Annotated in this window: 100 protein-coding genes, 2 tRNA genes and 1 pseudogene (2 of these 103 running past the window's edge); 57 read left to right on the top strand and 46 right to left on the bottom strand. The window is 65.5% G+C overall.

All coding sequences use genetic code 11. The features are described 5' to 3' along the window. Positions 1–2,935: the 3' portion of an efflux RND transporter permease subunit gene (locus tag PCA10_RS22670; protein ID WP_016494423.1), read on the top strand. 182 nt of this gene lie to the left of the window's left edge; 2,935 of the gene's 3,117 nt are visible here — the last part of the coding sequence; the start codon falls outside the window, past its left edge; its stop codon occupies positions 2,933–2,935. Between the two features lie 197 nt (positions 2,936–3,132). Here the strand turns inward: PCA10_RS22670 and PCA10_RS22665 are convergent, their stop codons facing one another. Then, positions 3,133–4,884, bottom strand: coding sequence for an AMP-dependent synthetase/ligase (locus tag PCA10_RS22665; RefSeq protein ID WP_016494422.1), 1,752 nt, complete (start codon positions 4,882–4,884; stop codon positions 3,133–3,135). A 28-nt stretch (positions 4,885–4,912) separates the two neighbouring features. Beyond that, positions 4,913–5,746: a crotonase/enoyl-CoA hydratase family protein gene (locus PCA10_RS22660; protein WP_016494421.1), complete on the bottom strand. Its 834-nt coding sequence runs from the start codon at positions 5,744–5,746 to the stop codon at positions 4,913–4,915. A 102-nt stretch (positions 5,747–5,848) separates the two neighbouring features. Here PCA10_RS22660 and PCA10_RS22655 point away from each other — a divergent pair, with 102 nt between their 5' ends. Together PCA10_RS22655 and PCA10_RS22650 are read left to right on the top strand one after the other, a co-directional pair. After that, positions 5,849–6,451, top strand: a complete 603-nt coding sequence (locus PCA10_RS22655) for a TetR/AcrR family transcriptional regulator (RefSeq protein ID WP_016494420.1) — start codon at positions 5,849–5,851, stop codon at positions 6,449–6,451. Between the two features lie 18 nt (positions 6,452–6,469). After that, entirely contained in the window at positions 6,470–7,627 is a 1,158-nt protein-coding gene (locus PCA10_RS22650) for an aromatic ring-hydroxylating oxygenase subunit alpha (protein WP_016494419.1), read from the top strand. A gap of 523 nt (positions 7,628–8,150) precedes the next feature. Here the strand turns inward: PCA10_RS22650 and PCA10_RS22645 are convergent. The 5 genes from PCA10_RS22645 to plsB all read right to left on the bottom strand — a co-directional run bounded on the left by PCA10_RS22645 (position 8,151) and on the right by plsB (position 13,583). Beyond that, positions 8,151–8,828, bottom strand: coding sequence for a DUF4197 domain-containing protein (locus PCA10_RS22645; RefSeq protein ID WP_016494418.1), 678 nt, complete (start codon positions 8,826–8,828; stop codon positions 8,151–8,153). Between the two features lie 36 nt (positions 8,829–8,864). Then, positions 8,865–9,263, bottom strand: coding sequence for a YbaY family lipoprotein (locus PCA10_RS22640; protein WP_016494417.1), 399 nt, complete (start codon positions 9,261–9,263; stop codon positions 8,865–8,867). A gap of 128 nt (positions 9,264–9,391) precedes the next feature. Beyond that, entirely contained in the window at positions 9,392–10,651 is a 1,260-nt protein-coding gene (locus tag PCA10_RS22635; RefSeq protein ID WP_016494416.1) for a hypothetical protein, read from the bottom strand. After that, the gene (locus tag PCA10_RS22630) at positions 10,648–10,914 is read right to left on the bottom strand and encodes a hypothetical protein (RefSeq protein WP_016494415.1); all 267 of its coding nucleotides are present in this window, start codon (positions 10,912–10,914) and stop codon (positions 10,648–10,650) included. Before PCA10_RS22630 ends, PCA10_RS22635 begins: the two co-directional genes overlap by 4 nt. 170 nt (positions 10,915–11,084) lie before the next feature. Then, positions 11,085–13,583 (bottom strand): glycerol-3-phosphate 1-O-acyltransferase PlsB, encoded by a 2,499-nt coding sequence (plsB, locus tag PCA10_RS22625; protein ID WP_016494414.1) that lies wholly within the window; start codon positions 13,581–13,583, stop codon positions 11,085–11,087. Between the two features lie 232 nt (positions 13,584–13,815). Between plsB and PCA10_RS22620 the strand changes: the two genes are divergently transcribed. The 5 genes from PCA10_RS22620 (at position 13,816) to PCA10_RS22600 (ending at position 18,851) form a co-directional block, all read left to right on the top strand. After that, a complete protein-coding gene (locus PCA10_RS22620) occupies positions 13,816–14,739 on the top strand; it encodes an ABC transporter ATP-binding protein (RefSeq protein WP_016494413.1) in 924 nt (307 codons plus the stop codon). After that, positions 14,736–15,470: an ABC transporter permease subunit gene (locus PCA10_RS22615; RefSeq protein WP_016494412.1), complete on the top strand. Its 735-nt coding sequence runs from the start codon at positions 14,736–14,738 to the stop codon at positions 15,468–15,470. Before PCA10_RS22620 ends, PCA10_RS22615 begins: the two co-directional genes overlap by 4 nt. 2 nt (positions 15,471–15,472) lie before the next feature. Next, positions 15,473–17,308, top strand: a complete 1,836-nt coding sequence (locus PCA10_RS22610; protein WP_016494411.1) for a GldG family protein — start codon at positions 15,473–15,475, stop codon at positions 17,306–17,308. 10 nt (positions 17,309–17,318) lie between these two features. Then, on the top strand, positions 17,319–18,314 hold the full coding sequence (locus tag PCA10_RS22605) for a DUF4340 domain-containing protein (RefSeq protein WP_016494410.1): 996 nt from the start codon (positions 17,319–17,321) through the stop codon (positions 18,312–18,314). 327 nt (positions 18,315–18,641) lie between these two features. Continuing rightward, positions 18,642–18,851 carry a cold-shock protein gene (locus PCA10_RS22600; RefSeq protein ID WP_016494409.1) on the top strand — a complete coding sequence of 70 codons (210 nt, stop codon included), beginning with the start codon at positions 18,642–18,644 and terminating at the stop codon, positions 18,849–18,851. A gap of 73 nt (positions 18,852–18,924) precedes the next feature. Here the strand turns inward: PCA10_RS22600 and PCA10_RS22595 are convergent, their stop codons facing one another. The 5 genes from PCA10_RS22595 to PCA10_RS22575 form a co-directional block, all read right to left on the bottom strand. Then, positions 18,925–19,296 carry a hypothetical protein gene (locus tag PCA10_RS22595; RefSeq protein ID WP_016494408.1) on the bottom strand — a complete coding sequence of 124 codons (372 nt, stop codon included), beginning with the start codon at positions 19,294–19,296 and terminating at the stop codon, positions 18,925–18,927. A gap of 9 nt (positions 19,297–19,305) precedes the next feature. Then, the gene (locus PCA10_RS22590; protein ID WP_016494407.1) at positions 19,306–20,112 is read right to left on the bottom strand and encodes a putative RNA methyltransferase; all 807 of its coding nucleotides are present in this window, start codon (positions 20,110–20,112) and stop codon (positions 19,306–19,308) included. Next, a complete protein-coding gene (gene dapE, locus PCA10_RS22585) occupies positions 20,109–21,251 on the bottom strand; it encodes a succinyl-diaminopimelate desuccinylase (protein WP_016494406.1) in 1,143 nt (380 codons plus the stop codon). Before dapE ends, PCA10_RS22590 begins: the two co-directional genes overlap by 4 nt. 103 nt (positions 21,252–21,354) lie before the next feature. After that, positions 21,355–23,949: a glycosyltransferase gene (locus tag PCA10_RS22580; RefSeq protein WP_016494405.1), complete on the bottom strand. Its 2,595-nt coding sequence runs from the start codon at positions 23,947–23,949 to the stop codon at positions 21,355–21,357. A 208-nt stretch (positions 23,950–24,157) separates the two neighbouring features. Continuing rightward, positions 24,158–25,309 (bottom strand): iron-containing alcohol dehydrogenase, encoded by a 1,152-nt coding sequence (locus tag PCA10_RS22575; protein ID WP_016494404.1) that lies wholly within the window; start codon positions 25,307–25,309, stop codon positions 24,158–24,160. 149 nt (positions 25,310–25,458) lie between these two features. On the opposite strand from PCA10_RS22575, the gene tcdA reads away from it, so the two are divergent. Continuing rightward, positions 25,459–26,262, top strand: coding sequence for a tRNA cyclic N6-threonylcarbamoyladenosine(37) synthase TcdA (gene tcdA, locus PCA10_RS22570; protein WP_016494403.1), 804 nt, complete (start codon positions 25,459–25,461; stop codon positions 26,260–26,262). A 113-nt stretch (positions 26,263–26,375) separates the two neighbouring features. Here tcdA and PCA10_RS22565 read toward each other — a convergent pair whose 3' ends face one another. From PCA10_RS22565 to map, 7 genes are all read right to left on the bottom strand, one after another. Then, entirely contained in the window at positions 26,376–26,780 is a 405-nt protein-coding gene (locus PCA10_RS22565) for a SufE family protein (RefSeq protein ID WP_016494402.1), read from the bottom strand. Continuing rightward, positions 26,777–27,982: an aminotransferase class V-fold PLP-dependent enzyme gene (locus PCA10_RS22560; protein WP_016494401.1), complete on the bottom strand. Its 1,206-nt coding sequence runs from the start codon at positions 27,980–27,982 to the stop codon at positions 26,777–26,779. Before PCA10_RS22560 ends, PCA10_RS22565 begins: the two co-directional genes overlap by 4 nt. A gap of 134 nt (positions 27,983–28,116) precedes the next feature. After that, on the bottom strand, positions 28,117–29,151 hold the full coding sequence (gene dapD, locus PCA10_RS22555) for a 2,3,4,5-tetrahydropyridine-2,6-dicarboxylate N-succinyltransferase (protein WP_016494400.1): 1,035 nt from the start codon (positions 29,149–29,151) through the stop codon (positions 28,117–28,119). A gap of 68 nt (positions 29,152–29,219) precedes the next feature. Further along, positions 29,220–29,567 carry an ArsC family reductase gene (locus tag PCA10_RS22550; RefSeq protein ID WP_016494399.1) on the bottom strand — a complete coding sequence of 116 codons (348 nt, stop codon included), beginning with the start codon at positions 29,565–29,567 and terminating at the stop codon, positions 29,220–29,222. 19 nt (positions 29,568–29,586) lie between these two features. After that, on the bottom strand, positions 29,587–30,783 hold the full coding sequence (gene dapC, locus PCA10_RS22545) for a succinyldiaminopimelate transaminase (protein ID WP_016494398.1): 1,197 nt from the start codon (positions 30,781–30,783) through the stop codon (positions 29,587–29,589). A 76-nt stretch (positions 30,784–30,859) separates the two neighbouring features. Next, positions 30,860–33,562: a [protein-PII] uridylyltransferase gene (locus PCA10_RS22540; protein WP_016494397.1), complete on the bottom strand. Its 2,703-nt coding sequence runs from the start codon at positions 33,560–33,562 to the stop codon at positions 30,860–30,862. 28 nt (positions 33,563–33,590) lie between these two features. Then, on the bottom strand, positions 33,591–34,373 hold the full coding sequence (map, locus tag PCA10_RS22535; protein WP_016494396.1) for a type I methionyl aminopeptidase: 783 nt from the start codon (positions 34,371–34,373) through the stop codon (positions 33,591–33,593). A gap of 262 nt (positions 34,374–34,635) precedes the next feature. Between map and rpsB the strand changes: the two genes are divergently transcribed. From rpsB to ispD, 23 genes are all read left to right on the top strand, one after another. After that, positions 34,636–35,376, top strand: a complete 741-nt coding sequence (gene rpsB, locus PCA10_RS22530) for a 30S ribosomal protein S2 (protein ID WP_016494395.1) — start codon at positions 34,636–34,638, stop codon at positions 35,374–35,376. Positions 35,377–35,502: 126 nt separating this feature from the next. After that, entirely contained in the window at positions 35,503–36,372 is an 870-nt protein-coding gene (tsf, locus tag PCA10_RS22525) for a translation elongation factor Ts (RefSeq protein WP_016494394.1), read from the top strand. A gap of 202 nt (positions 36,373–36,574) precedes the next feature. Beyond that, positions 36,575–37,318, top strand: coding sequence for a UMP kinase (pyrH, locus tag PCA10_RS22520; RefSeq protein WP_016494393.1), 744 nt, complete (start codon positions 36,575–36,577; stop codon positions 37,316–37,318). Further along, on the top strand, positions 37,315–37,872 hold the full coding sequence (gene frr / locus PCA10_RS22515; RefSeq protein ID WP_016494392.1) for a ribosome recycling factor: 558 nt from the start codon (positions 37,315–37,317) through the stop codon (positions 37,870–37,872). The genes pyrH and frr overlap by 4 nt, the downstream gene beginning before the upstream one ends. A 14-nt stretch (positions 37,873–37,886) precedes the next feature. Next, positions 37,887–38,648, top strand: a complete 762-nt coding sequence (uppS, locus tag PCA10_RS22510) for a polyprenyl diphosphate synthase (RefSeq protein WP_016494391.1) — start codon at positions 37,887–37,889, stop codon at positions 38,646–38,648. Then, positions 38,642–39,457, top strand: a complete 816-nt coding sequence (locus tag PCA10_RS22505; protein WP_016494390.1) for a phosphatidate cytidylyltransferase — start codon at positions 38,642–38,644, stop codon at positions 39,455–39,457. Before uppS ends, PCA10_RS22505 begins: the two co-directional genes overlap by 7 nt. Continuing rightward, complete coding sequence (ispC, locus tag PCA10_RS22500; RefSeq protein ID WP_016494389.1) at positions 39,454–40,644, top strand: 1-deoxy-D-xylulose-5-phosphate reductoisomerase; 1,191 nt, start codon at positions 39,454–39,456, stop codon at positions 40,642–40,644. Before PCA10_RS22505 ends, ispC begins: the two co-directional genes overlap by 4 nt. A 40-nt stretch (positions 40,645–40,684) precedes the next feature. Next, positions 40,685–42,037: a sigma E protease regulator RseP gene (gene rseP / locus PCA10_RS22495; RefSeq protein WP_016494388.1), complete on the top strand. Its 1,353-nt coding sequence runs from the start codon at positions 40,685–40,687 to the stop codon at positions 42,035–42,037. Between the two features lie 74 nt (positions 42,038–42,111). After that, a complete protein-coding gene (bamA, locus tag PCA10_RS22490; RefSeq protein WP_016494387.1) occupies positions 42,112–44,463 on the top strand; it encodes an outer membrane protein assembly factor BamA in 2,352 nt (783 codons plus the stop codon). A 42-nt stretch (positions 44,464–44,505) separates the two neighbouring features. Next, positions 44,506–45,009, top strand: a complete 504-nt coding sequence (locus PCA10_RS22485) for an OmpH/Skp family outer membrane protein (RefSeq protein WP_016494386.1) — start codon at positions 44,506–44,508, stop codon at positions 45,007–45,009. 2 nt (positions 45,010–45,011) lie between these two features. Then, entirely contained in the window at positions 45,012–46,070 is a 1,059-nt protein-coding gene (lpxD, locus tag PCA10_RS22480; protein ID WP_016494385.1) for a UDP-3-O-(3-hydroxymyristoyl)glucosamine N-acyltransferase, read from the top strand. Positions 46,071–46,118: 48 nt separating this feature from the next. Then, the gene (gene fabZ, locus PCA10_RS22475; RefSeq protein ID WP_016494384.1) at positions 46,119–46,559 is read left to right on the top strand and encodes a 3-hydroxyacyl-ACP dehydratase FabZ; all 441 of its coding nucleotides are present in this window, start codon (positions 46,119–46,121) and stop codon (positions 46,557–46,559) included. After that, complete coding sequence (gene lpxA / locus PCA10_RS22470) at positions 46,556–47,332, top strand: acyl-ACP--UDP-N-acetylglucosamine O-acyltransferase (protein WP_041770409.1); 777 nt, start codon at positions 46,556–46,558, stop codon at positions 47,330–47,332. Before fabZ ends, lpxA begins: the two co-directional genes overlap by 4 nt. 4 nt (positions 47,333–47,336) lie before the next feature. After that, the gene (gene lpxB, locus PCA10_RS22465; RefSeq protein ID WP_041770408.1) at positions 47,337–48,470 is read left to right on the top strand and encodes a lipid-A-disaccharide synthase; all 1,134 of its coding nucleotides are present in this window, start codon (positions 47,337–47,339) and stop codon (positions 48,468–48,470) included. After that, entirely contained in the window at positions 48,470–49,072 is a 603-nt protein-coding gene (rnhB, locus tag PCA10_RS22460; RefSeq protein ID WP_041770407.1) for a ribonuclease HII, read from the top strand. Before lpxB ends, rnhB begins: the two co-directional genes overlap by 1 nt. A gap of 107 nt (positions 49,073–49,179) precedes the next feature. Beyond that, positions 49,180–52,704 (top strand): DNA polymerase III subunit alpha, encoded by a 3,525-nt coding sequence (gene dnaE / locus PCA10_RS22455; RefSeq protein ID WP_016494380.1) that lies wholly within the window; start codon positions 49,180–49,182, stop codon positions 52,702–52,704. 126 nt (positions 52,705–52,830) lie between these two features. Then, positions 52,831–53,781: an acetyl-CoA carboxylase carboxyl transferase subunit alpha gene (gene accA, locus PCA10_RS22450; protein WP_016494379.1), complete on the top strand. Its 951-nt coding sequence runs from the start codon at positions 52,831–52,833 to the stop codon at positions 53,779–53,781. Positions 53,782–53,850: 69 nt separating this feature from the next. Continuing rightward, positions 53,851–55,167: a tRNA lysidine(34) synthetase TilS gene (gene tilS / locus PCA10_RS22445; RefSeq protein ID WP_041770406.1), complete on the top strand. Its 1,317-nt coding sequence runs from the start codon at positions 53,851–53,853 to the stop codon at positions 55,165–55,167. Positions 55,168–55,338: 171 nt separating this feature from the next. Further along, the gene (locus PCA10_RS22440; protein WP_041770405.1) at positions 55,339–56,970 is read left to right on the top strand and encodes a CTP synthase; all 1,632 of its coding nucleotides are present in this window, start codon (positions 55,339–55,341) and stop codon (positions 56,968–56,970) included. A gap of 3 nt (positions 56,971–56,973) precedes the next feature. After that, positions 56,974–57,819, top strand: a complete 846-nt coding sequence (gene kdsA, locus PCA10_RS22435; RefSeq protein WP_016494376.1) for a 3-deoxy-8-phosphooctulonate synthase — start codon at positions 56,974–56,976, stop codon at positions 57,817–57,819. 142 nt (positions 57,820–57,961) lie between these two features. Further along, positions 57,962–59,251: a phosphopyruvate hydratase gene (gene eno / locus PCA10_RS22430; RefSeq protein ID WP_016494375.1), complete on the top strand. Its 1,290-nt coding sequence runs from the start codon at positions 57,962–57,964 to the stop codon at positions 59,249–59,251. A 183-nt stretch (positions 59,252–59,434) separates the two neighbouring features. Beyond that, positions 59,435–59,719, top strand: coding sequence for a cell division protein FtsB (gene ftsB, locus PCA10_RS22425; RefSeq protein ID WP_016494374.1), 285 nt, complete (start codon positions 59,435–59,437; stop codon positions 59,717–59,719). Continuing rightward, complete coding sequence (gene ispD / locus PCA10_RS22420) at positions 59,716–60,426, top strand: 2-C-methyl-D-erythritol 4-phosphate cytidylyltransferase (RefSeq protein ID WP_016494373.1); 711 nt, start codon at positions 59,716–59,718, stop codon at positions 60,424–60,426. Before ftsB ends, ispD begins: the two co-directional genes overlap by 4 nt. On the opposite strand, the gene PCA10_RS22415 is transcribed toward ispD, so the two are convergent. Continuing rightward, entirely contained in the window at positions 60,402–61,316 is a 915-nt protein-coding gene (locus PCA10_RS22415) for a LysR substrate-binding domain-containing protein (RefSeq protein ID WP_016494372.1), read from the bottom strand. The genes ispD and PCA10_RS22415 overlap by 25 nt on opposite strands. Before the next feature lie 103 nt (positions 61,317–61,419). Between PCA10_RS22415 and PCA10_RS22410 the strand changes: the two genes are divergently transcribed. The 8 genes from PCA10_RS22410 to rpoS all read left to right on the top strand — a co-directional run bounded on the left by PCA10_RS22410 (position 61,420) and on the right by rpoS (position 68,598). Then, entirely contained in the window at positions 61,420–62,532 is a 1,113-nt protein-coding gene (locus PCA10_RS22410; protein WP_016494371.1) for an S-(hydroxymethyl)glutathione dehydrogenase/class III alcohol dehydrogenase, read from the top strand. A gap of 79 nt (positions 62,533–62,611) precedes the next feature. Continuing rightward, the gene (fghA, locus tag PCA10_RS22405; RefSeq protein WP_016494370.1) at positions 62,612–63,457 is read left to right on the top strand and encodes an S-formylglutathione hydrolase; all 846 of its coding nucleotides are present in this window, start codon (positions 62,612–62,614) and stop codon (positions 63,455–63,457) included. Positions 63,458–63,510: 53 nt separating this feature from the next. Further along, the gene (ispF, locus tag PCA10_RS22400; protein ID WP_016494369.1) at positions 63,511–63,984 is read left to right on the top strand and encodes a 2-C-methyl-D-erythritol 2,4-cyclodiphosphate synthase; all 474 of its coding nucleotides are present in this window, start codon (positions 63,511–63,513) and stop codon (positions 63,982–63,984) included. After that, positions 63,981–65,039 (top strand): tRNA pseudouridine(13) synthase TruD, encoded by a 1,059-nt coding sequence (gene truD, locus PCA10_RS22395; protein ID WP_016494368.1) that lies wholly within the window; start codon positions 63,981–63,983, stop codon positions 65,037–65,039. Before ispF ends, truD begins: the two co-directional genes overlap by 4 nt. Further along, positions 65,027–65,776 carry a 5'/3'-nucleotidase SurE gene (surE, locus tag PCA10_RS22390; protein WP_016494367.1) on the top strand — a complete coding sequence of 250 codons (750 nt, stop codon included), beginning with the start codon at positions 65,027–65,029 and terminating at the stop codon, positions 65,774–65,776. The genes truD and surE overlap by 13 nt, the downstream gene beginning before the upstream one ends. Next, positions 65,776–66,453, top strand: a complete 678-nt coding sequence (locus tag PCA10_RS22385; RefSeq protein WP_016494366.1) for a protein-L-isoaspartate(D-aspartate) O-methyltransferase — start codon at positions 65,776–65,778, stop codon at positions 66,451–66,453. Before surE ends, PCA10_RS22385 begins: the two co-directional genes overlap by 1 nt. Before the next feature lie 161 nt (positions 66,454–66,614). Next, positions 66,615–67,487 carry a peptidoglycan DD-metalloendopeptidase family protein gene (locus PCA10_RS29845; protein WP_016494365.1) on the top strand — a complete coding sequence of 291 codons (873 nt, stop codon included), beginning with the start codon at positions 66,615–66,617 and terminating at the stop codon, positions 67,485–67,487. Between the two features lie 106 nt (positions 67,488–67,593). Further along, a complete protein-coding gene (gene rpoS / locus PCA10_RS22375) occupies positions 67,594–68,598 on the top strand; it encodes an RNA polymerase sigma factor RpoS (RefSeq protein ID WP_016494364.1) in 1,005 nt (334 codons plus the stop codon). A 382-nt stretch (positions 68,599–68,980) separates the two neighbouring features. Here the strand turns inward: rpoS and PCA10_RS22370 are convergent, their stop codons facing one another. The 3 genes from PCA10_RS22370 to mutS form a co-directional block, all read right to left on the bottom strand. Next, on the bottom strand, positions 68,981–69,961 hold the full coding sequence (locus tag PCA10_RS22370; RefSeq protein WP_010466230.1) for an IS5-like element IS1384 family transposase: 981 nt from the start codon (positions 69,959–69,961) through the stop codon (positions 68,981–68,983). 273 nt (positions 69,962–70,234) lie between these two features. Continuing rightward, on the bottom strand, positions 70,235–70,558 hold the full coding sequence (gene fdxA / locus PCA10_RS22365) for a ferredoxin FdxA (protein ID WP_016494363.1): 324 nt from the start codon (positions 70,556–70,558) through the stop codon (positions 70,235–70,237). A 140-nt stretch (positions 70,559–70,698) separates the two neighbouring features. Continuing rightward, positions 70,699–73,272, bottom strand: coding sequence for a DNA mismatch repair protein MutS (mutS, locus tag PCA10_RS22360; protein WP_016494362.1), 2,574 nt, complete (start codon positions 73,270–73,272; stop codon positions 70,699–70,701). Between the two features lie 70 nt (positions 73,273–73,342). Between mutS and PCA10_RS22355 the strand changes: the two genes are divergently transcribed. The 3 genes from PCA10_RS22355 to recX all read left to right on the top strand — a co-directional run bounded on the left by PCA10_RS22355 (position 73,343) and on the right by recX (position 75,455). Next, complete coding sequence (locus tag PCA10_RS22355) at positions 73,343–73,855, top strand: CinA family protein (RefSeq protein WP_041770403.1); 513 nt, start codon at positions 73,343–73,345, stop codon at positions 73,853–73,855. A gap of 87 nt (positions 73,856–73,942) precedes the next feature. Continuing rightward, complete coding sequence (gene recA / locus PCA10_RS22350; RefSeq protein WP_016494360.1) at positions 73,943–74,986, top strand: recombinase RecA; 1,044 nt, start codon at positions 73,943–73,945, stop codon at positions 74,984–74,986. A gap of 7 nt (positions 74,987–74,993) precedes the next feature. Then, positions 74,994–75,455: a recombination regulator RecX gene (gene recX, locus PCA10_RS22345; protein ID WP_016494359.1), complete on the top strand. Its 462-nt coding sequence runs from the start codon at positions 74,994–74,996 to the stop codon at positions 75,453–75,455. A gap of 75 nt (positions 75,456–75,530) precedes the next feature. On the opposite strand, the gene PCA10_RS22340 is transcribed toward recX, so the two are convergent. Further along, entirely contained in the window at positions 75,531–76,610 is a 1,080-nt protein-coding gene (locus PCA10_RS22340; protein WP_016494358.1) for an LOG family protein, read from the bottom strand. A 267-nt stretch (positions 76,611–76,877) separates the two neighbouring features. Next, positions 76,878–77,291: a quorum-sensing-regulated virulence factor family protein gene (locus PCA10_RS22335; RefSeq protein WP_016494357.1), complete on the bottom strand. Its 414-nt coding sequence runs from the start codon at positions 77,289–77,291 to the stop codon at positions 76,878–76,880. Between the two features lie 212 nt (positions 77,292–77,503). Here PCA10_RS22335 and PCA10_RS22330 point away from each other — a divergent pair, with 212 nt between their 5' ends. Beyond that, positions 77,504–78,214 carry a tRNA-uridine aminocarboxypropyltransferase gene (locus PCA10_RS22330; RefSeq protein ID WP_016494356.1) on the top strand — a complete coding sequence of 237 codons (711 nt, stop codon included), beginning with the start codon at positions 77,504–77,506 and terminating at the stop codon, positions 78,212–78,214. Here the strand turns inward: PCA10_RS22330 and PCA10_RS22325 are convergent, their stop codons facing one another. Then, positions 78,215–79,123 (bottom strand): DMT family transporter, encoded by a 909-nt coding sequence (locus PCA10_RS22325; protein WP_016494355.1) that lies wholly within the window; start codon positions 79,121–79,123, stop codon positions 78,215–78,217. Between the two features lie 200 nt (positions 79,124–79,323). Between PCA10_RS22325 and erdR the strand changes: the two genes are divergently transcribed. After that, positions 79,324–79,974, top strand: a complete 651-nt coding sequence (erdR, locus tag PCA10_RS22320; protein WP_016494354.1) for a response regulator transcription factor ErdR — start codon at positions 79,324–79,326, stop codon at positions 79,972–79,974. 73 nt (positions 79,975–80,047) lie between these two features. Continuing rightward, positions 80,048–80,413 (top strand): diacylglycerol kinase, encoded by a 366-nt coding sequence (locus PCA10_RS22315; RefSeq protein ID WP_016494353.1) that lies wholly within the window; start codon positions 80,048–80,050, stop codon positions 80,411–80,413. A 21-nt stretch (positions 80,414–80,434) separates the two neighbouring features. On the opposite strand, the gene PCA10_RS22310 is transcribed toward PCA10_RS22315, so the two are convergent. Continuing rightward, entirely contained in the window at positions 80,435–81,361 is a 927-nt protein-coding gene (locus tag PCA10_RS22310) for a LysR family transcriptional regulator (RefSeq protein ID WP_016494352.1), read from the bottom strand. A 123-nt stretch (positions 81,362–81,484) separates the two neighbouring features. Here PCA10_RS22310 and fpr point away from each other — a divergent pair, with 123 nt between their 5' ends. Beyond that, positions 81,485–82,264: a ferredoxin-NADP reductase gene (gene fpr / locus PCA10_RS22305; RefSeq protein ID WP_016494351.1), complete on the top strand. Its 780-nt coding sequence runs from the start codon at positions 81,485–81,487 to the stop codon at positions 82,262–82,264. Positions 82,265–82,321: 57 nt separating this feature from the next. Here fpr and PCA10_RS22300 read toward each other — a convergent pair whose 3' ends face one another. Then, entirely contained in the window at positions 82,322–82,735 is a 414-nt protein-coding gene (locus PCA10_RS22300) for a VOC family protein (RefSeq protein ID WP_016494350.1), read from the bottom strand. A gap of 60 nt (positions 82,736–82,795) precedes the next feature. Here PCA10_RS22300 and PCA10_RS22295 point away from each other — a divergent pair, with 60 nt between their 5' ends. Next, a complete protein-coding gene (locus tag PCA10_RS22295; RefSeq protein WP_016494349.1) occupies positions 82,796–83,098 on the top strand; it encodes a putative quinol monooxygenase in 303 nt (100 codons plus the stop codon). Between the two features lie 79 nt (positions 83,099–83,177). Here PCA10_RS22295 and tsaA read toward each other — a convergent pair whose 3' ends face one another. The 6 genes from tsaA to rimO all read right to left on the bottom strand — a co-directional run bounded on the left by tsaA (position 83,178) and on the right by rimO (position 87,647). Beyond that, the gene (gene tsaA / locus PCA10_RS22290; RefSeq protein ID WP_016494348.1) at positions 83,178–83,870 is read right to left on the bottom strand and encodes a tRNA (N6-threonylcarbamoyladenosine(37)-N6)-methyltransferase TrmO; all 693 of its coding nucleotides are present in this window, start codon (positions 83,868–83,870) and stop codon (positions 83,178–83,180) included. A gap of 1 nt (position 83,871) precedes the next feature. Further along, positions 83,872–84,057 (bottom strand): hypothetical protein, encoded by a 186-nt coding sequence (locus tag PCA10_RS22285; RefSeq protein WP_016494347.1) that lies wholly within the window; start codon positions 84,055–84,057, stop codon positions 83,872–83,874. A 64-nt stretch (positions 84,058–84,121) separates the two neighbouring features. Beyond that, on the bottom strand, positions 84,122–84,892 hold the full coding sequence (locus PCA10_RS22280; protein ID WP_016494346.1) for an SDR family oxidoreductase: 771 nt from the start codon (positions 84,890–84,892) through the stop codon (positions 84,122–84,124). A 110-nt stretch (positions 84,893–85,002) separates the two neighbouring features. Beyond that, the gene (locus PCA10_RS22275; protein ID WP_016494345.1) at positions 85,003–85,644 is read right to left on the bottom strand and encodes a glutathione S-transferase family protein; all 642 of its coding nucleotides are present in this window, start codon (positions 85,642–85,644) and stop codon (positions 85,003–85,005) included. Positions 85,645–85,693: 49 nt separating this feature from the next. Next, positions 85,694–86,044: a thiol-disulfide oxidoreductase DCC family protein gene (locus tag PCA10_RS22270; protein WP_016494344.1), complete on the bottom strand. Its 351-nt coding sequence runs from the start codon at positions 86,042–86,044 to the stop codon at positions 85,694–85,696. Between the two features lie 280 nt (positions 86,045–86,324). Then, entirely contained in the window at positions 86,325–87,647 is a 1,323-nt protein-coding gene (gene rimO, locus PCA10_RS22265; RefSeq protein WP_016494343.1) for a 30S ribosomal protein S12 methylthiotransferase RimO, read from the bottom strand. A gap of 210 nt (positions 87,648–87,857) precedes the next feature. Here rimO and PCA10_RS22260 point away from each other — a divergent pair, with 210 nt between their 5' ends. After that, on the top strand, positions 87,858–89,762 hold the full coding sequence (locus tag PCA10_RS22260; protein ID WP_016494342.1) for a potassium transporter Kup: 1,905 nt from the start codon (positions 87,858–87,860) through the stop codon (positions 89,760–89,762). Positions 89,763–89,934: 172 nt separating this feature from the next. Here the strand turns inward: PCA10_RS22260 and PCA10_RS22255 are convergent, their stop codons facing one another. The 6 genes from PCA10_RS22255 to PCA10_RS22230 all read right to left on the bottom strand — a co-directional run bounded on the left by PCA10_RS22255 (position 89,935) and on the right by PCA10_RS22230 (position 97,522). Continuing rightward, the gene (locus tag PCA10_RS22255) at positions 89,935–90,483 is read right to left on the bottom strand and encodes a cytochrome b (protein ID WP_016494341.1); all 549 of its coding nucleotides are present in this window, start codon (positions 90,481–90,483) and stop codon (positions 89,935–89,937) included. Between the two features lie 78 nt (positions 90,484–90,561). Beyond that, positions 90,562–91,833, bottom strand: coding sequence for a virulence factor family protein (locus tag PCA10_RS22250; protein WP_016494340.1), 1,272 nt, complete (start codon positions 91,831–91,833; stop codon positions 90,562–90,564). A 7-nt stretch (positions 91,834–91,840) separates the two neighbouring features. Further along, on the bottom strand, positions 91,841–94,486 hold the full coding sequence (gene mprF / locus PCA10_RS22245) for a bifunctional lysylphosphatidylglycerol flippase/synthetase MprF (RefSeq protein ID WP_016494339.1): 2,646 nt from the start codon (positions 94,484–94,486) through the stop codon (positions 91,841–91,843). A 216-nt stretch (positions 94,487–94,702) separates the two neighbouring features. After that, on the bottom strand, positions 94,703–97,108 hold the full coding sequence (locus PCA10_RS22240; protein WP_016494338.1) for a bifunctional diguanylate cyclase/phosphodiesterase: 2,406 nt from the start codon (positions 97,106–97,108) through the stop codon (positions 94,703–94,705). Between the two features lie 144 nt (positions 97,109–97,252). After that, positions 97,253–97,329: transfer RNA gene (locus tag PCA10_RS22235), tRNA-Met, on the bottom strand. 116 nt (positions 97,330–97,445) lie between these two features. Beyond that, positions 97,446–97,522: transfer RNA gene (locus tag PCA10_RS22230), tRNA-Met, on the bottom strand. Between the two features lie 178 nt (positions 97,523–97,700). On the opposite strand from PCA10_RS22230, the gene dinB reads away from it, so the two are divergent. Next, positions 97,701–98,756, top strand: coding sequence for a DNA polymerase IV (gene dinB / locus PCA10_RS22225; RefSeq protein WP_016494337.1), 1,056 nt, complete (start codon positions 97,701–97,703; stop codon positions 98,754–98,756). A 139-nt stretch (positions 98,757–98,895) separates the two neighbouring features. On the opposite strand, the gene PCA10_RS22220 is transcribed toward dinB, so the two are convergent. The 4 genes and pseudogenes from PCA10_RS22220 to PCA10_RS22205 form a co-directional block, all read right to left on the bottom strand. Further along, positions 98,896–99,303, bottom strand: coding sequence for an META domain-containing protein (locus PCA10_RS22220; RefSeq protein WP_016494336.1), 408 nt, complete (start codon positions 99,301–99,303; stop codon positions 98,896–98,898). Further along, positions 99,300–99,740 (bottom strand): hypothetical protein, encoded by a 441-nt coding sequence (locus PCA10_RS22215; protein WP_016494335.1) that lies wholly within the window; start codon positions 99,738–99,740, stop codon positions 99,300–99,302. The genes PCA10_RS22220 and PCA10_RS22215 overlap by 4 nt, the downstream gene beginning before the upstream one ends. 34 nt (positions 99,741–99,774) lie before the next feature. Continuing rightward, on the bottom strand, positions 99,775–100,758 hold the full coding sequence (locus PCA10_RS22210; RefSeq protein WP_016494334.1) for a 2-hydroxyacid dehydrogenase: 984 nt from the start codon (positions 100,756–100,758) through the stop codon (positions 99,775–99,777). Positions 100,759–100,818: 60 nt separating this feature from the next. Further along, a pseudogene (locus tag PCA10_RS22205) lies at positions 100,819–103,580 on the bottom strand (ATP-binding protein). A gap of 117 nt (positions 103,581–103,697) precedes the next feature. Here PCA10_RS22205 and PCA10_RS22200 point away from each other — a divergent pair. The 6 genes from PCA10_RS22200 to PCA10_RS22175 all read left to right on the top strand — a co-directional run bounded on the left by PCA10_RS22200 (position 103,698) and on the right by PCA10_RS22175 (position 110,539). Then, a complete protein-coding gene (locus PCA10_RS22200) occupies positions 103,698–104,411 on the top strand; it encodes a response regulator transcription factor (protein WP_041770401.1) in 714 nt (237 codons plus the stop codon). Next, complete coding sequence (locus tag PCA10_RS22195) at positions 104,408–105,751, top strand: histidine kinase sensor domain-containing protein (protein ID WP_016494330.1); 1,344 nt, start codon at positions 104,408–104,410, stop codon at positions 105,749–105,751. The genes PCA10_RS22200 and PCA10_RS22195 overlap by 4 nt, the downstream gene beginning before the upstream one ends. 186 nt (positions 105,752–105,937) lie before the next feature. Beyond that, positions 105,938–108,241, top strand: coding sequence for a FepA family TonB-dependent siderophore receptor (locus PCA10_RS22190; protein ID WP_016494329.1), 2,304 nt, complete (start codon positions 105,938–105,940; stop codon positions 108,239–108,241). 129 nt (positions 108,242–108,370) lie between these two features. Then, positions 108,371–108,646, top strand: a complete 276-nt coding sequence (locus PCA10_RS22185) for a hypothetical protein (RefSeq protein WP_016494328.1) — start codon at positions 108,371–108,373, stop codon at positions 108,644–108,646. Continuing rightward, the gene (locus tag PCA10_RS22180) at positions 108,643–110,199 is read left to right on the top strand and encodes a PepSY-associated TM helix domain-containing protein (RefSeq protein ID WP_016494327.1); all 1,557 of its coding nucleotides are present in this window, start codon (positions 108,643–108,645) and stop codon (positions 110,197–110,199) included. The genes PCA10_RS22185 and PCA10_RS22180 overlap by 4 nt, the downstream gene beginning before the upstream one ends. Before the next feature lies 1 nt (position 110,200). Further along, positions 110,201–110,539, top strand: a complete 339-nt coding sequence (locus PCA10_RS22175) for a DUF3325 domain-containing protein (RefSeq protein WP_016494326.1) — start codon at positions 110,201–110,203, stop codon at positions 110,537–110,539. Positions 110,540–110,546: 7 nt separating this feature from the next. Here the strand turns inward: PCA10_RS22175 and PCA10_RS22170 are convergent, their stop codons facing one another. Continuing rightward, a complete protein-coding gene (locus PCA10_RS22170) occupies positions 110,547–111,338 on the bottom strand; it encodes a tetratricopeptide repeat protein (RefSeq protein ID WP_016494325.1) in 792 nt (263 codons plus the stop codon). Positions 111,339–111,341: 3 nt separating this feature from the next. Continuing rightward, a complete protein-coding gene (locus PCA10_RS22165) occupies positions 111,342–112,022 on the bottom strand; it encodes a Fe2+-dependent dioxygenase (RefSeq protein WP_016494324.1) in 681 nt (226 codons plus the stop codon). A 210-nt stretch (positions 112,023–112,232) separates the two neighbouring features. Here PCA10_RS22165 and PCA10_RS22160 point away from each other — a divergent pair, with 210 nt between their 5' ends. Then, on the top strand, positions 112,233–112,631 hold the 5' portion of the coding sequence (locus PCA10_RS22160) for a TonB-dependent receptor (RefSeq protein ID WP_016494323.1). Its footprint extends 1,770 nt past the window's final position; the window shows 399 of its 2,169 coding nt (coding positions 1–399); it begins with the start codon at positions 112,233–112,235; its stop codon lies off the right edge, out of view.

The following is a 112,631-nucleotide window of genomic DNA, read 5'->3' as shown; positions in this document are numbered from 1 at the left end:
CTCCCGCCAGGTCACCGAACGCATCGAGAAGAAGCTGATGGAGACCGGCGAGTACGACAAGATCATCTCGTTCTCGCGCCCCGGCGAGTCCCAGGTGACCTTCATCGCCCGTGACTCCATGCACTCCAAGGAGATCCCCGAGCTCTGGTACCAGGTGCGCAAGAAGATCAGCGACATCCGCCATACCTTGCCGCCGGGTATCCAGGGTCCCTTCTTCAACGACGAATTCGGCACCACCTTCGGCAACATCTACGCGCTGACCGGCGAGGGCTTCGACTACGCCGTGCTCAAGGACTACGCCGACCGCATCCAGCTGCAGCTGCAGCGGGTCAAGGATGTGGGCAAGGTGGAGCTGCTCGGCCTGCAGGACGAGAAGATCTGGATCGAGCTGTCCAACACCAAGCTCGCCACCCTCGGCCTGCCGCTGGCCGCCGTGCAGCAGGCGCTGGAGGCGCAGAACGCGGTGGCCGCCGCCGGTTTCTTCGAAACCGCCAGCGACCGCGTGCAGCTGCGGGTGTCCGGGCGTTTCGATTCGGTGAAGGAGATCCGCGACTTCCCCATCCGTGTCGGGGACCGCACCTTCCGCATCGGCGACGTGGCTGAAGTCCGCCGCGGCTTCAACGACCCGCCGGCACCGCGCATGCGCTTCATGGGCGAGGACGCCATTGGCCTGGCCGTTTCGATGAAGGCCGGTGGCGACATCCTGGTGTTGGGCCAGGCGCTGGAGGCCGAATTCGCGCGCTTGCAGCAGGACCTGCCGGCCGGCATGCAGCTGCGCAAGGTGTCCGACCAGCCGGCGGCGGTGAAGGCCGGGGTCGGTGAGTTCGTCCGGGTGCTCGCCGAGGCCGTGGTGATCGTGCTGCTGGTGAGTTTCTTCTCCCTGGGCCTGCGCACCGGCCTGGTGGTGGCGCTGTCCATCCCGCTGGTGCTGGCGATGACCTTCGCCGTGATGTACTACCTGGGCATCGGCCTGCACAAGATTTCCCTGGGGGCGCTGGTGCTGGCGCTGGGCTTGCTGGTGGACGACGCGATCATCGCGGTGGAGATGATGGCCATCAAGATGGAGCAGGGCTTTGACCGCCTCAAGGCGGCCAGCTTCGCCTGGACCAGCACGGCCTTCCCGATGCTGACCGGCACCCTGATCACCGCCGCCGGTTTCCTGCCCATCGCCACCGCGCAATCGGGCACCGGCGAGTACACGCGCTCGATCTTCCAGGTGGTGACCATCGCCCTGCTGGTGTCCTGGATCGCCGCGGTGGTGTTCGTGCCCTACCTGGGCGACCGCCTGCTGCCGGACCTGGCCAAGCTCCATGCGAAGAAGCATGGCCGCAGCGACAAGGGCCACGACCCCTATGGCACCCCCTTCTACCAACGCGTCCGGCGCGTGGTGGAGTGGTGCGTGCGGCGGCGCAAGACGGTGATCCTGCTGACCCTGGCCGCCTTCGTCGCATCCATCGCCCTGTTCCGTTTCGTGCCCCAGCAGTTCTTCCCGGTCTCCGGGCGCCTGGAGCTGATGGTCGACCTCAAGCTGGGCGAAGGTGCATCCCTGGCCAATACCGAGGCCGAGGTGAAGCGCCTGGAGCAACTGCTCAGCGAGCATCCGGGTGTGGATAACTACGTGGTGTACGTCGGCACCGGCTCGCCGCGCTTCTACCTGCCCCTGGACCAGCAGCTGCCTGCGGCGAGCTTCGCCCAGTTCGTGGTGCTGGCCAAATCCATCGAAGCCCGCGAGGAAATCCGCAGCTGGCTGATCCAGGTGCTGAACGACGATTTCCCGATCCTGCGTAGCCGCATTTCGCGCCTTGAGAACGGTCCGCCTGTCGGTTACCCGGTGCAGTTCCGCGTGTCCGGCGAGCACATCGAGGAAGTCCGCGCCTTGGCCCGCAAGGTGGCGGACAAGGTGCGCGAGAACCCCCATGTGGTGAACGTGCACCTGGACTGGGAAGAGCCGAGCAAGGTGGTGCGGCTGAACATCGACCAGGACCGCGCCCGCGCCATGGGCGTGACCACGGCCGACCTGTCGCGCTTCCTGCAGAGCTCGCTGACCGGTGCGCCCGTCAGCCAGTTCCGCGAGGACAACGAACTGATCGAGATCCTCCTGCGCGGTACCATCCGCGAGCGCCAGGAACTGGCCCTGCTGCCGAGCCTGGCGGTACCGACGGACAACGGCCGCAGTGTGCCCCTGTCGCAGATCGCCACCCTGGAGTACGGCTTCGAGGAAGGCATCATCTGGCACCGCAACCGCCTGCCGACGGTGACCGTGCGCGCCGACATCTACGACAAGTCGTTGCCGGCCAGCCTGGTCAAGGAGATCTCGCCGACCCTGGACCCGATCCGCGCCGAACTGCCCAACGGCTACCTGATGGAAGTGGGCGGCACCGTGGAAGACTCGGGGCGTGGGCAGCGCTCGGTGAACGCGGGCATACCGCTGTTCATAGTGGTGGTGCTGACCCTGCTGATGCTGCAGTTGAAGAGCTTCTCGCGTTCGGCCATGGTGTTCCTCACCGCGCCCCTGGGCCTGATCGGGGTCACCCTGTTCCTGCTGGTGTTCCGTCAGCCCTTCGGCTTCGTGGCCATGCTCGGCACCATCGCGCTGTCGGGGATGATCATGCGTAACTCGGTGATCCTGGTAGACCAGATCGAGCAGGACATCGCCGCGGGCCTGGATCGCTGGCACGCCATCATCGAAGCCACGGTGCGGCGCTTCCGGCCCATCGTGCTCACCGCCCTGGCGGCTGTGCTGGCGATGATCCCGCTGTCGCGCAGCGTGTTCTTCGGCCCCATGGCCGTGGCCATCATGGGTGGTCTGATCGTCGCCACCGCCCTGACCTTGCTGTTCCTGCCGGCGCTGTATGCCGCCTGGTTCCGGGTCAAACCGGTGGAAGCGGAGCAGCCACGAGCGGTGGCGGCACCGGACGCCCAGCCCAGCCACTGATGAAAAAGGCCCCGCAAGGGGCCTTTTCTTTGGTGTGTGTGGGAGATGGTAGGGAAGCAGAGCGTAGGAAGGGTTGAGCGGAGCGATACCCATGCGGAAGGAGTCGATGGGTATCGCAAGCTCAGTGGAACGCCGCCCGACCCATCCTACGGGCGTTGGTCTTTCGCGCAATATGCGGGCGACGTAGGGGCGAGCTCTTAGCCATACATCCCATCCAGCAGCTCGGCGAAACGCCGTTCCACCACCGGGCGCTTGAGCTTCTGGGTCGGCGTCAGTTCGTCCTGCTCCTGGCTCAGCGGGCGTGGCAGCAGGGCCCAGGCCTTGAGTCGCTCGACCTGGGACAGCTCCGCGTTCACCGCGTCGACATGGGCCTGCAGGTCCGCCAGCAGGATTGGCGCCTGCAGCCAGTCGGCCGGCCCGCCCGGCAGGTCGTTGCGCCGGGCCCAGGCCTCCAGAAGCTGCGGGTCGAGGGCGAGCAGGGCGCTGAGGTACTTGCGCCGGTCGCCATGCACCAGCGCCTGGTCCACCAGTGGGTGCTGCTTGAGGCGTGCCTCGATGGGCGCTGGCGCGATGTTCTTGCCGCCGGCGGTGATGATGATTTCCTTCTTGCGTCCTGTGAGCCAGAGATAGCCCTGGTCGTCGAGCCGGCCGAGATCACCGCTGCGCAGCCAGCCGTCCTGGGTGAAGGTCTCGGCGGTCTTCTCCGGATTGCGGAAGTAGCCCTGGAACACCAGGGGGCCGCGTGCCAGCACCTCACCGTCATCGGCGATGCGCAGCTCGACGCCGGGCACCGCACGGCCCACCGAGCCGGCCTTGTCCCGGCCGCCCTCGTTGCTGGTCAGGAACGCGGTGGATTCGGACATGCCCCAGCCTTCGCAGAGCGGCAGGCCGAGCACGGAGAAGAACTCCACCAGCTGCGGGTCCAGCGGTGCGCCACCGCTCACCAGAACCTGGATGCGCGCGCCGAACAGGCGCTGGCGCAGCTTGTCGAGCACCAGCCGCCGGGCCAGCAGCAACGCCAGTCCGCCCTGGCGTTCGCCTCGGGCCTGTTGCAGGCCGGTGCGCAGCGCCCAGTCCAGCAGGCGCCGTTTGCCGGCCGGCATGGCGTCGCGCTGGGCCATGGCCGCGCCATGCAGCTTTTCGTACAGGCGCGGTACGCTGCCGAAGAAGTCCGGCCGCACCTCGGCCAGTGCCCTGGGTACATCGTTGATGTCCGGAACAAAGGCGGCCTGGGCACCGCACCAGAGGCGCTGGTAGTGGCCGATCACCCGCTCGCCGACGTGGGCCATCGGCAGGAAGGCCAGGCCGGTATAGCGTTGCGGCGGCAAGGGATAGGCGCTGATGGAAGCGAGCAGGTTGCCATGGCTGAGCATCGCCGCCTTGGGCTCGCCGGTGGTGCCGGAGGTGAACACCAGGTTGGCCAGGGCATCGCGATTCAGCGCCTGCCAGCGTTGCCGGACCCGCTCCGGGGGGATGTCGGCGAATGGCGTGAGGAAGGCGCCGAGGCCCTGGTGCCCGCTATCCGGCGCGGGCTCGTCGAGGCAGATGATCCGCAGGTCCTGGTGGGCCAGGGGGAGTGCCTGGATGGAGTGCTCGACGAACAGCAGTTTGCAGTCGGCCCGTTGCAATTGCTGGAGCGCCTGGGCCGGCGCAAGGCTCGGATACAGCCCGACGCTGACGGCGCCGACGCTGAGCACGGCGAAGTCCAGCAGGCTCCATTCCAGGCGGGTGCGGCTCCAGATCGCCACCCGGTCGCCGGGCTCCACGCCGGCGACGAGCAGCGCCCGGGCGTAGGCTTCGCTGCGGCGGGCGACCTCGCCCCAGTCGAGGCTTCGCCAGCCACCCGTTTCCTGTACCTGGGCGGCTGGCCAGTCCGGTGTGTGGCTGGCGCGCCAGGCGAGCAGGGCGGGAATGCTGGGCAGATCGGTGGGTGGTTGCTGTGTGGTCATCGAACACCTCCTGCGCTCGGTTGGACGGTCAGGGAATGGGCTGGCCCGAGTCGCGCTCCTTGACCGCCAGGGCAAAGCCGACCTCCTCGCAGCGGGCCTTGAAGCGCACGCCTTCCGGGCTGTGACGGGTGATGCCGTCGAACAGCGTGGCGAACATCTGGGTGGTTTCCAGACCCATGTTGTGGAAGGCCTGGTTGATCATCAGCTTCTGCATCATCAGCTGGTTTTTCGGGATGCCCTGCATGCGGCCGGTGAGTGCCTCGACGGCGGCATCCAGTTCGGTCAGCGGCACGCTCTGGTAGACCAGGCCCAGGCGCTGGGCTTCGCGGCCATCGATGAGGTCGCCGGTGAGCAGCATGCGCTTGGCCTTTTCCGGACCCAGGCGGTAGACCCACATGGCGGTGGTGGGACAGCCCCAGACCCGCGCCGGCGGGTAGCCGATCACCGCCTCGTCAGCCATGACGATCAGGTCGCAGCACAGGGCGATGTCGCTGCCGCCGGCCACGGCGGGGCCCTGGACCTTGGCGATCACCGGTTTGTAGCTGCGGAACAGGCTCATGAAGTGCTCGGTGTTCCGTTTCATCAGCGCGTAATCGACCATCGGGTCCCAGGGCATTTCCTGGCTGCCGTAGATGCCGCGCGGGTTCTCGGCGAAGAACTTCAGGTCGTAGCCGCTGCAGAAGCCCCGCCCGGCGCCGGTGAGCACGATGACATGGACGGCGTCGTCGGCATTGGCCCGCAGCACGGCGGCTTCGAGCTCGGCCGGCATGCGGTCGTCGATGGCGTTGAGGCGCTCCGGGCGATTCAGGGTGAGGGTGGCGACGCGGCCGTCCACCGCGTAGTGGACGCAGGACTCGGTCATGGAAAGCGCTCCGTTGTTTATTGTTGGTCGGGGCTTGGCGTGTCGGGATAAGTAAGTAAACTGAATTCACTTTTATTGTCTATCGCTTTCTTGAGTGCCCACATGTCAGACCTTTCCGCTAAAGCCCTGAGAACCCGTGCCAGCCTGCTGGACGCCGCCCGCGACGAGTTGCTGGAGCTGGGCGGTGGCCTGGAAGTGGGGCGGGTGGCGGAGCGGGCCGGGGTGTCGGTGGGCCTGATCTACCGCTACTTCAATTCCCGCGCGGGCTTGCTGGCGGCCGTGGCCGAGGATTTCCACGACCGCTACCAGGCCGAAGTGATGGCGGCCGACCCGCTGCCGGGGGCCGAGGACTGGTGCAGCCGCGAGGAACAGCGGGTGCGCCGCGCGGTGCAGTTCGTTTACGCCGAACCGCTGGCGCCGCTGCTGCTGGTGAGCCTGGCACGCGAGCCCGAGGTGGCGGCGCTGGAAGCCCAGCGCATCGCCGAGAACGTCCGTCAGGGCGCCGACAACATCCGCCGTGGCCAGGCTGCCGGGCAGCTGAACGCCAGCCTCGACCCGGAGCTGGTGTCGGCGATGATCCTCGGCGGCATGCACCAGGCGCTGCTGGAAGCCCTCGGCCGCTCACCCAGGCCGGCGGCGGAACAACTGTCGCGCCAGCTCTGGCATTTCATCCGTGGTGCCTTGGCGCCACTCCAGCCGTCATGACAAGAAGAAGAGGCCGCCATGCGCCATGCAACCCAGGTTGAACTGCTGAAGCGAACGCTGGCTCTGGTGGAGCGGGGCGTTTCCGATTGCGTCGAGGCGCCCTCATCCTTGCCGGTGGACGCCTACCTCGACGAGCAGCGCCACCGCCGCGAGCGTGACGAAATCCTGCGCTGCGAGCCATTGCTGGTGGCCCGTTCCAGCGAAATCGCCGCCGGGCACTTCATCACCCGCGACCTGCTCGCGCCGCTGCTGCTGACCCGTGATGGACAGGGCCGCCTGCGTGGCTTCCTGAATGTCTGCAAGCACCGTGGCACCCAGTTGGTGGGGGAGCCGGCCGGGGCCAATCGGGTGTTCGTCTGCCCCTACCACGCCTGGGCCTACAACCCCGACGGCCAGTTACGCGGCATCCCCCATGGCTACGGCTTCGAGGGCGTCGACCGCGCCTGCCTGAACCTCACCGAAGTGCCGGTGGCCGAACGCTTCGGCGCCGTCTGGGCGCGCCACTCGCCCGGGCCGGCACTGGACATGGACGCGTTCTTCGGCGAGCAGATCCTCGCCGACTTCGAGAGCTTCGCCCTGGACGATCATGTGGTCTTCGACCCCCGGGACATTCGCCGGCCGGTGAACTGGAAGCTGACCATCGATACCTTCCTGGAGAACTACCACGTCGCCAAGGCCCACCAGGCCACCATCGACCACCTGTTCTGGCCCAACCTCGGGCTGTTCGAGCGTTTCGGCCGACATATCCGCAACTACTACGTGAAGCGCAACCTGCGGGATGTCCTCGAGCAACCGGAAGACCAGTGGGACCTGCGCCGCCACGGCAACCTGCTGTACTTCCTTTGGCCCAACACCCTGGTGCTGGTGGAGCCGGACCATATCGACTTCTCCTCCGTGTTCCCCGACGGCCCGCTGGCCACCCGGGTGCTGGGCCATACCCTGCTGGCGGAGGAACCGGCCACCGACAAGGCGCGGCGCTACTTCGAGAAGAACAACGAGATTCTCTACTCGGCCCTGGAGGAGGACTTCGCCATGGCCGCGCGGGTCCAGGCGGGCATCCGGGCTGGCGCTGCAGATCGGCTCTGGCATGGGCGGTTCGAGCAGGCCTTGCGCTGGTTCCACCAGGGGTTGGATGAGGCACTGGGGGATCGGAGGGTGGAGGTTTTGGAAGGGTAGGGGGTTGGCATTGAGTTTTGGGGGCGGTAGTTCAGCTCATTGCTGCGCGTGCTGAGGTTTCTGTTTCGCCCTCCCGGGCGACTCCCTTTGGCAGTCGCCCCAAAGGAAGCAAAACGCTTGCCCCTGCATCCGGCCCCGGCTTCGCCGAGGTTCCCTCCTTCCCTCCTTGCTCCGGGGGCCCGCCGCGAAGGGCCATCCATGGCCCTGCGCGGCTCTCGCGGCATCCATGCCGCTCGTCCCCCTCCACAAGGATTCCACTCGGCCTCCTGAAGGGGCACTTTGCGCGGCGTCATCTCCTCAGCTTCGCTTTAGGCCGGTATCGGCAACAGGACGGCTTCGCGCTTGCTGTCAAGACCGTAGGATGGGTTGAGCGGAGCGATACCCATGCGGGCAGAGCTGATGGGTATCGCAAGCTCAACCCATCCTACGTTGCTCGGCAACGAGTAGAGCCGCCGGAGGCACCCCCCTCAACCGCCCACAAAAAAGCCCGGCACTAGGCCGGGCTTTTCACATCCATCGAGGCTCAAAGCGCCCCGAACACCTTCTTCGCCAGGCTGGTGGCGGCGCCTGCCGGGTTCTGGCGGATGCCGGCTTCCTGCTCGGCGATCATCTTGAACAGCCCGTCCAGGGCCTGCTCGGTCACGTAGCTCTCGACGTTCGCGCTCTTGGCGTCCACCACGCCGAAGCTCGCGGCCTGGCCGGCGAAGCTGTTGTATTGCTGGGCAAGACCGACCTTGTCGGTGGCCTGCTTGACGATGGGCAGGAACTTGGCGCGCAGCTGGTCGCGGCTGGTCTTGTTCAGGTACTGGGTGGCGGCGTCGTCCGGGCCACTGAGAATGCCCTTGGCGTCCTGCACGGTCATCTTCTTCACCGCATCCACCAGCAGTGCCTGGGCCTGGGGCATGGCGGCTTCGGCGGCCTTGTTCATGGTGTCTTCGAGCTGTTCCACCTGGGCGCCCATGCCCATCATCTTCATGGTCTTGGCGGCCTTGCCGAGATTGCCGGGCAATTCGATGCGAATGTCCGGGTTGTCGGCAAAGCCGCCCGGTTTGCCCAACTGCTGCACGGCGACCTTGGCGCCCTGGGTCAGGGCATCCTTCAGGCCGCCGGTGGCGTCCTGCTGGCTGAGGTCGGCCAGGGACAGGGCGAACGCGCTGGCGGACAGGGCGAGGCCGGCGCAAAGGGTGGCGAAGCGGATCATGGCTGCATCCTTGTGGCTGTCTGGGGGCGGTCCGGCTCAGCGGACGGGGTCGACCTTGATGCGCAGGGGGCGCGGGTCGGTGCCGTCGAGTTTAACCGAGTGGTGCTCGGTGCTGATGAACATGAGGCGGCCTTCGGACTCGATGCGCGCGCTCACGGCATAGCGGTGATTGGGCTGGACCTTGGCCGGGTCGTAGTCGAGACGGAAGCTCAGCGGCACCTGACCCTTCACCGGGCCCTCCTGGCGTGCCAGCTCCTTGGCCGGGGCGTCGGCCAGGGAAACGTCCTGCAGGCTGACGCTGAGGGTGGCTGTGGGCGGCAGGGCCATGCGTTGCAGGTAGAAGACCTCGCCTTCCAGATAGTGGGTTTGTTCGGTCGGCTGGCCGGCGCAGGCGGCCAACAGGCCGCTGGCGAGTATCAGGGGGAGTGCTTTCATCGGTACCTGGATTTCAGTGGGAGTGGATAGGACCCACTATAGAAGGCTTGGTGCGATGAATCATGGCGCCAGGTCAAGGCAGGTGACGCACATCGCCCCGTGGCCGGGGCGATGTGGGGGGAGTGACGTCAGTCGTCCAGGGTGGTGCTGGAGATGGCGTTGAGGGTGTCGTTGAACTGCACCGTCTCGTTGAAGGTCTTCACCAGGCCACGGAACCTGTCCTTGGCGCCGATCAGTTGCTTGAGCTTCTCGGCCAGTTCGTCGTCCCGGCGATTCAGCGCCACCTCGCGCTCGTCGAGGGCGTCGGCGCGCCGACGCAGGGCTTCGCCCAGCTCGTCATTGCGCTGCTTCTCCTGGCGCAGGGTGTCGCCGAGCTTGGCCGTGCTGCGATCACGGGCCTCGACGTTCTCGGCCAGGGCCTTGAGGGCCGCGCTGCGTTCGGCCAGGGCGCGGGCGTTGTCCTCGGCGGTGCGCTCCAGGTTGGCGACCTCGTGGGTCAGGCGGGCTTCCAGCAGGCGCAGCTGTTCTTCCTTGTCGGCGAGGATGCGTTCCTTCTCCTGGAGTTGCGTCTTGCGCTGGTCGAGCCCTTCCTGCTGCTTCATCGCGTCCAGGCGTTGCTGGGCCAGGCCCTTGGCCATGTCGGCCAGGGAGTCGAGGGTGTGTTGCACATCGCTGAGCACGTTGTCGGTGTCGCTGCCGAGGGCGGGCGCGCTGGACGAACTCTGGAGGGGTTCCTGGGGCAGGGCGGCAGGCTGCGTGCGGTTTTCTTCCATCGTGGCTGGCTCCACTTCAGGTTTCGCTGCTATCGGCTCCGGCTCCGCTTCCAGTTCCGGCTCGGGTTCCAGCTCCTCTGCCGGCTCCGGCTCCGGCTCCGGCTCCGGTTCCGGTTCCGGGGCTGCTTGCTGCTCGGGCTGCGGCGCCGCTGCGCTGGCTGCTTCCACCTCATGGGTGGCCTCCGGCTCCGGCTCGACTGCGGAATGCTCGATCGCATCCGGCAGGTTCAGTGCCTCCAGCACTTCCGCCAGCGGCGGCAAGGCGATCGGTTCGTCGTCGGCCTGCTCCTCACTATCGGCACCCTGCGCGACGGCGAAAGCCTCTACCTCGGCGGAATCGACCGGCGTCGGCAGGCTGTAGTCCACGCCCAGGGCGAGGCTGTCGATGCGCGGGATGGTGGGCGCCGCCGCGGGTTCGTCCACCGGGGAGGGTGTGGTGGCGGAAAGGGGGGCGCCGGTGTTGGCATGGCCGCGCGTGGCGATCAGCTTGTGCACCGAGCTGCGGTTGACCGACAGGCAGCGGTGCGAGGCTGCGGCTGCGGGCTGCTGACCGTCGCCGGTGATGTCGCCCTTGAGGTCGACGAAGTGGAAGTCCGGGGTGTTGGATTCGCTCACTGCCCATCTCCCTTGGTGATCTGCTTGAGTACCTGCACCGCGCACTGCCACTCCTGCTCGGACGCCAGGTTTTCCAGGCGGTAGCCGTTGTCCTGGGGCACGGCGCTGGCCACGTAGATCTTGGCGGTGCCGTGGCGACCCTCTTCGTTGAGGGTGTAGACGAGGATGTTGCGGTCGATCTCGGGGATCGCGAAGGTGCACAGGATGGCGGCGTTCACCTGCTCCTGGGCGTCGTTCTCGACGGTGATGGTTCTTAGCAGCATGGAGGGTTCTTCCGTATTCGGGGCTGTTGTGCGGTCCGGGACAGCGCAACATCGAATGGTACGGAGGGGACTCTCAGCACGCCTGTCAGAAGATTCTCATAGTTGCATGAGAACTGGCCTGGTTTAGCGTGCAGGGCAGCTGCCGGGCCCGGAGGCCCGGCGCGGTGGGTTCAGCCGGCTTCCGCAGGGGCTTGCGGCTCCGTCTCGGCTTGGCGATCGAGGGCCACCTGGCGGATCGACAGGCGGATTTCGGCCGGCAGCACCCGCTTGGCGGCGCCTTCGGCCAACTCGCCGAGCAACTCGTGATAGCCCAGCTTGCCGGCTTCGTCGCGGCGCAGTACGTGCTGGTCCAGCAGGGTCTGGATGAAGTGGCGGAACAGCGTCTTGTCGAAGAACTCGGGGGCGTTCAGGCCGTGGAGGATCGACAGGCGCTGGGCCATCACGGTGCAGAGGTCTTCCAGTTCCTCGGCGCTGAGCTGGTTCTGCCCGGCGTTCAGCAGCAAGGCGATGGCCATGTAGAAGCGCTGCAGGGTCTGGACGATGGCGCGCGCCAGCAGGGTCAGCAGGACGAACTGCCGCGAACTGGGTGCCGGACGCACGTAGACGTCGCCTTCCACCTTCAGCAGGCCCTGCTCGACGAAGGCCGCCAGCCACTGGTCCACCACACCCTCCAGTTCGCTGGCGTCCCAGCGGATGAACAGCTCCGCCTGCAGGTAGGGGTAGAGCGCGCGGGTGTAGCGCAGGATCTGCTCGCGGCTCATCCGCGCGCTGCTCTGGAAGAAGCAGGCCAGCAGGGCCGGCAGGGCGAACACGTGGAGCACGTTGTTGCGGTAGTAGGTCATCAGGACGGCGTTCTGCTCGTCCAGGTAGAGGATCTTGCCCAGGGCGTCTTTCTGCTCGGCCAGCAGGTTCATGCTCTGCACGTACTGGATCAGCGCCTGGCCGTCGCCTTCGGGCAGGGTGGCGTGGGGCGAGTAGGGCACCGCGCGCAGCAGGGCCAGGTAGAGGTCGAGCACGCGGGTCAGGGCGCGTTCGTCCAGGGCCAGGCGGCTGGTGGAGAGCAGCGCCAGGGCCACCAGGTTGACCGGGTTGATCGCCGCCGCGTCGTTGAGGTGGCGGGCGATACGCACGGCCAACTGGTTGGTGGTGTCGTTGAGCCAGGCCGGGCGGTACTGCGGGCCCAGCTCCTGGCTACGCCAGTCGGGCTGCTGCTGGTCGAGGAACTCGGCCAGGCGGATGGGCTCGCCGAAGTTCACCGCCACGCTGCCGAAACGCTGCTTGAGGGCGCCGATGACCTTGAACAGGTCGAAGATGGATTCCTTCTTCTTGCTCGCGCCGCGCAGCTCGCCCAGGTAGGTGCGGCCTTCCAGTACCCGCTCGTAGCCGATGTACACCGGGACGAAGACGATGGGCAGGCGCGAGGAGCGCAGGAAGCTGCGCAGGGTGATGGCGAGCATGCCGGTCTTGGGGTGGAGCATGCGCCCGGTGCGCGAGCGGCCGCCTTCGACGAAGTACTCCACCGGGAAGCCGCGGCTGAACAGGGTGTGCAGGTACTCGTTGAACACGGCGGTGTACAGCGGGTTGCCCTTGAAGGTGCGGCGCATGAAGAAGGCGCCGCCGCGACGCAGCAGGCCGCCGATCACCGGCATGTTGAGGTTGATGCCGGCGGCGATGTGCGGCGGCGTCAGGCCATTGCGGAACAGCAGGTAGGACAGCAGCAGGTAGTCGATGTGGCTGCGGTGGCAGGGCACATAGATGACTTCATGGCCCTGGGCGATCTCCTGCACACCTTCGATGTGGTTGACCTTGATCCCCTCGTAGAGCTTGTTCCAGAACCAGGACAGCACCACTTCGAGGAAGCGGATGGCGGTGTAGGCATAGTCCGAGGCGATCTCGTTGCCGTACTTCAGCGCCTGTGCTTCGGCGGTGGCCTGGCTGATCTTTTCCCGTTCGGCCTCGTCGGCGATCGCCTGGCGCACCTGCGGACCGCGCACCAGGCCCTTGACCAGGTTGCGGCGGTGGGAGAGGTCCGGGCCGATCACGGCGGTCTTCTGGTTGCGGAAATGCACCCGCAGGATGCGGTTGACCATGCGCAGGGTGCGCTCCGGGCCCTTGTCCTGCTCCACCAGCTCGCGCAGGTGGATGGGGGCGGAGAACTGCACGCGGGTCTTGCGACCGAGGATGAGGATGCTGACCAGCTTGCGCAGGCGCCCGGTCACCGCCCAGCTATCGGCGAAGAGCAGCTTCCAGGGGCTGGTCTCGCGGTCCGGCGACTGGCCCCAGAACACCGTCACCGGAATGATCTGCGCGTCGTCCACGGCGTGCTGCTGGAGGGCGCCCAGTACCCGTACCAGGGTAGGGGAGGCGCCACGCTTGTCCTGCCCGCCGAACCAGCCGGGCTCCGGCGCCAGGTAGAAGAAGGCGGCGGGCTCCAGCAGGTCGCCCACCGCCACCGGCAGCACCGGGCGCGGCAGGCCGGCCTTGGTGCACTCCCGGTCCACCACCGCCAGGTCGCTGGCCGAAGGCTGCTGCAGCACGTAGAACACCGGTTTGCTGCGATCGAGCTTCAGGGTGAAGGCGGACTGGTTGATGGTTTCCGAGCGCACCCAGAGATACAGCAGGCGGCGCAAGGTGCCGAAGACGAGTCGGCGGAAGGGGGAGCGGGTCATGGGGCGGGAATGCTGTGAAACGAGCGATTGCTCGGGGCGGCTAGTTTGCCGTATTCGCTGCTGGGTCGCAAAAACGGCCTAGGCTGTCGCGATCGACGGATATTTCCTGCAACTTCTAGCAAAGTGGCCGTCTTGCAAATCCGCTGGACGACTACTTATATTCCGCCGTCGTTTTTTGCAGGGCCCCGGCGGCCGGCATGGCCAGGGGCTGCTCCCTTCGGGACGAGAGGCCATGATAGAGATAACCAGTCTGACCAAGCGCTTTGCGCAGCATACCGCCGTGGACAACCTGTCTTTCAGCGTCGCACCGGGGGAGGTGTTGGGTTTCCTCGGTCCCAACGGCGCCGGCAAATCCACCACCATGAAGATGCTCACCGGCTTCCTGGCGCCGACCTCAGGTAGCGCCAGCATCTTCGGCTTCGATATCCAGAGCCAGACCCTCAAGGCCCAGCGGGAAATCGGCTACCTGCCCGAAGGCGCGCCCTGCTATGGCGACATGACGGTGCGCGGCTTCCTCGAGTTCATCGCCGAAGTCCGCGGCTTCCGCGGCGCGGCGAAGAAGGAACGGGTGGCCCGTGCGGCCGCTCAGGTCGAGCTGGAAAACGTCCTCGGGCAAACCATCGATACCCTCTCCAAGGGCTTCAAGCGCCGCGTGGGCCTGGCCCAGGCGATTCTCCACGATCCCCGCGCGCTGATCCTCGACGAACCCACCGATGGCCTCGATCCGAACCAGAAGCACCAGGTGCGCCAACTGATCCGGAGCCTCGCCGAGGACAAGATCGTGATCATTTCCACCCACATCCTCGAAGAGGTCACCGCGGTGTGCACCCGCGCGCTGGTGATCGCCTCCGGCAAGGTGGTGGCCGACGGTACGCCGTTCGAGCTGGAAAGCCGCTCGCGCTATCACCAGGCGGTGACCCTGGTGGCCGATGGGCCGCTGGACATGCTGGCCCTGGCGCTGCTGCCGGGCGTCGCCGGTCTCGAGGAAAACGCCGTGCAGGGCAGTCTGACCATCCTCGCCAAGCCGGGCGAGGTGATCTTCCCGCAGGTGAACCAACTGATTCACCAGCGTGGCTGGAAAGTGAAGGAGCTGGACGTGGAGCGCGGTCGTCTCGATGAAGTGTTCCGCCGACTGACGCGGGGAGAAGCGGCATGAGACAACTGCCGGTGATTTTCAAACGCGAGCTGGCGAGCTACTTCGCCACCCCGCTGGCCTATGTGTTCATCGTGATCTTCCTGGTGCTGTCCGGGGTGTTCACCTTCTACCTGGGCGGTTTCTACGAAAGCGGCCAGGCGAGCCTGGTGGCCTTCTTCAATTTCCACCCCTGGCTCTACCTGTTCCTGGTGCCGGCCATCGCCATGCGGCTCTGGGCCGAGGAGCGCAAGTCCGGCTCCATCGAGTTGCTGATGACCCTGCCGATCACCCGCTTCGAGGCGGTCACCGGCAAGTTCCTCGCCGCCTGGGCCTTCGCCGGCCTGGCGCTGCTGCTGACCTTCCCCATGGTGCTGACCGTCAACTACCTGGGGGAGCCGGACAACGGCGCCATCATCACCGGCTACATCGGCTCCTGGCTGTTGGCAGGTGCCTTCCTCGCCATCGGCTCGTGCATGTCGGCGCTGGCGAAGAACCAGGTGATCGCCTTCATCCTCGCCGTCAGCGTGTGCTTCCTGTTTATCGTCAGCGGCTTCCCCCTGGTGCTCGACGCCTTCAGTGGCTGGGCGCCGCAGTGGTTGCTGGACGCCGTGGCGTCCTTGAGCTTCCTGACCCGTTTCGATGCCATCAGCAAAGGCGTGATCGACCTGCGTGACCTGCTTTACTTCGTCACCCTGATCGCCGCCTGGCTGGCCGCCACTGCTGTGGTGGTGGACCTGAAGAAGGCCGACTGAACATGAAAAGAACACTGTATTCCGGTGCCGGGCTGCTGCTGATCGCCCTGGCCTTCCTGGCATTCAACATGCTCTCCGGGCTGACCCTGACCAATGCGCGGGTCGACCTCACCGAGCAGAAGCTCTACACCATCTCCGACGGGACCCGGAAAATCCTTGGCGAGATCGACGAGCCGATCAACCTGTACTTCTTCTACTCCGACAAGAGCGCCAAGGACCTGATGGGCCTGCGCAACTACGCGCGGCGCGTGGAAGAAATGCTCAAGGCCTACGAGCGCGCCGCTGACGGCAAGATAAAGCTCCACGTAGTCGACCCCGAGCCCTTCTCCGAGGACGAGGACAAGGCGGCGGAATTCGGCCTGCAGGCGGTGCCGCTGCAGCAGGGCGGCGACCAGGTCTACTTCGGCCTGGCCGGGACCAACAGCGTCGATCACACCCAGATCATTCCGTTCTTCCCCCTGGACCAGGAGGAATTCCTCGAGTACGAGATCAGCCGCCTGGTGCAGAGCCTGGCCAAGCCGGAGCGCCCGGTGGTGGGTGTGATGTCCGGGCTGCAGCTCAACGGTGGCTTCGACATGGCGACCCGCCAGCCCACCGCACCCTGGATGGTGATGGAGGAAATCCGCCAGCTGTTCCAGATCGAGAGCCTCAAGAGCGACATCGACCAGATCCTCGAGAAGGTCTCGGTGTTGCTGCTGGTGCATCCGAAAGACCTGCCGCAGCAGACCCAGTACGCCATCGACCAGTTCGTACTGCGCGGCGGCAAGCTGCTGGTCTTCGTCGACCCCCTGAGCGAAGCCGACAGCGGCATGGAAATGCCGGGCGAGCCGGGGGGCGAACGGGGCTCGAGCCTGGATGCTCTGTTCAAGGCCTGGGGCGTGCAGATGCTGCCGGGCAAGATACTCGGTGACGGCGCCAACGCCATGTCGGTGAGCATGGGCCAGGACAAGCCGCCGGCGCGCCACGCCGCCTGGCTCAACCTGCCCAGCCATAGTCTCGACCAGAGCGACGTGAGCACCGCCGGCCTGGAGAACATCACCGTAGCCACCGCCGGTATCCTGCGGCCGCTGGACGGCGCCAAGACCCATTTCCTGCCGCTGATCCAGAGCTCCGAATACTCGATGCCCTTCGACGTGCAGCGCTTCACCATGCTCGCCGACCCCGAGGAACTGATCCGTGAGCTCGAGCCCACCGGCGAGCGCTACACCGTGGCGGCGCGCATCAGCGGCCCGGCGCAGACGGCCTTCCCCGAGGGCATCGAGGGCCAGAAGGACGGCCTGAAGGCGGCGGACAACATCAACGTGATCGCCGTCGCCGACACCGATCTCCTCAGCGATCGCATGTGGGTGCAGGTGCAGGACTTCTTCGGCCAGCGCGTGCCGCAGCCCTGGGCCGACAACGCCGGCTTCGCCATCAACGCCCTGGACAACCTGGCCGGCTCCGAGGCGTTGATCAGCGTGCGCTCCCGTGGTCGCTTCAGCCGTCCGTTCGATGTGGTGGAGAAACTCCAGCGCGATGCCGAGGTGAAGTTCCGTGAGCAGGAGCAGGAGCTCCAGCAGCGCCTGGCCGACACCGAGCAGAAGCTGGCTACCCTGCAGCAGAACCAGGACCCGGCCAAGGCCCTGGAGCTGACGCCGGAGCAACAGGCGGCACTGCAGCAGTTCGTCCAGGAGAAGCTGCGCATCCGCAAGGAACTGCGTGACGTGCGCTTCCAGCTCAATTCCAGCATCGAGGACCTGGGCCGCAAGCTGAAATTCATCAACATCGCCCTGGTACCGCTGGTGCTGACCCTGGGCGTACTGGTGCTGTGGTTCTGGCGCCGTCGGCGCAAGGCCTGAGGAGTAGAACATGGGACGCAAAGGCCTGATCTTCCTCGCACTGCTGGCCGCCGGCCTGGGCGCAGCCTGGTTCATCCAGCAGGACAGCCGGCGGCCTGAGCCGCAGCCGTCCAGCGCCAGTCGGGAACTCCTGCTGCCGGGATTGCAGGGCAATCTGGCCAGCGTGACCACCATCGAGGTACGGCGCCCGGGTCAGCCCGACCTGCGCCTGGCGCGCCAGGGCGAACGCTGGGTGGTGCCGGCCAAGGCCGACTCCCCGGTATCCGCCCAGCCCGTGGCGACCCTGCTACGGGCCCTGGTCGAGGCACGCAAGGTCGAGGCCAAGACCGCCAATCCCGAGCTGCATGGCCGCGTCGGCCTGGCCGACAAGGGCGGGGCGGAGGCGCAGGGCATCCACATCAAGCTGGAGCGCGGCGCCGAGCCGCCCCTGGAGCTGCTGGTGGGCAAGCCGGCGCAGCAGGGCAAGGGCCAACTGGTGCGCCTCTATGGCGACAACCAGGTCTGGCTGGTGGACCAGCCCATGCCGCTGCCGGCGACCGAGCTCGACTGGCTGGATCGCCGCGTGGCCGAGATCCCCTTCGCCAGCATTCGCCAGGTGGAGGTGCTCTACCCCAACGGCAGCCGCATGACCGTCTACCGTGACGCATTCGGGGAGCCCAACCTCAAGCTCAAGGAACTGCCCAAGGGGCGCCAGCTGGCCCATGAGGCGGCGGCCAACGGCCCGGCGATGCTGTTCTCGAGCCTGCTGTTCGCCGACAACGCTCCCCTGGAACAGGTGCAGTTCAAGGACAAGCCCGTCATGCAATTCAACCTGCAGACCTTCGACGGCGGCGAGTTGCGTGGCGAGATCCATATCCAGGGCGAACAGGCCTGGCTGGTGCTCAAGAGCAAGGAAAAACTCACCGAAGAACAGGTGCCGGGAAGACTGGACTGGGCTTATCGGATCGAACCTTCGCAGTTCCATGCACTGGCCCGGGAACTTGAAGACCTGCTTGCCAAGAAGTAGTGCAAGTTAATCAGGCAAGGCGGTAAATCGGACAATAGATAGTTCGATTCCGCCTTTGCCAGTGCCCCATTTTGTACTTCAAAAGTACTAAAAAGGGGCGTCAAGCCCGCGCCACACGGCCATTCTGCACTGTCATAAAAAAGTGCTTTTCAGCGTGAACTCTTGTCGTATACTCCGGTCGCGGTCATAAAAAGAACGCCATTCGAAATACCCGCTCCAAGCTTGCTCGGCAGGGGTTGGATATAACAAGAAGAACGTCTTTACCGTACCGTCGAAACCCCCACCAAAGGGGGTACACAACAAAATTGCGAGTTGGAGAGAGCAGTAATGGCTGATCGTGAGGTCGGAACCGTCAAGTGGTTCAATGACGCCAAGGGCTATGGTTTCATTCAGCGCGAAAGCGGTCCTGATGTATTCGTTCACTACCGCGCTATCCGCGGCGAGGGCCATCGCTCTCTGCTGGAAGGCCAGAAGGTGGAGTTCTCCGTGATCCAGGGTCAAAAGGGCCTGCAGGCGGAAGACGTCGCCAAGGTCTAAGACTCAAATGCAAAAGGCCCGTCACTGACGGGCCTTTTGCTTTCTGCGATTCCTGGTCAGCTGTTCCGATGGTTCACTCGGTGCGCCAGACGAACTCTTCCTCGCCGTGCGCGTTCACCTTGATCCAGCGGTCGGCGTCCTCTTCACCCTGTGCTTCCTGCCAGCCACCCGGCGCGCAGCGGACTTCCACCCCGAGGGCCGCGAAGGCCGCGCGGGCGCAACCCAGGTCATCCTCCCAGGGCGTGGCGTCGCTCTCCAGGTAGAGGCTGTGCCATTTGCCCACGGCCTTGGGCAGCCAGGTGACCGGGACATCCCCGGCCAGGCACTTGTAGGTCTGGCCCTTCTGCTGCCAGGGGCTGCAGGAGCCCAGCGCCGCGGTGAGCCAGGCGGTGACGGCTTCCTGGTCGGCATCCTTGAGGTAGATCTCGATGTCGGGTTGGCGCATGGAAAACTCCTATATCTTCTCGATCCAATCGTAGCGAATGGACACCGTCACATCGAAGGCCTCGGCGACGACCGCCGCGCGGCGCTCGGCGCTGGCGCGCCAGCCGTGCGGGGTCATGGACAGTAGGTCGGCGCGGGCCTGGGCATCGGCCAGGTGCAGGCGGTAGGTCAGCGTTTCGCTGTGGACCGCGCGCATGCCCTCGGGGATTTGGGTCAGGTGCTTCTCGTCGTCGTAGTCGCGGACTTCGTCATAGAGTTTTTCCCGCAGCTCCATCAGGTGCTCGCGGGTCGGCCCCATGCGCAGCAGGCCGCCGCCGGGCGCCAGCAGGCGCAGCGCCTCCTGCCAGTCCAGCGGGCTGAAGACGCTGGCCAGCAGTTGGCAGCTGGCGTCGGCCAGGGGTACCCGCGCCATGCTCGCCACCAGCCAGTGCAGTTGCGGAGCACGTCGGCAGGCGCGTTTCACCGCTTCCCGGGAGATATCCAGGGCATAGCCGTCGGTGGCTGGCAGGGCCATGGCCAACTGGCCGGTGTAGTAGCCCTCGCCACAGCCGATATCCAGCCAGCGGTCCGGGTCGCGCTCGGCGGCAAGCGCCGCCAGGCGATTGGCCAGGGGGGCGTAGTGGCCGGCGTCGAGGAAGCGCCGGCGGGCCTCGACCATGGTGGCGTTGTCGCCCGGGTCGCGGCTGTTCTTGTGCTGCACCGGCAGCAGGTTGTAGTAGCCCTGGCGCGCGCGGTCGAAGCTGTGATTGGCCGGGCACACCAGGCCCTGGTCGCGGGCGCTCAGGGCACCCTGGCAGAGGGGGCAGATGAGTTTCATTGGGCGAGCAGGCGAACCAGGGTCTGCTGGTAGATATCGGTGAGCAGGTCGAGGTCGCTGGCCAGCACGCGCTCGTTCACCTGGTGGATGGTGGCATTGACCGGGCCGAGTTCCACCACCTGGGTACCCATGGTGGCGATGAAGCGGCCGTCGGAGGTGCCACCGCTGGTGGAAGGCGTGGTGTCGCGGCCGGTGATGGCCTTGATGCTGGCCGATACGGCGTCCAGCAGCTCACCCGGCTCGGTGAGGAAGGGCAGGCCGGACAGGGCCCACTCCAGGTGATAGTCCAGCTTGTGCTTGTCGAGGATGGCCTCGACGCGGCGCTGCAGGCCTTCCACGGTGGATTCGGTGGAGAAGCGGAAGTTGAACACCGCCACCAGGTCGCCGGGGATCACGTTGGTGGCGCCGGTGCCGGAATTGACGTTGGACACCTGGAAGCTGGTGGGCGGGAAGAATTCGTTGCCGTCGTCCCAATGCTCGGCGGCGAGTTCCGCCAGGGCCGGCGCGGCCAGGTGGATGGGGTTCTTCGCCAGGTGCGGGTAGGCCACGTGGCCCTGCACGCCGCGCACGGTCAGCTTGCAGCCGAGGGAGCCGCGACGGCCGTTCTTCACCACGTCACCCACCAGGGAGGTGCTCGACGGCTCGCCGACGATGCACCAGTCCAGGCGCTCGCCACGGGCGGCCAGGCGTTCGACCACGGCCTTGGTCCCGTGGTGGGCCGGGCCTTCTTCGTCACTGGTGATCAGGAAGGCGATGGCGCCCTTGTGCTGGGGGTGTTCGGCGACGAAACGCTCCACGGCGATGACCATGGACGCGAGGCTGCCCTTCATGTCCGCCGCGCCACGGCCGCAGAGCATGCCCTGGTCGTCGATCAGTGCATCGAAGGGCTGGTGCTGCCAGGCCTGAACCGGGCCGGTGGGAACCACGTCGGTATGGCCGGCGAAGCAGAGCACCGGACCCTCGTTGCCACGAATGGCCCAGAAGTTCTCCACGTCCTCGATGCGCATGCGCTCGATGCGGAAGCCCACGGCTTCCAGCCGGCGCATCATCAGGTCCTGGCAGCCTTCGTCGACCGGGGTGACGGACGGGCGGCGGATAAGCTCGCAGGCGAGTTCGAGGGTGGGGGACAGGGCAGACATGAAAGGCTCCGGGAAGCAGCGCGGCAACTGAGGGGTGAAAAGGCGGATATCTTAAAACAAGAACGGCGGCCAAGGGCCGCCGTTTAAGGCTTTCGCGCACCAATCAGGCGGTGGCGACTTCCTCGTCCTGCTCCTCCTGCCCTTTGGGCAGGGAGGAGAGCAGCGCCATGATCAGCGCCGCCAGGTACGGCAGGGACTGCACCAGCAGCATGGCCACCCAGAACTTCACGTCCGGACTGGGCATGCCCTGGACCACGGCGATACCGATGGCCGCGCCCCACAGCAGGAGCATGATGAAGACCTCTTCGCGGGCCTCGGCCAGGGCCATCAGCAGGCCATGGTTACTGCGCATCTTCGGCGTGCGGAAGAACGGAATGCTCTTGGTGAAGAAGCCGTAGAGCACCGCCTTGGCGATGGTGTGCGAGAGCGCGAGGCCCGCCACCGCAGCACAGAAGGCGTCCTTCAGGTTGACCCCCACCGCGCGCTGGTAGAGGAACACGATCTTGCCCACCTTGAAGAAGAACAGCGCCAGCGGCGGAATGGCGAAGATCAGCAGCGGCGGGTCGACCCGTTGCGGCACGATGATCATCGCCGCCGACCAGAGCAGGGCGCCGGCGGTGAAGAAGATGTTCAGGCCGTCGGCCACCCAGGGCAGCCAGCCGGCGATGAAGTGGTAACGCTGGCCCTGCTTGAGCTTGGAGTCCTTGCCCAGGAACAGGCTGCGGGCGTGGCCCTTCATGATCTGGATGGCGCCGTAGGCCCAGCGGAAGCGCTGCTTCTTGTAGTCGATGAAGGTGTCCGGCATCAGCCCGCGGCCGAAGCTCTGGTGCGCGTAGGCCGCGGCGTAGCCGCTCTTGAACACGCGCAGGCCGAGTTCGGCGTCTTCGCAGATGGTCCAGTCGGCCCACTTCAGCTCGTCCATCACGTTGCGCCGGATCATGGTCATGGTGCCGTGCTGGATGATGGCGTTGCGGTCGTTGCGGGTGATCATGCCGATGTGGAAGAAGCCCTTGTACTCGGCGTAGCAGAGCCGCTTGAAGGTGTTCTCGTTGCCGTCGCGGTAGTCCTGCGGCGACTGCACCACGGCGATGTCCGGGTCGGCGAAGTGCGGAACCATGTATTTGAGCCAGTTGCGGTCGACGCAGTAGTCGGAGTCGATCACCGCGATCACTTCGGCGTCCGGCGCGGTGTACGGCAGTATGTAGTTGAGCGCGCCGCCTTTGAAGCCTTCCAGCGGGGCGACGTGGAAGAACTTGAAGCGCGGGCCCAGCTGTTCGCAGTAGTCGCGCACCGGTTCCCAGACGGCCGGGTCCTTGGTGTTGTTGTCGATGATCAGGACTTCGTAGTCCGGATAGTCGAGGTTGGCCAGGGCGTCGAGGGTCTGTTTGACCATCTCCGGCGGCTCGTTGTAGCAGGGCACGTGTACCGACACCTTGGGCCGGTAGGCGGTGTCGGCCAGCACCGGCAGGAACGGACGGCGGCGCTTGCGCACCCAGACCGCCTCGGCCAGTTCGTGGGCCTCGGTCAGCAGCACGATGAACACGCCGAGGGCACCTATGCCCAATAGCATGCCCACGGTCAGGCTGAACCAGGTGCTGTACTGCTGGCTGTAGTCGTAGGCGATCCACACCAGGACGGAGCCGCCAGCGAAGGCGACGAAGGTCAGGAAGGTGCGGCCGCGCTGGCGCAGGGCGCTGCCGTCGATCAGCATCAGGGCCAGGGCCAGCAGGGCCATGACCACCGAGGCCACGGCCAGGATGCGCCATTGCGGGATGGCGATCACCGGGCCCTCGAAGGCGAACTTGGGCTGGCGGTCGAGGTTGTAGACGCCCCAGTAGGCGCCCACCGAACCTTCGTCACTGGCCTTCCACGGCTGGTCGAAGGCCTCGATCACGAAGTAGTTGTAGCCTTTGGCGTTGAGGGCGTTGACCAGGGTACGCAGGTAGATGGCCTGGTCGGCCTGGGAGGCGTCGGCACCGCCGCGCATGCGGCCATTGCTCGGCCAGCCCACCTCGGACAGCAGCAGGGGCTTCTTCGGGAAGGCCTTCTTCAGGTCCTTGGCGCGCTCCAGGACGAAGTCGGTGGAGTCTTCCATGGGCACGAATTCCCAGTACGGCAGCACGTGGGCGGCCACCAGGTCGACGTGCTTGGCCAGCTCCGGGTACTTCAGCCAGATGTGCCACTGCTCGGAGGTGGTCACCGGGACCTTCACCGCGGAGCGGACGCGGTCGAGGTAGACCATCAGGTCCTTGCGGCTGATCTCGCGACGGAACAGGGCTTCGTTGCCCACCACCACGCGGACCACACTGCGTGAGGCGTTGGCGATTTCGATGGCCTTGGCGATCTCGCGCTCGTTGCGCTCCTCGTCGGGGCTGATCCACACGCCGAGGGTCACCCGCAGGCCGAATTCCTCGGCCAGGCGGGGGATGTCGGCCAGGGTGCCGTCTACCGAATAGGTACGGATGTTGTCGGTCTGCTTGCTCAGCAGCTCGAGGTCCTGGCGGATCTGTTCGTCGGTGGGGTAGCGATTCTGCTGGGGATTCTGGTCCGCGCGGAACGGCGAGAAGGAATAACCGGAGATCTGTTCCGGCCAGTCCGGCGCGGTGACCGGGCGGTTGTACAGCGCCCAGATACCGGTGAACAACGCGGCAACTGCCACGAAGACCACCAGATTGAGTCCAAATTTACGCGATGGCATAGAGGTCAAGGGTTCCGAAGCATGGAACTAAGGTAGGGCCAGCGGTTTGCTGGACGGCGCGAATGCTACTCCGGCGCCCAACAGCTGTACAGATTGCGACCAGCCGGGACAGCCGGATGGCCGCCCGCGCCAGTAGTTTTGTTTGCCAGGAGGGGCAGAAGTTCGGCGATTGCGGCGAAAAGTCGCGATGACTTGACCTGGATCAGCCTCAGAGGGCCCTTAGGAGAATGCGCTCGCTCGCCTCCAGGTCGAGGTCGCGCCGTTCGCCCAGGGCGGTCATGCCGTGGCGCGCCAGTTGGGCCAGTACCTGGGGGATGACGTCGGCGTCCAGGCCGTGTTCCCGCAGGCGGGTGGGCACGCCCATGCGCTTGAAGAAGTCGCGGGTGGCCTGGATGGCGGCGTCGATGCGATGTTCTTCGTCGCCTTCCTTCAGGCCCCAGACGCGGGTGGCGTACTGCAGCAGCTTGTCGCGCTTGGCCACGCGCCGCTCGGCGAGCAGGGCGGGCAGCACGACCGCCAGGGTCTGCGCGTGGTCGATGTGATAGATGGCGGTGAGTTCGTGGCCGATCATGTGGGTGGACCAGTCCTGGGGCACGCCACAGCCGAGCAGGCCGTTCAGCGCCTGGGTGGCGCACCACATCAGGTTGGCGCGCACGGCATAGTCCTCGGGGTTGGCCAGCGCCTTGGGGCCTTCCTCGATCAGGGTCAGCAGCAGGCCCTCGGCATAGCGGTCCTGCAGGGGCGCGTCGGCCGGGTAGGTCAGGTATTGCTCGATGGTGTGGACGAAGGCGTCCACCACGCCGTTGCCGATCTGCCTGGGCGGCAGGCTGAAGGTGGTGCGCGGGTCGAGGATGGCGAAGCGTGGATAGAGCAGGGCGCTGGAGAACGAGAGCTTCTCCTGGCGGGCCACATGGGTGACCACGCCGTGGGGGTTGCTCTCGGAACCGGTGGCGGCCAGGGTCAGGACGCAACCCAGCGGCAGGGCGGCGGTGATGCGTTTGCCGCTGAGCAGCTCCATCGGGTCGCCGTCGTGGCGGGCGGCGGCGGCGATGAACTTGCTGCCGTCGATCACCGACCCGCCGCCGACCGCGACGATGAAGTCGCATTGCTCGGCGCGGGCCAGGTCCGTGGCCTTGACCAGGGTGTCGAACTGCGGGTTGGCCTCGATGCCGCCGAAGCGCGTCACCTGGTGGCCGACCAGGGCTTCCTCCACCTGTTGCCAGACCCCGTTCTGGAAGATACTGCCGCCACCATGGGTCACCAGCACCCGGCTGCCGGCCGGCACATCTCGCGCCAGCTTGGCGATCTGGCCTTCGCCGAAATGGATGCGGGTGGGGTTGTAGAAGGTGAAGTTGCGCATGGGCGGTTCCCTTGTCGTTATCGGCCGACTATAGCGCTGGCGGACCCTGGCCGAATCTATGGGGCACCATTCAGCGGCAATGGACTTGGGCCGAGGGATAGCGCTTCCTATAATGCGCGCCCGCCCGAAGGTTGGCGATGGGAGTGAATATGAGTACAGACGAGCGTTTCGGCGGCATTGCCCGGCTTTATGGCCTGGAAGGGCTCGCCCGGTTGCAGGCGGCCCATGTGGCGGTGGTCGGCATCGGCGGCGTGGGTTCCTGGACGGCCGAGGCCCTGGCGCGCTCCGGGGTCGGGGAAATCTCCCTGTTCGACCTGGACGACGTCTGCGTCACCAACACCAACCGCCAGGTGCATGCCATCGAAGGTGCCGTGGGCAAGGCCAAGGTGGCGGTGATGGGCGAGCGCCTGCGTGCCATCAACCCGGCCTGCGTGGTGCATGAGGTGGCCGACTTCGTCACCCGCGAGACCATGGCCGAGTACATCACCCCCGAACTGGATGCGGTGATCGACTGCATCGACAGCGTCGCGGCCAAGGCGGCACTGATCGCCTGGTGCAAGCGGCGCAAGATCCAGATCGTCACCACCGGCGGTGCCGGCGGCCAGGTGGACCCGGCGCAGATCCAGGTCGCCGACCTCAACAAGACCTTCAATGACCCGTTGGCGGCCAAGGTGCGCTCCACCCTGCGTCGCGACTACAACTTCTCCCGCACCCCGGGGCGTACCTACAGCGTGCCCTGCGTGTTCTCCACCGAGCAGCTTCGCTATCCCAAGCCGGACGGTTCGGTGTGCCAGCAGAAGAGCTTCGTCGGCGAAGGGGTGAAGCTGGACTGCGCCGGCGGTTTCGGCGCGGTGATGATGGTCACCGCCACCTTCGGCATGGTGGCGGCGGCACGCATTGTGGATAAGTTGGTGGCCGGGGCGCGGCGGCCGTCGGAGCGGCAGGCCGGCTAGGGACAGCTGCGCCGTCCTTTCGCGAATGAATTCGCTCCTGCGGAACCGTAGGTTGTGGCAGAGCGGAGCGAAGCCCAACATCCCGTCGTTGGGCCTCGCTCCTCGGCGCCAACCTACGTCGCCAGCTCGGCCATCTTCTTCAGCACGGCGTTCAGGCCGTTGCTGCGCGACGGCGACAACTGGCGGGCCAGGCCCAACTGGTTGAACCAGTCGGCCAGGTCCAGGGTGGCCAGCTCCGCCGCCGGCAGGCCATCGACCCGCGCCAGCAGCACCGCCAGCAGGCCACGGATCAGCCGGGCATCGCTGGCGGCGCGGAAGTGCCAGTGGCCATCGCGCATCTCGCCCACCAGCCAGACCTGGCTTTCGCAGCCGTGGACGCGGTTGGCGTCGCTGCGCTCGGCATCTGTCAGGGCTTCCAGTCGTTCGCCCCACTGCATCAGCAGGCGCGCGCGTTGTTCCCAGCCGCCCGCGGCGGTGAAGGTTTCGAGGGCCTCGCGGGCCTTTTCCGGCAGGCTCATCGCAGCAGCTCCAGGGCCTTGTCCAGGGCGCCGAAGAAGCGTTCCAGGTCGGTTCCGTCGTTGTACAGGCCCAGGGAAACGCGAATGGCGCCGGAGAGACCGAGGGTCTGCATCAGCGGCATGGCGCAGTGATGGCCGGCGCGCACGGCGATGCCCTGCTCGGTGAGCAGGTGGGCGAGGTCGGCGTTGTGCACGCTTTCGACCTGGAAGCTGGCCAGGGCCAGTTCCGGCTCGCCCAGCAGGCGCACGCCGTCGCGCGCGGCGAGGCCGGCCAGCAGTTTCAGGTGCAGGGCGGCCTCATGGCCGGCCACGGCCGCCTGGTCCAGGTTGCCCAGGTAGTCCAGCGCGGCCCCCAGGCCGATCACCGAGGCGATGGCCGGGGTGCCGGCCTCGAAGCCCAGCGGGGCACCGTGGAAGTCGGCCGCCTGGTAGCTGGCGGTATGGACCATCTCGCCACCGAACTGCCAGTGGCGCAGCCGGGCCAGCGCTTCGCCGCGACCGTAGAGCACGCCGACGCCGTCCGGGCCGTAGAGCTTGTGGCTGGAGAAGGTGTAGAAGTCGCAGCCCATGGCCCGTACGTCATGGCGGCCGTGGACGGCGCCCTGGGCCCCGTCCACCACCGTGAGGGCGCCCTGGGCGCGGGCCAGGGCCAGCAACTCGGTCAGCGGCTGCCAGCGGCCGAGCACGTTGGACAGCTGGCTCACCGCCAGCAGCCGGGTGCGTGGGCCGATCAGCTCGCGGGCCCGGACCAGGTCGATCAGGCCACGGTCGTCCAGGGGCAGCACCACCAGCTTGAGCTGTCGGCGCAGGGCCAGTTGCTGCCAGGGCAGCAGGTTGGCGTGGTGCTCCAGGGCGCTGATGACCAGCTCGTCGCCGGGCTGGAACAGCTGCTCCAGGCCGTAGGCCAGCAGGTTGATGGCCTCGGTGGTGCCGCGGGTGAAGAGGATCTCCGCCGGACTGGCGGCGTTCAGCCAGTGCGCCGCCTGGGTGCGGGTCCCTTCGAAGGCGCGGGTGGCGCGCTCGCCGGGCAGGTGCTGGGCACGGTGCACGTTGGCCGCGCCACTGGCGTAGTAGCCGAGCAGGGCGTCCAGCACCGCCTGGGGCTTCTGCGCGGTGGCGGCGCTGTCCAGGTAGGTCTGGCCCTCGGCCGTCAGGGCCGAAAGCGCGGGGAAATCGGAACGCCAGGGGGATTTCAGGGACATGGCTGAAGCACGGATAGAGTGGAAATGAGGCCGGCCGAAACAAGAACAGGCCCGGATGCCCGGTCTACTGAGTGTAAACGAGCGTCCGGGCCTGGTCGGAGCAGGTCCCGGGGCGAGGGCCTCGGGACAACGGCTTAGTTATGCGCGTGAAGGGCTTCGTTCAGCTCGATCGCGGTCTTGTTGGTCTTGCACTCGACGGCGCCGTTCTGCGAGTTGCGGCGGAACAGCAGGTCGGCCTGGCCGGCCAGGTCGCGGGCCTTGACCACCTTCACCAGCTGGTTCTGGTCGTCCAGCAGGGCCACCTTGGTGCCGGCGGTGATGTACAGGCCGGCTTCGACGATGTTGCGGTCGCCCAGCGGGATGCCGATGCCGGCGTTGGCGCCGATCAGGCAGCCTTCGCCCACGGAGATGACGATGTTGCCGCCGCCGGACAGGGTGCCCATGGTGGAGCAGCCGCCGCCCAGGTCCGAGCCCTTGCGCACGAAGACGCCAGCGGAGACGCGGCCTTCGATCATGCCCGGGCCTTCGGTGCCGCCGTTGAAGTTGATGAAGCCTTCGTGCATCACGGTGGTGCCTTCACCCACGTAGGCGCCCAGGCGCACGCGGGCGGTGTCGGCGATACGTACGCCGGCCGGGACCACGTAGTCGGTCATTTTCGGGAACTTGTCCACGGAGATGACTTCCAGCAGCTCGCCCTTCAGGCGGGCTTCCAGCTGGCGCTCGGCCAGTTCGCCGAGGTCGATGGCGCCCTGGCTGGTCCAGGCCACGTTCGGCAGCAGCGGGAAGATGCCGGTCAGGTTCAGGCCATGGGGACGGGCCAGGCGGTGGGACAGCAGGTGCAGCTTGAGGTAGGCCTCCGGGGTGGAGGTCAGCGCGGCGTCTTCGGCGAGCAGGGTGGCGACCAGCGGCTTGTGGCTTTCGGCCAGGCGGGTCAGCAGCGCGGCCTGGGCGGCGTCGATGTCCTTCAGGGCGGTGGCCAGCTGGGCGGCCTGGGCATTGCTGATGGCGATGGCCTGGTTGCCGGCGCTGTAGCCGAGCACCGGGGCGACGGCGGCCACCAGCTGCTCGGAGGGCTTGAGCAGGGGCTGGGCGTAGAAGACTTCGAGCCAGTTGCCCTGGCGGTTCTGGGTGCCGACGCCGAAGGCGATGCTGAAGAGAGCGTTGGACATGGGGGTTCCTCTTGCTGAAGGGGTTGGTCAGGCACCGCGCTGGCGCGGTGCCTGGTCGTTGATCGGGGTTACTTGAAGGCCGCGGCGTAGAGGTCCGGCTTGAATCCGACCAGGGTGCGCTCACCCAGGTCCAGCACCGGTCGCTTGATCATGGAAGGCTGGGCCAGCATCAGGGCGACGGCCTTGTCCTGGTCCAGGTCGGCCTTCTGCGCGTCATCCAGCTTGCGGAAGGTGGTGCCGGCGCGGTTCAGGACGACTTCCCAGCCGTGCTCGGCGCACCACTTTTCCAGGTTGGCGCGATCGATGGCCGAGGCCTTGTAGTCATGGAAGCTGTAGGCGATGCCCTGCTCTTCGAGCCAGGTGCGGGCCTTCTTCATGGTGTCGCAGGCCTTGATGCCGTAGAGGGTGATGCTCATGGTGCGTTTCCTTTGAATCTCACAGGCCTTTGACGAAGGCGCGGATGCGTTCGGCGGCCTCGACGCACTCGGCCAGTGGGGCCACCAGGGCCATGCGCACACGGCCGGCGCCGGGGTTGAAGCCGTCGACTGCGCGGGACAGGTACGAGCCGGGGACCACGGTGACGTGTTCGCGGGCGAACAGCTCGCGGGTGAAGGTCTCGTCGTCCACCGGGGTTTTCGGCCAGAGGTAGAAGCCGCCGTCGGGGCGCTGCACGTCCAGCACCGGGCCGAGGATATCCAGCATGGCGTCGAACTTCTCGCGGTACAGGGCGCGGTTGGCGCGCACGTGGACTTCGTCGTTCCAGGCCGCGACGCTGGCCAGTTGGGTCTGCACCGGCATGGCGCAGCCGTGGTAGGTGCGGTAGAGCAGGAACGACTTGAGGATAGCGGCGTCGCCGGCGACGAAGCCGGAGCGCAGGCCCGGCAGGTTGGAGCGCTTGGACAGGCTGTGGAACACCACGCAGCGTTTGAAGTCGGAGCGGCCCAGCTCGGCGCAGGCGGTAAGCAGGCCGGCCGGCGGGTTCTGCTCGTCGAAGTAGAGCTCGCTGTAGCACTCGTCGGCGGCGATCACGAAATCGTGTTCATCGGCCAGGGCGATCAGCTTCTTCAGGGTGTCCAGCGGGATCAGCGCCCCGGTGGGGTTGCCGGGGGAGCAGAGGAAGAGGATCTGGCAGCGCTGCCAGACTTCGGCCGTAACGGCGTCGAAGTCCGGATTGAAGCCGTTCTCCGCCAGGCACGGCAGGTAATGGGGCTCGGCGCCGGCCAGCAGGGCCGCGCCTTCGTAGATCTGATAGAAGGGGTTCGGGCTGACCACCAGGCCGTTGTCGGCGCGGTTGACCACGGTTTGGGTGAAGGCGAACAGCGCCTCACGGGTGCCGTTCACCGGCAGTACGTGGCGGGCGGCATCGAGCCAGCCGGCCGGCACCTGGAAGCGCCGTTCGCACCAGGCGGCGATGGCCTCGCGCAGCGCCGGAATGCCCAGGGTGGTGGGGTAGACCGCCAGCTGTTCGAGGTTGGCCGCCAGGGCCTCGGCGACGAAGGCCGGGGAGCGGTGCTTGGGCTCGCCGATGGAGAGGGCGATGGCCTTCTTCTCCGCCGGCGGCTGGGCCCCGGCCAGCAGGGCACGGAGCTTCTCGAAGGGGTAGGGCTGCAGGTGGTTCAGTGCTTCGTTCATGGTTGTAGGGCGTCAACAGGGAGGTCGTGGGTGGAACGGTGCAATGCGGCCTGCGGCCTTATTGCACCCTACGGATTCAAATGCTCAGTCGTGTCGGGTCCAGGCTCTGGCCGTTGGCCTGGGACAGCTGGGAGACGATGGCCTCCTGCAGGCGCTGGCACAGTTCGGGGTCTGAAAGTGGCTGGTTGCGGGCGTCGGTGACGAAGAAGACGTCTTCCACCCGTTCGCCCAGGGTGGCGATCTTGGCGTTCTGCAGCGACAGGTCGAACTCCAGGAAGATGCGTCCGATGCGCGCCAGCAGGCCCGGGCGGTCGGGGGCGATCAGTTCGAGGATGGTCACCGGGCGCTGGGCGTCGTTGGAGATGGTCACCTGGGGCGGGAAGGCGAAGTGCTTGAGCTGGCGCGGCACGCGGCGCTGGATGATGGCCGGGTACTCGTCCGGGTTCTTCAGGGCGTCGATCAGGCCTTCGCGGATCTCGCGGATGCGCGCCGGGTTCTCGCCGATCCGCCCGCCGTCCGCGTCGAGCACGATGTAGGTGTCGAGGGTGAACTGGCTGGTGGAGGTGATGATCCGCGCGTCGTGGATGTTCAGGTTCAGCTGGCTCATGGCGGCCACGGTCACGGCGAAGAAGTCGTGCTGGTCCGGGGCGTAGATGAAGATCTGGGTGGCGCCCTCGAACTCGCGCTGGGCGGTTTCCTTGATCAGTACCAGGGGGTCGTTGCCGGCCGGGTGCTGGAGGATGGCCTCGGTGTGCCAGGCCACGTCGTTGGCGGTGTGGCGCAGGAAGTAGTCATCGCCCAGCTGCGACCAGAGCTGCTCGGCATCGTCCTGGTCGGTGCCGTTGCGCACCAGGATGTCGATGGCCGCCGACTGGGTCTGGCGGATCTGCTCTTCGCGGTCCAGCGGGTTTTCCAGGCCACGGCGCAGGGCGCGCTTGGTCTCGGTGTAGAGCTGGCGCAGCAGGCTGGCGCGCCAGGAGTTCCACAGGCTCGGGTTGGTGGCGTTGATGTCGGCCACGGTGAGCACGTAGAGGTAGTCCAGGCGGGTCTGGTCGCCCATGACGCGGGCGAAGTCGTAGATCACCTGCGGGTCGGAGAGGTCCTTGCGCTGGGCGGTGGTGGACATCACCAGGTGGTGCTGCACCAGCCAGGCCACCAGGCGCGAGTCCCACACCGGCAACTGGTGGCGGGCGCAGAAGGCCTCGGCGTCCACCGCGCCCAGCTCGGAGTGGTCGCCGCCCCGGCCCTTGCCGATGTCGTGGTAGAGCCCGGCGAGGTAGATCAGCTCCGGCTTGGGCAGCTTGTCCATGAGCTTGCTGGCCAGGGGGAATTTCTCCGCCAGTTCCGGCCACTTCAGCTTGCGCAGGTGCTTGATCAGGTTGAGGGTGTGGGCGTCCACCGTATAGATGTGGAACAGGTCGTGCTGCATCTGCCCGATGATCTGGCCGAACTCCGGGAGATAGCGGCCGAGGATGCCGTAGCGGTTCATCCGCCGCAGGTTGCGGTGGATGCCCTGGGTCGACTTGAACAGCTCGATGAACAGGCTGGTATTGCGGATGTCCTTGCGGAAGTCGTCGTCGATCAGGTCGCGACTGGCGCGCAGCAGGCGGATGGTGTCCGCCCGCACGCCCTTGATGTCCGGGTGCTGGGCCATCAGCACGAAGATTTCCAGCAGGGCGAAGGGGGTGCGCTTGAAGACGTTGGGGTGGGTCACTTCGATGTAGCCGTCGCGCAGCTGGAAGCGGCTGTTCAGCGGCTGCGCCTGGCCGGTTTCGCCGGCGCGCAGGATGACTTCCTCGAAGTGCTGGTTGATCAGGTCGCTCAGCTCGGAGACCCCCATCACCACCCGGTAGTACTTCTGCATGAAGCGCTCGATGGCGAGCTTGCCGTCGCCTTCCTCGAAACCGAGCAGGGCGGCGATCTTGCGCTGGTGGTCGAACAGCAGGCGATCTTCGGCGCGGCCGGCCAGCATGTGCAGGGCGTAGCGCACCTTCCAGAGGAACTCCTGGCTGGAGGCCAGCGTGCTGCACTCGCTTTCCACCAGGAACCCCTGCTGTACCAGGCCGTGCAGGTTGAGGCTGCCGAACTGGCGGCGGGCGACCCAGAGGATGGTCTGGATGTCGCGCAGGCCGCCTGGCGAGCCCTTCACGTTGGGTTCCAGGTTGTACTCGGTGTCGTTGTACTTGGCGTGGCGGCTGCGCTGCTCCTGGCGCTTGGCGAGGAAGAAGTGCTTGCTCGGCCACATCTGCTCGGGGCTGGTGACTTCCAGCATGCGCTGGCGCAGGTGCTCGGGGCCGGCGATGGTGCGGCTTTCCATCAGGTTGGTGATCACCGTCAGGTCGGCGCGCGCCTCCTCGCCGCACTCGGCTACCGAGCGCACGCTCTGGCCCACTTCCAGGCCGATGTCCCAGAGCAGGGTGAGGAAGCCCTCGATGGGTTCGCGGAAGACTTCGTGGTCGGCGCTGTCCAGCAGGATCAGCAGGTCGATGTCGGAGTAGGGGTGGAGCTCGCCACGGCCATAGCCGCCGACCGCCAGCAGGGCGATGTCGGCGTCTTCGCTCCAGCCGAAGCGTTCCCAGGCCGCCCGCAGTATCTGGTCGACGAACCAGGCGCGGTCCTCCACCAGGCGACGGATGTCGCGGCCGCTGGCGAAACGGTTGTCGAGTACTTCGCGGGCCTGGCGTATGGCTTTCTTGAAGGCAGCGATGGGGCTGGACTTCAAGGCCAGTTCCGCCTGGAACTGCCCGCGGTCGAACAACTCGGGATCCACCTGCGGCATGGGGCGGCTTTCCTTATATGGGTTGTGGTCAGGCCGAGGTGCGCGGCAGGGTGTCATCGCTGCGCAGGGTGAGGATCTCGTAGCCGTCGGCGGTCACCAGGACGGTGTGCTCCCACTGGGCGGAGAGCTTGCGGTCCTTGGTGATGGCGGTCCAGCCGTCGCCCAGCAGTCGGGTTTCCGGGCGGCCCTGGTTGATCATCGGCTCGATGGTGAAGGTCATGCCTTCCTTGAGCTCCATGCCGGTACCGGCACGGCCGTAGTGCAGCACCTGGGGTTCTTCGTGGAACACCGCACCGATGCCATGGCCACAGTACTCGCGGACCACCGAGTAGCCCAGCTTCTCGGCGTGCTTCTGGATCACTTCGCCGATGTCGCCCAGGCGCGCGCCCGGCTTGACCAGCTCGATGCCCTTGTACATGCACTCCTGGGTCACGCGGCAGAGCTTGTCGGCCCACTCGGGCGTCTTGCCCACCAGGAACATCTTGCTGGTATCGCCGTGGTAGCCGTCCTTGATGACGGTGACGTCGATATTGAGGATGTCGCCTTCCTTCAGCGGCTTCTCGTTGGGGATGCCGTGGCACACCACATGGTTGATCGAGGTGCAGATCGACTTGGGGAAGCCCTTGTAGTTGAGGGGCGCCGGAATCGCCTGCTGCACATTGACGATGTAGTCGTGGCAGATGCGGTCCAGTTCGTCGGTGGTCACGCCGGGTTTGACATGCTCGCCGATCATCTCCAGCACTTCGGCGGCCAGGCGGCCGGCCACGCGCATTTTCTCGATTTCTGCGGGCGTCTTGATGGTGACGGTCATAGTGGCTCTCGGGCGCAAACGGAAAAGGCTTGATATTAACAGCTTCGGCCTGCATGCCATAAGCGGCAAGCGCGGGTCGCCGGTTTCCGAGCTTCAAGCCTGTAGCTTCGAGTGGCTTTCTATGCTATAAAACGCGCCGCTTTACGGGCGTGCTGTCCGTTGAGCTCAAACCCGCACACGTATCGACACGATATCCTGGGTGCCCGCAAGGGTTGGATATTGGGATGCGTGGAGGCCTAACCCGACTTATCGAGGAATAGAAATGTCCCAAGTCAACATGCGCGATATGCTGAAGGCCGGTGTGCACTTCGGCCACCAGACCCGTTACTGGAACCCGAAAATGGGCAAGTACATTTTCGGCGCGCGTAACAAGATCCACATCATCAACCTTGAAAAAACCCTGCCGATGTTCAACGAAGCTCTGTCCTTCGTTGAGAAGCTGTCCGCAGGCAAGAACAAGGTTCTGTTCGTCGGCACCAAGCGTTCCGCTGGCAAGATCGTTCGCGAAGAAGCTGCTCGTTGCGGCTCCCCGTACGTCGATCACCGCTGGCTGGGCGGCATGCTGACCAACTACAAGACCATCCGTCAGTCCATCAAGCGTCTGCGCGAGCTGGAAACCCAGGCTCAGGACGGCACCTTCGCCAAGCTGACCAAGAAAGAAGCCCTGATGCGCAGCCGCGACCTCGAGAAACTCGAGCGCAGCCTGGGCGGCATCAAGGAAATGGGCGGCCTGCCGGACGCTCTGTTCGTCGTTGACGTGGACCACGAGCGCATCGCCATCAGCGAAGCCAACAAGCTGGGCATCCCGGTAATCGGCATCGTCGATACCAACAGCAGCCCTGAAGGCGTTGATTACGTCATCCCGGGTAACGACGACGCCATCCGCGCCGTTCAGCTGTACCTGGCCAGCGTTGCTGATGCTGTAATCCGCGGCCGTCAGAATGCCGTTGGCGGCCCTGACGAGTTCGTCGAAGAAGCTGCTTCCGAGGCCGCAGAAGGCTGATTCATAGCCATCTAGCGTTACCCGGTGCGCAAGAAGGGGGCTAGGCCCCCTTTTTGCCACCTTCGAATTGTGAATGCCCGGATCATCGGGCTGAATGGTTGAAAACCTATTCAAGAGGATTGCGACATGGCAGAGATTACTGCAGCCCTGGTTAAAGAACTGCGCGAGCGTACCGGCCTCGGCATGATGGATTGCAAGAAGGCCCTGACCGCCGCCGAAGGCGATATCGAGAAGGCCATCGACGACATGCGCGCCGCCGGCGCCATCAAGGCTGCCAAGAAGGCCGGCAACATCGCCGCCGAAGGTGCCATCGCTGTCAAGGTTGCCGACGACAACAAGGTTGCCGTCATCATCGAAGTCAACTCCCAGACCGACTTCCTGGCTCTGCAGGACGACTTCAAGTCCTTCGTTGCCACTTCCCTGGAACAGGCTTTCAACGAGAAGCTGACCGACGCCGCTCCGCTGGTTGAATCCCGCGAAGAAGCCCGTCTGGCCCTGGTTTCCAAAACCGGCGAGAACGTCAACATCCGTCGTCTGGTCCGCGTTGAAGGCGACGTGGTTGGTGCCTACCTGCACGGCCACCGCATCGGCGTAGTCGTGAACCTGAAAGGCGGCACTCCGGAACTGGCCAAGGACATCGCCATGCACGTGGCTGCCAGCAACCCGCAGTTCCTGAACGCTTCCCAGGTTTCCGAAGAAGCCATCGCCAAGGAAAAGGAAATCTTCCTGGCTCTGAACGCCGACAAGATCGCCGGCAAGCCGGAAAACATCGTCGAGAACATGGTCAAGGGCCGTATCGCCAAGTTCCTGGCCGAAGCCAGCCTGGTCGAGCAAGCCTTCGTCAAGGATCCGGAAGTCAAGGTCGGTGACCTGGCCAAGAAAGCCGGCGCCGAGATCGTTTCCTTCGTTCGCTACGAAGTAGGCGAAGGCATCGAGAAAGTCGAAGTAGACTTCGCTGCCGAAGTAGCTGCCCAGGTCGCCGCTACCAAGCAATAAGACGGCTTCGGCTGTCGCCCCGCAAGAGGCTGCCCGCTAACGCGTGCGGCCTCTTCGTCAAAATGGGGAGCCGATTCGGGCAGGTTCCCGGTGGCGGGCCCGGTTTCCGGGAATCAACCGTCGCTTGCGCAGTCTCAGGACTCGCCAGTACATAGGGTCGCAAGATCCGCGAATTCACATAGCGCCGCAGGAGAGATACGCAATGGCTCAGCAGGTGAGTGGTCGCCAACCTCGCTATAAACGCATTCTGCTCAAACTCAGCGGTGAGGCCCTGATGGGCTCCGAGGAATTCGGCATCGATCCGAAAGTCCTCGATCGCATGGCGTTGGAAATCGGCCAACTGGTCGGTATCGGCGTCCAGGTAGGCCTGGTCATCGGCGGTGGCAACTTGTTCCGTGGCGCGGCCCTGAGCGCCGCCGGCATGGATCGAGTGACCGGCGACCACATGGGCATGCTGGCTACTGTGATGAACGCCCTGGCCATGCGCGACGCGCTGGAGCGTTCGAACATCCCGGCCATCGTCATGTCGGCCATCTCCATGGTCGGCGTGACCGACCACTACGACCGCCGCAAGGCGATGCGCCACCTGGTTTCCGGTGAGGTGGTGATCTTCTCCGCCGGTACCGGCAACCCCTTCTTCACCACCGACTCGGCCGCCTGCCTGCGCGCCATCGAAGTGGATGCGGACGTGGTGCTCAAAGCCACCAAGGTCGATGGCGTGTACACTGCCGACCCGTTCAAGGACCCCAATGCCGAGAAGTTCGAGCGTCTGACCTACGACGAAGTGCTCGATCGCAAGCTGGGCGTCATGGACCTCACGGCCATTTGTCTGTGCCGTGACCAGAAGATGCCGCTGCGGGTCTTCAATATGAATAAACCGGGTGCCCTGCTGAACATTGTGGTCGGCGGCGCTGAAGGAACCCTGATCGAGGAGAGCGAACAGTGATCAACGAGATCAAGCAAGAAGCGCAGGAGCGCATGAAGAAAACCCTGGAGTCGCTGGATCATGCCTTTGCAAAGATCCGCACCGGGCGTGCGCATCCGAGCATCCTGGACAGCGTGATGGTGTCCTACTACGGCTCCGACACTCCGCTGCGCCAAGTGGCCAACGTGATTGCCGAGGATTCCCGTACCCTGGCCCTGACCGTGTTCGACAAGAGCATGATCCAGGCTGTGGAAAAGGCCATCATGACCTCCGATCTGGGCCTGAACCCGGCCACCGCCGGCACCACCATTCGCGTGCCGATGCCCGCCCTGACCGAGGAAACCCGCAAGGGCTTCACCAAGCAGGCGCGTGCCGAGGCCGAGAACGCCCGGGTTGCCGTGCGCAACATCCGTCGTGATGCGTTGGCCCAGTTGAAGGATCTGGTCAAGGAAAAGGAAATCAGCGAAGACGACGAGCGTCGCGCCGCTGACGACGTCCAGAAGCTCACTGACAAGCATGTCGGCGATGTCGACAAGGCTCTGGAAAGCAAAGAAAAAGACCTGATGGCCGTCTGACGTCCGGAAACGCCATGGACAGAACCCAGCAAGGCGCGAATCCCGCGGTGCCGCGACATGTGGCGATCATCATGGACGGCAACAACCGTTGGGCCAAGAAGCGCCTGCTGCCTGGCGTCGCCGGTCACAAGGCCGGCGTGGACGCGGTTCGGGCGGTGATCGAGGTGTGCGCCGAGGCCGGTGTCGAGGTGCTCACCCTGTTCGCCTTCTCCAGTGAGAACTGGCAGCGCCCGGCCGACGAAGTCAGTGCCCTGATGGAGCTGTTCCTGGGGGCGCTGCGCCGCGAGGCGCGACGTCTGAATCAGAACGATATCCGTCTGCGCATCATTGGCGATCGCTCGCGCTTCCATCCGGAGTTGCAGGCCGCCATGCGCGAAGCCGAGCAGTTGACCGCCGGCCACCAGCGCTTCGTCCTCCAGGTCGCCGCCAACTACGGCGGCCAGTGGGACATCACCCAGGCCGCACAGCGCCTGGCGCGAGAAGTCCAGGCCGGGCACCTGCAAGTCGACGACATTTCCCCTGAGTTGCTGCAGAGCTGCCTGGTCACCGGCGATCTGCCGTTGCCCGACCTGTGCATCCGCACCGGTGGCGAGCATCGCATCAGCAACTTCCTGCTTTGGCAGCTCGCCTATGCCGAGCTGTATTTCTCCGATCTCTTCTGGCCTGACTTCAAGCATGAAGCCATGCGCAAGGCGCTGGCCGACTACGCCAAGCGCCAGCGTCGCTTCGGCAAGACAAGCGAGCAGTTGGAAGCCGAGGCCCGAGCCAAATGCTGAAACAACGCGTCATTACCGCCCTGGTGTTGCTGCCCATCGCCCTCGCCGGGTTCTTCTGGTTGGACGGCGGCGCCTTCGCCCTGTTCATCGGCTTCGTGGTGACCCTTGGCGGTTGGGAGTGGGCGCGCCTGGCGGGCTTCTCCGCGCAACCCCTGCGCATCGCCTATGGCCTGCTCGTGGCGGCGCTGCTCTACGGGCTCTACCTGCTGCCCGCACTGGCGCCGCTGGTACTGGTGCTGGCGGTGCTCTGGTGGGGCGCCGCGACCGTTCTGGTGCTCGGTTATCCCGACACCAGCCGTTACTGGGGTGGCACGCCGGGCAAGCTGGTGATCGGCCTGCTGATCCTGCTGCCGGCCTGGCAGGGCCTGATGCTGCTCAAGCAGTGGCCGATGGCCAACTGGTTGATCGTTGCCGTGATGGTGCTGGTCTGGGCAGCCGACATCGGCGCCTACTTCTCCGGCAAGACCTTCGGCAAGCGCAAGCTGGCGCCCCAGGTGAGCCCCGGCAAGAGCTGGGAAGGCCTGATCGGCGGCCTGCTGGCCAGCCTGGCTATCACCGTGGGTGTCGGTTTCTACCGTGGCTGGGTCGGCTCCGAGATGGTCCTGGCGCTGGCGGGTGCCGCCCTGGTGGTGCTGATCTCGGTGGTGGGCGACCTCACCGAAAGCATGTTCAAGCGCCAGTCCGGCATCAAGGACAGCAGCAACCTGCTGCCGGGCCATGGTGGCGTGCTGGACCGCATCGATAGCCTGACCGCCGCCATCCCGCTGTTCGCCGTGTTGCTCTGGGCCGCCGGCTGGGGTGCGCTGTGACCCAGCCGCAACGCATAACCGTACTCGGGGCCACCGGTTCCATCGGCCTCAGTACGCTGGATGTCATTGCCCGTCATCCCGATCGTTACCAGGTATTCGCCCTCAGCGGCTTCAGTCGTCTGAGCGAGCTCGAAGCCCTGTGCCTGCGCCATCTCCCCGAATTCGCCGTGGTGCCGGATGCCGGCGCCGCCCGCCAGCTGCAAGCGGGCCTGCAGGCCGCCGGCCTGAAGACGCGGGTGCTGGTGGGGGAGGCGGGGCTCTGTGAGGTTGCCGGCCATCCGCAGGTAGACGCCGTGATGGCGGCCATCGTCGGCGCCGCCGGCCTCAAGCCGACCCTGGCTGCGGTCGAGGCGGGCAAGCGCGTGCTGCTGGCCAACAAGGAAGCGCTGGTGATGTCCGGCGCGCTGTTCATGCAGGCGGTGCGCAAGAGCGGTGCCGTGCTGTTGCCGATCGACAGCGAACACAACGCTATCTTCCAGTGCCTGCCACGGGACTACGCCCGTGGCCTGGCGCCTGTAGGCGTACGCCGTATCCTGCTGACCGCGTCCGGTGGCCCTTTCCTGGAGATGCCTGCGGAGCGTTTGGCGGACGTTACCCCCGAGCAGGCCTGCGCCCACCCGAACTGGTCCATGGGGCGCAAGATCTCCGTGGATTCGGCGAGCATGATGAACAAGGGGCTGGAGCTGATCGAGGCCTGCTGGCTGTTCGATGCGCGCCCGTCCCAGGTCGAGGTGGTGATTCACCCGCAGAGCGTGATCCATTCCCTGGTGGACTATGTGGATGGCTCGGTCCTGGCGCAGCTCGGCAACCCGGACATGCGCACCCCCATCGCCCACGCGCTGGCCTGGCCGGAGCGGATCGATTCCGGGGTGGCGCCGCTGGATCTGTTCAGCGTCGCGCGCCTGGATTTCCAGGCCCCCGACGAGCAGCGCTTCCCCTGTCTGCGCCTGGCGCGCCAGGCGGCGGAGGAGGGCGGTAGCGCCCCGGCCATGCTCAATGCCGCCAATGAGGTGGCTGTGGCCGCGTTCCTGGAGCGGCGCATCCGCTTCACCGAGATCGCGAGTATCATCGACGAAGTGCTGAACCGCGAAGCCGCGATTGCAGTCGAAACGCTGGATTCCGTGTTGCAGGCGGACGCCCGGGCTCGGGCGGCCGCGCAACAGTGGTTGGTCCGACAAGGGCGGTAAGAGGCAGCATGCCGCACACAGCCCGTTCCGGAGGAAACCGATGAGCGCGCTCTACATGATTCTGGGCACCCTGATTGCTCTCGGGGTGCTGGTCACTTTCCATGAGTTCGGCCATTTCTGGGTGGCTCGGCGTTGCGGGGTCAAGGTCCTGCGTTTCTCGGTGGGCTTCGGCACGCCGTTGCTGCGCTGGCACGATCGCCACGGCACCGAGTTCGTCGTGGCCGCGATTCCCCTGGGCGGCTATGTGAAGATGCTCGACGAGCGCGAGGCCGAAGTGCCCAGCGAGTTGCTCGAGCAATCCTTCAACCGCAAGCCCGTGGGCCAGCGCATCGCGATAGTCGCCGCCGGCCCGATAGCCAACTTCCTGCTGGCACTGCTGTTCTTCTGGGTGCTGGCCATGCTCGGCAGCCAGCAGGTGCGGCCGGTCATCGGCAGCGTGGCGCCTGACAGCATTGCCGCCCGTGCCGGCCTCGAGGCCGGCCAGGAGATCGTCGGCGTGGACGGCAAGGCCGTCACCGGCTGGTCCCAGGTCAACCTGCAACTGGTGCGCCGCCTGGGCGAAAGCGGCGCCTTGCAGGTCAGCGTGCGCGAATCCGGCGCCACCACCGAACAATCCCGCGAGCTGCAACTCAATGCCTGGCTCAAGGGTGTCGACGAACCCGATCCGATCGGCGCCCTGGGGATCACCCCCTGGCGGCCGGCGATCGCCCCGGTGCTCGCCGAACTCGATCCGAAGGGCCCGGCCCAGGCTGCCGGCCTCAAGACCGGCGACCGCCTGCTGGCCATCGATGGCCAGCCCCTGGACGACTGGCAGCAGTTGGTTGAGCGGGTGCGCAAGCGCCCGGCCGAACGCGTCACCCTGAGCGTCGAAACACAGGGCCAGGTGCGTGATGTGCAGGTGACCCTGGCCGCTCGCGGTGAGGGCGAGGCCCGCAGTGGCTACCTGGGGGCCGGGGTGAAAGGCGTGGAGTGGCCGGCGGAAATGCTCCGCGAGGTCAGCTTCGGTCCGCTGGAGGGCGTGGCGGAGGCGGCATCCAGGACCTGGTCCATGAGCCTGCTAACTCTGGATTCCCTAAAGAAAATGTTGCTTGGCGAGCTCTCGGTAAAAAACTTGAGCGGGCCGATAACCATTGCTAAAGTGGCGGGCGCTTCGGCCCAGTCCGGGGTGGGGGACTTCCTGAACTTCCTCGCCTACCTGAGCATAAGCCTGGGGGTTCTCAATCTGTTGCCAATCCCTGTCCTGGATGGGGGGCATCTGCTGTTCTACCTGATCGAATGGGCGCGAGGCCGTCCGTTGTCAGAGCGGGTGCAAGCTTGGGGGGTGCAGATAGGTATCAGCTTGGTCGTAGGGGTGATGTTGCTTGCCCTGGTCAATGATCTGAGCCGTCTGTAACAAGTCACTGAATGCCGAGTCTGCCGCCTTGTGCGGCAGATTCTTTATTACCGGTTGGAATTAAAAAGGACTTCATGAAACGCCTGCTGCTACCTGCGGTGCTTGCCGCACTCATGATCGCCGAGGTTCACGCCGAGTCCTTCAACATCTCCGACATTCGCGTCAATGGCCTGCAGCGGGTATCCGCTGGCAGCGTATTCGGCGCTCTACCGCTGAACGTCGGCGATTCGGCGGATGACCGCCGTCTGGTCGAGGCGACCCGCGCACTGTTCAAGACCGGTTTCTTCCAGGATATCCAGCTGGGCCGCGAAGGTGACGTTCTCGTCATCACCGTAGTCGAGCGTCCGTCGATTTCCAGTATCGAGATCGAGGGCAACAAGGCCATCAGCACCGAAGACCTGCTCAAGGGCCTGAAACAGTCCGGCCTGTCCGAGGGCGAGATCTTCCAGCGCGCCACCCTTGAAGGCGTGCGTAACGAACTGCAGCGCCAGTACGTGGCCCAGGGTCGCTACTCCGCCGTGATCGAAGCCGAAGTGATCCCGCAGCCGCGCAACCGCGTGGCGCTGAAGATCAACATCAACGAAGGCTCGGTCGCCGCTATCCAGCACGTCAACATCGTCGGCAACAACGTCTTCTCTGACGAAGAGCTGATCGGCCTGTTCGAACTGAAGACCACCAACTGGCTGTCCTTCTTCAAGAACGACGACAAGTACGCCCGCGAGAAACTGTCCGGCGACCTCGAGCGCCTGCGTTCCTTCTACCTGGACCGCGGCTTCATCAACATGGATATCTCCTCCACCCAGGTATCCATCACCCCGGACAAGAAGCACGTCTACATCACCGTCAACATCGACGAGGGTGAGAAGTTCACCGTCCGCGACGTGAAGCTCTCCGGCGACCTCAAGGTGCCCGAGGAAGAAATCAAGAAGCTGCTGCTGGTGCAGCAGGGCCAGGTCTTCTCGCGCAAGGTGATGACCACCACCTCCGAGCTGATCACCCGCCGCCTGGGTAACGAGGGCTACACCTTCGCCAACGTCAACGGCGTGCCGGAAACCCATGACGAGGACAACACCGTTTCCATCACCTTCGTGGTGGACCCGGGCAAGCGTGCCTACGTCAACCGCATCAACTTCCGCGGCAACACCAAGACCGAAGACGAAGTGCTGCGCCGTGAAATGCGCCAGATGGAAGGTGGCTGGGCCTCGACCTACCTGATCGACCAGTCCAAGACCCGCCTGGAACGCCTCGGCTTCTTCAAGGAAGTCAACGTCGAAACCCCGCAGGTGCCCGGCACCGACGACCAGATCGACGTCAACTACAGCGTGGAAGAGCAGCCGTCCGGCTCCATCACCGCCAGCGTGGGCTTCGCCCAGAGCGCCGGCCTGATTCTCGGCGGCTCCATCAGCCAGAACAACTTCCTGGGTACCGGTAACAAGGTCAGCGTCGGCCTGACCCGTTCCGAGTACCAGACCCGCTACAACTTCGGCTTCGTCGACCCCTACTGGACGCCGGACGGCGTGAGCCTGGGCTACAACGCCTTCTACCGCAGCACCGACTACGACGACCTCGACGTCGACGTGTCCAGCTATGCGGTGGACAGCCTGGGTGCCGGCGTCAGCATCGGCTACCCGATCAGCGAAACCGCGCGCCTGACCTACGGCCTGACCGTGCAGCAGGACGAGATCAGCACCGGCCTCTACACCGTTGACGAGATCTTCGACTTCATCCAGCAGGAAGGCGACAAGTACCTGAACTTCAAGGCGTCCGCCGGCTGGTCCGAGTCGACCCTGAACAAGGGCGTGCTGGCCACCCGTGGCCATTCCCAGAGCCTGGTGCTGGAAACCACCATTCCGGGTAGCGACCTGTCGTTCTACAAGCTCGACTACCGTGGCCAGCTGTTCACCCCGCTGAGCCAGAGCACCGCGCTGCGCTGGCACACCGAGCTGGGCTACGGCGACAGCTACGGTTCCACCTCCGAGCTGCCGTTCTACGAGCACTACTTCGCGGGCGGTTTCAACTCCGTGCGCGGCTTCGAAGACAGCAGCCTCGGCCCGCGCAGTACCCCGAGCCGTGGCACCAAACCGGGAACCGCCCTCGATCCGGATCAGGATCCGCTACCCTTTGGTGGCAACGTGTTGATCCAGGGTGGTGTCGAACTGCTGTTCCCGCTGCCCTTCGTCAAGGATCAGCGTCAGCTGCGCACCGTTCTGTTCTGGGACGTGGGTAACGTGTTCGATACCAGCTGCTCGTCCACCGCGACCAACTGCAGCAGTATCAACGCGGGTGACCTGGCCAGTTCCGTGGGTGTTGGCCTGACCTGGATCACCGCGCTGGGCCCGTTGAGCTTCAGTCTGGGCATGCCGGTGAAGAAGCCGGACAATGCCGACACCCAGGTGTTCCAGTTCTCCCTGGGCCAGACCTTCTAAGTGTTTCATCAAGACAACAGTATTTGTTGCAGGAGTTGCATCGTGCGTAAGTTGACTCAATTCGTTCTGGTTGCCGCTGCCTTGATGGCGACTCCGGCCTTCGCGGAAATGAAGATCGCGGTACTGAACTACCAAATGGCCCTGCTGGAATCCGACGCCGCCAAGAAATACGCCGTCGATGCCGAGAAGAAGTTCGGTCCCCAGCTGAACAAGCTGAAGACCCTGGAAAGCGACGCCAAGCGCATCCAGGATCGCCTGGTCAAGGGCGGCGACAAAATGCAGCAGGCCGAGCGTGAGCGCCTGGAGCTCGAATTCAAGCAAAAGGCCCGCGACTTCCAGTTCCAGTCCAAGGAACTGAACGAAGCCAAGGCCGTTGCCGACCGCGACATGCTCAAGCAGCTCAAGCCGAAGCTGGACAAGGCGGTCGAAGAAGTACTCAAGCAAGGCAGCTATGACCTGGTGCTGGAGCGTGGTGCTGTGGTGGACGTCAAGCCGCAGTACGACATCACCCGCCAGGTCATCGAGCGCATGAACCAGCAGCGCTGATAATGGCAGCCCTGGTCTTCACCCTCGGCCAACTGGCCGAGCGCCTCGGAGCCACCCTGCGTGGCTCCGAGGACACGCCCATCAGCGGCCTGGCCACGCTGCAGGAGGCCGGTCCCGGTCAACTCAGCTTCCTGGCCAATCCGCAGTACCGCAAGTTCCTCGGCGACACCAAGGCCGCCGCCGTCCTGCTGACCGCGGCCGACGCCGAAGGTCATGTCGGCGATGCGCTGGTGGTGGCCAACCCCTATCTGGCCTACGCCGAACTCTCCCACCTGTTCGATCCCAAGCCCAAGGCGCAGCCCGGTATCCATCCCACCGCGCTGGTGGCGGACGATGCCAGGGTGGATCCGAGTGCCAGCGTGGGCGCCTATGTGGTGATCGAGTCCGGCGCACAGATCGGCGCCGGCGTGAGCCTGGGTGCCCACTGCGTGGTCGGTGCCCGCACCGTCATCGGTGAAGGCGGCTGGCTGGCCCCGCGCGTGACGCTCTATCACGACGTGAAGATCGGCAAGCGGGTGGTGATCCAGTCCGGCGCGGTGATCGGTGGTGAAGGTTTCGGTTTCGCCAACGAGAAGGGCGTCTGGCAGAAGATCGCGCAGATCGGCGGTGTGACCCTGGGCGACGACGTCGAGGTGGGTGCCAATACCACCATCGACCGCGGTGCCCTGTCCGATACCCTGATCGGCAATGGCGTGAAGCTGGATAACCAGATCATGATCGCGCACAACGTACAGGTCGGCGACAACACCGCCATGGCCGGTTGCTGCGGCATTTCCGGCAGTACCAAGATCGGCCGCAACTGCATGATCGCTGGTGGTGTGGGCATGGTCGGCCACATCGAGGTGTGCGACAACGTGTTCGTCACCGGCATGACCATGGTGACCCGCAATATCACCGAGCCGGGTGCCTACTCCTCCGGAACCGCGATGCAGCCTGCCGCGGACTGGAAGAAGAGTGCCGCCCGTATACGCCAGTTGGACGACATGGCGCGTCGTCTGCTGCAACTGGAAAAACGCCTGGCGGCAGTGACCCCGGGCGGGGATGCTTCATCAGAAGCGTGATTCGCGCAGCGCCGTGCATCCCCAATCTTCTTAAAAGGCTCCAGGAACATGATGGACATCAACGAGATTCGCGAATATCTGCCTCACCGCTACCCTTTCCTCCTGGTGGATCGGGTCGTGGAGCTGGATATTGAAGGCAAGCGCATTCGCGCCTACAAGAATGTCAGCATCAACGAGCCCTTCTTCAACGGCCACTTCCCGCAGCATCCGATCATGCCGGGCGTGCTGATCATCGAAGCCATGGCCCAGGCGGCCGGCATCCTCGGCTTCAAGATGCTCGACGTGAAACCGGCCGACGGCACCCTCTACTACTTCGTCGGCTCCGACAAGCTGCGCTTCCGCCAGCCGGTACTGCCGGGCGACCAGCTGATCCTCGATGCACAGTTCACCAGCGTCAAACGCGGTATCTGGAAATTCGATTGCCGCGCCAGCGTCGATGGCAAGGACGTCTGCTCGGCCGAGATCATCTGTGCGGAACGCAAACTATGAGTTTGATTGACCCTCGCGCCATTATCGATCCGTCGGCGAAGCTGGCGGATGGTGTTCAGGTCGGCCCCTGGTCGATCATTGGACCCGATGTGGAAATCGGCGAGGGGACCGTGGTCGGACCCCATGTGGTCATCAAGGGACCGACCCGTATCGGCGCGCACAACCGCATCTACCAGTTTTCCTCGGTGGGTGAGGACACGCCCGACCTGAAGTACAAGGGTGAAGCCACCCGGCTGGTGATCGGTGACCACAATGTGATCCGCGAAGGCGTGACCATTCACCGTGGCACCGTCCAGGACAGGGCCGAGACCACCATCGGCGACCACAACCTGCTGATGGCCTACGTGCACATCGGTCACGACAGCGTGATCGCCAACCACTGCATCCTGGTCAACAACACCGCGCTGGCTGGCCATGTGCACGTGGACGACTGGGCGATCCTCTCCGGCTATACCCTGGTGCACCAGTTCTGCCGCATCGGCGCCCACAGCTTCTCCGGCATGGGCACCGCAATCGGCAAGGACGTGCCGGCCTACGTCACCGTTTTCGGTAACCCGGCCGAAGCCCGCAGCATGAACTTCGAGGGCATGCGCCGTCGTGGTTTCAGCGCCGAGGCCATCGCCTCGCTGCGCCGTGCCTACAAGGTGGTCTACCGCCAGGGTCTGACCGTGGAACAGGCCCTGGCCGAACTGGCCGAGTCTTCCGCGCAGTTCCCGGAAGTGGCTGTTTTCCGCGACTCCATCCAGTCCTCGACCCGCGGCATTACCCGCTGAGACCATGAATCGTCCTTTGCGCATCGCGCTGGTAGCCGGCGAGGCGTCCGGCGATATCCTCGGTTCCACCCTGATGCAGGCGCTCAAGGCGCGCCACCCCGACATCGAGTTCATCGGCGTTGGTGGTCCGCGCATGCAGGCGCAGGGGCTGGACTCCTATTTCCCCATGGAGCGCCTGGCGGTCATGGGCCTGGTGGAAGTACTGGGTCGACTGCCCGAGCTGTTGTCGCGCCGCAAACGCCTGATCCAGACCCTGATCGAGCAGCGTCCCGACGTCTTCATCGGTATCGATGCCCCGGATTTCAACCTGGGCGTCGAACTCAAGCTGCGCCGTGCCGGGATCAAGACCGTGCACTACGTCAGCCCGTCGGTCTGGGCCTGGCGGCAGAAGCGCGTGCTGAAGATCCGCGAAGGCTGCGACCTGATGCTCACGCTCTTCCCCTTCGAAGCGCGCTTCTACGAAGAGAAGGGCGTGCCGGTACGTTTTGTCGGTCATCCGCTGGCCGATGCCATTCCCCTGGACGCCGATCGCGCGGCCGCTCGCGCCGCGCTCGATCTGCCCGAGGACTCGCCCGTCGTGGCGCTGCTGCCGGGCAGCCGGGGCGGCGAAGTCGGCAAGCTGGGCGCATTGTTCCTCGATGCCGCCGAGCGACTGCGTTCGATTCGCCCCGGTATCCGTTTCGTCCTGCCCTGCGCGAGCCCCGAGCGGCGCGTGCAGGTAGAGGAAATGCTGGCCGGCCGCGACCTGTCGTTGCGTCTGCTCGACGGCCAGTCCCACGAGGCCCTGGCCGCGTGCGACGCGGTGCTGATCGCCTCCGGCACCGCGACTCTCGAGGCGCTGCTGTACAAGCGGCCGATGGTGGTCGCCTACAAGCTGGCGCCGCTGACCTATCGCATTCTCCGGCGCCTGGTGAAGAGCCCCTACGTGTCCCTGCCCAACCTGCTGGCCCAGCGTCTGCTGGTGCCCGAGTTGATTCAGGACGCCGCCACCCCGGATGCCCTGGCCCAGGCGGTGTCACCGCTGCTGGACGACGGCGAGGTGCAGACCCACGGTTTCGACGTCATTCATCGCGCCTTGCGCCAGGACGCCTCCAGCCAGGCCGCCGACGCAATCCTGCAACTGATTGGAGCACCCTGATGCAACTCGGTCTGGACTTCAGCCTGGTGGAAGAACTGGTGGCCGGCGTCGACGAAGTCGGCCGTGGCCCCCTCTGCGGTGCCGTGGTCACGGCCGCGGTGATCCTCGATCCGGCGCGGCCGATTCTTGGCCTGAACGACTCGAAGAAGCTCTCCGAGGCCCGCCGTGATGCGCTGTTCGACGAGATTCGCGAAAAGGCCCTGGCCTGGTGCATCGCCCGCGCCGAGGTCGAGGAGATCGACCAGTTGAACATCCTTCACGCCACCATGCTCGCCATGCAGCGCGCTGTGGAAGGCTTGAGCGTCACGCCGAAGCTGGCGCTGATCGACGGCAATCGTTGCCCCAAGCTCAAGGTGCCCAGTGCGCCGGTGGTCAAGGGCGACAGCCAGGTACCGGCCATCGCCGCAGCGTCCATCCTGGCCAAGGTCGCCCGTGACCGGGAGATGGCCGAGTTGGACGCCCTGTACCCGGGTTATGGCATTGCCGGACACAAGGGCTATCCCACGGCGGTCCACCTGGAAGCCTTGCGCCGCCTGGGGCCGACGCCCATCCACCGTCGCTCCTTCGGACCGGTCCGCGCGCTGCTGGAAGACGGCCGCTGAGGCTGCCTGCTACACCTGTCCACCACTCGATCCCAAGCCTGTAGCTTTGCCCGACGGCCCGGTACAATCCGGGCCTTGTTGTTTTTTGTGTTTTGCATAGGACTTCCATGAGCGCTTCCTTCGTCCATCTGCGTCTGCACTCCGAATATTCCCTGGTAGACGGCCTGGTGCGGGTCAAGCCGCTGGTCAAGGCCGTCGCGGGGGCAGGTATGCCGGCGGTGGCGATCACCGACCAGAGCAACATGTGTTCCCTGGTGAAGTTCTACAAGACCGCCATGGGCGGAGGCATCAAACCCATCTGCGGCGCGGATATCTGGCTGGCCAGCCTGGCCGAGGACGGCCCCCTGAGCCGCATGACCCTGCTGGCGATGAGCGCCAAGGGCTATCGCAACCTCACCGAGCTGGTCTCCCGTGGCTGGTCCGAAGGCCAGAGCAATGGCCTGGTGATCATTCAGCGCGACTGGGTGAAGCAGGCCTCCGAGGACCTGATCGCCCTCTCCGGCGCCAAGGAAGGCGAGATCGGCATGGCCCTGCTGAACGGCGACCAGGCCGGCGCCGAGGCCCTGCTGGCCGAATGGCAGGCGGTCTTCCCCGAGCGCTTCTACCTGGAGCTGCAACGCACCTCCCGGGTCGGCGACGAAGAGCATGTGCATGCCGCCGTGGCTCTGGCCGAGCGTTGCGGCGCCGCGCTGGTGGCCACCAACGACGTGCGCTTCATCAAGCCCGGCGACTTCGAGGCCCACGAAACCCGCGTCTGCATCGGCGAAGGCCGAGTCCTGGACGACCCGCGCCGGCCGCGCAATTTCTCCGACCAGCAGTACCTCAAGTCGCCGGAGGAGATGGCCGAGCTGTTCGCCGATATCCCCGAGGCACTGGAAAACACCGTCGAGATCGCCAAGCGCTGCAATATCGAGGTGCAGTTGGGCAAGCACTTCCTGCCCGATTTCCCCACGCCCAACGGCATGAGCATCGACGACTACCTGCGCCACGCCTCCTTCGAGGGCCTGGAAGAGCGCCTGAGCGTGCTCCTGCCCAAGGACACCACGCCGGATTACGAAGAGAAGCGTCAGCTCTACATCGATCGCCTGGAGTTCGAGCTCGGCACCATCATCCAGATGGGCTTCCCGGGTTACTTCCTGATCGTTGCGGACTTCATCCAGTGGGCCAAGAACAACGGTGTGCCGGTGGGCCCTGGCCGGGGCTCGGGCGCCGGCAGCCTGGTGGCCTACGTACTGAAGATCACCGACCTCGACCCGCTGGCCTATGACCTGCTGTTCGAGCGCTTCCTCAACCCCGAACGGGTCTCCATGCCCGACTTCGACGTCGACTTCTGCATGGACGGCCGCGACCGGGTCATCGACTACGTGGCCGACAAGTACGGCCGCAACGCGGTGAGCCAGATCATCACCTTCGGCTCCATGGCGGCCAAGGCGGTGGTGCGCGACGTGGCGCGGGTGCAGGGCAAGTCCTACGGCCTGGCCGACCGCCTGTCGAAGATGATCCCCTTCGAAGTGGGCATGACCCTGGAGGCCGCCTACAACCAGGAAGAGGCCTTGCGCGACTTCCTAAAGGTCGACGAGGAAGCCCAGGAAATCTGGGACATGGCCCTGAAGCTGGAAGGCATTACCCGGGGCACCGGCAAGCATGCCGGTGGTGTGGTGATCGCGCCGACCAAGCTCACTGACTTCTCGCCGATCGCCTGTGACGAAGAGGGCGCCGGCCTGGTGACCCAGTTCGACAAGGACGACGTGGAAGCCGCCGGCCTGGTGAAGTTCGACTTCCTCGGCCTGCGCACCCTGACGATCATCAAGTGGGCGATGGAGATGATCAACCGCGAGCAGGAGAAGAACGGCCTGCCGCTGGTGGACATTGACCGCATCCCGCTGGATGACAAGAAAACCTACGACATGCTGCAGAAGGCGGAGACCACCGCGGTCTTCCAGCTTGAATCCCGCGGCATGAAGGAGCTGATCAAGAAGCTCAAGCCGGATTGCCTGGAAGACATGATCGCCCTGGTGGCGCTGTTCCGCCCGGGCCCGTTGCAGTCGGGCATGGTGGACGACTTCATCAACCGCAAGCACGGCCGCGCCGAGCTGTCCTACCCGCACCCCGACTACCAGTACCCGGGCCTGGAGCCCGTGCTCAAGCCCACCTACGGCATCATCCTGTACCAGGAGCAGGTGATGCAGATCGCCCAGGTGATGGCGGGCTACACCCTCGGCGGTGCGGACATGCTGCGTCGCGCCATGGGCAAGAAGAAGCCCGAGGAAATGGCCAAGCAACGCGGTGGCTTCATCGAGGGTTGCTCCAGCAACGGCATCGACCCGAACCTCTCGGGCAACATCTTCGACCTGGTGGAAAAGTTCGCCGGCTACGGCTTCAACAAATCCCACTCGGCCGCCTACGGTTGGGTTTCCTACCAGACCGCCTGGCTCAAGGCGCACTTCCCGGCACCCTTCATGGCCGCGGTACTGACCGCGGATATGCACAACACCGACAAGGTTGTGACGCTCATCGAAGAATGCCGGAACATGAAACTGCGCATCGTCGCGCCGGACGTGAACAACTCCGAATACCGCTTCACCGTGGATCTGGACGGCCAGATCGTCTACGGCCTCGGCGCCATCAAGGGAGTGGGCGAGGGCCCGGTGGAGGCGATCACCGAATGCCGCGCCGAAGGCGGGCCGTTCAAGGACCTGTTCGACTTCTGCAACCGCGTCGACCTGAAACGCATCAACAAGCGCACCCTCGAAGCGCTGATCCGGGGTGGCGCCCTGGACCGCCTCGGCCCCTTCTTCAGCAATGAACCCAAGGCCTACCAGGCCGGCGTCGACCGCAACCGCGCGGTACTGCTGGCGGCCATGGAAGAGGCCATCCAGGCTGCCGAGCAGACCGCCCGCAGCCACGATAGCGGCCACATGGACCTGTTCGGCGGCCTGTTCGCCGAGCCCGAGGCGGACGTCTACGTCAACCACCGCAAGGCCAAGGAGCTGTCCCTCAAGGAGCGCCTGAAGGGCGAGAAGGACACCCTGGGCGTGTACCTGACCGGTCACCCCATCGACGAGTACGAAGGCGAGATTCGCCGTTTCGCCCGCCAGCGCATCGTTGAGCTGAAGCCGGCGCGCGACACCCAGATCATCGCCGGCCTGATCGTCAACCTGCGGGTGATGAAGAACAAGAAGGGCGACAAGATGGGCTTCATCACCCTCGACGACCGTTCCGGCCGTATCGAGGCGTCGCTGTTTGCCGAAGCCTTCAACAGCGCCCACGCGCTGCTGCAGACCGACGCCCTGGTGGTGGTGGAAGGGGAGGTCAGCCACGATGACTTCTCCGGCGGCCTGCGCCTGCGCGCCAAGCGCGTGCTGAGCCTGGAAGAGGCCCGCACCGGCCTCGCCGACAGCCTGCGCATGAAGGTCGACTACAGCGCCCTGCAGGGTGACCGGCTGCGCTGGCTGGCCGAGCTCTGCGGCCGTCACCGCGGCTCCTGCCCGCTGACCCTGGACTACAGCGGGGCGGACGCGAAAGCCGTTCTGCAGTTCGGCGATGACTGGAGAATCGCACCGGCCGACGCTTTGATTCAGGCATTGCGTGACCAGTTCGGGCGCGACAACGTCTTCCTGCACTACCGCTGATGCGAGCGTGATAGCACGCCCGCCCGGCCTGATTTCGATTTGATCTCGACCCGAACGCGCCCGATCCCTTAAGGTAGGGCGCCAAATAGAACCAGCCGCCTGGCCCCAAGCGCACGACGGAAGCCTATGAACCCGAACTTTCTGGATTTCGAACAGCCCATCGCCGATCTGCAAGCCAAGATCGAGGAGCTGCGTCTGGTCGGTAACGACAACGCCCTGAACATCACCGACGAGATTTCTCGTCTGCAGGAGAAGAGCAGCGCGCTCACCGAAAGCATTTTCGGCAATCTCTCCAGCTGGCAGATCGCCCAGCTGGCGCGCCACCCGCGCCGGCCCTACACCCTCGACTACATCGAGCACATCTTCACCGAGTTCGACGAGTTGCATGGCGACCGCCACTTCTCCGACGACGCGGCCATCGTTGGTGGCATTGCCCGTCTGGAAGACGAGCCGGTGATGATCATCGGCCATCAGAAGGGCCGTGAGGTGCGCGAGAAGGTTCGCCGCAACTTCGGCATGCCGCGCCCCGAGGGCTACCGCAAGGCGTGCCGCCTGATGGAAATGGCCGAACGCTTCAAGATGCCGATCCTGACCTTCATCGACACCCCCGGCGCCTACCCGGGCATCGATGCCGAGGAACGTGGTCAGAGCGAGGCCATTGCCTGGAACCTGCGGGTCATGGCGCGCCTGAAAACCCCGATCATCGCCACCGTGATCGGCGAAGGCGGCTCCGGCGGCGCACTGGCCATCGGCGTCTGCGACCGTCTGAACATGCTGCAGTACGCCACCTACTCGGTGATCTCGCCGGAAGGCTGCGCTTCCATCCTGTGGAAAACCGCCGAGAAGGCGCCGGATGCGGCCGAGGCCATGGGCATCACCGCCGAGCGCCTGAAAGGCCTGGGCATCGTCGACAAGGTGATCGCCGAGCCCCTGGGCGGCGCCCATCGCGATCCGGCCTCCACGGCCGAGTCCATCCGCAAGGAGCTTTCCGAGCAGCTCAAAGGGCTGAAGAAGCTCAACGACGAGGATCTGCTGGCGCGTCGCTACGAGCGCCTGATGAGCTACGGCGTGGCCTGATCCCTTACCGGCTGCCAAGAAACGGGCCCCGGCTTTATGCTTGGGGCCCGTTTTCTGTTTGAGCGTCCCATGTCACTCGAGTCCCACCTGCTGTCCGCCCTGGCCCCCTGGCGCAACGCACCGGCCTGGCGTGTCGGGTTTTCCGGCGGGCTCGATTCCACCGTCCTGCTCCACCTGCTGGCGCGCCTCGCCCAGCGCGAGTCCCTGCCGCCACTTTCAGCCCTTCACGTTCACCACGGCATCCAGGCTGCGGCCGACGCCTGGCCGGCGCATTGCCAGGGCGTCTGCGACGGGCTGGGGGTGCCGTTGGAGGTCTTGCGGGTAAGGGTCGACGCCGGGGCCAGCCTGGAGCGGGCCGCGCGGGATGCGCGCTATTCCGCTTTCATCGGTCGCCTGGGCGCCGGCGAGGTCCTGTTCAGCGCCCAGCACCGCGACGACCAGGCCGAGACCCTGCTGTTCCGCCTGCTGCGTGGCGCCGGCGTGCGCGGCCTGGCGGCGATGGCGGCAAGCCGGCCACTGGGGCGAGGCAGCCTGGTCCGGCCGCTGTTGCAGGTGTCCCGGGGCGAGCTGGAAGCCTTCGCCCGTGGGCAAGGTCTTTCCTGGGTGGAAGACCCGAGCAATGCCGACACATCCCTCGCCCGCAATTTCCTCCGTCGCGACATCTTCCCGGCCCTGCGGACCCGTTGGCCGCGGGCGGCAGAAGGCCTGGCGCGCAGCGCCGAACACATGGCCGAGGCGCAGTTGCTTCTGGATGAGCTGGCCCAGGCCGACCTGAACACCGCACAAGGCTGCTGCGAGTTCGCCTGGCTGCCGTTGCCATCGCTGGACCTCGCTCCCATGGTCGCCTTGTCGCCGGCCAGGCAGCGCAACGCCCTGCGTTTATGGCTGTCGGCATTCACGCCGCTGCCCGACAGCGACCATTGGGCGGGTTGGGAGGACTTGCGCGATGCCGCCGTCGACGCGACGCCGATCTGGCGCCTGGCCAGGGGCGAGCTGCGGCGCGCCGACGGACGGTTGTGGTGGCTGTCGGGGGACTGGCTCGCCACCCCGGCGTCCGGCCTGGCCTGGAGCGATTCGCGCCAGCCGCTGCCGCTACCCGGCAATGGCCGGCTGGAACCCCTGGGGGCGCCGCCGGTGGGCCGCCTGGAAATCCGCTACCGGCAGGGCGGGGAAGTGCTGGACGTGGAAGGGCGGGGGCATCGGGACCTCAAGCGGCTATTCAACGAAGCACGCCTGCCCGCCTTCGTCCGCGTCCGATTGCCGCTGCTGTTCGTCGACGGCCAACCGCGTGCCCTGGCAAACCTGCCCGGCCTGGACGGTCCGCGCGAGGGTGGCTGGCGATTGCGCTGGACGCCACCGACGAATGACCAAGGTTTGAGCTGGTAGGGTCTTTCCGGTAGACTACGCTCCCGTCTTACATAGCTTCCGCTGATTCCTTCAGAGTCGGCGGTTGTTGCTTTTGAAGCAGCGCCCAGTGCGCTCCATGGTTGAAGGCCACAGCCCTTCATCGCTTTCCCCGGCGGCTATCCGCCTAAACGCAGACTTCTAGGGTTTTTCATGACGCGCTACATCTTCGTCACGGGCGGTGTTGTTTCTTCTTTGGGGAAAGGCATCGCCTCGGCATCCTTGGCCGCCATTCTGGAAGCGCGGGGGCTGAAGGTCACCATGCTCAAGCTGGATCCGTACATCAACGTCGATCCTGGCACCATGAGCCCCTTCCAGCACGGTGAAGTCTTCGTGACCGAGGACGGCGCCGAAACCGACCTCGATCTGGGCCACTACGAGCGCTTCGTGCGCACCACCATGACCCAGAACAACAACTTCACCACCGGCCGCGTCTACGAGGACGTGCTGCGCAAGGAGCGCCGCGGCGACTACCTGGGCGCGACCATCCAGGTGATCCCGCACATCACCGATGAAATCAAGCGCCGCATCATCAAGGGCGCCGGCGATGCCGACGTGGCCATGGTCGAGATCGGTGGCACCGTGGGTGACATCGAATCGCAACCTTTCCTCGAAGCCATCCGCCAGCTGCGCGTGGAAGTGGGTGCCAAGCGCGCCATGCTGATGCACCTGACCCTGGTGCCGTACATCGCCACCGCCGGTGAGACCAAGACCAAGCCGACCCAGCACTCGGTGAAGGAGCTGCGCTCCATCGGCCTGCAGCCGGACGTGCTGATCTGCCGCTCCGACCACGAGGTCGACCTGTCCTCCCGTCGCAAGATCGCGCTGTTCACCAACGTCGAGGAGCGCGCCGTCATCGCGCTGCAGGACGTCGACACCATCTACAAGATCCCGTCGGTGCTCCATGCCCAGGGCCTGGACGACTTCGTCGTCGAGCGCTTCGGCCTGCAGTGCGGCGGTGCCGATCTCTCCGAGTGGGATCGCGTCGTCGATGCCAAGCTGAACCCGGAGAAAGACGTCACCATCGCCATGGTCGGCAAGTACATGGAGCTGCTGGACGCCTACAAGTCGCTGATCGAAGCGATGAGCCACGCCGGCATCCAGAACCGCACCAAGGTCAACCTGCGCTACATCGACTCCGAAGACATCGAGAACCAGGGCACCAGCCTGCTGGAAGGCGTCGACGCCATCCTGGTTCCCGGCGGCTTCGGCCTGCGCGGCGTGGAAGGCAAGATCGCCACCGTCCAATACGCCCGCGAGAACAAGATCCCCTACCTCGGCATCTGCCTTGGCATGCAGGTGGCGGTCATCGAGTTCGCCCGTAACGTACTGGGCTGGACCGATGCCAACTCCACCGAGTTCGACAAGTCCAGCGGCCATCCGGTCGTCGGCCTGATCACCGAGTGGGAAGACGCCACCGGCGCCACCGAAACCCGTACCGAAGCCTCCGACCTCGGCGGCACCATGCGTCTCGGCGCACAGGCCTGCCAGCTGGAGCCGGGTTCCCTGGTCCACGGCTGCTACGGCAAGGACGAGATCGTCGAGCGTCATCGTCACCGCTACGAGGTGAACAACAACCTGCTGCCGCAACTCCAGGCTGCCGGCCTGAGGATCACCGGCCGCTCCGGCGACGGCGCCCTGGTGGAAGTCGTGGAAGCCCCGGATCACCCGTGGTTCGTGGCCTGCCAGTTCCACCCGGAGTTCACTTCCACGCCGCGCTACGGCCACCCGCTGTTCAGCGGCTTCGTAACAGCTGCCCTCGCGCAGAAAGCGAAGAAGGCCTGACCCATGGCGCAGAAGATCGTCCGCGTCGGCAACGTCGAGATCGCCAACGACAAGCCCTTCGTGCTGTTCGGCGGCATGAACGTGCTGGAGTCCCGCGACCTGGCCCTGAAGGTCTGCGAAGAATACGTGCGGGTGACCGAGAAGCTCGGCATCCCCTACGTGTTCAAGGCCAGCTTCGACAAGGCCAACCGTTCCTCGATCAACTCCTTCCGTGGCCCCGGCCTGGAAGAGGGCATGAAGATCTTCGAAGAAGTGAAGAAGACCTTCGGCGTGCCGGTCATCACCGACGTCCATGAACCCGACCAGGCCGCTCCGGTGGCCGAGGTCTGCGACATCATCCAGCTGCCGGCCTTCCTCTCCCGGCAGACCGACCTGGTGGTGGCGATGGCCAAGACCCAGGCGGTGATCAACATCAAGAAGGCCCAGTTCCTCGCGCCCCAGGAGATGAAGCACATCCTCACCAAGTGCGAGGAAGCCGGCAACGATCGCCTGATCCTCTGCGAGCGCGGCTCTTCCTTCGGCTACAACAACCTGGTCGTCGACATGCTCGGCTTCGGCATCATGAAGCAGTTCGAGTACCCGGTTTTCTTCGACGTGACCCATGCCCTGCAAATGCCGGGTGGTCGCGCCGACTCCGCTGGCGGCCGTCGCGCCCAGGTCACCGACCTGGCCAAGGCCGGTATGAGCCAGGGCCTGGCGGGCCTCTTCCTCGAAGCCCATCCGGACCCGGACAACGCCAAGTGCGACGGCCCCTGCGCCTTGCGCCTGGACAAGCTGGAGCCCTTCCTGTCTCAGCTCAAGCAACTGGACGAGCTGGTCAAGAGTTTTCCGCCGATCGAGACTGCCTGAACCGGCTGTTCTCGGGTAAAGTGCGCGTGGGCACAATCTGACCGAACGGTCAGGACATTCGCCGGGCCAGCCGACCCCCAGGCCCGGTGGATCGCCTCACTTTCTGCTGAGCGTTTTCGTCAACTTTGGAGTGCTAACAACAATGGCAAAGATCGTCGACATCAAGGGCCGCGAGGTTCTGGACTCCCGTGGCAACCCCACCGTGGAAGCCGATGTGATCCTCGAGAACGGCATCATCGGCAGCGCCTGCGCGCCGTCCGGTGCTTCCACCGGTTCCCGCGAGGCACTGGAACTGCGTGATGGCGACAAGAGCCGTTACCTGGGCAAGGGCGTTCTGAAGGCCGTGGCCAACATCAACGGCCCGATCCGTGAGCTGCTGCTGGGCAAAGACGCCGCCGACCAGAAAGCCCTCGACCGCGCCATGATCGAACTGGACGGCACCGAGAACAAAGGCAAGCTGGGCGCCAACGCCATCCTCGCCGTGTCCCTGGCCGCCGCCAAGGCCGCCGCCCAGGCCAAGGGCGTACCGCTCTACGCCCACATCGCTGACCTGAACGGCACTCCCGGCCAGTACTCCATGCCCGTTCCGATGATGAACATCATCAACGGCGGCGAGCACGCCGATAACAACGTCGACATCCAGGAGTTCATGGTGCAGCCGGTTGGCGCCAAGAACTTCGCCGACGCCCTGCGCATGGGCGCCGAGATCTTCCACCACCTCAAAGCCGTGCTGAAGGCCCGTGGCCTGAACACCGCCGTAGGTGACGAAGGTGGTTTCGCCCCGAACCTGGCTTCCAACGAAGACGCCCTGGCCGCCATCGCCGAAGCCGTGGCCAACGCCGGCTACAAGCTGGGCACCGACGTGACCCTGGCCCTGGACTGCGCCGCCAGCGAGTTCTACAAGGACGGCAAGTACGACCTGGCCGGTGAAGGCAAGGTGTTCGACGCCTCCGGTTTCGCCGACTACCTGGCCGGCCTGACCCAGCGCTACCCGATCATCTCCATCGAAGACGGCATGGACGAGTCCGATTGGGCCGGCTGGAAAGACCTGACCGACAAGATCGGCGCCAAGGTCCAGCTGGTGGGTGACGACCTGTTCGTGACCAACACCAAGATCCTCAAGGAAGGCATCGAGAAGAGCATCGGCAACTCGATCCTGATCAAGTTCAACCAGATCGGCTCCCTGACCGAGACCCTGGAAGCCATCCAGATGGCCAAGGCCGCCGGCTTCACCGCGGTGATCTCCCACCGTTCCGGCGAAACCGAGGACAGCACCATCGCCGACCTGGCCGTAGGCACCGCCGCCGGTCAGATCAAGACCGGCTCCCTGTGCCGTTCCGACCGCGTCTCCAAGTACAACCAGCTGCTGCGCATCGAAGAGCAGCTGGGCGACAAGGCCGCCTACCGCGGTCGCGCGGAATTCCGTGGCTAATCGGCGATAGCGGACCGTGTTGAAATCAGGCGCTGTTTGCATCTTTACTTCATGTAAACTTTGCAGCTTCTCCTGATTTCACCTGGCCAGTCGTCTCCCGCCGCACGGCAGCGACGCGATCGGCGCAGGAATGGTAAAAGGGCAGCGCAAGCTGCCCTTTTCGCATGGATACTCCCAGGCAAAATGACTCGCCCTAATACTTACTGGTTGTTCGTAGTCCTGATCCTGATGCTGGCTGGCCTGCAGTATCGCCTCTGGGTGGGCGACGGCAGCCTGGCGCAGGTCAAGGATCTGCAGGGGCAGATCGCCGATCAGAAAGGCGAGAACGAGCGCTTGCTGGAGCGCAACCGCATCCTCGAGGCGGAAGTGCTGGAGTTGAAAAAGGGTATGGAAACCGTCGAGGAACGTGCCCGCCACGAGCTGGGCATGGTCAAAGAGGGCGAAACCCTCTACCAGATCGCCGAATGAGCCAGTCCGATACCCCCTTCTTCTGGGCGGTGATTCCCGCCGCCGGCGTCGGTGCCCGCATGCGCGCGGACCGGCCCAAGCAATACCTCGAACTCGCCGGACGCAGCATCATCGAGCACAGCCTCGACTGCTTCCTCGATCATCCTCAGCTCAAGGGGCTGGTGATCGCCCTGTCGGTGGACGATCCCTACTGGCCGAACCTGGCTTGCGCCGCCGACGAGCGCATCATCCGCGCCGATGGTGGCAAGGAGCGCTCCGACTCGGTACTCAGTGCCCTGCTGCGCCTGGCCGAACATGGCGCCCGTGCCCATGACTGGGTACTGGTGCATGACGCGGCGCGGCCCAATCTCTCGCGTTTCGACCTCGACCTGCTGCTTAGCGAGCTGGCCGACGACCCGGTGGGTGGTCTGCTCGCGGTTCCCGCGCGGGATACCCTCAAGCGCGTCGGGGCTGATGGCCGGGTCGCGGAAACCGTCGACCGCAGCCTGATCTGGCAGGCCTACACGCCGCAGATGTTCCGCTTCGGCGCCCTGCACCGGGCCCTGGCTGATGCCCTGGTGGCCGGTGTCGCCATCACCGACGAAGCCTCCGCCATGGAGTGGGCGGGCGCCGCCCCCAGGCTGGTGGAAGGCCGCGCCGACAACCTCAAGGTCACCCGTCCTGAAGACCTCGAGTGGCTGCGTCAGCGTTGGTCGAGCCGCAGCTGAGCCTCGGCGTACTCCGGCCGTTCGGCCAAGCCCTCCTTCAGCAGATCCACCAGTTGCCGGACCTTGGGCGAGAGATGCCGTTGCTGTGGATAAAGTGCCCAGACCGCGGTGTTGGGCGGCCGGTGCTGCTCCAGCAGTGAAACCAGGGCGCCACTGCGCAGGTGCTCCAGCACGTAGTAGTCCGGTAGCTGGCACAGGCCGAAGCCGCGCAGGGCGGCGTCCAGCACGGCCTGGCCGCTGTTGCAGCGCCAATTGCCCTGGACCCGGACGGCGTGCTCGCGTCCTTGCTGGAGAAAGTCCCAGTGGTCGGTACTGCCGATCAGGCAGTTGTGCCGCGCCAGTTCCGACAGGCTGTGGGGGCGGCCGTAGCGCTCCAGGTAGGCCGGCGCCGCGCACAGGTACATGACTCGTGGCGCCAGGCGCGTCGCCACCAGGCGCGAATCCGGCAGGCGGCCCAGGCGGATCGCCACGTCGAGGCCTTCATGCACCAGGTCCAGCGTGCGGTTGCTCAGTTCGATGTCCACTTTCAGCTGCGGGTGACGCGCCATGAACTCGTTCACCAGCGGCACGATGAAACGCTCGCCGTAGGCCACCGCACAGGTCATGCGCAGCAGGCCTTTGGGTTCGCTGGCCAGGTCGCTGACGGCGCGCAAGGCTTCGTCGCGGGCATCCAGCAGGCGCTGGCAATGCTGCAGGAAGGTCTGCCCGGCCTCGGTCAGGACCACCTTGCGGGTACTGCGATAGAACAGGCGCGTCTGCAGGCGTTCCTCCAGCCGGGCGACCTGCCGGCTGACATGGGACGAGGACAGGCTCAGGCGTTCGGCGGCGGCGGTGAACTGGCCCGATTCGGCGACGGCGACGAACTCGTCCAGACCTTCCCAGCGACTCATTGATTATCCCTCTACAGCAATAAAGTTTTGCTTTCTGGCTGATTATTTACCATTGGCAGCTCAACTACACTCCCAGGCCATTTCAATCAACTGGAGAATCACCATGATCAAGTCCCGTGCCGCTGTGGCCTTCGCGCCCAACCAGCCGCTGCAGATCGTCGAAGTGGACGTGGCGCCGCCCAAGGCCGGCGAAGTCCTGGTGCGGATCCTGGCCACCGGCGTCTGCCACACCGATGCCTACACCCTCTCCGGCGCCGACTCCGAAGGCGTGTTCCCCTGCATCCTCGGCCATGAAGGCGGCGGCGTAGTGGAGGCGGTGGGCGAGGGCGTGACCTCCCTGGCCGTGGGCGACCACGTGATCCCGCTCTACACGGCCGAATGCCGTGAGTGCAAATTCTGCAAATCCGGCAAGACCAACCTCTGCCAGAAAGTACGCGCCACCCAGGGCAAGGGCCTGATGCCCGACGGCACCTCGCGCTTCAGCTACAACGGTGAGCCGATCTACCACTACATGGGCTGCTCGACCTTCTCCGAGTACACCGTGCTGCCGGAAATCTCCCTGGCCAAGATCCCCAAGGAAGCGCCGCTGGAAAAGGTCTGCCTGCTGGGTTGCGGCGTGACCACCGGCATCGGCGCCGTGCTCAACACCGCCAAGGTGGAAGAGGGCGCCACCGTGGCCATCTTCGGCCTGGGCGGCATCGGCCTGGCGGCGATCATCGGCGCCAAGATGGCCAAGGCCTCGCGGATCATCGCTGTGGACATCAACCCGGACAAATTCGAGGTTGCCCGTGAACTGGGCGCCACCGACTTCGTCAATCCGAAGGAGCACAGCAAGCCGATCCAGGAGGTCATCGTCGAACTCACCGATGGCGGCGTGGACTACAGCTTCGAGTGCGTCGGCAACGTCGACCTGATGCGTGCGGCGCTCGAGTGCTGCCACAAGGGCTGGGGCGAGTCCGTCATCATCGGCGTGGCGCCGGCCGGTGCCGAGATCAGCACCCGTCCGTTCCAGCTGGTCACCGGCCGCGTCTGGCGCGGTTCGGCCTTCGGCGGCGTCAAGGGCCGTACCGAGCTGCCGAGCTATGTGGAGAAGGCGCAGAAGGGCGAAATCCCCCTGGACACTTTCATCACCCACACCATGGGCCTGGACAAGATCAACGAGGCCTTCGACCTGATGCACGAAGGCAAGAGCATCCGCTCGGTCGTCCATTTCTGAGGCGAGCCCGGACGGCGCATGCGCCGTCCGATCCGGAAACCCACGGGTGCGTAATGGCGCACCCTACGGAGATCGCTCCATGACCCTTGAAATCGTCTCCAGCAACAAGAGCTTCGGCGGCTGGCACAAGCGCTATCGACACCGTTCCACCAGCCTCAACTGCGACATGGTGTTCGCCGTCTACCTGCCGCCCCAGGCGGAACAGGGCCAGAAGCTGCCGGTGCTCTACTGGCTGTCGGGGCTGACCTGCACCGACGAGAACTTCATGCAGAAAGCCGGCGCCCAGCGCCTGGCGGCCGAGCTCGGGCTGATCATCGTCGCCCCGGACACCAGCCCGCGCGGCGCCGATGTGCCCGGCGATCCGGACAACGCCTGGGACTTCGGTCTGGGGGCGGGCTTCTACCTGAACGCCACCCAGGAGCCCTATGCGCGCCATTACCGCATGCACGACTACGTGGTGCATGAGCTGCCGGCACTGATCGAGGCCAATTTCCCGGTCTCCGACAAGCGCGGAATCAGTGGCCACTCCATGGGCGGCCACGGTGCGCTGGTCTGCGCGCTGCGCAACCCGGGGCGTTACCAGTCGCTGTCGGCCTTCGCGCCCATCAGCAACCCCATGGCCTGCCCCTGGGGCGAGAAGGCCTTCAGCCGTTACCTGGGTGACGACCGCGCCCGCTGGCGCGAGTGGGATGCCTGCATGCTGCTGGCCGAGGCCGGCGAGCGCCTGCCGATACTGGTGGACCAGGGCGACCGCGACGACTTCCTCGCCAACCAGCTCAAGCCCGAAGCCCTCCAGGCGGCGGCGAAGGCCGCCGGACATCCGTTGACCCTGCGCCTGCAGCCGGGCTACGACCACAGCTACTACTTCATCGCCAGTTTCATCGGCGATCATCTGAAGCATCACGCTGAGGCGCTGAAAGCCTAAGCGCAACCAAAGCGGGTAGAATCACGCCCTGACTTTTCAGGGCGTTCTTCTTTATGCGAATTGGCCATGGCTACGATGTACACCGCTTTGGCGAGGGCGATTTCGTCACCCTGGGCGGCGTACGCATTCCCCACAAGTTTGGGCTCATCGCCCATTCCGACGGCGACGTGCTGCTCCATGCGCTGTCCGATGCGCTGCTGGGCGCTGCGGCGCTGGGCGACATCGGCAAGCACTTCCCCGACACCGATCCGACGTTCAAGGGTGCCGACAGCCGCGTGCTCCTGCGCCACGTGGTGTCCCTGGTCAAGGCCAAGGGCTGGAAGGTCGGTAACGTCGACGGGACCATAGTGGCCCAGGCGCCGAAGATGGCCCCGCATATCGAGGCCATGCGCGCCGCTATCGCCGCCGACCTGGAGGTCGGGCTGGACCAGGTCAACGTCAAGGCCACCACCACCGAGAAGCTTGGCTTCACCGGTCGCGAGGAGGGCATCGCCGTTCACGCGGTGGCCCTGTTGCTGCCGCTATGAACGAACTCGAACTGCTGGGCCCGCGCGCCCACGGCGAACCCCTGGGGCAGGCGCAGCTGAAGGCCGTGGCCGAGGATTTCCAGGTCGATGAGGTGCTGGACATCCCCCTGGAAGGCGAAGGCGAGCACCTGTGGCTCTGGGTGGAGAAGCGCGAGCTGAACACCGAGGAGGCGGCCCGGCGTATCGCTCGGGCGGCCGGCGTGCCCCTGAAAGTGATCAGCTATGCCGGTCTCAAGGATCGCCAGGCCCTGACTCGCCAGTGGTTCAGCCTGCATCTGCCGGGCAAGGCCGATCCGGACCTGTCCGTCGCCGAGAACGCCAATCTGCGCATCCTGAAAAGCATGCGCCACAAGCGCAAGCTGCAGCGTGGCGCCCATTCGGCAAACGGTTTCACCCTGCGCCTGACCCGCCTGGCGGCTGATCGCCAACAGCTGGATGCGCGCCTCGAACGCCTGGCCGCAGCCGGTGTGCCCAACTACTTCGGCTTGCAGCGCTTCGGTCATGGCGGCGGCAATGTGGTCGATGCCCGCGCCTTCGCCGAGCGCGACGAACTGCCGGTGCAGCGCAACCTGCGTTCGCGCCTGCTATCGGCGGGACGCAGCTTCCTGTTCAACCGGGCGCTGGCCGAGCGTGTCGCCGCCGGTACCTGGGACCAGGCCCTGGTTGGCGATCTGCTGGCCTTCACCGACAGCCGCAGCTTCTTCCCGGCGGGCGAGGCGGAGTGCAGCGATCCGCGACTGGCGCAACTCGATCTGCACCCGACCGGGCCGCTCTGGGGCGAGGGCGCATCCTCCGCCCAGGGACAGGCGCAAACGCTGGAAGCGGCGCTGGCCGCGGCTGAGCCGGCACTTTGCCACTGGTTGGCCAAAGCGGGAATGGCGCACGAACGGCGCATCCTCCGCCTCCCCATCGGCGGTCTGACGTGGCATTATCCCGAGCCTGACGTTCTGCAACTGGAATTCGTCCTGCCGGCTGGATGCTTCGCCACCGCAGTGGTGCGTGAGCTCGTCGATCTGCTGCCGGCGGGGCAGACGGAAAACCCATGCGCATTCTGATTTCCAACGACGACGGGGTGAATGCCCCCGGTCTCGCCGCTCTGTATGGTGCGCTCGAGGACTACGCCGATTGCGTGGTCATCGCGCCGGACCAGGACAAGAGTGGTGCCAGCAGTTCCCTGACGCTGGACCGCCCGCTACACCCCAGCACGCTGGAGAATGGCTTCATCAGCCTGAATGGCACGCCGACCGACTGCGTCCATCTCGGGCTCAACGGCATGCTCGAGCAGCTGCCGGACCTGGTGGTGTCGGGCATCAACCTCGGCGCCAACCTCGGGGATGACGTGCTGTATTCCGGCACCGTGGCTGCTGCTCTGGAAGGGCGCTTTCTCGCTCTGCCGGCGTTCGCCTTTTCGTTGCTGTCGCGCCAGGTCGACAACCTGCCCGCCGCCGCGCACATCGCTCGCCGGCTGGTGGCGGCCCACGACCGTCTCGACCTGCCGCCGCGAACCGTGCTCAACGTGAACATCCCGAACCTGCCGCTGGAACGCATCCGCGGTATCCAGCTCACCCGGTTGGGCCATCGCGCACGCGCGGCGGCGCCGGTCAAAGTGGTCAATCCACGGGGCAAGGAGGGATACTGGATCTCCGCTGCCGGTGACGCCGAGGACGGCGGCCCGGGCACGGACTTCCACGCCGTGATGCAGGGCTACGTGTCCGTCACGCCCTTGCAGCTCGATCGGACGTTCAACGAGGCCTTCAGCGGTCTCGATAGCTGGTTGGAGGGCCTGCTCTGATGCCTCGGGAACAGGACGAACTGATGCGCCGCGGGATAGGCATGACCTCCCAGCGCACTCGCGAACGCCTTATCCAGCGGCTGTACGAGGAGGGGCTGTCCAACGCCCATGTGCTCGAGACCATCCGCCGGACACCGCGTCACCTGTTCGTCGATGAGGCCCTGGCCCATCGTGCCTACGAGGACACCGCGCTGCCGATCGGGCACAATCAGACCATCTCGCAGCCGTACATGGTCGCGCGGATGACCGAGTTGCTGCTGGCGGCCGGTCCGTTGGACAAGGTGCTGGAGATAGGCACCGGCTCGGGCTACCAGACCGCCATCCTGGCGCAACTGGTCGAGCGGGTATTCTCCGTGGAGCGCATCCAGGTGCTGCAGGACAAGGCCAAGGAGCGCCTCGCCGTGTTGAACCTGCGCAACGTGGTGTTCCGCTGGGGCGATGGCTGGGAGGGCTGGCCTGCGCTGGCTCCCTATAACGGCATCATCGTGACCGCCGCAGCGGCGGACGTTCCCCAGGCGCTGCTGGACCAGTTGGCCCCTGGCGGGCGGCTGGTCATCCCGGTGGGCGCGGGCGATGTCCAGCAACTGATGCTGATCGTTCGCGAAGAGCAGGGTTTCACCCGCCATGTACTCGACGCGGTGCGTTTCGTACCGCTGCTCAACGGGCCCCTGGCCTGACCCGCAATCGGGAACCTGCGTCGCGGGCAACTTTCTGATGCATCGCCAGGCCGTCCTCCTGCTGTACTTTGTGCAGTAGGCGGCTGGCTCGTCCGGATATTTCCGGCACAATAAACAGCTAGGACCTTGGAACGTTGGGAAAGGGGACAAGAGTGAGCCTGATGGCCATTCGGCAGTGGATTAGCATGGGGAATGGGCTCACCTGGTTGCCCGCTGTGGCCGTCGGCATCTTGCTGAGCGGCTGTTCCAGCACCCAGAAAGGTGGCGCCAGCGTCGTCGACCGCAATCATTCGGGCGCAGCCTCGACCCCGCAGCGGCAACCGGTCACCAGTGGACAGTACCGGGTCCAACGTGGCGACACCCTCTATTCCATCGCCTTCCGTTTCGGCTGGGACTGGAAGGCCCTGGCTGCCCGCAACGGCATTCCTCCGCCCTATGTAATACGGCCAGGCCAGATAATTCGCTTTGACGGTCAGCCTGGTCAGGCACGTCCTACTGCGGTTGCCAGTGCGCCTGTCGCCACCGTTCCTAAGTCGGGCAGCAGCGTTTCCAGCCGCCCGCCAGTGCCGGCACAGCAACCGTCTGTCCGCCCGCAACCCCAGGTGGCGCAACCGGTGGCCAGTCCCCCGCCTGCGAGCACGAACGCGTCTATTCCGCGCTCTTCAGCCGGTTGGGTATGGCCTGCGAATGGCCCGCTGATTGGTCGTTTTTCATCAAACGGCAGTTTGAATAAAGGGATTGATATCGCTGGGGAATTAGGCCAGCCTGTCTTGGCTGCGTCAGATGGATCAGTTGTTTATGCCGGAAGTGGATTACGGGGCTACGGCGAATTGGTCATCATCAAACACAGCGATACCTACGTAAGCGCCTACGGTCATAACCGCAGGTTGTTGGTGCGGGAGGGACAGCAGGTCAAGGTCGGGCAGACAATTGCCGAGATGGGCTCAACGGGAACTGACCGGGTGAAGCTTCATTTTGAAATTCGCCGTCAGGGTAAACCTGTAGATCCACTGCAATACCTGCCTCGTCGTTGATCCGCTTTCAGCCCGTTCCACCACGTGGTAAGGACGGGCTCGGGCGGCGCCAGGGAAGTAAGGCATCGCTAGGGCTTGTTGTCGAACTCAGCAAGGGACAACAACAATGGCACTCAATAAAGAAGCGCCGGAGTTTGACGTCGATGACGAACTGCTCCTCCTGGAGCCAGGCGTCATTTTGGACGATGCGTTGAGCGAGGAGAGCGACGCGCCTCAGCCGACCGCAAAATCCCGGCATTCAACCTCACCCAAGCAACACAAGTACATCGACTACACCCGCGCGCTCGACGCGACCCAGCTGTACCTCAACGAAATCGGTTTCTCCCCCCTGCTTACCCCGGAAGAAGAAGTGCACTTCGCGCGCCTTGCGCAGCGTGGTGATCCGGCCGGGCGCAAGCGCATGATCGAAAGCAACCTCCGACTTGTGGTGAAGATCGCGCGGCGTTACGTCAATCGCGGCCTTTCGCTGCTCGACCTGATCGAAGAGGGCAACCTCGGCCTGATCCGGGCGGTGGAGAAATTCGATCCCGAGCGGGGCTTCCGCTTCTCGACCTACGCCACCTGGTGGATCCGTCAGACCATTGAACGGGCCATCATGAATCAGACCCGGACCATCCGGTTGCCGATTCACGTGGTCAAGGAACTCAACGTCTATCTGCGCGCGGCACGGGAACTGACCCACAAGCTGGATCACGAGCCCTCGCCGGAAGAGATCGCCAACCTGCTGGAAAAGCCGGTTGACGAGGTCAAGCGCATGCTCGGCCTCAACGAGCGGGTAACCTCGGTGGATGTCTCCCTCGGGCCGGACTCCGACAAGACCCTGTTGGACACCCTGACCGACGATCGTCCCACCGATCCCTGTGAACTGCTGCAGGACGACGACCTTTCGCAAAGCATCGATCAGTGGCTGTCCGAACTGACCGACAAGCAGCGCGAAGTGGTGGTGCGGCGCTTCGGCCTTCGTGGCCACGAGAGCTGCACCCTCGAGGAAGTCGGCCAGGAAATCGGCCTGACCCGCGAGCGGGTGAGGCAGATCCAGGTGGAAGCGCTGAAGCGCCTGCGGGAAATTCTGGAGAAGAACGGCCTGTCCAGCGACGCGCTGTTCCAGTAGCCAGACGCGAGTTTGAAGAAGCCCGACCTAGGTCGGGCTTTTTTATGCGCCATCATGTAAGCGATTGCTTACATGGCGCGTACGCAATTGGCGGAAGTTGCTGCTGGTGAACGGTGAGTTTCAGTGGAAGATATTTATTAACTTATTGAATTATAAGTATTTTATTTTTAAATCGTACCGTGAGAATCACACCCTAAGTCGATTCGGGCAACTTGCCCGAGGCCGGCAGATCGCTAAGGATGGTCTGAAGTAGCCATGTATTTCCCCGGCATACCACCTAGCGCAACTTTTAAACTCGCCAAATGATCAAAAAACAATCAATTCGACGAGTATTTCTTACGTTTTCGCCACCCGGACCCCACTCCGGTGGCCATTTCCCGCATTACAGGCGCACCTCTCCTGCATTCGTCAGTAAATGTCGGCGCGCCATCCACAGGTTCGACAGAGCGAACAGTGTCACCAGTTGCGCCGTGTTTTTGGCCAAGCCGCGAAAGCGCACCTTGGTGTAACCGAACTGGCGCTTGATTACCCGGAACGGATGCTCGACCTTGGCGCGCACCTGAGCCTTGGCCTTTTCAATCTTGCGCTTGGCTTTGTACAGCACGCTGCGCTTATCGAGTTTTTTGTAGGTGCTGCGGCGTGCCGCCACCTGCCAGATAACTTCACGTCCTTCATGCTCGGGCCGCTTTTCGACACCGGTGTAGCCTGCATCGGCGCAGACCACGTTTTCGTCGCCATGCAGCAATTTGTCCACCTGGGTGACATCCGCCACATTGGCCGCCGTGCCCACTACGCTGTGCACCAGACCCGATTCGTCATCGGCGCCGATGTGGGCCTTCATGCCAAAATAATACTGGTTTCCCTTCTTGGTCTGGTGCATTTCCGGGTCGCGCTTGCCGTCCTTGTTCTTGGTCGAACTGGGCGCATTGATCAGCGTTGCATCGACGATGGTGCCCTGGCGCAGCGACAGGCCGCGGTCGCCCAGATAGCCATTGATGACAGCGAGGATGCCGGCCGCCAGCTCGTGTTTCTCCAGCAAGCGGCGGAAGTTGAGAATGGTGGTTTCGTCGGGGATGCGCTCCAGGTTCAGCCCGGCAAACTGGCGCAGGATCGTGGTTTCGTACAGCGCTTCCTCCATCGCTGGATCGCTGTAGCCGAACCAGTTCTGCAGCAGATGCACACGCAGCATCGCCATCAACGGGTAGGCCGGACGGCCACCTTCACCTTTCGGATAATGTGGCTCGATCAAAGCAATCAAGCCCTTCCACGGCACCACCCGATCCATCTCGATCAGGAACAACTCCTTGCGGGTTTGCTTGCGCTTGCCAGCGTACTCGGCGTCGGCGAAGGTCATCTGCTTCATCGGGAAACTCGGTGGGTGGGGTCGCGGTATTTTGCCAAATCAGAAAGTCTTTTTCAGAGTTTCCCTAATATCACTCTTGCGTACAGGATGTACGCGGGCTGATAAGGATGTCGGCCAGGACATCGCAGGATGCGATTCATCAGGATGATGAGCAAGGAATACAGGGAATAGGGACAAAAGAGTGGGCGGGTAACCCCCGCCCCTTTTTTCGCCCCGAGGAAAGCAAAAGGCCCGCAGATGCGGGCCTTTTTGCGTGGGCGCTGCCGAATTGAATCAGCGCGCCAGGTGCTCCATCTTGCCTTTGACGCCATCCCACTCTTCGGCGTCGGGCAGGGCGTCCTTCTTCTCCGTGATGTTCGGCCAGACTTCGGCCAGATCGCGGTTCAGCTCGATGAACTCCTGCATGTCCTCCGGGACTTCATCCTCGGAGAAGATGGCTTGCGCCGGGCATTCAGGCTCGCAGAGCGCGCAGTCGATGCACTCGTCCGGGTGAATGACCAGGAAGTTCGGGCCTTCGTAGAAGCAGTCCACCGGACAGACTTCCACACAGTCGGTGTATTTGCATTTGATGCAGTTGTCGGTGACGACGAAGGTCATTTCTTTTCTTCTCCTCAAGCGGCGGCTCGGAAGCCTTCTATATCCGGCTTCTCGGCTCGGGAACTCACGGCGCCGGGCAGGCTGATTCCCGGGCGTATTCCAAAGCGCGCGGGATTCTAACAGCTTGTGCGGTTCAGGGGTTAGAGGCGTGATTTCAGTGTATATAGCAACTCCAGCGCCTGGCGTGGCGTCAGGTCATCCGGCCTGACTTTCGCCAGGTCCTCCAGGATCGGGTGCGGCAGGCTGGCGAAGAGGTCGCTCTGCAAGGGCGCAGGCGGCTGGCCGGGGCTCTGGCGCGGAGTCTCATGGGGCAGGCTGGTGGTTTCCAGGCGCGCCAGGTGTTCGCGGGCGCGTTGGATCACGTCGCCCGGAACGCCGGCGAGTTGCGCTACCGCCAGGCCGTAGCTCTGGCTCGCCGGACCCGGCAGCACATGGTGCAGGAACACGATGCGCTCGTTGTGCTCGGTGGCATTGAGGTGGACGTTGGCGACCACCGGCTCGCTTTCCGGCAGTACGGTCAGCTCGAAATAGTGGGTGGCGAACAGGGTGAAGGCGCGCAGGCGGGCCAGGTGTTCGGCGGCCGCCCAGGCCAGCGACAGGCCATCGAAGGTGCTGGTGCCACGGCCGACTTCGTCCATCAGGACCAGGCTGCGGGCGCTGGCGTTGTGCAGGATGTTCGCGGTCTCGCTCATCTCCACCATGAAGGTGGAGCGGCCGCCAGCCAGGTCGTCGCTGGAGCCGATACGGGTAAAGATGCGGTCCACCAGGGAGAGTTCGCAGGCTGCGGCCGGCACGAAGCAGCCGATGTGGGCGAGCAGCACGATAAGCGCGGTCTGGCGCATGTAGGTGGACTTACCGCCCATGTTCGGGCCGGTAATGATCAGCATGCGGGTGGCGTCGTCCAGGTCCAGGTCGTTGGCCACGAAGGGCGTCTCCAGCACCTGTTCCACCACCGGGTGGCGACCCTGGTTGATGCGCATGCACGGCTCGTCGACGAAGCGCGGCCGGTTCAGGTCGAGGTTCAGCGCGCGTTCGGCGAAGTTGCTCAGCACGTCCAGCTCCGCCAGGGCGGCGGCGGTGTCCTGCAGCGGCGCCAGCTGCTCGATCAGCAGTTCCAGCAGCTCGTCGTAGAGCATCTTTTCCCGCGCCAGGGCGCGACTCTTGGCCGAGAGGGCCTTGTCTTCGAAAGCCTTCAGTTCCGGCGTGATGAAGCGCTCGGCGCCTTTGAGGGTCTGGCGGCGGATGTAGTCGGCCGGCGCCTGCTCGGCCTGCACCCGGGGCAGTTCGATGTAGTAGCCATGGATGCGGTTGTAGCCGACCTTGAGGTTGGGCAGGCCGGTGCGGGCCTTTTCCCGGGCTTCCAGGTCCATCAGGTACTGGCCGGCGTTTTCGCTCAGGGCCTGCAGCTCGTCCAGCTCGGCGTCGTAGCCGGTCTTGATCACGCCGCCGTCGCGGATCACCGCTGGCGGGGCTTCGATGATGGCCCGAGCCAGCAGGTCGGCCAGTTCGGGATAGGTACGGATGTTCTCCGCCAGGGTTTGCAGGTGCGGTGCGTCCAGCTCGGTCATGGCGCCCTGTAGTTGGGGCAGGGCGGCCAGGGCGTCGCGCAGGCGGGCGAGGTCGCGCGGGCGGGCGTTGCGCAGGCCGATTCGGGCGAGGATCCGCTCGACGTCACCGATCTCCTTGAGCTGCGGCTGCAGGCCTTCATAGCGGTAGCGATCCAGCAGGCAGTCGATGGCGTCCTGGCGCGCTTCCAGCACCGCGCGGTCGCGGAGCGGACGGTTGAGCCAACGGCTCAGCAGGCGGCTGCCCATGGCGGTCTGGCAACGGTCGATCACCGATTGCAGGGTGTTGCTGCGGCCGCCGGAGAGGTTGACGTCCAGCTCCAGGTTGCGGCGGCTGGCGGCATCGAGGATCACCGTGTCGTCGATGCACTCGTGGCGCAGGCTGCGCAGGTGGGGCAGGGCGGTACGCTGGGTTTCCTTGGCGTAGCCGAGCAGGCAGCCGGCGGAGCCGATGGCCAGGGTCAGCGTTTCGCAGCCGAAACCCTTGAGGTCCTGCACACCGAATTGTTGGCAGAGGCTCTTCTTCGCCGAGTCGCGGTCGAAGTCCCAGGGTGCGCGGCGGCGCACACCACGGCGCTTTTCCGCCGGCAGGCCCTGGGGCCAGTCGTCCGGGATCAGCAGCTCGGCGGGGTTGAGGCGCTCGAGCTCGGCCAGCAGGTTCTCCCAGCCCTTGATCTCCTGCACGGTGAAGCGGCCGCTGGTGATGTCCAGCACGGCCAGGCCGAACAGGCGCTCATCGCCCAGCACGGCGGCCAGCAGGTTGTCGCGGCGCTCGTCGAGCAACGCCTCGTCGCTGATGGTGCCGGGCGTGATGATGCGCACCACCTGGCGTTCCACCGGTCCCTTGCTGGTGGCCGGGTCGCCGATCTGCTCGCAGATCACCACCGACTCGCCCAGCTTGACCAGCTTGGCCAGATAACCCTCCACCGAATGGAAGGGAATGCCGGCCATGGGAATGGCGGTGCCAGCCGATTGGCCACGGGAGGTGAGGGTGATGTCGAGCAACTTGGCCGCCTTCTTGGCGTCCTCGTAGAAGATCTCGTAGAAGTCGCCCATGCGATAGAACATCAGTTGGTCCGGATGCTGGTTTTTCAGCCTCCAGTACTGCTGCATCATGGGTGTGTGTCCGCTGAGATCGCTCTGACTCATTGCCTGGCCTTGCGTGCAAAAGGCGCTAGTGTACGGTATCCCGCTGGCCCGCTTTAACCCCGGAGTGCACATGTCCGTAACCGATGATGAGCTGACCGCGCTCGCTGCCCGCCTGGGCGAACGACTGAAGGCGCGTGGCGAACTGGTGAGCACCGCCGAGTCCTGTACCGGCGGCGGCATCGCCGAGGCGATTACCCGAATCCCCGGCAGCTCGGCATGGTTCGAGGCGGGATATGTCACCTATTCGAATCAGCAGAAGACTACGCAGCTTGAGGTGCCCGCCGAGCTGTTCCCGGTGGTGGGGGCTGTCAGTCGCGAAGTGGTCGAGGCCATGGTCCGAGGTGCGCGGCAGCGCAGCGGAGCGCGCTTCGCGGTGGCGGTCAGCGGGGTTGCCGGCCCCGATGGCGGCTCCCTGGAAAAGCCCGTTGGCACCGTCTGGCTGGCCTGGGCCGATGGCGCCGAGGTGCAGGCTGTACGACGCCAGTTCCCGGGAGATCGGCAGGCGGTCCGTCGGCAGACGGTCGCCGAGGCGCTCGATGGCCTGATCCGACTAGCTGCAGGAGAAAAAGCCGTGCAGGGGTAGGCGAGCGACTTGCCCTATGGAATAATACTGTCTACTTATACAGTTGTTGGTGGCCGCCAGGCCCTCTTGATTTTAGTGAGGACTTCAATGGACGAGAACAAGAAGCGCGCCTTGGCTGCTGCCCTGGGCCAGATCGAGAAGCAGTTCGGCAAGGGTGCGGTCATGCGCATGGGCGATCACGATCGCCAGGCCATCCCGGCCATTTCCACCGGCTCCCTGGGCCTGGACATCGCGCTCGGCATCGGCGGCCTGCCGAAAGGCCGTATCGTCGAAATCTACGGTCCTGAATCCTCCGGTAAGACCACCCTGACCCTCTCGGTGATCGCCGAAGCCCAGAAAATGGGCGCCACTTGCGCCTTCGTCGACGCCGAACACGCCCTGGACCCCGACTACGCCGGCAAGCTCGGCGTGAACGTCGACGACCTGCTGGTTTCCCAGCCGGACACCGGTGAACAGGCCCTGGAAATCACCGACATGCTGGTGCGCTCCAACGCCGTCGACGTGATCATCGTCGACTCCGTGGCCGCCCTGGTACCCAAGGCCGAGATCGAAGGCGAGATGGGTGACTCCCACGTTGGTCTGCAGGCGCGCCTGATGTCCCAGGCCCTGCGCAAGATCACCGGCAACATCAAGAACGCCAACTGCCTGGTCATCTTCATCAACCAGATCCGTATGAAGATCGGCGTGATGTTCGGCAACCCGGAAACCACCACCGGTGGTAATGCCCTGAAGTTCTACGCCTCCGTGCGTCTCGACATCCGCCGTACCGGCGCGGTGAAGGAAGGCGAGGAAGTGGTGGGTAGCGAAACCCGCGTCAAGGTAGTGAAGAACAAGGTGGCACCGCCTTTCCGTCAGGCCGAGTTCCAGATCATGTACGGCAAGGGCATCTACCGCACCGGCGAGATCATCGACCTGGGCGTACAGCAAGGTCTGGTCGAGAAGTCCGGCGCCTGGTACAGCTACCAGGGCAACAAGATCGGCCAGGGCAAGGCCAATGCGGCGAAGTACCTCGAGGACAACCCGGAAGTGGGCAGCGCCATCGAGAAGATCATCCGCGAGCGCCTGCTGGTCGACACCACGGCCAACAAATCGGCAGCAACCGCCGCCGACCTGGCTGACGTAGACGGCTGATCCACCCATGCCCGTCGTGCTCGACAGCCCCGCCGCGGTGCGGCGGGCCGCCATGGATCTGCTGGCGCAGCGCGAACACGGGCGAGTCGAGCTGACGCGCAAGCTGCGTCAGCGCGGCGCTCCTCCCGAGTTGATCGACAGTGCCCTTGACCGTCTCACGGAAGAGGGCCTGCTCTCCGAATCCCGCTACCTCGAAAGCTTCATCGCCAGCCGTGCCCGTGGCGGTCATGGGCCCCAGCGTATCCGTGAAGATCTTGCCCAGCGTGGGCTACCCCGAAGCGAGATCGACCAGGCCTTGCGCGAGGCCGATATCGACTGGAACGAACAGCTGCGGGAAGTCTGGCGACGCAAGTTCAACCACCAACCTGCGGATGCCCGCGAACGCGCCCAGCAGGGGCGTTTCCTTGCCTATCGCGGCTACTCCATGGAGATGATCAACCGTCTCCTGCGCGGCAACCTCGACGACTGAGTTCCCAAGCACGCAACAGCAGCCGGCCATGAGCGAATGCTCATGGCCGGCTGCTGTTGCGTGGACGGTAATGGATCAGGCCTTGGCGACCCAGTGTTGCGGAAGGTTGATGAAGTCGATGAGTTCGCGCAGGCGGCCATGGTCACGACCGTTGAAGCGGAACGCCAGCCTTACCAGGTCGCCGAACTCCGGCTCGTCCTTTTCCGCCTCTGCAACGTCCTGTTGGCTGAAGGCACCTTCCAGGCAGAGGTCCGAGAACTGCTCCTGAGCCTGTCCCAAGGCTCGCTCGTTGAGGGCATGGTTCATGCGGATCACGAAGTTGTGCTTCAGCCAGCGGCTGGAGTGGTAGTTGGCGTAGAACTGGGCGATCTCGGCTGCCGCTTCGTCGGCACTGTGCACCAGGCGCAGCAGGTTCATGTCGCTGGGCAGGATGTAGCCGTTGTGTGCCAATTGCTCATGGAGGAACCCCACGGCGTCTTCCCAGTAGCTGCCATCCCGCTCGTCCAGCAGCACCACCGGCACCACCGGACTCTTGCCGGTCTGGATCAAGGTCAGCACTTCAAGCGCTTCATCCAGGGTGCCGAAGCCTCCCGGGCAGAGCACCAGGGCGTCGGCCTCCTTGACGAAGAACAGCTTGCGCACGAAGAAGAAGTGGAACGACAGCAGGTGCTCGGTACCACCCACCGTGGTGTTGGCGTGTTGCTCGAAGGGCAGGGTGATGTTCAGGCCCAGGCTGTTTTCCAGCCCGGCACCTTCGTGGGCCGCGGCCATGATGCCGCCGCCGGCGCCGGTGATCACCATCAGGTCGCGCTTGGCCAGTTCGGCACCCAGCTGGCGGGCCAGGGTATAGATGGGGTGGCCTTCGGGGGTTCGCGCCGAGCCGAATACCGTGACTTTGCGGCGTCGCTTGAACTGCTCCAGGACGCTGAAGGCGTGCTCCATTTCACGCAGTGTCTGCAGCATGATCTTGGCGTCCCAGCGGTTGCGGTCGGCCTGGGCCATGCGCACCACGGTGATCAGCATCTCGCGGTACAGCGAGAGGTTGGGACTGTCGCTCGGGACTGTCAGGTTGATCAGTTCATCGACCTTCTGCGTCAGGTCGATGCCACTGGTCTGGAAATGCCGGGAGAGGTAGTCGTCCGGATCATAGGGCATAGCGATCTCCTTGCTCATCAACTACTCAGAGCAGCGTCGCTGGCCGTGTCCGGAATCCGGGCGACCCAGTCGAGCCGCTCAACTACAGCTTGCGGCAGGGGCCGGATCTTTTCCAGTTGGGCGGCCAGCCAATGGAACCCGCCGATGTGTCGGAAATGGCGCGCACGGCGCGTCAATGCGTGTTGGTGCGCTTGATTGGCTAGGAGAGGGAGCACCGATCGCGGCAAGGCGCACCTGGGCAGGAGCGCCGGGAACGGTGCGCGGGGATCAGTTGGACTTGGCCTTGAGGCCGCAATCCCTGGCGGTGAAGCGCTCGGAGCTTACCGGGCGATTGGTCTTGTACTCGCTGAACTCGTAACGCAGGCCGGCACCACGGGCCAACAGCTGGCGGTAGCCGGTGTTGCGGCAGACGCTGGCGCCGAGCTGGGCGCGCACCGCGTCGGGGTTGGCGCGCATCTGCGCGGCGTGGGCCTCGCGCACGCTCAGGTGGTTGACCAGTTCGTTGCCCTGCACCGTGTAACCCTGGTCGAGGATGTCCTCGTTAATCGCGCGGGGTGTGCCGGCACTGCTCTCCTTGGCAACCTTCTCGAGCATCTTGGACAACTCGTAATCCTTGAGCGATTCGGCCTGGGCGAAGAACGGCAGGGTCGCGCAGAGGGCGAGGGCGGTGATGCGCAGCATGGGTATCTCCTAACAAAAAGTAGCTGTTTGACCAGCGCGGCAATTGTGCGTTCGCGGGCGGTGCTTGTCGCGTGGAAATTCTGTTCCGGACGGTCGACGGCGCTGCCGGGCGCCTCTGGTAGAATCGCCCGATCCTTCCTGTTAATCCCGCTCCCGCTCGCAACCTTCCGGCTTGCGCGGGGCGGCCAGCTGCCGTACTGGAACCCGCTTCGATGAGTCACGCCGTTTTCCGTCTGCGCGCCGAATGCCTTGCGCGCAGCACCCGCCCCTTCGTCGCCCGGGGCGCTCGTTCGCCGCGCTGCCCGGGCTGCCGGGTGATTGCCGAATACTGCTTCTGCGCCTGGCGGCCCAAGGTGCCGGTACGCGCCGGGGTGTGCCTGATGATGTACTACTCCGAGCCGATGAAACCGAGCAACACCGGCTGGCTGATCGCCGACCTGGTGCCGGACACCTGGGCCTTCGGCTGGTCGCGTACCGAGGTGGACGAGGCGCTGCTGGCGCTGCTGGACGATCCCCAGTGGCAGCCCTACCTGGTGTTCCCCGGCGAATACGCCGAGCCCGGCCGGGTAGTGCAGGAGGTAGCGGTGGAGGAGGGCAAGCGGCCCTTGTTCATCCTGCTGGATGCCACCTGGACCGAGGCGCGCAAGATGTTCCGCAAGAGTCCCTACCTGGACCGTTTCCCGGTGCTCAGCCTGACCCCTGAGCAGATCTCCCGCTATCGCCTGCGCCGCTCCACCCGCGACGAGCATCTGTGCACCGCCGAAGTGGGCGCGCTGTGCCTGGAGCTGGCGGGGGATGAGCAGGCGGGTGGCGCGCTGAACGCCTACCTGGACGTATTCACCGAGCGCTACCTGGGGGCCAAGCGGGCCCTGCCCCTGGACCTGGCGAGCCCCGCTCACCAGGCACTCAGCGTCTATCTCTGATCAGGCTTCGGCCTTGGCCGGGGCCGGCGCTTGCACCTGAGGCTTCTGCGGCCAGAGCTGCGCCACCAGCATGCCGACGAACATCAGCGCGCAGCCCAGGTAGCCACGGGCGTGGAGGCTTTCATCCAGCATCAGGGCACCGGCGATCGCGGCGAACACCGCTTCCAGGGACAGGATGATGGCCGCGTGGGAGGCGATGGCATGACGTTGCGCCACCACCTGCAGGGTGTAGCCGATGGCGACGGCTATCACGCCGCCATAAAGGATGGCGGGACCGGCCTGGAGAATGGCGTCGAGCTTGATCTCTTCGAAGATGACCGCCAGCACCAGGCTCAGCACCGCGCAGACGATGAACTGCAGGATGGCCAGGCGGATCGGGTCGTAGCGGCTGGCGAAGAAACCCACCAGCAGCACGTGCACGCCCCAGACGCAGGCACCGGCCAGCTGCAGCCAGTCGCCGGAGGCGACGTGGAAGCCATCGCCGACGCTGAGCAGGAACATGCCCACCACCGCCAGGCACGCGCCCAGCCAGGTGCCCATGCCGGTACGATGGCCGAGGAACAGGCCCAGCAGCGGGACGATGATCACATACAGGCCGGTGATGAAACCCGAGTTGGTGACGGTGGTGAACATCAGGCCGACTTGCTGCAGGTTGATCCCCAGCGACAGGGCCAGGCCCATGAGCAAGCCGCCCAGCAACATGCCCCGGTTCAGCGGTTGCTTCACGGCAGGCCGGGGCAGGATCAGCAGCAGCGGCAGGAGGATGATGGCACCCAGGGCGAAGCGCAGGCCGGTATAGAGGAAGGGGCCGATCGCATCCATGCCCAGGCGCTGGGCGACGAACGCCGCGCCCCAGATGGCGGCGGTGATCAGCATCAGTAAATCGGCGCGCAGGGCTTGGCTTCGCATGTTGGATCTCGGCAGGAAAAGCCGAGAACTTTGCCGTAAAGCGTTCGACTTGACCACCCCGTTCCGGCTCGGCATGCTGGGCGCCGCTTTACGGCCTGCCCGTACCAAGCTTCGGGCCTGGCCGGCGTATCCCGTCGTGCCGAAATGCCTCTCTCACCCCTGGGAGGCATGTCTGGGCCCATTACAAAAAGGACATGCCCATGGCCTCATACGAAATCCTCATCGCCGATGACCACCCGCTGTTCCGCAGCGCCTTGCAGCAAGCCCTTACCCTGGGCCTGGGGCCGGATGCGCGGCTGGTGGAAGCGGCCAGCATCGCCGAGCTCGAGAACCGGCTGGCCGAGCGCGCCGACTGGGACCTGGTCCTGCTCGACCTGAACATGCCCGGGGCCTACGGCTTCTCCGGCTTGGTGCTGCTGCGTGGCCAGTATCCGCAGATCCCCGTGGTGATGATCTCCGCGCAGGAAGAAGCCGCAGTGGTTGCCCGCTCCCGCGAGTTCGGCGCCAGCGGCTTCATCCCCAAGTCGAGCCCGTTGGAAGTCATCCAGAGTGCCGTGCGCTCGGTGCTCGATGGCGACACCTGGTGGCCGCCGCAACTGCAGGAAGCCCCGGCCCTGTCCGACGAGGCCAAGGCCGCCAGCGAAGGCCTCGCCAGCCTGACGCCGCAGCAGTTCCGCGTGCTGACCATGGTCTGCGAAGGCCTGCTGAACAAGCAGATCGCCTTCGAGCTGCATGTGTCGGAAGCAACGGTGAAAGCCCACGTTACGGCCATCTTCCGCAAGCTCAACGTGCGCACCCGCACTCAGGCCGCGCTGCTGCTGCAACAGATGGAATCCATTCCCTCGGCCTGAAGCGGGTCGTTTCACGCAAATTTGAAGCGCGTTGCGTTAGGCTGCGCGCTCCTCACAACAAGCCCTCGCCCCTATGTCGCCATTCAAAGGCCAGACCGGCCTCAAACGTGTCCTCAATGCCGCCGGTTACTCACTCGATGGACTGCGGGCCGCCTTCACCGGCGAAGCTGCCTTCCGCCAGCTGGTGCTGCTCAACGCGATTCTGATTCCGCTGTCCTTCTTCCTCGATGTCAGCCGGGGCGAACGCGCGCTGATGATCGGCGCCTGCCTGCTGGCACTGATCGTCGAGCTGCTCAACTCGGCGGTCGAGGCGGCCATCGACCGCATCTCCCTGGAGCGCCATCCGCTGTCGAAGAACGCCAAGGACATGGGCAGCGCCGCGCAGTTCACCGCGTTGACGCTGATCACCGCGGTCTGGGCCACCATCCTGCTGGGCTGAGCCAGGCGCGGCCCGTCGGCCCTAGGCGATGGTCGGCAACACGATCTCGTCGCTGCGACTCACCCCGGCGGTCATCGCCCGGCACTGGTCGAGGAATTCGCGCATGGCGGCGGTCTGGAACTTCTGCCGGTGCCAGATGAAGTAGAACTGCCGACGCAGGTCGATCCCCGGGGTCTCCACCGGCACCAGGCTGCCACGGCGGAAGGCATCGCGCAGGGCCAGGCGCGAAATGCAGCTGATGCCCAACCCCGATTCCACCGCGCGCTTGATCGCTTCGGTGTGCTCCAACTCCAGGCGGATGTTCAGCGGAGTGGGGTGGTGACGCATGGCCTGGTCGAAGGTCAGGCGCGTACCCGAGCCCTTCTCACGGAGAATCCAGGCTTCCTGGCTCAATTCCTCCAGGCTCGCCTGGCCCTTGGCGGCCAGCGGGTGGCGGGGGGCGCAGAACACCACCAGCTCGTCTTCGACCCACGGCTGCACTTCGATATCCGGGTGCTGGCAATCGCCTTCTATTAGACCCAGATCAAGTTCATAGAGGGCGATCTGCTGGACGATATTCATCGTGTTCTGCACATGCAGGCTCACCTGGCACTCCGGGTGGCGCTGCATGAAGGCACCGATCAACAGCGTGGCCAGGTAGTTACCCACGGTCAGCGTGGCGCCCACGTCCAGGGAGCCGAAGCCGGTCTTGCCGTTGAGCAGGTCCTCGATCTCGCGGGCCTGGTCCATCAGGGCCACGGCCTGGGGCAGCAACTGCCGCCCCAGCGCGTTGAGGCTCAGGCGCTTGCCGGCCCGGTCGAACAGTTGGCAGCCCGATTGGCGCTCCAGCTCGGTCAGCGACGTGCTGGTAGCCGATTGCGAAAGCGACAGCAGTTGGGCGGCGCGAGACACGCTTTCCTGCTGGGCAACGGAGACGAATACCTGGAGCTGACGGAGAGTAAATCGCATATCTATATAACCGATAACCTATATCTTGATAATTCAGTTAACAGATATTGTGGCTGTCACTACAATGTCGCGCAATTGCGCCGTCAGGCGCGGGCGAATTTCAAACTTTCGGAGCCCCCGTAAATGAGCAACATGAACTCCGAACGCATCCTCAGCGTTCATCACTGGAACGACACGCTGTTCAGCTTCAAGTGCACCCGCGACCCGGGCCTGCGCTTTGAAAACGGCCAGTTCGTGATGATCGGTCTGCAGCAGGACAACGGCCGCCCGCTGATGCGCGCCTACTCCATCGCCAGCCCGAACTGGGAAGAGCACCTGGAGTTCTTCAGCATCAAGGTACCGGACGGCCCGCTGACTTCCCGCCTGCAGCACCTGAAGGAAGGCGACGAGATCATCATCAGCAAGAAGCCCACCGGGACCCTGGTGCTGGACGACCTGAACCCCGGCAAGCACCTCTACCTGCTGAGCACCGGCACCGGCCTCGCGCCGTTCATGAGCGTGATCCAGGACCCGGAAACCTACGAGCGCTTCGAGAAAGTGATCCTGGTCCACGGCGTGCGCTACGTGAACGAAGTGGCCTACCGCGAGTTCATCACCGAGCACCTGCCGCAGAACGAGTTCTTCGGTGATTCGGTCAAGGACAAGCTGATCTACTACCCCACCGTGACCCGCGAACCCTTCGAGAACCAGGGCCGCCTGACCGACCTGATGCGCAGCGGCAAGCTGTTCGAGGACATCGGCCTGCCGCCGATCAATCCGCAGGACGACCGCGCCATGATCTGCGGCAGCCCGAGCATGCTCGACGAGACCGCCGAAGTGCTCGACAGCTTCGGCCTGAAGATCTCCCCGCGTATGCGCGAGCCGGGTGACTACCTGATCGAGCGCGCCTTCGTCGAGAAGTAAGCGCCACCCGCTGCAAAGCAAAGCCCGCCAATCGGCGGGCTTTGTCGTTTCCGGGGATCACACCGGGGAGCTGAAGCGCTGCCCGGAGATGGCCGGGTGGTAGATCGGCTGGATCTTGTTCCCCGCCGGGTCGAGCACATGGAAGCTGTGGGCGCCGTCGCCATGGGCGAAGGGGCGATCGAGCAGGGTCACACCCTTGGCCTTCAAGTAGTGGTACCAGGCGTCCAGTTCTTCCAGGCTGTCCACCACGAAGCCGTAGTGGTCCACCGCCTGTACTCCGCCGCTGGCGACCGGGCTGCGGCCGAGGGACAGGTTGTCGTTGCCGCAGGTGAGGTAGACCAGGTCCTCGTTGGCACGATTGAGCACGTCCATGCCCAGGACATCCACATAGAAGCGCTCGCACTCTTCCAGGTTGGGGACGAGGATGGCGATGTGGCGCAGGCCATTGAGGCGACCGGGGCGGCTGGGCATTTTCTGGACTCCGAAATTGTATACAATATTTGAGAAATATAAGACAAAACGGAGTTCGATGTGTACTGCCTTCTGCTCAAGACCCGCCTGCGTCCCGGTAGCCTGGACGCTTTCATGGATGCAATGCGTATCAACGCCGCCGCCTCGGTGCGCGACGAGCCAGGTTGCCTGGTGTTCGATGTACTGCAGGACCGCAGCGATCCCGAGCTGGTCTGGCTCTATGAGGTCTACACCGACGAAGCGGCCTTCGAGGCCCATATGCGCACCCGGCATTTCCTCGCCAGCCGGCCCCTGGTGGAGCCACTGATCCTGGCGCAGGACTGCATCGAGGCCGACTCGCTGGCGCTCAACGCCGCGCGTTAGCACTCCGTGGATTCGTAGGAGCGAGCTCTGCTCGCGAAGGGCGCCAATCGCGAGCAGAGCTCGCTCCTACAGGAAAGCCTCAGCCCAGGGTGATTTCCAGCACGCGGATGCGCCCCGGCTCCGGGTAGTGCCAGCGCACGTCCACATCCCACAGGCGCGCGCCGTAGCGGCGTTCGGGTTCGGGCTTCTGGTAGGCCGGGCGGGGGTCCTGGGCCAGGCATTGCTCCACCAGTTCCACCAGAGGCTGGTCGAGCCGTTGGCCATGCTCGCGGGCCTGGAGCAGGGCAGCAGGCGTCCAGTCCACCGGAATCAGCTCGGGGGCGGCGTCGGCGATGGCGTTCACGGCGCTGTCCTGGCGGTCGGCATAGGGCACGTAAGGCTTGATATCGATCACCGGGGTGCCGTCCAGCAGGTCGATACCGGACAGCCAGAGGCGCCCGGCCTCCACCTTGTCCAGCTTCACCACGGACTGGCCGATGCCATTGGGGCGATGGGTGGAGCGGCTGGCGAACACGCCAATGGACTGGTTACCGCCCAGGCGCGGCGGCCGCACCTTCAGGCGTGGCTTGTCTTCCAGAGCCTGGTGGAACAGGAACAGCAGCCAGACATGGCTGACCTGTTCCAGCCCCGCCACGGCGTCGCCGTTGTCGTACGGCGGCACCAGTTCCAGCACGCCACGGGCGGCCGGCGCCAGGTGCGGCTGGCGGGGGATGGCGAATTTTTCCTTGAAGCAGGAACGCACGAAGCCGACGGCGCAAACGCTGTGCTGCATATCAGTAGGGCACCCGGCAGCCGGCATCGCGGAAGGGCCCGCCAAGGCGCAGCCAGCCGTCGCCGGGCGTGGTCTGGGCGCAGGTCAGCGCGCCATCCAGCTTGCTTTGCCAGATGAAGAAGGGCGCCGGCGCGGCGAAGGCCGGAGCGACGAGGGTGAGCAGCAGGGTGAAGAGGGCAAGGCGCATGGGCGGATTCCAGTGGACAGCGCGGCTACCCTAGCGCCCACCCATGAGCTGTGCAAGCGAGGCGCTACAGGTGGAAACCACCGTCGATGGGGATGATGTTCCCGGTCATGTAGGCGCCCGCCGTGCTCGCCAGGCTGATGGCCAGGGCCGCCATCTCCTCGCCACGGCCCCAGCGCTTCATCGGGATCAGCGCGGTGTCGCGGGCCATGGCCTCGGCATCATTGGCGATGAAGCGGGTCATCTTGCTGGGGAAGCGGCCGGGGGCGATCACATTGACATTGATGTGGTCGGTTACCAGCTCGCGGGCCAGCATCCTCGAGAGCTGGTGCAGCGCCGCCTTGCTCGGGCCGTAGGCATAGGCCTCTTCGCCGTGGGAGGTGATGCCGGCCACCGAGCCGATGTTGATGACCCGGGCCGGGCTCTGGCTGTTGCCGGCCTTGCGCAGCAGCGGCAGCAGTTGCTGGATGCAGCTGAACACCGAGGTCACGTTGAGCTGCATGACCTTCTCCCAGCCTTTCACCGGGTAGCTCTCCAGCGGCGCGCCCCAGGTGGTGCCGGCGTTGTTCACCAGGATGTCCAGGCTTTCGGTGCGTTGCGCCAGCGCGTCGGCCAGGGCCTTGGCGCCTTCTTCGCTGGACAGGTCGGCGGCCAGGCCATGGCATTCGCCGAAGGCCGACAGTTCGGCGGCGGTTTCGCGGCAGGCCTCGGCATCGCGGGCGCAGATGAAGACCCGTGCACCGGCTTCCAGGAAGCCCTGGGCGATCATCCGGCCTATACCACGGGTGCCACCGGTAACCAGGGCGGTGCGGCCCTGGAGGCTGAAGTAGGCGTGCATTGCGATCCTCGCGAGTTGAGCCTGGGAAGGCCCATACCCTAGCCCCGGGTGGTCCGGGGCGGGGGCATTATCGAGGCGCGGAATGGGGCGGCATTGTCAGCCCGCCATCGTCAGTCCGCCGCAGCCTGGGCGGCGGCCAGTTCGGCGTCCTTGGCCAGGGCGCGCTTGTAGGCAGGGCGTTCGATGAAGCGGGCGATGTACTGCTTGATCGCCGGCACCTCCGGGATCAGGCCGAACTGGGTGGTCCAGTTCAGCGCGCTGCCCCAGAGGACGTCGGCGGCAGTGAACTGTTCCCCGAGCAGCCAGGGACCGTCCTTCATCTGGGCGAGCAGGGTTCTGATCACGCTGTCGAAGTCGCCATAGGGAGAGCGCTGCTCGGGGATCGGTTCGCGCTTTTGCACCCGGTCCACCACCGCCGGCTCGAAGCAGGAGCCGTAGAACACCATCCAGCGCAGGTAGGGCCCACGCAGCGGATCGCCCAGGGGCGGTGCCAGGCCGGCCTCGGGGTAGAGGTCGGCGAGGTAGAGGTAGACCGAGACCTGCTCGGTGACCACAGCGTTCTCGTGGGTGAGGGTGGGCACCTTGCCCATGGGGTTGATGGCGAGGAACTCCGGCTTGCGCTGCTCGCCGGTCTTCATGTTCATCACATGGAGCTGGTAGTCGGCGCCGAGTTCTTCCAGCAGGGTCAGGGCGCCGGTGGAGCGGGTGTAGGGGCAGTGGTAGAGGGTTACCTGGCGGTTCTGGGTGGTCATTGTCGTTGTTCCGCTTGGTCCGTGGATGCAGCGAGTCTAGACCCGGCCTCTAGAGCCTGCCGCTGCGTTGCAGGCGGCGAAGCACCCAACGGCGGTAGGCGCGCGACAGGAGTGGCCTGATCAGCGGCAGGCCGATCAGCCAGGCCAGCGGTGCCAGCCGGGGCACGCGGGAGAGCAGCAGGATGTAGGCGTCCAGCTCGCGGTGGATGTGGCCGGTGTCGTCCTGGACATGGAGCTCGGTGAGGGCGAGGTAGGGGTCGATGCCCAGGGCGCGCAGTTCGGCATCGCGGCCGCTGATGTCGAGCCATTCCACGCCTTCGGCGGCGCGAGGGAGGGATTCGTACCAGCGGCGGTCGGCGATGCAGCGGGGGCAGGCGCCGTCGTAGAAGACCTTGAGCATGCTGGGCCTCATTGATGGGTATCGCTTCGCTCAACCCATCCTACGACTGGCTGGTGTTTATGAGTTTGGCTGGTTCCCGAGTGGACGGCGGGTTTCTGTTTCGTCATCGCCGGCGCGAGTCACCCCTCGCCCGCTTGCGGGAGAGGGGAGAGGGTGTCGAGACCGTGCGAAATAATGATTTCGAATCGTGATTATTGGTCAATCACGGCATCACGCGCCTTGGGCATCCCCAAAAAGAAAAAGCCCCGCATCAGCGGGGCTCTTTCAACACGGTGCGGACTCAGACCAGCTCGGCCCACATGTCGTATTCGTCGGCATCGATGATGCGCACGCGCACCTTGTCGCCCGGCTTCACGTCGGTGGAGCCGATGAACACGCTGCCGTCGATCTCCGGCGCGTCCGCCCAGGAGCGGGCCACGGCGCCTTCGTCGTCCACTTCGTCGATCAGCACGTCGACTTCACGGCCGATCTTCAGCTGCAGGCGGGCGGTGGAGATGGCCTGCTGGTGCGCCATGAAGCGCTCCCAACGGTCCTGCTTGACGTCGTCCGGTACGGGCGCAAGACCCAGGTCGTTGGCCGGGGCGCCGTCCACCGGGGAGTACTGGAAGCAGCCGACGCGGTCGAGCTGGGCTTCGGTCAGCCAGTCCAGCAGGTACTGGAAGTCCTCCTCGGTCTCGCCGGGGAAGCCGACGATGAAGGTGGAGCGGATGGTCAGGTCCGGGCAGATCTCGCGCCATTTCTTGATGCGCGCCAGGGTCTTGTCCTCGAAGGCCGGGCGCTTCATGGACTTGAGCACTTTCGGGCTGGCGTGCTGGAAGGGGATGTCCAGGTAAGGCAGCAGCTTGCCTTCGGCCATCAGCGGGATCACGTCATCCACGTTCGGGTACGGGTAGACGTAGTGCAGGCGCACCCAGACGCCCATGGCGGAGAGGGCTTCGCACAGCTCCAGCATGCGGGTCTTGACCGGCTGGCCGTTCCAGAAGTCCAGCTTGTACTTGAGGTCGACGCCGTAGGCGCTGGTGTCCTGGGAGATGACCAGCAGTTCCTTGACGCCGGCCTTGACCAGGCGCTCGGCCTCGGAGAGCACGTCGCCCACCGGGCGGCTGACCAGGCGGCCGCGCATGGAGGGGATGATGCAGAAGCTGCAGCTGTGGTTGCAGCCTTCGGAAATCTTCAGGTAGGCGTAGTGTCGCGGGGTCAGCTTGATACCTTGCGGCGGGACCAGGTCGACGAAGGGGTCGTGGTCGGCTTTGGGCGGCACCACTTCATGCACCGCGCTGACCACCTGCTCGTACTGCTGCGGGCCAGTGACGGCGAGCACGCTGGGGTGCACGTCGCGGATGGAGTCCTCGGACACGCCCATGCAGCCGGTGACGATCACCTTGCCGTTCTCGGCGATGGCCTCGCCGATGGCGTCCAGGGACTCGGCCTTGGCGCTGTCGATGAATCCGCAGGTGTTGACCACCACTACATCGGCATCCTGGTAGGTCGGTACGATCTCGTAGCCTTCCATGCGCAGCTGGGTGAGGATGCGTTCGGAGTCGACAGTCGCTTTCGGGCATCCGAGCGAAACGAATCCGACTTTGGGGGTGGCGGTGGACATTGCGGCTAACCTCGATGGGCGCTCGGGAGGGCGCCTCTGATCAAAAAGTGCGCAATTCTAGCGGCGAGCGACAGTCATTTCCAGCCCAATCTGATGCAATTAAGAGACTAGTCTGTAGTGAATCCAGGTGGGGCAGGGGCGGGATGCCGCTGTCGCCCGGCGAGGTATCCCGGAAGATGCCTGCCACCCGTCATCCGCAGGAAGGTCCAGATGAGCGAAAGCATCACCCAACCCACCGAGCAGCATGCCGGTCATTCGGCCTCCGCGTTCGGCATGCTGGTGGCCGCCGCCGGCGTGGTCTACGGCGATATCGGCACCAGCCCGCTGTACACCCTGAAGGAAGTCTTCTCCGACCAGTACGGCGTCCAGGTCAACCACGACGGGGTCCTGGGAGTGCTGTCGCTGATCTTCTGGTCGCTGATCTGGGTGGTGTCGATCAAGTACATGCTGTTCGTCCTGCGTGCCGACAACGAAGGCGAAGGCGGGGCGATGGCCCTGACCGCCCTGGCCCAGCGCGCGTGCAAGCCGTACCCCAGGCTCAAGGCGATCGTGGTGCTGCTCGGCCTGTTCGGCACGGCGCTGTTCTATGGCGACAGCATGATCACCCCGGCGATCTCGGTGCTGTCGGCCATCGAGGGCCTGGACCTGGCGTTCGACGGCATCAGCCACTGGGTGGTGCCCCTGGCGCTGGTCGTGCTGGTGGGTCTGTTCCTGATCCAGAAGCACGGCACGGCGCGCATCGGCATTTTCTTCGGGCCGATCATGGTGATCTGGTTCAGCGTGCTGGGTGCGCTGGGGATCTACGGCATCGTCCAGCAACCGGAGGTGCTGAAGGCGCTCAACCCCTACTGGTGCGTGCATTTCTTCATCGTTCATCCGGGAATCGGCGTCGCCATCCTCGGGGCTGTGGTACTGGCGCTGACCGGCGCCGAAGCCCTCTATGCGGACATGGGGCATTTCGGCCGCAAGCCGATCGCCCGCGCCTGGTTCTTCCTGGTGCTGCCGGGGCTGGTGCTGAACTACTTCGGCCAGGGCGCGGCGATCCTCGCCGATCCCGCCGCCGCGCGTAACCCCTTTTACCTGCTGTCGCCGGGCTGGGCCTTGCTGCCGATGGTGCTGCTCTCCACCGTGGCGACGGTGATCGCCTCCCAGGCGGTGATTTCCGGTGCCTTCTCCCTGACCCACCAGGCCATGCAACTGGGCTATATCCCGCGCATGTTCGTCCAGCACACCTCGCACCACGAGCAGGGGCAGATCTACATAGGAGCGGTGAACTGGGCGCTGATGGTCGGTGTGGTGCTGCTGGTGCTCGGCTTCGGATCGTCCGACGAGCTGGCCTCGGCCTACGGCGTCGCGGTGACCGGCACCATGCTGATGACCACCCTGCTGGTGGCGGTGGTGATGCTGCTGCTGTGGAAAACGCCCCGTTGGCTGGCGATCCCCGTGCTGCTGGGCTTCCTCTTCGTCGACAGCCTGTTCTTCGCCGCCAACGTGCCGAAGATCGTCCAGGGCGGCGCCTTCCCGGTGATCGCCGGCGCGGCGCTGTTCATCCTGATGACCACCTGGAAGCGCGGCAAGCAGATAGTAGTGGATCGCCTGGACGAGGCCGTGCTGTCGTTGCCGCTGTTCATCAGCAGCATCCGCGCGCAGCCGCCGCATCGGGTCAATGGCACCGCGGTGTTCCTCACTGCCAGGACCGACGCCGTGCCCCACGCGCTGCTGCACAACCTGCTGCATAACCAGGTGCTGCACGCCCAGGTGGTGCTGCTGACGGTGGTGAACGAGGACACGCCCAGGGTCGCGGCGGACCGGCGTTTCGAGGTGGACGCCTATGGCGATGGCTTCTTCCGGGTGATCCTGCACTTCGGCTTCATGGAGGACCCGGACGTGCCGGCGGCGCTCAAGCTCTGCCACCTCAACGAGCTGGATTTCAGCCCGATGAGCACCACCTACTTCCTCAGCCGCGAGACGGTGATCTCCACCAAGCGCATCGGCATGGCGCGCTGGCGCGAGAGCCTGTTCGCCTTCCTGCTGAAAAACGCCAACAGCAACCTGAAGTACTTCAACCTGCCGTTGAACCGGGTGATCGAGCTGGGGACCCAGGTGGAGATCTGACGTTGCCCGGGCTAGCCAACGGGGTAGCCCGGATGCAATCCGGGAAGCGCGGTGCCAGGGTTTTCCCGGATTCCATCCGGGCTACGAACTGTTCGCGAAAGACCGCGCTCGGACCGTTCGCGAGCAGAGCTCGCTCCTACAAGTGCAGGACGGGGGAGTCTCTACAGGGCAATCAATCCTTGCCCGGCAGCATCCGCACCAGGGTGTTGTCCCGGCTCACGTAGTGGTGGAACAGCGCCGCCACCGCGTGCAGGCCGATCAGCCAGTAGCCGGCGGTGCCCGCCAGTTCATGGAGTTCCTTGATCTGCCCGGCCAGTTGCTTGTTCGGGCCGATCAGCGCCGGCAGCTCCAGGCCGAAGAAGGGAATGGGCCTGCCCCCGGCGCTGAGGATCAGCCAGCCGGCCAGGGGCGCGCCGATCATCAGGGCGTAGAGCGCCACGTGCATCAGCTTGGAGAGTGCGTTCTGCCAGCCCGGCGGTGTCGGCCGGATGGCCGGGGTGGGGTAGGCGATCACGGCGAACAGTCGCAGCCAGACCAGGAAGAACACCGCCAGGCCGAGCATGAAGTGCCATTGCGTGAGCAATTGGCGGGTTTCACTGCCCCTGGGGAAGTTGCCCTTGATTTCGACACAGGCGTAGACCGCGGCGATCAGCAACAGCATCAGCCAGTGCAGGGCGATGGACAGGCGCCCATAGCGGGACGGCGCGTTATTCAGGCTCATCAGGAGTCCTCTTTAGTTTCTTGTGGCAAAACGGTCGGTCAGGATACTGAAGCCGTATTAAGCGAATCTGAACCTGGATCAATCCTTGGCCAGGGTTTGCTGGCGTTTCTCCACTCCGATGAGCAGCTTTTCCGCCAGCGCCGGGTAGTTCTCGTCGTAGTGATGGCCGCCGGGCAGTTCGAGCATTTCGCCGACGGCGCCCGGTTGAGTGCAGCCACTTTCGGCCGTCTCTTCCTTGCCGTATACGCACAGCACCTTGGCCGCCGGCAATTTCGCCAGCTCCGGGCCGGTGGCGGCTTCCTGGCCGGTCTTGCCGAGCCAGCCCTGCACCTCGATCTCGAAGTTGCCGCTGCGGGCCAGGGCCAGCAGCAGGATGGCGTCCACCTGGTCCTGGTCGGCTTTCGGCAGGCGGTTGTAGAACGCCGGCAGTACGTCGGCGCCGAAGGAATAACCCGCCAGCACGAAGCGCTTGGCGCCCCATTTCTCTCGATACGCCTGCATCAGCCGGCTCAGGTCGGCGGCGCCCTGCTCGGGGCTCTTGTGCCGCCAGAAGTAGCGCAGGGCATCGATGCCGACCACCGAGTGGCCGCGCTTGGCCAGTTCGTCGGCCACGGCGCGGTCCAGATCGCGCCAGCCACCGTCACCAGAATAGAACAGGGTGACGGTGTCGGAAGGCTTGGCGGCCGGCACTTCCACCACCGGCAGCGGCTCGCCCTGGCCTTGCAGCAGCCCGGCCAGACGTTGCTGGAGCAGTTCGACCAGGCTGGTGTCGTAGTCGCTGATCAGGGTGTCGGCATTGGCCTGGTTGCGCGCGAAGGCGGCACTGGGGTCGTCCGGGTTGTCGTTCCAGGCGGCGAGCCAGTGGCCGTGGGGCGCTTGCTGCGGCAGCGGGGCGGTGCAGTCCGGGCTGTCCAGGCTGAAGTCGATGGACAGCGCGCGGGCCTTGTCGTCGCCCTGGCCGGCCAGCCAGCGCCAGGCGAAGGCGGCTCCCGGCCCGATGCCGGCCACCACGCCGGGTTCGCCGCCGAGCAGGTCGCGGGCCTGTTGCAGGCGTTGCTGCTGGGCGGCGCAATCCTTGGCCGGCAACTCCAGCTGGAGGATCTGCGCATTGCCGCTGTGGGTCAGGGCGAGCAGTTGCTCATCGGTCAAGCGCTGCTCGCCGTTGGCCACCAGCAGCACCCGTTGCGCTACGGCCTCGGCGGGGCTGGCCAGGGTCGCCGGGCTGCCGTCCGGCAGTGGCGGGTGTTCCAGCCGCGCTTGGGTGGCCGGACGGCTCCAGAGCAGCAGGGCCGCGCCCACCAGGGCGAGGATCAGGATCAGCAGCAGATGTCGCCAGTTGCGTTTGAGCATGCCCACCTCAACGTTTGACCAGGCCGGTGAAGCCGCCGGCGATCAGCGCGGCGGTGTCGGCCAGGGCTACCAGCGGGTCGAGCCCGGCGGGCACGGCCATGTAGCGTGGCTCCCATTCGGGCTGGAACTTCTCCTTGAACCGGCGCAGGCCCTGGAAGTTGTAGAACTGCTCGCCACGGCGGAACACCAGGGCGCCGAGGCGCTGGGTCAGCGGGGCGCCACGGCGCGGCTGCAGGCCGGCCAGGGGCACCATGCCGAGGCTGAAACGCAGGTGGCCACGCTCCTTGTAGTGCAGCAGCAGGCTGAGCATGAGGAATTCCATGGTCAGCTTCGGCGCCTGGGGGTGAACCCGCATCAGGTCGATGCTCGACAGGCTGTTGCCGTCGGTTTCCAGGAGGTTGGCGAAGGCCACCGCACGGCCCTCGAACTGGATGGTGGCGATGCGGAAGTGGTTGAGGTAATCGGCATCGAAACGGCCAAGGGAGAAGCCTTTCTCCCGGCCCTGCTTGCCCTGCATCCAGGCATCGGAGATGGCCTGCAGCTCCTCCAGCGGGGCGCTGCCAGCGTCGAAGATCTGCAGGCTGAGGCCGTCTCGCTGGCCCCGGCTGAGGGTGTAGCGCAGGTCCTTCATGGCCTTGTTCTTGGCCTCCAGGTCGAAGCCCGGCAGGTCGACCCGCGCTTCCTCGCCGAGCTTCAGGGCGGAGAGGCCGATGTCCATGTAGTAGGGCAGGTTCTCGGTGCGTACCTGGTAGAAAACCGGTCGCGCATGGTGGATGTCGCAAAGGTCGCGGAACTGCCAGATCAGCTCGGCGCGCCGCGCTGCCGGGCCGATCGGGTCGAACAGCGCGACCAGGCTGCGACCACGGCGGGCGTACATGAGGAAGGCGTCGCCCTTGGGATGGAACAGCAGCGCCTTGTCGCCGGTGAGCACCAGGCCGCCATCGGGCTGGTCGGACCTGCGCACCAGCGCCGCGGCGCGCAGCATTTCGTCTTCGGTGGGTTCGTGGATGGTCAGCGGGGCGGGACGCAGGAGCCAGGCCAGGGCGATGCCGGCCAGCAGCAGGCCGCTGGCCAGGGAGGCGCGCAATGCGCGCGGGGCATCGCCGTCCACCTCGAACTGCCACCAGAGTTCATGGCTGTAGGGCACGTCCTGGAAGGCGAAGAACATCAGCCACACGGCGGCCAGCAGCACGCAGGCGCTGGCGGCCAGGTTGAGCGGCGAGAAGGGCATTTCCAGCAGCCGGCTGGGGCGATAGAACGCGGCGCGGAAGATCGCCAGGAGCAACGCGGTGACTGTCAGCAGGCTGGCTTCTTCCCAGTCGAAGCCCTTGAGCAGCGATAGCCCGGCGCCGGCCAACAGCAGCGCCATGGTCAGCGCCCAGGCCGCCGACAGGCGATGGCGCAGGCCGTGGGCCAGCAGCAGGCAGAGCACGCCTACCAGGCTGGCGGCCAGGTGCGAGGCGTTTATCAACTGGTGGGGAATGAGGAAGCTCAGGTGCTCCAGGCGGGTGTCCGCCGCCGGGGTTACGCCGGAGAACAGCAGCACCACACCGGCGAGAAACACCAGCAGCGAGAGCACCGGCGCGGCCAGGCCGGAGGCGGCGCGCAGGGCCTGGCGGCCCGCCGGGAACAGGCGCTGGGCCTCGTTGGCCAGCAGCAGCAGGCAGGCCAGCACCAGGGGCAGGCCGACATAGATCAAGCGGTAGAGCAGCAGGGCGGCCGCCAGCGGCGCCGCTCCCAGCTGGCCGGCGAAGGCCGCCAGCAGCACCGCCTCGAATACCCCGACGCCGCCGGGCACGTGGCTGAGTACGCCGGCCGCCAGGGCCAGCATGTAGACCAGCAGGAAGGCGCCGAGCGGCGGGGCGTCCGGCAGCAGCACATAGAGCACGCAGGCGGCGGCGCAGACGTCGACCACTGTGATCAGCAGTTGCAAGGCCGACAGGCGCAGGCCGGGCAGGCGCACGCCGCGATTGCCCAGGCGCAGCTCGATGCAGCCGGGTGCTGGCGCCTCGGCCGCACGGTTGCGGGAAATCCAGAAGATGCCCAGCGCCATGCCGGCCAGCACCAGCAGGGCCAGCAGGCTGACCAGGCTTTCCGGCAGGCGCAGGGCCTGGGCGGCGGCCGCGGGCGCGCTCAGGGCGGCGAGGGCGGCCAGCGGCGGCAGGGCGGCGCCCAGGGCCAGGCTGGCGAACAGGGTGATGCGGGCGATATCGGCCGCGCCCAGCTTGTCGCGCCCGTAGAGGCGAAAACGTACCGAGCCGCCGGTGAGCATGGACAGGCCGACCGCGTTGCCGACCCCGGAGGCGCAGAAGCTGCCCAGTGCCATGCGCCGCAGCGGCAGGCGCACGCCGGCGAAGCGGCAGCCGGACCATTCGTAGCCGACGTAGGCCATGAAGCTGACGGAGGTGGCGCAGAGGGCCAGCAGCAGGCTGCTGGCGGGGACGTTGTGGACGGCGGCGCGCAATGCGCTGGGGTCCAGCTCGCGCAGCAGGTGCCAGCAGGCCAGCAGGCCGACGATGAAGACCAGGAAGGTGAAGGCGATGACGATCCACTGCCGATAGGCGGTGAGGCTGTCGATCCAGCGTAGCGGGGCGGGTTCTTCGTTGGCGTGGCCGTTGGCCGGGTTTTCCACGGGCGGGGTGTTGGCGCGCATCAAGCACCTCTGGGCAATGTGCGCCACTCAGTGCGGGCGCCGACAGCAAGTTCCAAGTGTCTGTCAGAACTTTTTCTTCGCCGGCGTCGCCGCGCTGGAGCCTGCGCGCAAGGCCGGGTGTCGCTGCAAGTCTAGGCGAGTGCGGAGGCCGGCCACAGTGGCCGGCCGGGACATCAGGGAGATGGCGGCAATATGTCGCGGCCGTGGACCCGCCGTTCAGTGCCAGGTGGAGCGGGTTTCCCAGTCGCGGAACTGGTCGGCGGGGATCGGCTGGCTGATCTTGTAGCCCTGGGCGATATCGCAGCCGTACTGGCCGAGCTGGTTGAAGGTGAGCTGGTCTTCCACGCCTTCGGCGACCACCGTCAGGTCGAGGTTGTGGGCCAGCTCGATGATCGAGCGGACGATCTTCGCCGACCCGGTGTTGCTGGTCATGACGCGGACGAAGGACTGGTCGATCTTCAGCGAGTCCACCGGCAGCCGTTGCAGGTAGGCCAGGGACGAATAGCCGGTGCCGAAGTCGTCGATGGTCAGGCGGGCGTCCAGCTCCTTGAGTGCGGAGAGGGTCTGCATGGAGGCCACGGGGTCCTCCATCAATGCGCTTTCGGTCAGCTCGAACTCGATCCAGTGGGGCTTGGCCCCCCAGGTGGCGAAGGAGCCCTGGATGCGTTCCAGCAGGCGCGGATCGCGCAGGTCGTGGGCGGAGAGGTTGACCGAGATCGGTCGCTCGTCACCTTCCTCGTGCCAGGCGTAGCACTGGCCCAGGGCGGTATCCAGGACCCAGAGGGTAAGCGGCGTGATTAGCCCGGTGTTCTCCGCCAGCCTGACGAACTCGTCCGGCGGAAGCATGCCGTGCTGCGGGTGGCGCCAGCGCACCAGTGCCTCGGTGCCGCAGACGCGGTTGCTGGCGATGTCCACCTTGGGTTGGTAATAGAGCAGCAGCTCGTTGCGGTCGATGGCGCGGCGCAGGTCGCCCATCAGGGTCAGGTGCTGGGCGCATTCCTGGTCGAGGCCGCCCTGGAACACGGCAAACCCCGCGTTGGAGCGCTTGGCCTGTTCCATGGCGCTGCCCGAACGGCGGATCAGCGCCTCGGGGGCGGTGCCATGGCCGGGGTAGAGGGCGATGCCGATACTGGCCCGGGCTTCCAGGTAGAGGCCGGAGAGCTCCACCGGGTCGTACAGGGCGGTGAGTATCTGCTTGGCCAGCTGCGTGGCCTGCTCGGCGCCGGCATTGGGCAGGAGCACGGCGAACTCGCATTCGCCCATCCGCGCCACGATGCGTTCATCCCCCACGACCTGCTTGAGGCGCGAGGCGATCTCCACTTGCAGGCGGTCGCCTTCGCGGTAGCCGAGGGTTTCGTTGATCTCCTGGTTGCGGGCGATTTCCAGGTGCAGCAGGCCGAACGGGCGGCGCTCCTGGCGGGCATTGCTTATGGCGGTATCCAGCAGTTCGTGCAGGCGCACGCGGTTGGGCAGGCCGGTCAGGCTGTCCTCGTAGGCCATGCGGCGGATGGTTTCCTCGGCCTCCAGGGCACGGGCGCGGGTGCGCAGGGTGGTGATGCCGAAACCGAGGTCGTTGGCCATGGCCAGCAGCAGTTCCACTTCCTTGTCGTCGAAGGCGTCGGCCCGGGCGGCCATGATCACCAGCATGCCGACGAGCCGCTCGTCCACCTGCAGGGGCAGCGCCAGGGCGCTGGCGAAGCCCAGTTCGCGGGCTTCTTCGTGGAGGGCGGCGCTGGGATCTTCGAGCAGGTCGCGCATTACCAGCGGAACGCCGGCGAGCAGCGTCTGCTCCAGCTTTCCATGGAAATCGGCGTCATGGCTGCCCGCCCCCCAACCCTGGCAGAAGCCGTTGGCGGCGTGGCAGGCCATCACTCGGTAAGGACGTGCCGGGTCGTCCTGGCGGTAGTCGACCCACGCCTGGCGATAGCCGCATTCGTCCACCAGCACCTGGCAGATGTCCGCCAGCAGCGGGGTTTCACTGGTGGCGTGGATCACCGCGTGGTTGACCGCTACCCGGGTGGCCAGGGCGCGATTGAGGCATTCGATCTGGCGTTCGGCTTGCTGGCGGCTCGCCTTGCCGCGCAAGGCCTGCAGGCCGAACGCGAGGTCGTCGGCGGCTTCGCTGAGCAGCTCCAGCTCCCGTTCCCCGAAGGCGTCGGGTTCCTTGGCGCAGATGGCCAGGGCGCCGAACATCTGACCGTCGACGTTCAGCGGCAGGGACAGGATCGAGGCGATGCCGTGGGTAATGGCGTTTTCCCGCCAGGGGCTGAGCCTGGGGTCGGTAAGGATATTGCGGGTGATGGTCGGCACACCGGTGCGGATCGCGGTGCCGGTGGTGCCGCGACCGCGTTCGTTGTCGGCCCAACTGATGTTGAGGGAATCGATGTAGGACTTTTCGAGCCCGACATACGCGAGCGGCGTGACCGATTGCGCGTCGTCGTGTTCGGCGCGGCCGACCCAGGCCATGCGGTAACCCCCTTCCTCCACCACCACGCGGCAGATTTCCTGGAACAGGAAGCACGGATTCTCGGCGCGGAGCAGGGCGCGATTGCAGCCGCTCAGGGTCCGCAGCGCGCGGTTCAGGTATTCGACTTCCTCACTGGACGGGCAGTAAGCGGCCATGACCGATCTCCACCGGGTGGATGGGTGCGGTTCAAGTATAGAAGTCGAGGTTACGGCGGACGGCTGACTGACGAGTAGCCTGGGACGGACGGGGAAAGGCCGGAAATGCAAAAGGCCACTCCGAAGAGTGGCCTTTTGGGTATCTGGTTGCGGGAGCTGGATTTGAACCAACGACCTTCGGGTTATGAGCCCGACGAGCTACCAGACTGCTCCATCCCGCGCCGGCAATTCTACAGTTCCGTGACAGGCTGTCAAATGATTTCTTCCATTAAAATCAAATAGTTACTTTCAGCCCAAACGAAAAAGGCCACTCCGAAGAGTGGCCTTTTCCTTATGTTGGTTGCGGGAGCTGGATTTGAACCAACGACCTTCGGGTTATGAGCCCGACGAGCTACCAGACTGCTCCATCCCGCGCCGGCAATTCTACAGTTTCGAGGGGGGCTGTCAAACGATATTTGAGGAAAAAAGCTTTTTTCCTCAAATATTTAGCAATTCCAGCTGGCATGTCGGGGATGACGACGGGGTGCTAGAGCGGCCGGAGCCGCTCCCGGTATCATCGCCGACTCCGGTACTGCCCGCGCCACCGACCCCCATGCCGCAAAGAAAGATCATCCACATCGACTGCGATTGCTTCTACGCCGCCATCGAGATGCGCGACGACCCCAGCCTGGCGGGCAAACCGCTGGCGGTGGGGGGCTCGCCGGACAAGCGTGGCGTGGTCGCGACCTGCAACTACGACGCGCGGGCCTATGGGGTGCGCTCGGCGATGCCGATGCGCACAGCCATCAAGCTGTGCCCGGACCTGACCATCGTGCGGCCACGGATGGACATCTATAAAGGTGTGTCACGGCAGATCCACCAGATATTTCGCGACTACACCGAGATCATCGAGCCCTTGTCCCTGGACGAAGCCTTCCTGGATGTGTCCGACACCCCGCACTTCAACGGCAGCGCCACGCGCATCGCCCAGGAAATCCGCCGGCGGGTGTCGGCCGAGTTGCATATCACGGTGTCGGCCGGCGTGGCGCCGAACAAGTTCATCGCCAAGATCGCCAGCGACTGGCGCAAGCCGGATGGCCTGTTCGTGGTCACGCCGGACCAGGTGGACGAATTCGTCGCGGCGTTGCCGGTGAGCAAGTTGCACGGGGTGGGGAAGGTGACGGCGGAGAAGATGACCCGCCTCGGCGTGCGCACCTGCGCCGACCTGCGGGATTGGAACAAGCTGGCGCTGGCGCGGGAGTTCGGCAGTTTCGGCGAGCGCCTGTACAACCTGGCCCGTGGCCAGGACGAGCGCCCTGTGCAGGTGGACAACCGGCGTCAGTCCATCAGTGTGGAAAACACCTACGACCAGGACCTGCCGGACCTGGATGCCTGCCTGGCGCAGTTGCCGGCGCTGCTGGATGAGCTGCGCGGGCGCATGGCGCGGCTGGACAGCAGCTACAAGCCGGACAAGCCCTTCGTGAAGCTGAAGTTCCACGATTTCACCCAGACCACCCTGGAGCAGGCCGGTGCCCGCCGCGACCTGGAAAGCTATCGGCAGCTGCTCGCCACGGCATTCGCCAGGGGCGACAAACCGGTGCGCCTGATCGGTGTGGGGGTGAGGTTGCAGGATCTGCGCGGCGCGGCCGAGCAGTTGAATCTGTTCTAGCGGGCGGACTGGACGCTTGTAGGGGCGAATTCATTCGCCAAGGGCAGCAACGCTGCCCCAGAGGAGCTGGAAGGGCAGTCCTTCGGCCTGCTTGGCGAATGAATTCGCCCCTACAGAGAAGGGACCGACCAGGCGAGGGTCAGCCTTCCACGGGCCACAGCCGGATCGGCTTGCCCTCGGCCGGCCACAGGCGCAGCTGGTCGATGGGGGATATATCCCAGCGCTGCACCTTGCCCAGGGCGTCGAGGAAGCGTTGCTCCTGTTCCATCAGCGCGGGCGCACACATCTTGCGGGTGCTGCCGGCGGGGCCGAAGGTCAGTTTGTCGTTTTCCAGGCTGTAGGAGGCGAACCAGTGGTTGCAGCCGGCGTTACCGTAGGCGCGGTCGTCGTCGCCCAGGGTGATGGTCAGGTGGCTGTTGTCGATCAGCGGGCGCTCGCCGATCCATTCCACCTGGTAGGTCGTGCCGGTTTCCAGGTGCGGGCGATCGCTGGCGCAGCCGCCGAGGGTCGCTGCCAGTGCGGCCAGCAGCAGGGCATTCCGTTTCATGGGTTTTCCTCCTGACGACATTTCGGGCACAGGTGCTTGCCGCCGTGCTGGCGCCAGCCCAGCTCGGCGATGCGGGCCTCGGCTGCCGGCGCCTGGGCCTGCTTGCCAAGGCCGCCGTCGACGGCGAACTCGAAGTCCAGGCGCGCGCCGCAGGCGTCGCAATCTACTTTCCAGCTGTGAATCGAGAGTTCCTTGAAGACCGGGCCCTTGGCCACCGCCAGCCACTGGCCGGGCGGGTTGATCAGGTGGCGTACCTTGTCGACCGTCAGACGCATGCTGAGGTCACGGCTGCCCTTGAGGGTGACCAGCAGGGTATCGCCGGTCTTGATCGAGCCGCCGGTGCCGGTGACCTGGTAGAGGCCGGGCGAGAGGGCGCGGCATTCGTTCAGGGTGTGGGCGGGGTTGAGCAGGTTGTAACGGAAATCGTGTTCGGCCATGGGTCCTCCGGAAGTGCGCGAATGCTATCACGACCTAGGCGTCGACCTGATGGCACGGTCGTCCGGCGGCCCATGCGCTGATGTTGTCCAGGGTGGTGCGGGCGATGGCGGCCAGGGCCTCGCGGGTGAGGAAGGCCTGGTGGGCGGTGATGATCACGTTGGGGAAGGTGAGCAGCCGCGCCAGCACGTCGTCCTGCAGGGGCAGGTCGGAACGGTCCTCGAAGAACAGGTTGGCTTCTTCTTCATAGACATCCAGGCCCAGGTAGCCGAGCTGGCCGGATTTCAGCGCCTCGATCAGTGCCGGGGTGTCCACCAGGGCGCCGCGCCCGGTGTTGATCAGCATCGCGCCATGCTTCATGTGCTCCAGGCTGCGGGCGTTGACCAGGTGCCGGGTGGCGTCGTTGAGCGGGCAGTGCAGGCTGACGATGTCGCTGTCGGCGAGCAGCTCCGGCAGTTCCACATAGACCGCACCCAGCGCCTCGACGCTGGGATTGCGCTGCGGGTCGTAGGCCAGCAGGCCGCAGCCGAATCCTGCCATGATCCGGGCGAAGGTGGCGCCGATCTGGCCGGTGCCGACCACGCCCACCGTCTTGCCCACCAGGTCGAAGCCGGTGAGTCCATGGAGGGTGAAGTCGCCCTCGCGGGTGCGGTTGTAGGCGCGGTGCAGGCGACGATTGAGGGCCAGGATCAGCGCAACCGAGTGTTCGGCCACGGCATGGGGCGAGTAGGCCGGTACCCGCACCACGGTCAGGCCCAGGCTCTTGGCGGCGGCCAGGTCCACGTGGTTGTAGCCGGCCGAGCGCAGGGCGATCAGGCGCGTGCCGCCACTGGCCAGGCGTTCCAGAACCGGGGCCGACAAGTCGTCGTTGATGAAGGCGCAGACCACGTCGAAGCCGTTGGCCAGCGTCGTGGTGTCGAGGGTCAGGCGCGTCGGCTGGAAGTGCAGCTCGAAGGTGGGGCTGGCGCCGAGGAAGCTTTCACGGTCATAGGCCTGGCTGCTGAACAAGATGGTGCGCATGAGTCCTCCTGGGTTGTCCAGCAGCATAGCTGGCGCTTGGCCAGCGCACCTTGTCCCGGATCAGGCTTCCGTCCGCGCCACCTCGGCGAGGCGGGCGATGGCCGCGTCCAGTTCCACCAGGGCCTGGGGTGCCGCCGAATCGTTCTGCTTGAGCAGGGTTTCGCTGCGCTGGCAGGCGGCGCGCAACTGCGGCACGCCGCAATAGCGGGTGGCGCCATGCAGGCGGTGGACCCGCTCGAGCAGGGTGGTGCGGTCGCCGCTGCGGGCGGCTTGCTGGATGGCATCGCGATCGGCGTCGAGGGAGGCCAGTAGCATGGACAGCATGTCGGCGGCGAGGTCCGCCTTGCCGGCTGCCAGGCGCAGGCCCTCTTCCGGGTCCAGCACGTCCAGGGCGTTGTCGTCCTGGTCGTCACGGCTTTGTCCTGCGCGCTGCGCCGCCAGGGCGCCGAGGCTCAAACCGCTCCACTTGAGCACCACCTGGGCCAATTGGCGTTCGCCAATGGGCTTGGTCAGGTAGTCGTCCATGCCACCCTGGAGCAGGGCGCGCTTCTCGTTGGCCAGGGCGTGGGCGGTGAGGGCGACTATGGGCACCGGGTCGATGCGCTGTTCGCTCTCCCAGCGGCGGATCACCTCGGTGGCCTGGGTGCCGTCCATGCCGGGCATCTGCACGTCCATGAGCACCAGGTCGAAGCGTTCACGCTGCACGGCCTCGATGGCGGCATAACCGCTGTCGACGGCGCGCACTTCGGCGCCCATGTCGCTCAGCAGGGTCTGCACCAGCAGCAGGTTGGCGGCGTTGTCGTCGACACAGAGCAGGCGTGGCGCGCGGCTGTTGTTGGTTGGCGGCAGCTCGATGCGCGGTTGTCGCGGATTGACCAGGCCGCTCAGGGCCTGCTGCAGCTTGCGGGTGCAGGCGGGTTTGGCCTGCAGCTGGCTGTGGGCCTCGGGCAGGGCGCGGTGATAGAGCGCCTGTTCGGTGGTGGGGCAGAGCACCAGGCTCTTGCAGCCGAGCTGCTCCAGTTCCCAGACGCGCTGGCTGAGCTGTTCCGGCGAAAGCGTCTGGACATCGGCGCTGATCACCGCCAGGCCGATGGGGCGGTTGCTCAGGCGGCGCGCGGCGACGTCGTCCACCAGGCTGGCGATGCTGGTGTGCTCCAGCACGTCCAGGCGGCAGTCCTCCAGCTGGTGGTGCAGCGACTGGCGGGTCAGCTCCTGGGGTTCGAGCACCGCCACGCGGCGACCTTCGAGGCTGGGCAGGGAGCTGTCGTCGATTTCGTCCAGGGACTTGGGCAGGCTGAGGGTGATCCAGAACTCCGAACCCACCCCGGCGTGCTGCTGACGCCGATCTCGCCGCCCATCTGCTCGATCAGGCGCTTGGAAATCACCAGGCCGAGGCCGGTGCCGCCGGCCTGGCGGGACAGCGAGTTGTCGGCCTGGGTGAAGGCCTGGAACAGGGCGCGCAGGTCGGCGTCGGTGAGGCCGATACCGGTGTCCTGCACGCTGATGCGCAATTGCGCCAGTTCGTCGTCGCTGTCGTCTTCGAGCATGGCGCGTACGGCGATGGTGCCTTCGCGGGTGAACTTGATGGCGTTGCTCACCAGGTTGGTCAGCACCTGCTTGAGGCGCATCGGGTCGCCCATCAGCTGCAGCGGGGTATCGCGGTAGACCAGGCTGACCAGCTCCAGGCGCTTCTCGTGGGCCGCCGGGGCGAGGATGGTCAGGGTGTCCTGGATCAGGTCGCGCAGGTTGAAGGGGATGTTCTCCAGCACCAGCTTGCCGGCCTCGATCTTCGAGAAGTCGAGCACCTCGTTGATGATGCCCAGCAGGCTGTCGGCGGATTTCTCGATGGTGTGCAGGTAGTCCTGCTGGCGCGAGGTGAGGTCGCTCTTCTTCAGCAGGTTGGTGAAGCCGAGGATGCCGTTGAGCGGGGTGCGGATCTCGTGGCTCATGTTGGCGAGGAACTCGGACTTGATGCGGCTGGCCTCCAGGGCCTCCTTGCGCGCCAGGTCCAGTTCGATGTTCTGGATCTCGATGGTCTCCAGGTTCTGGCGCACGTCCTCGGTGGCCTGGTCGATGTTGTGTTGCAGTTCTTCCTGGGCGGTCTGCAGCGCCTCGGCCATGCGGTTGATGCCCGAGGCCAGTTCGTCCAGTTCATGGCTGCCCAAGGGGGGCAGGCGGGTTTCCAGGCGACCTTCCTTGAGCAGCGCCACGCCTTGCTTGATGCGCCGCAGGGGTTCGTTGATGGCGCGGCTCATGCGCAGCGCCAGCAGGGCGGTGACGCCGAGCCCCGCGGCGATCAGCAACAGACTGGCCAGCAGGCTGCGGTAGCCGCGCAGCAGGGTGCCCTGGTGGGACATTTCCAGTTCCACCCAGCCCAGCACCTTGTCTGCGGGGAGCGGCGCGGTGTCGCCGGAGAGCACGCGATGGCGCTCGAACACCGGCTGCAGGAAGCGGGTGGCGTCGGTGTTGCTCTTGAGGGCGACGTTCTTGCCTTCGCCGTCGGGGCTCTCGTTGAGCATGCGCGGCCCGGCGTGGGCGAGGCGCTTGTGGTCGGCGCCGATGAAGCTCACGGCGCGCACGTCGGCCTGGTCGAGGGCGTGATCGGCGATGCGCTCCAGCAGCACGGCGTCGCCACGGATCAGGGCGGGGGCGGCGAGCGGCGCGAGGTCCTCGGCGATCATCTGGCCACGTTGCAGCAACTGAGTCTGCATGTCGGCCTGCTGCACCCAGGTGAAATAGCCGCCCAGCACCAGCGCCAACAGGCTGGTGGGCAGCAGCGTCAACAGGAGCACGCGGCTCTTGATGCCCAAATCCTTGTACACGCCGTCCTCTCCATGCGCTTTTCGCGCAGTGTAGCGACTCGGCGGGTGGGAATCTTCTGGCAGTCTTGTAGAATTCTGCCTGCGTAACGCAATCATTCCTATTTGCAGGTGCTGTCCATGCAAGCCCAATCCCGCGCTCCCGCCCGTATCCTCGCCATCGAGGATGACCCGTTGCTGGCCGCCCACCTGCACGACCACCTGCGCCACCGGGGCTTCGACGTCACCCTGCGGCAGGATGGCGAGGAAGGCCTGGGCCTGGCGCGGGAGGAGGACTTCGACCTGATCCTCATGGATATCCTGCTGCCCGGGCGCAGCGGCCTGGAGGTGCTGGCCAGCCTGCGCCACGAGCGCAAGGTGCCGGTGATCCTGATGTCCGCCCTGGGCGCCGAGCAGGACCGCATCGCCGGCTTCAGCCAGGGCGCCGACGACTACCTGCCCAAGCCCTTCAGCATGGGCGAGATGGAAGTACGCATCGAGGCTGTGCTGCGCCGGGTGGCCTATGAGCGCCAGGAGGCGCCGGTGGACCTTCCCCAGGACCCGCAGCTGGAGTTCTTCGAGCAGCGTACCGATGTGTGCCTGGGTGGCCAGTGGGCGGGATTCACGCCCACCGAGTACCGCCTGTTCGACCTGTTGTCGCGCAGCGCCGAGGAAGTGCTGAGCAAACCCTTCCTTTACCAGCAGGTGCTGCACCGGGCCTTCTCCCAGCATGACCGGTCCCTGGACATGCACGTCAGCCACATTCGTCGCAAGCTGCAGGCTGTGGGCTACTCCGCGGGACGAGTGGAAACGGTCTGGGGCAAGGGCTACGTACTGACCCGCCAGCCGTCATGAGAGTGCCTCGGCGGCATTCGCTGTTCTGGAAGCTGACCGGCGCGCTGGCGCTGTTCTGCCTGCTGCTGGTCAGCCTGTACGCCGACTTCGGCCGGCTGATCTATTCGGCCACATCGCACCTTTCCGATTCCGCCAAGTCGACGCTGACCGGGTTCGCGCGGGAGGCCGAGAGCGCCTGGAACGAACGCGGGGCCACCGGCGTGGACGAGTTCCTCCAGGAACTGCGCGAGCGCGAGCGGGTGTGGGCGGTGGTGGTGGGGCGGCAGGATCAGTCGCTTTCTTCCGAGCCCCTTACGTCCAGGGAGCTCGAACGCCTGGATTTCATCCGCCCACTGGACGGCTCCCTCGGGCGGCCCAATGGCTGGCCGACCTTCTATATCCCGTTCAGCGACGGTGAACATCGTCTGGTGCTGGAGCTGCCTCGCGAGCTGAGCCCGCGCAAGCACCTGGCGCTCCTCAACCTGGCCATGCAGCGGCTGTTGCCGGCACTGCTGGCGGTGCTGCTGGGCATCGTGCTGTATCGGGCGCTGATCGTGCCCCTGGGCATCCTCCATCGCCAGGCCGGGACCTTGAGCTCCGGCAAGTTGTCAGCACGGGTCGGTCCCCTGGTTACCGAACGACGCGACGAATTCGGCGAACTCGGACGCGCCTTCGACCATATGGCCGAACGTCTGGAGCACACCGTCGACTTCCAGCGGCAACTGTTGCGGGACCTGTCCCATGAGCTGCGCACTCCCTTGAGCCGTCTCCGCGTGGCGGGAGAGCACGCCACGGACGTGACCGAGCTGCGCCAGCGCCTGGAGCGCGAGGTGCAGCTCATGGAGCAGCTGATCGGCGACATCCTCGAACTGGCCTGGCTGGATACAGAGCGGCCGCAGCTGCCGGTGGAGGCGGTGGACGTGGGGCGGCTCTGGGAAGTGGTGCGGGAGAACGCCGGCTTCGAAAGCGGCTGGCCGATCGAGCGGATGCCCTCCGCGTTGCCGGCCGACTGCCGGGTGGGCGGCCACTTGAATGGCCTGGCCCACGCCTTGGAGAACATCCTGCGCAACGCCATCCGGCACTCGCCGCTGGACGGCCAGGTGAGCCTGGGTGGCCGCCGCGAGGGCGACGTCTGGCATCTCTGGGTGGATGACCAGGGGCCCGGCGTGGCCGAGGACAAGCTGGAAGCCATTTTCCTGCCCTTCACCCGCCTCAACGCCGCCCGGCCCGGTGGAGATGGCTTCGGCCTCGGGCTGTCGATCGCTCGCAGCATGCTGCAACTGCAGGGTGGCGAGTTGTGGGCGGAGAACCGGGAAAGGGGCCTGCGCATGAACATTCGGCTGAGAATGTATAGTTTGTAAATCAGATTTACTATCAAATAAGAATATATAGCATTTGCTGCCATTCCCGGGCTGACCCCTGGGCGGGTCGGCTAGTTCCGGCCAGGCAGGATGCGCATCCGCGACCTGACTCCATCGCCCTCGTGTTGCCGATATTGGTAGCGCCGTGTCCTTCGGCCCGGGTTCATCCGTACGAAGGAGATGGGAATGCAGTCGTGCTTCAACCTCAGCCACCTGACACTGGCCCTGCTTGCGATGTCCGCGCCGGGCCTGGGCTACGCCGAAACCCTGGAAATCGAAGGCAGTGAAGTGCCGGTGCAGTCCACCGACCTGCCGGTGGATGGCAGCATCCAGGCGCTGGAGCTGGAGAATACCCATGTACTGGGCTCCGCCCAGCAGGAGCTGAGGCAGGCGCCGGGTGTGTCCATCATCACCAGCGAGGACATCCAGCGCCGTCCGCCGGTCAATGACATTTCCGACATCGTGCGCAAGATGCCCGGCGTCAACCTCACCGGTAACAGCGCCAGCGGATCGCGCGGCAACAACCGCCAGATCGACCTGCGCGGCATGGGGCCGGAGAACACGCTGATCCTGATCGACGGCAAGCCGGTCACCTCGCGCAACGCCGTTCGGTACACCCGTGCCGGCGAGCGTGACACCCGTGGCGATAGCAACTGGGTACCGGCCGAGCAGGTCGAGCGCATCGAAGTGCTGCGCGGCCCGGCGGCGGCCCGCTATGGCTCGGGCTCCATGGGCGGTGTGGTGAACATCATCACCAAGCGTCCCACCGACGAGTTCCACGGCTCGCTGACCGCCTTCACCAACCTGCCCGAAGACGATGCCGAAGGCATGACCAGGCGCACCAACTTCAGCCTCAGCGGTCCGCTTACCGAGAACCTGACCTTCCGCGTCTACGGCAACCTCAACAAGACCGATGCGGATGACTCGGACATCAACCTCGCGCATACCGACGCCGCCGCCGGCTCTTCCCTGGCCGCTGGCCGCGAGGGTGTGCGCAATCGGGACATCAATGGGTTGGTCAGCTGGGCGCTGGATGAGCGGCAGACCCTGGACTTCGAGGCCGGCTTCAGCCGCCAGGGCAATATCTACGCTGGCGACGTGGGCACCGGCGCCACCGACTCGCAGAACCCGAACAGCATCATCTCCGACCTGATCGGGCGCGAAACCAACACCATGTACCGCGAGAACTATTCCATGACCCACCACGGCGATTGGGACTTCGGTACGTCGCGGGTCACCGCCCAGTACGAGAACACCCGCAACAGGCGCTTCCTCGAAGGCCAGACCGGTAGCGTCGACGGCGACATCAGTGCCGACGCCCAGCGCGCCACCAGCACCTATGACAGCTACCTGGTGGACGGTCAGCTGGATATCCCGATGGAGCTGATGGTGCAGCAGGTGCTGACCCTGGGCGCCGAATGGAACCGCCAGGAACTGGACGACCCTTCGACCCTCAACCGGAGCATCGGCAGCGACTGGTCCGCGCTGCCCAACTCCGCCGCCGGTTCGCGCTCGACCCGCATGGACGCCACCCTCATGGCCGTCTACGTCGAAGACAACATCGAGATGACCCGCGACTGGATTCTCACGCCCGGCCTGCGCCTGGACCACCATGACCAGTTCGGCAGCAACTGGAGTCCGAGCCTGAACACCAGCTACAAGCTCACCGACGAACTCACTCTCCAGGGTGGTATCGCCCGTGCCTTCAAGGCGCCGAACCTGTACCAGTCCAACCCCAACTATCTGTACCGCAGCAACGGCAACGGCTGCGCCGCGGGCACCACGGCGGGCGGCGGGTGCTATGTACTGGGTAACGCCAACCTGGACCCGGAAACCAGCATCAACAAGGAACTCGGCATCAGCTTCGTGCGTGATGGCTGGAGCGCGGGTATCACCTACTTCCGCAACGATTACGACAACAAGATCGTGTCGTCGAACGTGGTGGTCGATACCATCACCAACCCGGGCAACCCGAGCCAGTTCGCCGGCATCCTGCAGTGGGACAACGCCAGCGACGCGGTGGTCAAGGGCTGGGAAGGCAACCTCGGTATCCCGCTTATGGGCGAGGCAGGTAAGGTGTTGAGCTGGAACACCAACTTCACCTACATGCAGGACAACAAGGACGGCGACGGCAACCCGCTGTCGGTGGTGCCGGAGTACACGGTCAACACCATGCTCGACTGGCAGGTCAACCAACAGTTGTCCCTGAGCCTCACCGGCACCTACTACGGCAGGCAGGAGCCGCGTGTGGTCAACCCCACCCGGGACACCGTGGTCAGTGCCGACAACGAGTTGCGTGACCGCGATCCGTACCATATCTGGGGCGTTGGCGGCATTTACCAGGTGAACGACAACCTGTCCTTCGGCGCCGGCATCAACAACCTGTTCGACAAGCGCCTGTTCCGCGAAGGCGCGGGCACCAGTGCCGGTGCCAACACCTACAACGAGCCGGGACGCTCCTTCTACGCCAGCGTCACCACGTCCTTCTGATCCACAGGCAATCGCCCGCCAGGAGTTGCAGACCCCGGCGGGCCTTTGCCGTTGCGCGGGACAACCCATGATCCAGAACACAGAAGGCCGTCTGCCGACCCTGCGGGGCCCAGGCGAGGAGAGTTCCACATGAAGGGCGCAATGACGCTGTCGCGAGTCCTCGCCGCCGTGTTCGGCGGCTACCTGTTCACCTATGCGTTCACTGCGGCCCTGGCGCGGCTGCTGCCCATGGCCCCGGGGGACGCGATGATCGTCGCCACCCTGGCGTCCTTCCTGATCTACGCCCTCGCCATCCTCTGGGCGTTCGCCTGCAAGAGCCTGTGGCGCATGTGGGGCGGCCTCGCCCTGGCGTTGCCGCTGGCCCTGGTTGGGTTCTGGCCACAACTGATGAGGGGCCCGGCATGAAGCCGCAGACGCTCACCCAATCCATGTCCTGGCTGCACACCTGGAGTGGCCTGGTTTTCGGTTGGCTGCTGTTCGCCATTTTCCTTACCGGAACCCTGGCGGTGTTCGACAAGGAGATCGATACCTGGATGCGTCCGGAGGTACCGGCCCACCAGGTGAGCCAGGTCGAGGCCGCGCAACGCGCGCTGGCTTACCTGGAAGCCCACCATGCCGGTGCCAGCGCCTGGAACATCGGCCTGCCCACCGAGCGTTCGCCGGGCCTCAGTGTTTCCGCCGGGGAGCAGCGTCGGGGCGGCGGCGTGCAGCTGGACCCGCGCAGCGGAGAACGCCTGGACGTGCGCGAGACGGCAGGCGGCGGCTTCTTCTTCCGTTTCCACTTCACCCTCGACCTGCCGCGTGACATCGGCATCTGGGTGGTGGGCCTGGCGGCCATGGTGATGTTGGTCCTGCTGATCTCGGGAATCATCATCCACAAGAAGATCTTCAAGGAGTTCTTCACCTTCCGCCCGGCCAAGGGCCAGCGCTCCTGGCTCGACGCCCACAACGCCGCCGGGGTGCTGGTGCTGCCGTTCCACCTGATGATCGCCTACACCGGCCTGGTGATCTTCTACCTCATCTACATGCCGGCGGCGGTGGATGCGATGTTCGACGGTAACCGCGAGGCGGCCTTCGGTCGTGGCGGGCATGGCGGTGGTGAACAGCACCAGCGCCAGGGCGGCCGTGGCGACCAGGTGGCCGTGGCGAGCGCCGAACTGACCGATCTTGCGCCCGTCCTGGCCGAGGCGACGCGGGTGCTGGGGCCGATCAGCGGGCTTTCCATCCAGAATCCCGGCCGCGCGAATGCCCGGATCGAGGCGCGCCCGGTGCTGGGCAATCGCATCGAGCTGACCAAGGGAATGAGCATGCAATTCGACGGGGTGACCGGCAGGGTCCTGCGCATGCCCAACGAAGGCCGGCCGGCGCAGCTCACCCAGAAGGTGATGGCGGGCCTGCACTTCGCCCAGTTCGGCGGCTACCCCATGCGCTGGCTCTACTTCATCTGCGGCCTGGTGAGCAGCGGGATGATCGCTACCGGCCTCGTGCTGTTCACCGTCAAGCGCCGTCGCCGGCCAGATGCCGAGGGTGCCACGGCGGCCTGGCTGTACCGCGTCGCCGAGCCGGTGAACGTGGCGGTGGTGGCGGGCCTTACCCTGGCCTGCGTCGGCATGTTCTGGGCCAATCGCCTGCTGCCGGTGGACCTGGCCCAGCGCGGCGGCTGGGAAGTGCGGGTGTTCTTCGCCATCTGGGCCCTCAGCCTGGGGCATGCCTGCCTGCGCCCGACCCTGGCGGCCTGGCGCGAACAACTGGGGCTGGCGGCGTTGCTCTGCCTGGCGCTGCCTCTGGCCAGTTTCCTCACCCTGGAAGAGCCTTGGGCCGAGCCCGGCCGCTGTTTGCTGGAACTCACGGCGCTGGCCTGCGGGTTGCTGCTGGTGTGGACCATACGCAAGGTCCGTCCACGGGGCGAAGAGGCGGCCACAGGTCGACCGAGCCGCAAACTGGCGGAGGTGAACTGAGATGGCGATTGCCTTGCTGGCCGGCCTGTGGTTGGCCTACGTCGGGATGCTGGCGCTGTGCCTGGGGATGGAGCGTCATTTCAAGCAAGTCTGGCAGCGCTCGCCCAGGCCCGCGCTTCGCCACGGGCTGCGGGCCGGGGGCTGGCTGGCCCTGGTCCTGAGCCTCTTGGCCAGCGTGGCCGCCTGGGGCTGGGCCATGGGGCCGGTGGGCTGGTTCGGCCTGATTTCCCTGGCGGGCTTCGGCCTGGTCCTGTTGCTGCCCTATCGGCCGCGTCTGGCTGCCGGTCTGCCGCTGTTCGCAATGCCGCTGATGCTACTGGCCTGGGCGGTGGGACTGTAGGGGCGATTCAGGCGCCGGCGTAAGCCGCCAGGGCCTGGCGGTCGCTGTCGTCGCCCAGTTCGGCGGCGCGTTGGTGGTAGGCCAGGGCCAGGGCGCGGATGCGCGGCTCACCGGCCTCGGCCAGGCTGACGCGGCCGACCCGCAGGAAGTTGAGGTTGCCGCCTTCCAGGGCCCGCTGCAGCCAGTGGATGGCCGCATCCACCTCGCCACGGGCGGCGAGCACGGCGGCATGGCTGAACTGGCCACGGAAGTCGCCACCTTCGGCCGAACGGCGGTACCAGGCATAGGCGACCTCGGGGTGGGCCTCCACCGTGATGCCTTCCTCGTAGTAGCGGCCCACCAGGTTCATCGACTTGGCATGACCCAGCTCGGCGGCGCGGCGGTACAGCGCCAGGGCCTGCCCTTGGTCGCGGGCCACGCCACGGCCGGTGGCGAGCATGCCGGCGTAGTTGTACATGGCCCAGTCCAGCCCGCTGGCCGCCGCCTGCCGGTAGTGGCCAGCGGCGGCTTCCGGCTCGACCGGTCCGCCCCAACCCTGCTCCAGGCAACGGCCGAGCATGTTGCGCGCCATGCTGTCGCCGCGTTCGGCGGCGATCCGGAACCAGGTACGCGCCAGGGCCGGGTCGCGCTCGATGCCGTGGCCGTCGAGGAGGATCTGGCCGAGCAGCGTCTGGGCCTCGACGACGCCTTCGCGGGCGGCGGCGAGGATGGTGCGCGAGGCTTCAAGCGGGTCGCCTTTGAGGCGCGCGCGCACCTCGTCGTCACCCAGGGATTCGGTACGGGTCAGGGTGTAGGACATGGGCTAGACCTCGGCCCAGCGGCGCAGCAGGTTGTGGTAGTTGCCGGTGAGCTGGAGCAGGGCGGAATGCCCCGGCACGTCGCGGGCGAGGCTCTGGATGGCCTGGTCCATCTCGAACAGCAGGGCGCGCTGGCTGTCCTCGCGGACCATGCTCTGGACCCAGAAGAACGACGCCAGCCGTGCACCACGGGTGACCGGCTCGACCTTGTGCAGGCTGCTGGCGGGGTAGATCACCAGGTCGCCCGCCGCGTGTTTGACACGGTGGCTGCCGTAGGTGTCCTGGATCACCAGTTCGCCACCGTCGTAGGACTCGGGCTCGCTGAAGAACAGGGTGGCGGATACGTCGGTGCGCACCTGTTCGGGGCTGCCCTGGATGGCGCGTATGGCGTTGTCGATGTGGTAGCCGAAGCTGCCGCCGGCGGTGTAGCGATTGAACAGCGGCGGATAGACCTTGCAGGGCAGCACGGCGGAGACGAACAGGGGGTGGTTCCACAGGCGTTGCAGCATGGCGCTGCTGATTTCGCGAGCCAGCGGGTCGCCCTCCGCCAGTTGCTGGTTGTGCTTGGCGCTGGCCGATTGGTAGCCGGCGGTGACCTTGCCATCCGCCCACTCGGCCTGCTCCAGGGCCCCACGGATGCGGGTGACCTCTTCGGCGGTGAAGATGCCGGGAATGTGCAGAAGCATGCTGGGTCACCGGGGGGTATCTGAAGGGGAGGCGAATAGTATTTATTTTCATTCAGACTGTAAAACCGGGGCGCGAATCGGCCGGAGCGAGGCGCGGGAGCGACTTTGTAAATCTTGTAAAAACAAGCGAATGAGAATCCATGTCAACTGTTACTGGTAATGATTTGAAATGGATTCCGCGGCCTCGGCTATCCCAGGGGAGGGGAAACGATGTCGCGTCACGCTATGGAACCCAGCATTTCAACCCAGCGCCTGCTGGCTTCGGCCATCGGCATGGCCATCGGCGCGATGTCGGTCGCCCCCGCTCTGCATGCGGCCGAGGCGAAGAAGGAGAACGACGGCGTCGTCTCCCTGGATGCCACCTCGGTGGTGGGCGAGAAGTCCGACGGCACCAGTTACCAGGTGGAGCGCACCTCGTCGCCGAAGATGACCGCGCCGCTGGTGGATACGCCGCGCTCGGTGACCGTGGTGCCGCAGCAAGTGATCCGCGATACCGCCGCCGTTTCCCTGCAGGACGCCCTGCGTACCGTGCCGGGTATCACCATGGACGCCGGCGAGGGCGGCAACCCCCAGGGCGACCGTCCCTTCATCCGCGGCTTCGATGCCCAG

Source organism: Pseudomonas resinovorans NBRC 106553, assembly GCF_000412695.1.
Lineage (GTDB): Bacteria > Pseudomonadota > Gammaproteobacteria > Pseudomonadales > Pseudomonadaceae > Metapseudomonas > Metapseudomonas resinovorans_A.
The sequence above is the reverse complement of the archived record's forward strand: the minus strand, read 5'-3'. Positions and strand labels throughout refer to the sequence as shown.

What these genes read in the sequence shown, in the direction of transcription:
- PCA10_RS22665 (WP_016494422.1), bottom strand. Translation starts at nt 4,884, where the DNA reads ATGACCACACAGCAACCACCCACCGATCTGCCCAGCATTCCCGCCCTG.
- PCA10_RS22660 (WP_016494421.1), bottom strand. Translation starts at nt 5,746, where the DNA reads ATGACCGAGTCCTGCGTCCACTACGCGGTGGACGGCCGCGTCGCCACC.
- PCA10_RS22655 (WP_016494420.1), top strand. Translation starts at nt 5,849, where the DNA reads ATGTCAGACCTTTCCGCTAAAGCCCTGAGAACCCGTGCCAGCCTGCTG.
- PCA10_RS22650 (WP_016494419.1), top strand. Translation starts at nt 6,470, where the DNA reads ATGCGCCATGCAACCCAGGTTGAACTGCTGAAGCGAACGCTGGCTCTG.
- PCA10_RS22645 (WP_016494418.1), bottom strand. Translation starts at nt 8,828, where the DNA reads ATGATCCGCTTCGCCACCCTTTGCGCCGGCCTCGCCCTGTCCGCCAGC.
- PCA10_RS22640 (WP_016494417.1), bottom strand. Translation starts at nt 9,263, where the DNA reads ATGAAAGCACTCCCCCTGATACTCGCCAGCGGCCTGTTGGCCGCCTGC.
- PCA10_RS22630 (WP_016494415.1), bottom strand. Translation starts at nt 10,914, where the DNA reads ATGCTGCTAAGAACCATCACCGTCGAGAACGACGCCCAGGAGCAGGTG.
- plsB (WP_016494414.1), bottom strand. Translation starts at nt 13,583, where the DNA reads ATGACCCGCTCCCCCTTCCGCCGACTCGTCTTCGGCACCTTGCGCCGC.
- PCA10_RS22620 (WP_016494413.1), top strand. Translation starts at nt 13,816, where the DNA reads ATGATAGAGATAACCAGTCTGACCAAGCGCTTTGCGCAGCATACCGCC.
- PCA10_RS22615 (WP_016494412.1), top strand. Translation starts at nt 14,736, where the DNA reads ATGAGACAACTGCCGGTGATTTTCAAACGCGAGCTGGCGAGCTACTTC.
- PCA10_RS22610 (WP_016494411.1), top strand. Translation starts at nt 15,473, where the DNA reads ATGAAAAGAACACTGTATTCCGGTGCCGGGCTGCTGCTGATCGCCCTG.
- PCA10_RS22605 (WP_016494410.1), top strand. Translation starts at nt 17,319, where the DNA reads ATGGGACGCAAAGGCCTGATCTTCCTCGCACTGCTGGCCGCCGGCCTG.
- PCA10_RS22600 (WP_016494409.1), top strand. Translation starts at nt 18,642, where the DNA reads ATGGCTGATCGTGAGGTCGGAACCGTCAAGTGGTTCAATGACGCCAAG.
- PCA10_RS22595 (WP_016494408.1), bottom strand. Translation starts at nt 19,296, where the DNA reads ATGCGCCAACCCGACATCGAGATCTACCTCAAGGATGCCGACCAGGAA.
- PCA10_RS22590 (WP_016494407.1), bottom strand. Translation starts at nt 20,112, where the DNA reads ATGAAACTCATCTGCCCCCTCTGCCAGGGTGCCCTGAGCGCCCGCGAC.
- dapE (WP_016494406.1), bottom strand. Translation starts at nt 21,251, where the DNA reads ATGTCTGCCCTGTCCCCCACCCTCGAACTCGCCTGCGAGCTTATCCGC.
- PCA10_RS22580 (WP_016494405.1), bottom strand. Translation starts at nt 23,949, where the DNA reads ATGCCATCGCGTAAATTTGGACTCAATCTGGTGGTCTTCGTGGCAGTT.
- PCA10_RS22575 (WP_016494404.1), bottom strand. Translation starts at nt 25,309, where the DNA reads ATGCGCAACTTCACCTTCTACAACCCCACCCGCATCCATTTCGGCGAA.
- tcdA (WP_016494403.1), top strand. Translation starts at nt 25,459, where the DNA reads ATGAGTACAGACGAGCGTTTCGGCGGCATTGCCCGGCTTTATGGCCTG.
- PCA10_RS22565 (WP_016494402.1), bottom strand. Translation starts at nt 26,780, where the DNA reads ATGAGCCTGCCGGAAAAGGCCCGCGAGGCCCTCGAAACCTTCACCGCC.
- PCA10_RS22560 (WP_016494401.1), bottom strand. Translation starts at nt 27,982, where the DNA reads ATGTCCCTGAAATCCCCCTGGCGTTCCGATTTCCCCGCGCTTTCGGCC.
- dapD (WP_016494400.1), bottom strand. Translation starts at nt 29,151, where the DNA reads ATGTCCAACGCTCTCTTCAGCATCGCCTTCGGCGTCGGCACCCAGAAC.
- PCA10_RS22550 (WP_016494399.1), bottom strand. Translation starts at nt 29,567, where the DNA reads ATGAGCATCACCCTCTACGGCATCAAGGCCTGCGACACCATGAAGAAG.
- dapC (WP_016494398.1), bottom strand. Translation starts at nt 30,783, where the DNA reads ATGAACGAAGCACTGAACCACCTGCAGCCCTACCCCTTCGAGAAGCTC.
- PCA10_RS22540 (WP_016494397.1), bottom strand. Translation starts at nt 33,562, where the DNA reads ATGCCGCAGGTGGATCCCGAGTTGTTCGACCGCGGGCAGTTCCAGGCG.
- map (WP_016494396.1), bottom strand. Translation starts at nt 34,373, where the DNA reads ATGACCGTCACCATCAAGACGCCCGCAGAAATCGAGAAAATGCGCGTG.
- rpsB (WP_016494395.1), top strand. Translation starts at nt 34,636, where the DNA reads ATGTCCCAAGTCAACATGCGCGATATGCTGAAGGCCGGTGTGCACTTC.
- tsf (WP_016494394.1), top strand. Translation starts at nt 35,503, where the DNA reads ATGGCAGAGATTACTGCAGCCCTGGTTAAAGAACTGCGCGAGCGTACC.
- pyrH (WP_016494393.1), top strand. Translation starts at nt 36,575, where the DNA reads ATGGCTCAGCAGGTGAGTGGTCGCCAACCTCGCTATAAACGCATTCTG.
- uppS (WP_016494391.1), top strand. Translation starts at nt 37,887, where the DNA reads ATGGACAGAACCCAGCAAGGCGCGAATCCCGCGGTGCCGCGACATGTG.
- PCA10_RS22505 (WP_016494390.1), top strand. Translation starts at nt 38,642, where the DNA reads ATGCTGAAACAACGCGTCATTACCGCCCTGGTGTTGCTGCCCATCGCC.
- rseP (WP_016494388.1), top strand. Translation starts at nt 40,685, where the DNA reads ATGAGCGCGCTCTACATGATTCTGGGCACCCTGATTGCTCTCGGGGTG.
- bamA (WP_016494387.1), top strand. Translation starts at nt 42,112, where the DNA reads ATGAAACGCCTGCTGCTACCTGCGGTGCTTGCCGCACTCATGATCGCC.
- lpxD (WP_016494385.1), top strand. Translation starts at nt 45,012, where the DNA reads ATGGCAGCCCTGGTCTTCACCCTCGGCCAACTGGCCGAGCGCCTCGGA.
- fabZ (WP_016494384.1), top strand. Translation starts at nt 46,119, where the DNA reads ATGATGGACATCAACGAGATTCGCGAATATCTGCCTCACCGCTACCCT.
- lpxA (WP_041770409.1), top strand. Translation starts at nt 46,556, where the DNA reads ATGAGTTTGATTGACCCTCGCGCCATTATCGATCCGTCGGCGAAGCTG.
- lpxB (WP_041770408.1), top strand. Translation starts at nt 47,337, where the DNA reads ATGAATCGTCCTTTGCGCATCGCGCTGGTAGCCGGCGAGGCGTCCGGC.
- rnhB (WP_041770407.1), top strand. Translation starts at nt 48,470, where the DNA reads ATGCAACTCGGTCTGGACTTCAGCCTGGTGGAAGAACTGGTGGCCGGC.
- dnaE (WP_016494380.1), top strand. Translation starts at nt 49,180, where the DNA reads ATGAGCGCTTCCTTCGTCCATCTGCGTCTGCACTCCGAATATTCCCTG.
- accA (WP_016494379.1), top strand. Translation starts at nt 52,831, where the DNA reads ATGAACCCGAACTTTCTGGATTTCGAACAGCCCATCGCCGATCTGCAA.
- tilS (WP_041770406.1), top strand. Translation starts at nt 53,851, where the DNA reads ATGTCACTCGAGTCCCACCTGCTGTCCGCCCTGGCCCCCTGGCGCAAC.
- PCA10_RS22440 (WP_041770405.1), top strand. Translation starts at nt 55,339, where the DNA reads ATGACGCGCTACATCTTCGTCACGGGCGGTGTTGTTTCTTCTTTGGGG.
- kdsA (WP_016494376.1), top strand. Translation starts at nt 56,974, where the DNA reads ATGGCGCAGAAGATCGTCCGCGTCGGCAACGTCGAGATCGCCAACGAC.
- eno (WP_016494375.1), top strand. Translation starts at nt 57,962, where the DNA reads ATGGCAAAGATCGTCGACATCAAGGGCCGCGAGGTTCTGGACTCCCGT.
- ftsB (WP_016494374.1), top strand. Translation starts at nt 59,435, where the DNA reads ATGACTCGCCCTAATACTTACTGGTTGTTCGTAGTCCTGATCCTGATG.
- ispD (WP_016494373.1), top strand. Translation starts at nt 59,716, where the DNA reads ATGAGCCAGTCCGATACCCCCTTCTTCTGGGCGGTGATTCCCGCCGCC.
- PCA10_RS22415 (WP_016494372.1), bottom strand. Translation starts at nt 61,316, where the DNA reads ATGAGTCGCTGGGAAGGTCTGGACGAGTTCGTCGCCGTCGCCGAATCG.
- PCA10_RS22410 (WP_016494371.1), top strand. Translation starts at nt 61,420, where the DNA reads ATGATCAAGTCCCGTGCCGCTGTGGCCTTCGCGCCCAACCAGCCGCTG.
- fghA (WP_016494370.1), top strand. Translation starts at nt 62,612, where the DNA reads ATGACCCTTGAAATCGTCTCCAGCAACAAGAGCTTCGGCGGCTGGCAC.
- ispF (WP_016494369.1), top strand. Translation starts at nt 63,511, where the DNA reads ATGCGAATTGGCCATGGCTACGATGTACACCGCTTTGGCGAGGGCGAT.
- truD (WP_016494368.1), top strand. Translation starts at nt 63,981, where the DNA reads ATGAACGAACTCGAACTGCTGGGCCCGCGCGCCCACGGCGAACCCCTG.
- surE (WP_016494367.1), top strand. Translation starts at nt 65,027, where the DNA reads ATGCGCATTCTGATTTCCAACGACGACGGGGTGAATGCCCCCGGTCTC.
- PCA10_RS22385 (WP_016494366.1), top strand. Translation starts at nt 65,776, where the DNA reads ATGCCTCGGGAACAGGACGAACTGATGCGCCGCGGGATAGGCATGACC.
- PCA10_RS29845 (WP_016494365.1), top strand. Translation starts at nt 66,615, where the DNA reads ATGGCCATTCGGCAGTGGATTAGCATGGGGAATGGGCTCACCTGGTTG.
- rpoS (WP_016494364.1), top strand. Translation starts at nt 67,594, where the DNA reads ATGGCACTCAATAAAGAAGCGCCGGAGTTTGACGTCGATGACGAACTG.
- PCA10_RS22370 (WP_010466230.1), bottom strand. Translation starts at nt 69,961, where the DNA reads ATGAAGCAGATGACCTTCGCCGACGCCGAGTACGCTGGCAAGCGCAAG.
- fdxA (WP_016494363.1), bottom strand. Translation starts at nt 70,558, where the DNA reads ATGACCTTCGTCGTCACCGACAACTGCATCAAATGCAAATACACCGAC.
- mutS (WP_016494362.1), bottom strand. Translation starts at nt 73,272, where the DNA reads ATGAGTCAGAGCGATCTCAGCGGACACACACCCATGATGCAGCAGTAC.
- PCA10_RS22355 (WP_041770403.1), top strand. Translation starts at nt 73,343, where the DNA reads ATGTCCGTAACCGATGATGAGCTGACCGCGCTCGCTGCCCGCCTGGGC.
- recA (WP_016494360.1), top strand. Translation starts at nt 73,943, where the DNA reads ATGGACGAGAACAAGAAGCGCGCCTTGGCTGCTGCCCTGGGCCAGATC.
- recX (WP_016494359.1), top strand. Translation starts at nt 74,994, where the DNA reads ATGCCCGTCGTGCTCGACAGCCCCGCCGCGGTGCGGCGGGCCGCCATG.
- PCA10_RS22340 (WP_016494358.1), bottom strand. Translation starts at nt 76,610, where the DNA reads ATGCCCTATGATCCGGACGACTACCTCTCCCGGCATTTCCAGACCAGT.
- PCA10_RS22335 (WP_016494357.1), bottom strand. Translation starts at nt 77,291, where the DNA reads ATGCTGCGCATCACCGCCCTCGCCCTCTGCGCGACCCTGCCGTTCTTC.
- PCA10_RS22330 (WP_016494356.1), top strand. Translation starts at nt 77,504, where the DNA reads ATGAGTCACGCCGTTTTCCGTCTGCGCGCCGAATGCCTTGCGCGCAGC.
- PCA10_RS22325 (WP_016494355.1), bottom strand. Translation starts at nt 79,123, where the DNA reads ATGCGAAGCCAAGCCCTGCGCGCCGATTTACTGATGCTGATCACCGCC.
- erdR (WP_016494354.1), top strand. Translation starts at nt 79,324, where the DNA reads ATGGCCTCATACGAAATCCTCATCGCCGATGACCACCCGCTGTTCCGC.
- PCA10_RS22315 (WP_016494353.1), top strand. Translation starts at nt 80,048, where the DNA reads ATGTCGCCATTCAAAGGCCAGACCGGCCTCAAACGTGTCCTCAATGCC.
- PCA10_RS22310 (WP_016494352.1), bottom strand. Translation starts at nt 81,361, where the DNA reads ATGCGATTTACTCTCCGTCAGCTCCAGGTATTCGTCTCCGTTGCCCAG.
- fpr (WP_016494351.1), top strand. Translation starts at nt 81,485, where the DNA reads ATGAGCAACATGAACTCCGAACGCATCCTCAGCGTTCATCACTGGAAC.
- PCA10_RS22300 (WP_016494350.1), bottom strand. Translation starts at nt 82,735, where the DNA reads ATGCCCAGCCGCCCCGGTCGCCTCAATGGCCTGCGCCACATCGCCATC.
- tsaA (WP_016494348.1), bottom strand. Translation starts at nt 83,870, where the DNA reads ATGCAGCACAGCGTTTGCGCCGTCGGCTTCGTGCGTTCCTGCTTCAAG.
- PCA10_RS22285 (WP_016494347.1), bottom strand. Translation starts at nt 84,057, where the DNA reads ATGCGCCTTGCCCTCTTCACCCTGCTGCTCACCCTCGTCGCTCCGGCC.
- PCA10_RS22280 (WP_016494346.1), bottom strand. Translation starts at nt 84,892, where the DNA reads ATGCACGCCTACTTCAGCCTCCAGGGCCGCACCGCCCTGGTTACCGGT.
- PCA10_RS22275 (WP_016494345.1), bottom strand. Translation starts at nt 85,644, where the DNA reads ATGACCACCCAGAACCGCCAGGTAACCCTCTACCACTGCCCCTACACC.
- PCA10_RS22270 (WP_016494344.1), bottom strand. Translation starts at nt 86,044, where the DNA reads ATGCTCAAGGTCTTCTACGACGGCGCCTGCCCCCGCTGCATCGCCGAC.
- rimO (WP_016494343.1), bottom strand. Translation starts at nt 87,647, where the DNA reads ATGTCCACCGCCACCCCCAAAGTCGGATTCGTTTCGCTCGGATGCCCG.
- PCA10_RS22260 (WP_016494342.1), top strand. Translation starts at nt 87,858, where the DNA reads ATGAGCGAAAGCATCACCCAACCCACCGAGCAGCATGCCGGTCATTCG.
- PCA10_RS22255 (WP_016494341.1), bottom strand. Translation starts at nt 90,483, where the DNA reads ATGAGCCTGAATAACGCGCCGTCCCGCTATGGGCGCCTGTCCATCGCC.
- PCA10_RS22250 (WP_016494340.1), bottom strand. Translation starts at nt 91,833, where the DNA reads ATGCTCAAACGCAACTGGCGACATCTGCTGCTGATCCTGATCCTCGCC.
- mprF (WP_016494339.1), bottom strand. Translation starts at nt 94,486, where the DNA reads ATGCGCGCCAACACCCCGCCCGTGGAAAACCCGGCCAACGGCCACGCC.
- PCA10_RS22240 (WP_016494338.1), bottom strand. Translation starts at nt 97,108, where the DNA reads ATGGCCGCTTACTGCCCGTCCAGTGAGGAAGTCGAATACCTGAACCGC.
- dinB (WP_016494337.1), top strand. Translation starts at nt 97,701, where the DNA reads ATGCCGCAAAGAAAGATCATCCACATCGACTGCGATTGCTTCTACGCC.
- PCA10_RS22220 (WP_016494336.1), bottom strand. Translation starts at nt 99,303, where the DNA reads ATGAAACGGAATGCCCTGCTGCTGGCCGCACTGGCAGCGACCCTCGGC.
- PCA10_RS22215 (WP_016494335.1), bottom strand. Translation starts at nt 99,740, where the DNA reads ATGGCCGAACACGATTTCCGTTACAACCTGCTCAACCCCGCCCACACC.
- PCA10_RS22210 (WP_016494334.1), bottom strand. Translation starts at nt 100,758, where the DNA reads ATGCGCACCATCTTGTTCAGCAGCCAGGCCTATGACCGTGAAAGCTTC.
- PCA10_RS22200 (WP_041770401.1), top strand. Translation starts at nt 103,698, where the DNA reads ATGCAAGCCCAATCCCGCGCTCCCGCCCGTATCCTCGCCATCGAGGAT.
- PCA10_RS22195 (WP_016494330.1), top strand. Translation starts at nt 104,408, where the DNA reads ATGAGAGTGCCTCGGCGGCATTCGCTGTTCTGGAAGCTGACCGGCGCG.
- PCA10_RS22190 (WP_016494329.1), top strand. Translation starts at nt 105,938, where the DNA reads ATGCAGTCGTGCTTCAACCTCAGCCACCTGACACTGGCCCTGCTTGCG.
- PCA10_RS22185 (WP_016494328.1), top strand. Translation starts at nt 108,371, where the DNA reads ATGAAGGGCGCAATGACGCTGTCGCGAGTCCTCGCCGCCGTGTTCGGC.
- PCA10_RS22180 (WP_016494327.1), top strand. Translation starts at nt 108,643, where the DNA reads ATGAAGCCGCAGACGCTCACCCAATCCATGTCCTGGCTGCACACCTGG.
- PCA10_RS22175 (WP_016494326.1), top strand. Translation starts at nt 110,201, where the DNA reads ATGGCGATTGCCTTGCTGGCCGGCCTGTGGTTGGCCTACGTCGGGATG.
- PCA10_RS22170 (WP_016494325.1), bottom strand. Translation starts at nt 111,338, where the DNA reads ATGTCCTACACCCTGACCCGTACCGAATCCCTGGGTGACGACGAGGTG.
- PCA10_RS22165 (WP_016494324.1), bottom strand. Translation starts at nt 112,022, where the DNA reads ATGCTTCTGCACATTCCCGGCATCTTCACCGCCGAAGAGGTCACCCGC.